General features: G+C 69.1%; 89 protein-coding genes, 2 tRNA genes and 1 riboswitch (1 of these 92 only partly in view). Of the genes, 41 read left to right on the top strand and 50 right to left on the bottom strand.

Going from position 1 to position 99687, the window contains the following annotated elements:
* Both ACFYZB_RS31385 and ACFYZB_RS31380 read left to right on the top strand, forming a co-directional pair.
* A partial coding sequence (locus ACFYZB_RS31385; RefSeq protein ID WP_388764312.1) for a PASTA domain-containing protein occupies positions 1–1229 on the top strand: 1229 nt, incomplete at its 5' end.
* Positions 1230–1348: 119 nt separating this feature from the next.
* A complete protein-coding gene (locus tag ACFYZB_RS31380) occupies positions 1349–1570 on the top strand; it encodes a restriction endonuclease (protein ID WP_388764310.1) in 222 nt (73 codons plus the stop codon).
* A 96-nt stretch (positions 1571–1666) separates the two neighbouring features.
* On the opposite strand, the gene ACFYZB_RS31375 is transcribed toward ACFYZB_RS31380, so the two are convergent.
* From ACFYZB_RS31375 to ACFYZB_RS31350, 6 genes are read right to left on the bottom strand one after another with little or no spacing between them, the layout of a single operon-like run.
* Positions 1667–2410, bottom strand: coding sequence for a class E sortase (locus tag ACFYZB_RS31375; RefSeq protein WP_388764308.1), 744 nt, complete (start codon positions 2408–2410; stop codon positions 1667–1669).
* Between the two features lie 55 nt (positions 2411–2465).
* On the bottom strand, positions 2466–3566 hold the full coding sequence (locus ACFYZB_RS31370; protein WP_388764306.1) for a class E sortase: 1101 nt from the start codon (positions 3564–3566) through the stop codon (positions 2466–2468).
* A complete protein-coding gene (locus ACFYZB_RS31365) occupies positions 3563–4201 on the bottom strand; it encodes an aminodeoxychorismate/anthranilate synthase component II (RefSeq protein ID WP_351217310.1) in 639 nt (212 codons plus the stop codon). Before ACFYZB_RS31365 ends, ACFYZB_RS31370 begins: the two co-directional genes overlap by 4 nt.
* Positions 4198–4359, bottom strand: a complete 162-nt coding sequence (locus ACFYZB_RS31360) for a hypothetical protein (protein WP_351217312.1) — start codon at positions 4357–4359, stop codon at positions 4198–4200. The genes ACFYZB_RS31365 and ACFYZB_RS31360 overlap by 4 nt, the downstream gene beginning before the upstream one ends.
* Before the next feature lie 52 nt (positions 4360–4411).
* The gene (locus ACFYZB_RS31355; protein WP_388764304.1) at positions 4412–5122 is read right to left on the bottom strand and encodes a class E sortase; all 711 of its coding nucleotides are present in this window, start codon (positions 5120–5122) and stop codon (positions 4412–4414) included.
* Positions 5123–5147: 25 nt separating this feature from the next.
* Positions 5148–5936 (bottom strand): DUF881 domain-containing protein, encoded by a 789-nt coding sequence (locus ACFYZB_RS31350; protein WP_388764303.1) that lies wholly within the window; start codon positions 5934–5936, stop codon positions 5148–5150.
* Between the two features lie 153 nt (positions 5937–6089).
* Between ACFYZB_RS31350 and crgA the strand changes: the two genes are divergently transcribed.
* Positions 6090–6344: a cell division protein CrgA gene (gene crgA / locus ACFYZB_RS31345; RefSeq protein ID WP_351217318.1), complete on the top strand. Its 255-nt coding sequence runs from the start codon at positions 6090–6092 to the stop codon at positions 6342–6344.
* Positions 6345–6603: 259 nt separating this feature from the next.
* Here the strand turns inward: crgA and ACFYZB_RS31340 are convergent, their stop codons facing one another.
* Positions 6604–7503 carry a rhomboid family intramembrane serine protease gene (locus tag ACFYZB_RS31340; protein WP_388764301.1) on the bottom strand — a complete coding sequence of 300 codons (900 nt, stop codon included), beginning with the start codon at positions 7501–7503 and terminating at the stop codon, positions 6604–6606.
* A 161-nt stretch (positions 7504–7664) separates the two neighbouring features.
* A complete protein-coding gene (locus ACFYZB_RS31335; RefSeq protein WP_388764299.1) occupies positions 7665–8195 on the bottom strand; it encodes a peptidylprolyl isomerase in 531 nt (176 codons plus the stop codon).
* Positions 8196–8477: 282 nt separating this feature from the next.
* Here ACFYZB_RS31335 and ACFYZB_RS31330 point away from each other — a divergent pair, with 282 nt between their 5' ends.
* On the top strand, positions 8478–9200 hold the full coding sequence (locus ACFYZB_RS31330) for a DUF5324 family protein (RefSeq protein ID WP_388764297.1): 723 nt from the start codon (positions 8478–8480) through the stop codon (positions 9198–9200).
* Between the two features lie 299 nt (positions 9201–9499).
* Here the strand turns inward: ACFYZB_RS31330 and ACFYZB_RS31325 are convergent.
* Positions 9500–9572 (bottom strand) — tRNA-Ala (locus ACFYZB_RS31325).
* A 185-nt stretch (positions 9573–9757) separates the two neighbouring features.
* On the opposite strand from ACFYZB_RS31325, the gene ACFYZB_RS31320 reads away from it, so the two are divergent.
* On the top strand, positions 9758–10306 hold the full coding sequence (locus tag ACFYZB_RS31320) for a DNA-binding protein (RefSeq protein WP_351217327.1): 549 nt from the start codon (positions 9758–9760) through the stop codon (positions 10304–10306).
* 224 nt (positions 10307–10530) lie between these two features.
* The gene (locus tag ACFYZB_RS31315) at positions 10531–12018 is read left to right on the top strand and encodes a protein kinase (RefSeq protein WP_388764295.1); all 1488 of its coding nucleotides are present in this window, start codon (positions 10531–10533) and stop codon (positions 12016–12018) included.
* On the opposite strand, the gene ACFYZB_RS31310 is transcribed toward ACFYZB_RS31315, so the two are convergent.
* Both ACFYZB_RS31310 and ACFYZB_RS31305 read right to left on the bottom strand, forming a co-directional pair.
* Complete coding sequence (locus ACFYZB_RS31310; RefSeq protein WP_388764320.1) at positions 11982–13379, bottom strand: hypothetical protein; 1398 nt, start codon at positions 13377–13379, stop codon at positions 11982–11984. The genes ACFYZB_RS31315 and ACFYZB_RS31310 overlap by 37 nt on opposite strands.
* A 278-nt stretch (positions 13380–13657) precedes the next feature.
* Positions 13658–13786 (bottom strand): DLW-39 family protein, encoded by a 129-nt coding sequence (locus ACFYZB_RS31305; RefSeq protein ID WP_003999697.1) that lies wholly within the window; start codon positions 13784–13786, stop codon positions 13658–13660.
* Between the two features lie 348 nt (positions 13787–14134).
* Here ACFYZB_RS31305 and ACFYZB_RS31300 point away from each other — a divergent pair, with 348 nt between their 5' ends.
* Both ACFYZB_RS31300 and ACFYZB_RS31295 read left to right on the top strand, forming a co-directional pair.
* The gene (locus ACFYZB_RS31300) at positions 14135–14491 is read left to right on the top strand and encodes a DUF6344 domain-containing protein (protein ID WP_351217333.1); all 357 of its coding nucleotides are present in this window, start codon (positions 14135–14137) and stop codon (positions 14489–14491) included.
* 187 nt (positions 14492–14678) lie between these two features.
* Complete coding sequence (locus tag ACFYZB_RS31295) at positions 14679–15470, top strand: glycosyltransferase family 2 protein (protein ID WP_388764293.1); 792 nt, start codon at positions 14679–14681, stop codon at positions 15468–15470.
* 27 nt (positions 15471–15497) lie between these two features.
* On the opposite strand, the gene ACFYZB_RS31290 is transcribed toward ACFYZB_RS31295, so the two are convergent.
* Together ACFYZB_RS31290 and ACFYZB_RS31285 are read right to left on the bottom strand one after the other, a co-directional pair.
* Positions 15498–15686: a ferredoxin gene (locus ACFYZB_RS31290; protein ID WP_351217337.1), complete on the bottom strand. Its 189-nt coding sequence runs from the start codon at positions 15684–15686 to the stop codon at positions 15498–15500.
* Between the two features lie 124 nt (positions 15687–15810).
* Positions 15811–16290 carry a hypothetical protein gene (locus tag ACFYZB_RS31285; RefSeq protein WP_388764292.1) on the bottom strand — a complete coding sequence of 160 codons (480 nt, stop codon included), beginning with the start codon at positions 16288–16290 and terminating at the stop codon, positions 15811–15813.
* Positions 16291–16921: 631 nt separating this feature from the next.
* Between ACFYZB_RS31285 and ACFYZB_RS31280 the strand changes: the two genes are divergently transcribed.
* Together ACFYZB_RS31280 and ACFYZB_RS31275 are read left to right on the top strand one after the other, a co-directional pair.
* Positions 16922–20998, top strand: coding sequence for an AAA family ATPase (locus tag ACFYZB_RS31280; RefSeq protein WP_388764290.1), 4077 nt, complete (start codon positions 16922–16924; stop codon positions 20996–20998).
* A 295-nt stretch (positions 20999–21293) separates the two neighbouring features.
* Complete coding sequence (locus tag ACFYZB_RS31275) at positions 21294–21944, top strand: GAP family protein (protein ID WP_388764289.1); 651 nt, start codon at positions 21294–21296, stop codon at positions 21942–21944.
* Between the two features lie 102 nt (positions 21945–22046).
* Here ACFYZB_RS31275 and ACFYZB_RS31270 read toward each other — a convergent pair.
* From ACFYZB_RS31270 to dnaA, 9 genes are all read right to left on the bottom strand, one after another.
* Positions 22047–22123 (bottom strand) — tRNA-Ile (locus tag ACFYZB_RS31270).
* Positions 22124–22235: 112 nt separating this feature from the next.
* Positions 22236–22970: a DUF3566 domain-containing protein gene (locus tag ACFYZB_RS31265; protein WP_388764287.1), complete on the bottom strand. Its 735-nt coding sequence runs from the start codon at positions 22968–22970 to the stop codon at positions 22236–22238.
* A gap of 16 nt (positions 22971–22986) precedes the next feature.
* Positions 22987–25581, bottom strand: coding sequence for a DNA gyrase subunit A (gene gyrA / locus ACFYZB_RS31260; protein ID WP_388764286.1), 2595 nt, complete (start codon positions 25579–25581; stop codon positions 22987–22989).
* 42 nt (positions 25582–25623) lie between these two features.
* Positions 25624–27723: a DNA topoisomerase (ATP-hydrolyzing) subunit B gene (gyrB, locus tag ACFYZB_RS31255; protein WP_351217347.1), complete on the bottom strand. Its 2100-nt coding sequence runs from the start codon at positions 27721–27723 to the stop codon at positions 25624–25626.
* Positions 27724–28097: 374 nt separating this feature from the next.
* Positions 28098–28646: a DciA family protein gene (locus ACFYZB_RS31250; RefSeq protein ID WP_351217349.1), complete on the bottom strand. Its 549-nt coding sequence runs from the start codon at positions 28644–28646 to the stop codon at positions 28098–28100.
* Positions 28643–29764 carry a DNA replication/repair protein RecF gene (gene recF, locus ACFYZB_RS31245; RefSeq protein ID WP_388764284.1) on the bottom strand — a complete coding sequence of 374 codons (1122 nt, stop codon included), beginning with the start codon at positions 29762–29764 and terminating at the stop codon, positions 28643–28645. Before recF ends, ACFYZB_RS31250 begins: the two co-directional genes overlap by 4 nt.
* 92 nt (positions 29765–29856) lie before the next feature.
* Positions 29857–30732, bottom strand: a complete 876-nt coding sequence (gene gnd / locus ACFYZB_RS31240; RefSeq protein ID WP_351217353.1) for a phosphogluconate dehydrogenase (NAD(+)-dependent, decarboxylating) — start codon at positions 30730–30732, stop codon at positions 29857–29859.
* A 220-nt stretch (positions 30733–30952) separates the two neighbouring features.
* A complete protein-coding gene (gene dnaN / locus ACFYZB_RS31235) occupies positions 30953–32083 on the bottom strand; it encodes a DNA polymerase III subunit beta (RefSeq protein ID WP_351217355.1) in 1131 nt (376 codons plus the stop codon).
* Between the two features lie 998 nt (positions 32084–33081).
* Positions 33082–35091, bottom strand: a complete 2010-nt coding sequence (gene dnaA / locus ACFYZB_RS31230; RefSeq protein WP_388764282.1) for a chromosomal replication initiator protein DnaA — start codon at positions 35089–35091, stop codon at positions 33082–33084.
* Positions 35092–35487: 396 nt separating this feature from the next.
* On the opposite strand from dnaA, the gene rpmH reads away from it, so the two are divergent.
* The 9 genes from rpmH (at position 35488) to ACFYZB_RS31185 (ending at position 42484) form a co-directional block, all read left to right on the top strand.
* Positions 35488–35625, top strand: coding sequence for a 50S ribosomal protein L34 (rpmH, locus tag ACFYZB_RS31225; protein ID WP_003956500.1), 138 nt, complete (start codon positions 35488–35490; stop codon positions 35623–35625).
* 21 nt (positions 35626–35646) lie between these two features.
* Positions 35647–36018, top strand: coding sequence for a ribonuclease P protein component (gene rnpA, locus ACFYZB_RS31220; RefSeq protein ID WP_079048889.1), 372 nt, complete (start codon positions 35647–35649; stop codon positions 36016–36018).
* Entirely contained in the window at positions 36015–36389 is a 375-nt protein-coding gene (gene yidD / locus ACFYZB_RS31215) for a membrane protein insertion efficiency factor YidD (RefSeq protein WP_351208566.1), read from the top strand. Before rnpA ends, yidD begins: the two co-directional genes overlap by 4 nt.
* A gap of 3 nt (positions 36390–36392) precedes the next feature.
* On the top strand, positions 36393–37673 hold the full coding sequence (yidC, locus tag ACFYZB_RS31210) for a membrane protein insertase YidC (protein ID WP_055707458.1): 1281 nt from the start codon (positions 36393–36395) through the stop codon (positions 37671–37673).
* A 15-nt stretch (positions 37674–37688) separates the two neighbouring features.
* Positions 37689–38201, top strand: coding sequence for a protein jag (locus tag ACFYZB_RS31205; RefSeq protein WP_388764280.1), 513 nt, complete (start codon positions 37689–37691; stop codon positions 38199–38201).
* A 117-nt stretch (positions 38202–38318) separates the two neighbouring features.
* Entirely contained in the window at positions 38319–39035 is a 717-nt protein-coding gene (gene rsmG, locus ACFYZB_RS31200; protein ID WP_351208568.1) for a 16S rRNA (guanine(527)-N(7))-methyltransferase RsmG, read from the top strand.
* Between the two features lie 344 nt (positions 39036–39379).
* Entirely contained in the window at positions 39380–40453 is a 1074-nt protein-coding gene (locus ACFYZB_RS31195; RefSeq protein WP_079133866.1) for a ParA family protein, read from the top strand.
* Positions 40450–41547, top strand: a complete 1098-nt coding sequence (locus ACFYZB_RS31190; protein ID WP_388764278.1) for a ParB/RepB/Spo0J family partition protein — start codon at positions 40450–40452, stop codon at positions 41545–41547. The genes ACFYZB_RS31195 and ACFYZB_RS31190 overlap by 4 nt, the downstream gene beginning before the upstream one ends.
* A gap of 319 nt (positions 41548–41866) precedes the next feature.
* Positions 41867–42484, top strand: coding sequence for a GNAT family N-acetyltransferase (locus tag ACFYZB_RS31185; RefSeq protein WP_351208570.1), 618 nt, complete (start codon positions 41867–41869; stop codon positions 42482–42484).
* A gap of 70 nt (positions 42485–42554) precedes the next feature.
* On the opposite strand, the gene trxA is transcribed toward ACFYZB_RS31185, so the two are convergent.
* The 7 genes from trxA to ACFYZB_RS31150 form a co-directional block, all read right to left on the bottom strand.
* Positions 42555–42887 (bottom strand): thioredoxin, encoded by a 333-nt coding sequence (gene trxA / locus ACFYZB_RS31180; protein ID WP_351208571.1) that lies wholly within the window; start codon positions 42885–42887, stop codon positions 42555–42557.
* A 51-nt stretch (positions 42888–42938) separates the two neighbouring features.
* Positions 42939–43910 (bottom strand): thioredoxin-disulfide reductase, encoded by a 972-nt coding sequence (gene trxB, locus ACFYZB_RS31175; protein WP_388764276.1) that lies wholly within the window; start codon positions 43908–43910, stop codon positions 42939–42941.
* Between the two features lie 168 nt (positions 43911–44078).
* Positions 44079–45005, bottom strand: coding sequence for a hypothetical protein (locus tag ACFYZB_RS31170; protein ID WP_388764274.1), 927 nt, complete (start codon positions 45003–45005; stop codon positions 44079–44081).
* Positions 45002–45727, bottom strand: a complete 726-nt coding sequence (sigM, locus tag ACFYZB_RS31165; protein ID WP_388764272.1) for an RNA polymerase sigma factor SigM — start codon at positions 45725–45727, stop codon at positions 45002–45004. The genes ACFYZB_RS31170 and sigM overlap by 4 nt, the downstream gene beginning before the upstream one ends.
* Before the next feature lie 26 nt (positions 45728–45753).
* Positions 45754–47472 carry a protein kinase family protein gene (locus ACFYZB_RS31160; RefSeq protein ID WP_388764271.1) on the bottom strand — a complete coding sequence of 573 codons (1719 nt, stop codon included), beginning with the start codon at positions 47470–47472 and terminating at the stop codon, positions 45754–45756.
* A gap of 118 nt (positions 47473–47590) precedes the next feature.
* Positions 47591–49957: a murein biosynthesis integral membrane protein MurJ gene (gene murJ / locus ACFYZB_RS31155; RefSeq protein ID WP_388764270.1), complete on the bottom strand. Its 2367-nt coding sequence runs from the start codon at positions 49955–49957 to the stop codon at positions 47591–47593.
* A gap of 46 nt (positions 49958–50003) precedes the next feature.
* Positions 50004–52385, bottom strand: coding sequence for a DUF6049 family protein (locus ACFYZB_RS31150; protein ID WP_388764269.1), 2382 nt, complete (start codon positions 52383–52385; stop codon positions 50004–50006).
* A gap of 302 nt (positions 52386–52687) precedes the next feature.
* Here ACFYZB_RS31150 and ACFYZB_RS31145 point away from each other — a divergent pair, with 302 nt between their 5' ends.
* Entirely contained in the window at positions 52688–54130 is a 1443-nt protein-coding gene (locus ACFYZB_RS31145; protein WP_388764267.1) for a CCA tRNA nucleotidyltransferase, read from the top strand.
* 111 nt (positions 54131–54241) lie between these two features.
* Here ACFYZB_RS31145 and ACFYZB_RS31140 read toward each other — a convergent pair whose 3' ends face one another.
* The 4 genes from ACFYZB_RS31140 to ACFYZB_RS31125 all read right to left on the bottom strand — a co-directional run bounded on the left by ACFYZB_RS31140 (position 54242) and on the right by ACFYZB_RS31125 (position 58032).
* A complete protein-coding gene (locus tag ACFYZB_RS31140; RefSeq protein ID WP_388764265.1) occupies positions 54242–54736 on the bottom strand; it encodes a hypothetical protein in 495 nt (164 codons plus the stop codon).
* 124 nt (positions 54737–54860) lie between these two features.
* On the bottom strand, positions 54861–56123 hold the full coding sequence (locus tag ACFYZB_RS31135; RefSeq protein ID WP_388764264.1) for an MFS transporter: 1263 nt from the start codon (positions 56121–56123) through the stop codon (positions 54861–54863).
* A 105-nt stretch (positions 56124–56228) separates the two neighbouring features.
* Positions 56229–57311: an inositol-3-phosphate synthase gene (locus ACFYZB_RS31130; protein ID WP_388764262.1), complete on the bottom strand. Its 1083-nt coding sequence runs from the start codon at positions 57309–57311 to the stop codon at positions 56229–56231.
* A gap of 43 nt (positions 57312–57354) precedes the next feature.
* Positions 57355–58032, bottom strand: coding sequence for a PadR family transcriptional regulator (locus ACFYZB_RS31125; protein WP_351208582.1), 678 nt, complete (start codon positions 58030–58032; stop codon positions 57355–57357).
* A 396-nt stretch (positions 58033–58428) separates the two neighbouring features.
* Between ACFYZB_RS31125 and ACFYZB_RS31120 the strand changes: the two genes are divergently transcribed.
* Positions 58429–61137 carry a transglycosylase domain-containing protein gene (locus ACFYZB_RS31120; RefSeq protein WP_388764261.1) on the top strand — a complete coding sequence of 903 codons (2709 nt, stop codon included), beginning with the start codon at positions 58429–58431 and terminating at the stop codon, positions 61135–61137.
* A 127-nt stretch (positions 61138–61264) separates the two neighbouring features.
* Positions 61265–62809 (top strand): glycosyltransferase family 87 protein, encoded by a 1545-nt coding sequence (locus tag ACFYZB_RS31115; protein WP_388764259.1) that lies wholly within the window; start codon positions 61265–61267, stop codon positions 62807–62809.
* A gap of 95 nt (positions 62810–62904) precedes the next feature.
* Here ACFYZB_RS31115 and ACFYZB_RS31110 read toward each other — a convergent pair whose 3' ends face one another.
* From ACFYZB_RS31110 to ACFYZB_RS31100, 3 genes are all read right to left on the bottom strand, one after another.
* Positions 62905–63936 carry an alanine racemase gene (locus ACFYZB_RS31110; RefSeq protein ID WP_388764258.1) on the bottom strand — a complete coding sequence of 344 codons (1032 nt, stop codon included), beginning with the start codon at positions 63934–63936 and terminating at the stop codon, positions 62905–62907.
* A gap of 83 nt (positions 63937–64019) precedes the next feature.
* Positions 64020–65141: a peptidoglycan bridge formation glycyltransferase FemX gene (femX, locus tag ACFYZB_RS31105; protein WP_388764257.1), complete on the bottom strand. Its 1122-nt coding sequence runs from the start codon at positions 65139–65141 to the stop codon at positions 64020–64022.
* Between the two features lie 103 nt (positions 65142–65244).
* Positions 65245–65556: a hypothetical protein gene (locus tag ACFYZB_RS31100; RefSeq protein ID WP_388764256.1), complete on the bottom strand. Its 312-nt coding sequence runs from the start codon at positions 65554–65556 to the stop codon at positions 65245–65247.
* Positions 65557–65828: 272 nt separating this feature from the next.
* Here ACFYZB_RS31100 and rpsF point away from each other — a divergent pair, with 272 nt between their 5' ends.
* From rpsF to rplI, 4 genes are all read left to right on the top strand, one after another.
* On the top strand, positions 65829–66119 hold the full coding sequence (gene rpsF, locus ACFYZB_RS31095) for a 30S ribosomal protein S6 (protein WP_351208588.1): 291 nt from the start codon (positions 65829–65831) through the stop codon (positions 66117–66119).
* Positions 66120–66193: 74 nt separating this feature from the next.
* Positions 66194–66772 (top strand): single-stranded DNA-binding protein, encoded by a 579-nt coding sequence (locus ACFYZB_RS31090; RefSeq protein ID WP_351208589.1) that lies wholly within the window; start codon positions 66194–66196, stop codon positions 66770–66772.
* A gap of 58 nt (positions 66773–66830) precedes the next feature.
* Complete coding sequence (rpsR, locus tag ACFYZB_RS31085; RefSeq protein WP_003949403.1) at positions 66831–67067, top strand: 30S ribosomal protein S18; 237 nt, start codon at positions 66831–66833, stop codon at positions 67065–67067.
* Positions 67068–67085: 18 nt separating this feature from the next.
* A complete protein-coding gene (rplI, locus tag ACFYZB_RS31080; RefSeq protein ID WP_351208590.1) occupies positions 67086–67532 on the top strand; it encodes a 50S ribosomal protein L9 in 447 nt (148 codons plus the stop codon).
* Positions 67533–67713: 181 nt separating this feature from the next.
* On the opposite strand, the gene ACFYZB_RS31075 is transcribed toward rplI, so the two are convergent.
* Positions 67714–69051, bottom strand: a complete 1338-nt coding sequence (locus ACFYZB_RS31075; protein ID WP_388764254.1) for an MATE family efflux transporter — start codon at positions 69049–69051, stop codon at positions 67714–67716.
* Positions 69052–69532: 481 nt separating this feature from the next.
* On the opposite strand from ACFYZB_RS31075, the gene dnaB reads away from it, so the two are divergent.
* Together dnaB and ACFYZB_RS31065 are read left to right on the top strand one after the other, a co-directional pair.
* Positions 69533–71011 carry a replicative DNA helicase gene (gene dnaB, locus ACFYZB_RS31070; protein WP_388764252.1) on the top strand — a complete coding sequence of 493 codons (1479 nt, stop codon included), beginning with the start codon at positions 69533–69535 and terminating at the stop codon, positions 71009–71011.
* Positions 71012–71093: 82 nt separating this feature from the next.
* Positions 71094–72479 (top strand): serine hydrolase domain-containing protein, encoded by a 1386-nt coding sequence (locus ACFYZB_RS31065; RefSeq protein ID WP_388764250.1) that lies wholly within the window; start codon positions 71094–71096, stop codon positions 72477–72479.
* Between the two features lie 70 nt (positions 72480–72549).
* On the opposite strand, the gene ACFYZB_RS31060 is transcribed toward ACFYZB_RS31065, so the two are convergent.
* Both ACFYZB_RS31060 and ACFYZB_RS31055 read right to left on the bottom strand, forming a co-directional pair.
* Positions 72550–73002, bottom strand: coding sequence for a GNAT family N-acetyltransferase (locus ACFYZB_RS31060; RefSeq protein WP_351208594.1), 453 nt, complete (start codon positions 73000–73002; stop codon positions 72550–72552).
* Positions 73003–73011: 9 nt separating this feature from the next.
* Complete coding sequence (locus ACFYZB_RS31055; RefSeq protein WP_388764249.1) at positions 73012–73470, bottom strand: MarR family winged helix-turn-helix transcriptional regulator; 459 nt, start codon at positions 73468–73470, stop codon at positions 73012–73014.
* A gap of 142 nt (positions 73471–73612) precedes the next feature.
* On the opposite strand from ACFYZB_RS31055, the gene ACFYZB_RS31050 reads away from it, so the two are divergent.
* Both ACFYZB_RS31050 and ACFYZB_RS31045 read left to right on the top strand, forming a co-directional pair.
* Complete coding sequence (locus tag ACFYZB_RS31050; protein ID WP_388764247.1) at positions 73613–74821, top strand: MFS transporter; 1209 nt, start codon at positions 73613–73615, stop codon at positions 74819–74821.
* A 109-nt stretch (positions 74822–74930) separates the two neighbouring features.
* Positions 74931–75350 (top strand): heme-binding protein, encoded by a 420-nt coding sequence (locus ACFYZB_RS31045; protein ID WP_388764246.1) that lies wholly within the window; start codon positions 74931–74933, stop codon positions 75348–75350.
* Between the two features lie 70 nt (positions 75351–75420).
* Here the strand turns inward: ACFYZB_RS31045 and ACFYZB_RS31040 are convergent, their stop codons facing one another.
* Positions 75421–76287, bottom strand: a complete 867-nt coding sequence (locus tag ACFYZB_RS31040; protein ID WP_388764245.1) for a GNAT family N-acetyltransferase — start codon at positions 76285–76287, stop codon at positions 75421–75423.
* A 151-nt stretch (positions 76288–76438) separates the two neighbouring features.
* On the opposite strand from ACFYZB_RS31040, the gene ACFYZB_RS31035 reads away from it, so the two are divergent.
* Entirely contained in the window at positions 76439–77071 is a 633-nt protein-coding gene (locus ACFYZB_RS31035) for an HAD family hydrolase (protein ID WP_388764243.1), read from the top strand.
* Positions 77072–77393: 322 nt separating this feature from the next.
* Entirely contained in the window at positions 77394–78653 is a 1260-nt protein-coding gene (locus ACFYZB_RS31030; protein ID WP_388764241.1) for a globin domain-containing protein, read from the top strand.
* A 5-nt stretch (positions 78654–78658) separates the two neighbouring features.
* On the opposite strand, the gene ACFYZB_RS31025 is transcribed toward ACFYZB_RS31030, so the two are convergent.
* The 5 genes from ACFYZB_RS31025 to ACFYZB_RS31005 all read right to left on the bottom strand — a co-directional run bounded on the left by ACFYZB_RS31025 (position 78659) and on the right by ACFYZB_RS31005 (position 82370).
* On the bottom strand, positions 78659–79141 hold the full coding sequence (locus ACFYZB_RS31025; protein WP_351208601.1) for an NUDIX hydrolase: 483 nt from the start codon (positions 79139–79141) through the stop codon (positions 78659–78661).
* Between the two features lie 87 nt (positions 79142–79228).
* A complete protein-coding gene (locus ACFYZB_RS31020) occupies positions 79229–80134 on the bottom strand; it encodes a LysR family transcriptional regulator (protein ID WP_351208602.1) in 906 nt (301 codons plus the stop codon).
* 214 nt (positions 80135–80348) lie between these two features.
* Positions 80349–81497: a cystathionine gamma-lyase gene (locus ACFYZB_RS31015; protein WP_388764239.1), complete on the bottom strand. Its 1149-nt coding sequence runs from the start codon at positions 81495–81497 to the stop codon at positions 80349–80351.
* Entirely contained in the window at positions 81494–81985 is a 492-nt protein-coding gene (locus tag ACFYZB_RS31010) for a low molecular weight protein-tyrosine-phosphatase (RefSeq protein WP_388764237.1), read from the bottom strand. The genes ACFYZB_RS31015 and ACFYZB_RS31010 overlap by 4 nt, the downstream gene beginning before the upstream one ends.
* 7 nt (positions 81986–81992) lie before the next feature.
* Complete coding sequence (locus tag ACFYZB_RS31005) at positions 81993–82370, bottom strand: phage holin family protein (RefSeq protein ID WP_388764235.1); 378 nt, start codon at positions 82368–82370, stop codon at positions 81993–81995.
* A gap of 59 nt (positions 82371–82429) precedes the next feature.
* On the opposite strand from ACFYZB_RS31005, the gene ACFYZB_RS31000 reads away from it, so the two are divergent.
* From ACFYZB_RS31000 to ACFYZB_RS30985, 4 genes are all read left to right on the top strand, one after another.
* Entirely contained in the window at positions 82430–82747 is a 318-nt protein-coding gene (locus ACFYZB_RS31000; RefSeq protein WP_023548672.1) for a cupin domain-containing protein, read from the top strand.
* 164 nt (positions 82748–82911) lie between these two features.
* Positions 82912–83124, top strand: a complete 213-nt coding sequence (locus tag ACFYZB_RS30995; protein ID WP_073887226.1) for a DUF5326 family protein — start codon at positions 82912–82914, stop codon at positions 83122–83124.
* 220 nt (positions 83125–83344) lie between these two features.
* Positions 83345–84310, top strand: coding sequence for an IclR family transcriptional regulator C-terminal domain-containing protein (locus ACFYZB_RS30990; RefSeq protein WP_388764233.1), 966 nt, complete (start codon positions 83345–83347; stop codon positions 84308–84310).
* A gap of 100 nt (positions 84311–84410) precedes the next feature.
* Positions 84411–84848 carry an SsgA family sporulation/cell division regulator gene (locus tag ACFYZB_RS30985; RefSeq protein WP_388764231.1) on the top strand — a complete coding sequence of 146 codons (438 nt, stop codon included), beginning with the start codon at positions 84411–84413 and terminating at the stop codon, positions 84846–84848.
* A gap of 125 nt (positions 84849–84973) precedes the next feature.
* Here the strand turns inward: ACFYZB_RS30985 and ACFYZB_RS30980 are convergent, their stop codons facing one another.
* On the bottom strand, positions 84974–86458 hold the full coding sequence (locus tag ACFYZB_RS30980) for a YibE/F family protein (protein WP_388764230.1): 1485 nt from the start codon (positions 86456–86458) through the stop codon (positions 84974–84976).
* Between the two features lie 72 nt (positions 86459–86530).
* A riboswitch (TPP riboswitch) is annotated at positions 86531–86707 on the top strand.
* Here ACFYZB_RS30980 and thiC point away from each other — a divergent pair.
* Positions 86700–88484, top strand: coding sequence for a phosphomethylpyrimidine synthase ThiC (gene thiC, locus ACFYZB_RS30975; RefSeq protein WP_388764228.1), 1785 nt, complete (start codon positions 86700–86702; stop codon positions 88482–88484). It overlaps the preceding riboswitch by 8 nt.
* A gap of 274 nt (positions 88485–88758) precedes the next feature.
* On the opposite strand, the gene ACFYZB_RS30970 is transcribed toward thiC, so the two are convergent.
* From ACFYZB_RS30970 to ACFYZB_RS30960, 3 genes are all read right to left on the bottom strand, one after another.
* A complete protein-coding gene (locus ACFYZB_RS30970) occupies positions 88759–89619 on the bottom strand; it encodes a hypothetical protein (protein ID WP_388764227.1) in 861 nt (286 codons plus the stop codon).
* Positions 89620–89800: 181 nt separating this feature from the next.
* On the bottom strand, positions 89801–90880 hold the full coding sequence (locus tag ACFYZB_RS30965) for a metallophosphoesterase (RefSeq protein WP_388764225.1): 1080 nt from the start codon (positions 90878–90880) through the stop codon (positions 89801–89803).
* A gap of 280 nt (positions 90881–91160) precedes the next feature.
* Positions 91161–92273: a LacI family DNA-binding transcriptional regulator gene (locus ACFYZB_RS30960; RefSeq protein WP_351208610.1), complete on the bottom strand. Its 1113-nt coding sequence runs from the start codon at positions 92271–92273 to the stop codon at positions 91161–91163.
* Positions 92274–92705: 432 nt separating this feature from the next.
* Here ACFYZB_RS30960 and hisC point away from each other — a divergent pair, with 432 nt between their 5' ends.
* Positions 92706–93785, top strand: a complete 1080-nt coding sequence (gene hisC / locus ACFYZB_RS30955; RefSeq protein ID WP_388764223.1) for a histidinol-phosphate transaminase — start codon at positions 92706–92708, stop codon at positions 93783–93785.
* Positions 93786–93798: 13 nt separating this feature from the next.
* On the opposite strand, the gene ACFYZB_RS30950 is transcribed toward hisC, so the two are convergent.
* Complete coding sequence (locus ACFYZB_RS30950; RefSeq protein WP_388764221.1) at positions 93799–94203, bottom strand: cyclophilin-like fold protein; 405 nt, start codon at positions 94201–94203, stop codon at positions 93799–93801.
* Between the two features lie 209 nt (positions 94204–94412).
* Between ACFYZB_RS30950 and ACFYZB_RS30945 the strand changes: the two genes are divergently transcribed.
* The 3 genes in view from ACFYZB_RS30945 to cydD are tightly spaced (at most 60 nt apart) and all read left to right on the top strand, a layout consistent with a single transcriptional unit that may run on beyond the window.
* Positions 94413–95921, top strand: a complete 1509-nt coding sequence (locus tag ACFYZB_RS30945; protein WP_388764220.1) for a cytochrome ubiquinol oxidase subunit I — start codon at positions 94413–94415, stop codon at positions 95919–95921.
* Positions 95922–95936: 15 nt separating this feature from the next.
* Positions 95937–96956, top strand: coding sequence for a cytochrome d ubiquinol oxidase subunit II (cydB, locus tag ACFYZB_RS30940; RefSeq protein WP_388764219.1), 1020 nt, complete (start codon positions 95937–95939; stop codon positions 96954–96956).
* A gap of 60 nt (positions 96957–97016) precedes the next feature.
* Positions 97017–99687: the 5' portion of a thiol reductant ABC exporter subunit CydD gene (gene cydD, locus ACFYZB_RS30935; protein ID WP_388764217.1), read on the top strand. The gene runs 1022 nt beyond the window's last position; the window shows 2671 of its 3693 coding nt (coding positions 1–2671); the start codon lies at positions 97017–97019; the stop codon falls past the right edge of the window.

Here is a 99687-nt window from a genome sequence, read left to right as displayed (position 1 = left end):
TCAAGGACCCGAACTACCGCTACCAGTCGGCCGACGAGATGCGCGCCGACATCGAGGCCTGCCTGGACGGCCAGCCGGTCGCGGCGACCGCCGCGATGGGCGCGGTGGGCTACGGCGGCTACCCCGACGACCAGCCGACGACGGCCCTGCGCCCGGACGCCGGCGCGGGGGCGACCAGCATGCTCCCGCCGATGAACCCGGACGACGGCGGCTACGGCTACGACGAGGGCCCCGGCCGCCGCGGCCGCCAGCAGAAGAAGTCCAACACCTCCACGATCCTCCTGGTGGTCGCGGGCATCCTGGTCCTGATCGGCGCCATCCTGATCGGGAAGTGGGTCGCCAGCAACGGCAACACCGGCAACGGCAAGGTGCCGGTACCGACGTTCGTCGGCCAGCCGCTGAGCACAGCCAGGAACATGGCCGACAATGTCGACCTGAAGGTGTCGGTCACCAGGAAGCCCTGCGACGACCAGGCCAAGGGCAACGTCTGTGCCCAGGACCCGACGCCCAAGACAGAGGTGGACAAGGGCTCCACGATCAACCTGACCGTGTCGACGGGTGCTCCCAAGGTCGCCGTGCCGAATGTCCTCGGTCAGAACTTCGACGACGCCAAGGCGACGCTCGAAGGCGATAAGTACAAGTTCGATGTCGTCCGGAAGGACGAGGTCTCGACGCAGCCGGTGGGCACGGTCATCAAGCAGAACCCCGACCTCGGTATCGAGGTTCAGAAGGGTTCCAAGATCACCCTGACCGTTGCCAAGGCGGCGGACAAGGTCACCATCCCCAACGACGTCGTCGGCAAGTCCTGCGACGACGCGAAGGCCGAGCTGACGCAGTTGGGCCTGGCTCCCAGCTCCACATGCACGGAAACCCCCACCACCAACCAGGACGACGACGGCAAGGTCTTGTCGACCAACCCGGCGGTGGGCAGCCAGGTCGACAAGAACACGCCCGTCGTCATCAACGTGGGCAAGTTCCAGGCCAGCCAACCGACTCAGGTACCGAACGTCACGACCCAGCCCCTGAAGCAGGCCCAGCAGATCCTGCAGCAGCAGGGCTTCACCCAGATCCAGGTCAACGGCCCCAACGACGACAAGGCCCGGGTCATCAGCCAGACCCCGCCCGCGGGAACCCAGGCCGACCCGAGCAACACCCAGATCGTCCTGACCACCGTCGACATCGGCGGCGGCAACGGCGGCGGCGGCTTCCTCGGCGGCAACAACGGCTGACTGACCATCCCTTCGAGCAGAGCTCCGGCACCCTGGAGGCAGAGTGCCGGAGCTCTGCTCCAGGACCGGGGCGTCGACATCATCGGGCTCACGGCCGACGGGCGACGGTTTGTCGTCCAGTGCAGCGGTTCGCGCCCTACTTCAACATCACCAGCCCCGAGATGCAGAAGTTCGTCGGGGCCGCCAAGGTTCTGTACAGCGCGGAAGTGGCGCTCTTCGTAGCGACCTGCCCCTTCACCCCTGAGGCCCTCCACATCGCCACCAAGGCAGGGATCACCGCTGTGCACCGCGGGATGCTGCAGCGGTGGAGCGCCGGGGAGCCGCTGCAGGCCTTGGAGTAGATACGGCGCGACGCAAAAGGGCCCGAAGCCGCAAAGGAAGGTTGCGGCTTCGGGCCTCCGCCATGCTAGAGGACTGAGGTCCTTCAAGGAGCTCGGTCAGCCCCCCAGCTCCGCCGGCGGCGTCCGCTTGCTGTCCACCTTCTCCACGCGGACCAGTTCGCCCCACACCACATACCGGTACTCGCTCGTGTACACCGGCGTGCACGTCGTCAGGGTGATGTAGTGGCCCGGCTTGTTCTTGCCGGACTCCTTCGGGACCTGGTCGATGACCTTGACGTTGTACTTCGAGGTCTCCGGGAGGATCGAGAAGACCTTGTAGACGTACCAGTCGTCCCGCGTCTCGAAGACGATCGGGTCGCCCTTCTTCACCTTGTCGATGTTGTGGAACTTCGCGCCGTGCCCGTCCCGGTGCGCGGCGAGGGTGAAGTTGCCGTCCTTGCCGGTCATGGGGAGCGCTGCCCTGACCGGATCCGTGTAGTAGCCGGCCACGCCGTCGTTCAGGACGTCCGTGCTCGTGCCCTTCTTGACCAGGACCACGCCGTTCTTCATGGACGGAACGTGCAGGAAGCCGATGCCGTCCTTGGTGTCCAGCGCGCCCGGAGCGGAGTCCGTCGCGTGGGCCCATTGCTGGCGGACCTTGTCGGCCTCTTTGTCCGCCTTGCGGTCCGCTATCACGTTCGTCCACCACAGGGAGTACACGACGAACAGGGCGAGCAACAGGCCGGCGGTGATGAGGAGTTCACCGAGGACGCTGACCGCCGCCGCGATCCGGCCGGGCCGGGCCCGACGTGCGTCGGACGCGTCCGTGTGTTCTTCGGTGTCGTCGGCGGTCGCTGCCACAGTTCCCTCTGCCCCTACTCGCTTCAGCCCTGCTCGCTTCAGCCCTGCTGATGCCCTACTCGATGAGCGCGTCCGGCTTGCCCTTGCTGCGCGGGCGTTCCTCGACCATCTTGCCCCAGACGACCAGCCGGTACTTGCTCGTGAACTCCGGCGTACAGGTGGTGAGGGTGATGTAGCGGCCGGGCTGGGTGAAGCCCGAGCCCCTCGGAACGGGGTCCAGCACGCTCGTGTTGGACGGCGAGGTCACCGGCAGCGTCGAGGTCACCTTGTACACGAAGTACGTGTCCTGCGTCTCGACCACGACCGCGTCCCCGGGCTTGAGCTTGTTGATGTACCGGAACGGTTCGCCGTGCGTGTTGCGGTGGGCGGCAAGAGCGAAGTTGCCGGTCTTGGCATCGGGCATCGCCGTCTTCAGCGGGGGCTCGCCGTAGTGCCCGACCATGCCCTTGTCGAGGACCTTCTCCTTGCTGACGCCCTCCGCGATCGGCGCGACCACGTCCAGCTTGGGGATGTGCAGGATGGCGAAACCCTGCCCCGGCTCGAAGACCCCCGGGTTGCGCTTGCCGCTCGCCCAGTCGTCCTGGAGCTGATGCGTTTCGCTGCCCGCCTGCGCGTGCGCACGGATGTTGGTCCACCACAGCTGATAGGTGACGAACAGCAGCATCAGCACGCCGGTGGTGATGAACACCTCACCGATCGCCCGGCTCGCGATGACGCCCGGACTCGGCTTGCGCAACCGCGCCTGCCGCCGTGCCTCCACCCGGGACAGCGGCCGACCGGGCTCCGCGTTCTCCGCCGTCTCCGCGGATGCCGCCTCCCGTCCGGCACCATGACGCCCGCCACGGCGCTTGGCGGCCTTTCTGCGGGCCGCACGGCCACCGACCCCACCGGGAGTGGCGGATGAGCCTGACGGGGCCCCAGAGGCGCCGCGGCGCCCCCTCTCCGGGCCCGGCGAAGGCTCGGGGATCCGCAGCGCCATCGTCTCGTCGTCCGGGGCGGGCCGGTACGACTGGTCGTACGACTCCTCGTACGGCTCCCCGTACGGACCCCGGGGCACCGCGCCCGCCGCGACCGAGTCCCCAAGCGCACCGGAAGCCTCGTACGACTGATCCCCGTACGAGGCATCGGTCTCGCGCTCCGGGCGCAGCGCGGTCACGCCGTGGCCCTGCCCACCACCGGGGCCAGCCCCGTCGACCTCGCCACGGCACCCTCGTCGCCGCACTCCACCAGCCAGTTGGCCAGCATCCGGTGCCCGTGCTCGGTCAGCACCGACTCGGGGTGGAACTGGACGCCCTCCACCGGAAGTTCCCGGTGCCGCAGGCCCATGATGATGCCGTCATGGGTGCGGGCGGTCACCTCCAGCTCGGCCGGGACCGTCGCCGGCTCGGCGGCCAGAGAGTGGTAGCGGGTCGCCGTGAAGGGCGAGGGCAGGCCCGCGAAGACGCCCTTGCCCTCGTGCTCCACCAGCGAGGTCTTGCCGTGCAGCAGCTCCGGCGCCCGGTCGACCACACCGCCGTACGCCACCTGCATCGACTGCATGCCCAGGCACACCCCGAACACCGGCACACCGGTGGACGCGCAGTGGCGGACCATGTCCACGCACACGCCCGCCTCCTCCGGCGTTCCCGGTCCGGGCGAGAGCAGCACCCCGTCGAACCCGTCCTGGGCATGCGCCGTCGACACCTCGTCGTTGCGCAGCACCTCGCACTCGGCACCCAGCTGATACAGGTACTGGACGAGGTTGAAGACGAAGCTGTCGTAGTTGTCGACGACGAGAATCCGCGCACTCACTGGTTGTCCACCGTCACATCGTTGAAGGGCAGCAGCGGTTCGGCCCACGGGAAGACGTACTGGAAGAGGACGTAGATCACGGCCAGGACCAGGACGAGGGAGATCAGCGCCTTCACCCACGCGTTTCCCGGCAGATGCCGCCAGATCCAGCCGTACATGCCGTTCCTTCCGTATCCCCACGGCACCTGACTCACGCCGTACGCCACCAGACTAACGGCGCAGAGCCCTCGGTTCTCCTGCCTCCACAGACTGTGTGGAGTCCAGGTGCGCCCAGACGATCAGCCGGTGACTGTGCCCCCATTCCGGATCGCACGTCGTCAGCGTCAGATACCGGCCCGGACGCGCATACCCCGACTTACGTGGCACAGGGTCGATCACCTCAACGTCCGTCGGCACCGTTTTGTAGGGCCCTTTGTCGATCCGATACGTGAACCAGGTCGTCCCGTCGGTGAGGACGACGGCGTCCCCGGCCCGCAGCTTCGGGAAGTCCAGGAACGGGTCGCCGTAGGTGCGCCGGTGACCGGCGACCGCGAAGTTGCCCACCTGGCCGAGCTGCGCGGTCCCCTGGTAGTGGGCGAGCCCCTTCGCCAGCACGTCCCGGCCGGTGCCTTCCAGGACCGGCTTGTTCCACGTGAAACCGAGCCGCGGGATGTACATGATCGCGAAGGCCTTGCCGTAGTGGTACGGCTCCGGTTTCGTCACGGAGACCGTCTGCTCGCCCGGGACCGACGTCCGCCCGCCGGACGACGCCGTCGGCTGCAGCCTCCCCTTCGACCACTGCCGGTGCAGCTGGTCGATCTGGTCGTTCATGGCGCCGTCGGCCCGCACACCCGTCCAGAACAGCACATAGGCGACGAAGAGCACGATCAGAGTACCGACGGTGATGCACAGCTCGCTGACGGTCCGGACGATCACGCGCACCGGCGCCTCCGTGACGGATGGCTGGCTACTGCACGGGCTTCGCGTAGTGCAGATCCACTGTGCCCGAGTAGCCCGGAAGAGTCACCGTCCCGTCGTCGGTCACTTTCCAGCCGAGACCGTAGACGTTGACGTACACCATGTACGTCTGGATCGCCTTGCTCGCCGCGAGTGCCTGCTGCAGCTTGTCCGGATCACCGACCGCCGTGATCTGGTACGGCGGTGAGTAGACCCGGCCCTGGAGGATCAGCGTGTTGCCGACGCAGCGCACCGCGCTGGTGGAGATCAGGCGCTGGTCCATGACCTTGATGCCCTGGGCGCCGCCCTGCCACAGCGCGTTCACCACGGCCTGCAGGTCCTGCTGGTGGATGACCAGGTAGTCGGGCTGCGGCTCGGGATAGCCGGGAAGCTTGGCGGTGGCGTTGGGCGGGGCGTCGTTGAGGGTGACGGTGATGGCGTGGCCGGTGAGCTTCCGGGTGCCGGCGCTCTTCTCCAGCCCGCTGAGCCTGCGGTCCTGCGCCTTGCTGCTGCCGTCGTCGCTCTCGGCGAGGGACTCCACGCTCCCGCGCAGCGCCGCGTTGGACTCGTCCAGCCCCTTGTTCTTGCGGCTGCGCTGCTGGATCAGGTCGGACAGTTTCAGCAGGGAGCCGTCCTGGCGGATGTCGGTGCCCTTGGCCGTGTTGAAGCTGGTGAAGAAGATCAGTCCCGCGAGGGCGAAGACGGCCGCCGTGAGGATCCGCGCGGGGCGGACACGCAGGCTGCGGCCAGGGCCGGAGCCCGTTGATTGTGTCCCGGGGGAGTCGGCAGAATTGCTCAACGTACCCTTATCTCCTTCGGCGCCACGGAAGCACTACGCTAACGGACGCCCGGGGGAGCACACAGGGTCGCCATGTTGGCCGCCTGTACGCTGCCCCGAGCCCCGAACCGGTTACCTGCGCGGCCACGCAGCGCATCGACAGGAGAGACCCTCGTGCCGAAGTCACGTATCCGCAAGAAGGCCGACTACACGCCGCCGCCGGCGAAGCAGGCGCAGGCGATCAAGCTGAACAGCCGCGGCTGGGTCGCGCCTGTCATGCTGGCCATGTTCATCATCGGCCTGGCCTGGATCGTCGTCTTCTATGTGACCGACGGTTCGCTGCCCATCAATGCGCTGGACAACTGGAACATCGTGGTCGGCTTCGGCTTCATCGCCGCCGGCTTCGCCGTCTCCACGCAGTGGAAGTAGCTCTGCCCACGGCTGTCCGCTGAGTTATCCACAGGCCAGGGACGCTGTCCACAACTGTCCACAGTCTCCCTGGGGAAAAGAAACTACGATCTGTGGATAACCCACCGGGCATTGACGCCGGTGTGACTGGCCTACCGGCCCCCACACATCTGTTCGCCCCCTGTCCGACCTGCGGAAACGCAGAAGAGCGACAGGGGGCACAGCTGTGCCCGTACACCATGCACAAGATCCGACACGCCCTGTGGACAACGGTTCGGTATCAGGTGAGCTGAGCGGTCCTGACCAGCGTGAGCACCACTACGACGGCGAGTATGACGGCACAGGCGCCGTACTGGACCAGCGTCCGCTTCTCGCGCGGGGCGTGGATCATCGCGTAGCCGACGGCGACGCCGGCGACGAGGCCGCCGATGTGCGCCTGCCAGGCGATGTGGAAGCCCGGCATGAAGGTGATGATCAGGTTGATCACCAGCAGGGCGATGAGGGGGCGCAGGTCGTAGTTGAGCCGGCGCATCAGCACGCCGGTCGCGCCGAAGAGACCGAAGATCGCTCCCGAGGCGCCGAGGGAAGGCTGGAGCGGGTCGGCGAGCAGGTAGGTGAGGGCGCTGCCGGCCAGGCCCGAGACGAAGTACAGCGTGAGGTAGCGGGCGCGGCCGAGCGCCGCTTCCAGGGGGCCGCCGATCCACCACAGGCTGAGCATGTTGAACAGGATGTGGGTGTAGCTGGTGGGTGAGTGCAGGAACATGGCGGTCAGCAGGCGGTAGTACTGCCCCCCGGCGATGCCCTCGACCGGGCCGAACTGGGAGAACTGGACTCGGCCGACCAGTTCGAAGTGGTCGGTGAAGCTGTAGCCCACGGCCAGCTGCACCAGGTACACGGCGAGGTTGATGCCGATCAGTACCTTGGTGAGCAGCCGCGGGTCGGCCGTGACCGGGCCGCCGGCGACCGTGCGGGGCCGGGACGCCGTAGGTGCGTGTCCGGTGCCGCTGCCGCCGCGCACGCATTCGGGGCACTGGAAGCCGACCGAGGCGCTGACCATGCACTCGGGGCAGATGGGGCGCTCGCAGCGGGTGCAGCGCACACCGGTCTCACGGTCCGGGTGCCGGTAGCACACGGGCACGCGGTGGGCGGCGTTCTGCGTGCTGCCTTCGGCGTGGTCCATCGGTTCCCCTTGTTACTCGTGGGACTGCCCCCCGGCAATGCCCCGCCCCGCTCATCCTTGGTACGGACGAGCGGGGCGTTTGGTTCCCGGCGGGACGTTCCGGTGTGTCGCTGTGAGGCGTTCCGGTGTTTTCCTGCGGGGTGGTCCGGGGAGCGGTGGGCTCAGCCCTCGCGCTTCTCGACGACGACCGACTCGATGACGACGTCGTTGACCGGGCGGTCGTTGCGGCCGGTGGGAACGGCGGCGATGGCGTCGACCACCTTCTGGCTGGCCGGGTCGGTGACCTCGCCGAAGATGGTGTGCTTGCGGTTCAGCCACGTCGTCGGGGCGACGGTGATGAAGAACTGCGAGCCGTTGGTGCCCGGGCCGGCGTTGGCCATGGCCAGCAGGTACGGCTTGTTGAAGGACAGGTCCGGGTGGAACTCGTCCCCGAACTTGTAGCCGGGGCCGCCGATGCCGCTGCCCAGCGGGTCGCCGCCCTGGATCATGAAGCCGCTGATGACACGGTGGAAGATCGTGCCGTTGTAGAGCGGGTTCTTGCTCTTCTCGCCCGTGCCGGGGTGGGTCCACTCGCGCTCGCCCTGCGCCAGCTCGACGAAGTTCTTGACCGTGTCCGGCGCGTGGTTCGGGAAAAGCTGGACCACGATGTCGCCGTGGTTGGTCTTCAGGGTGGCGTAAAGCTGCTCGGCCACGATCTGCCTTCCGTTGTCTTCCTGTGACTCCCCGATCCTCGCATGGTCGGGCTCGTACGTCGCCCGGCAGCCACGAGTTCCGCCCGGAAGGCAGCGCTCGGCGGCGATTCGTGGCAGTGTCGACGGCAGGATCCGGTTGCCCGGTATTCACCCGGAATCGCGCCGAAGAGAGTAATGGGCACCCATATGCCCGCCCTCGCATGCCGCGCGGACCGTTGGCAGGCATGATCCGTAAAAGGGTGGAAAGTCGAAATACCGTACGCCACCGAGGAGGAGGAACCCGTGACCCGCATCGACAGCGTGCGCGCCGCGACCAGCTCGGCGAAGGACAGCGTGCTGCACGCCGCGGAAGTGGTGGCGCCCTACGCCGACACGGCCAAGGAGCGTGCCGCGCTCTACGCGCAGGAGGCACGCGTACGGCTGGCGCCCGTGGTGTCGCAGGCCGCCGAACAGGCCCGCGTGCAGTACGACGCCCGGCTCGCCCCGCGTCTGGAGCAGGCTCGTGCGCATGTGCCGCCGAAGGTGGACCTGGCGGCGCAGGAGACCGCCGTCCGTGCCCGTAAGGCTGCCCGGCAGGCCGCCGAATACTCGCGTCAGGCCGCCGAGTACTCGCGTCCGAGGATCGAGCAGGCCGTGGCCGCGACCGCTCCGGTCCGGGAGGAGGCCGCCGCGCGCGGTGCTGCCGCCCTGGCCGCTTTGCGTGGTCAGGTCTCGGCGGAGGACATCCAGAAGCTGGCCCGTCGGAACAAGCGTCGGTGCAGGGCCGGCCGGGCCGCGAAGACGCTGGCGCTGCTGACCGTGCTGGCCGGTGGTGCCTTCGCGGCCTGGAAGTGGTGGGACAAGCAGGCCAACCCCGACTGGCTGGTCGAGCCGCCGGCCGCGACGGAGGTACCGGAGTCGGGCGGCCGGCTCAGCTCGGTGGACGGCAGCGACGCGTCGGCCCTGGATCCCGAGGTCCAGGCGAAGCAGGCGGAGGAGGACGCCGCAGATCAGGACGACCAGTAGCAGGCCGTCCGGAGCACCGGACACGGTCACGTACCGCCGGTCGTCATATGGGCCGTGGGCAGGGCGAGTTGACGCTCGCTGCCCGCGGCCCGTTTCACGTGAAACCGCCGTCCGCTCGTCGGCGAAGCCCCGTGGCCCGAACCGGTGTCCTCGACGACAGCCGACCGGGGCCATCACACGTCGGGCGACAGGTCCACTTCGCCGCGTCACCGCACCCGGACTATGAACACCGGCAGCTTCCTGCGCATGAAAATCGCCTCCCGAATCTGCGTTTCCGCAGGTCGGGAGGCGTTTGGGGGTGGAGCCTAGGGGAGTCGAACCCCTGACATCCGCCATGCAAAGACGGCGCTCTACCAACTGAGCTAAGGCCCCGGGAAGCAGCATCCTGCCGGAAAAGTCGCGTTCCGGTGGGCGCCGCAGACCAGAGTACCGGGTCACCCCCGGTATCCCGCAAAAAGATTGGGGGTCCCCGCGAATGACCACGCTCCGTAAGATGCTCGACGTGGTTCGCTACAGCGAACCGCGCGGTTTTTAGGGGAAAGCGATGGGGAGACGCAATGGACGCCGCACAGCAGGAAGCCACCGCCAGAGCGCGGGAGCTGCAGCGGAACTGGTACGGGGAGCCGTTGGGGGCGCTCTTCCGTAAGCTCATCGACGATCTCGGGCTCAACCAGGCCCGTCTCGCGGCGGTCCTGGGGCTGTCCGCTCCGATGCTCTCGCAGCTGATGAGCGGCCAGCGCGCGAAGATCGGCAATCCTGCTGTGGTGCAGCGGGTGCAGCTGCTGCAGGAGCTGGCGGCGCAGGTCGCGGACGGCAGTGTGAGCGCCGCCGAGGCGACCGAGCGCATGGACGAGATCAAGAAGTCTCAGGGGGGCTCTGTGCTCAACAACACCACCCAGACCACGAGCGGTTCGGGGGCGCCGACGGTCAAGCGGGTGGTCCGCGAGATCCAGTCGTTGCTGCGCTCGGTGGCCGCCGCGGGCGACATCATCGACGCCGCGGACAGCCTCGCGCCGAGCCATCCCGAGCTGGCGGAGTTCCTCCGCGTCTACGGCGCCGGCCGGACGTCCGACGCCGTCGCGCACTACCAGTCCCACCAGAACTAGGACCACGGCCCGGTCAGCGGAGGGGGGTCCGGGGCCGGGCCGGGGCCGAGTCCGGTGAGGGGGCGAGGGGGCGCGGGATGCCGGTCCTCGGGGGTGGACCGGTCCCGGAGCGTGGGCGGGGTGGAGTCGCTCGTCGCGGGAGAGTCGGTATGAACCGGGGGAGCGGGGAAACGAGGGGGCAGGGGGGACCGGCGCGGGTTCCGGGGGAGGAGCGATGGGCTGCCATGGGTGAGGTGTTCGCCGGCCGGTACGAGCTGGCCGACCCGATCGGACGCGGGGGCGTGGGCGCGGTATGGCGTGCCTGGGACCATCGCCGACGGCGCTATGTGGCGGCCAAGGTGCTCCAGCAGCGTGACGCCCACTCGCTGCTGCGTTTCGTGCGGGAGCAGGCCCTGCGGATCGACCACCCCCATGTCCTCGCCCCGGCCAGCTGGGCGGCCGACGACGACAAGGTGCTCTTCACCATGGACCTGGTGGCCGGCGGCTCCCTGGTCCACCTCGTCGGCGACTACGGCCCGCTGCCTCCGGCGTTCGTGTGCACCCTGCTCGACCAGCTCCTGTCCGGTCTCGCCGCCGTGCATGCCGAGGACGTCATCCACCGGGACATCAAGCCCGCCAACGTCCTCCTCGAGGCGACCGGGACCGGGCGGCCACGGCTGCGGCTGTCCGACTTCGGCATCGCCATGCGGCTCGGCGAGCCCCGCCTGACGGAGACCAACCTCGTGGTCGGCACGCCCGGCTACCTCGCCCCCGAGCAGATGCTCGGTTCCGAACCCGACTTTCCCGCCGACCTGTTCGCCGTGGGCCTGGTCGCGCTGTATCTGCTCGAAGGCGCCAAGCCCGACGCCAAGGCGCTCGTGCAGTACTTCTTGGAGAACGGGACGCCCGGACCGCCCAAGGGCATCCCGGAACCGCTGTGGCAGGTCGTGGCCACCCTCCTCCAGCCCGACCCGGCCGCGCGTTTCCGCACCGCCACGGGTGCGCGCAAGGCGCTCGCGTCGGCGGCGGAACTCCTCCCGGAGCCCGAACCCGATGACGAGCTGATCGAGATATTCGACCAACTCGGCCCGCTTCCATCTGGGTTCGGCCCCGACGGCCCCCTCAAGAAGGCCTCCGGAGTCGCTCTGGAACCGGCCGGGGACACGGATGCCGACGCGGGCACCGGTTCGCTCTCGGACACCGGCAGTTTCCGTCTGCCGCCGCCCCAGGACCCCTCGGCCTCCGCCCCTGCCGACGAGCAGGACCGGTACGGCACACCGCGGGTACCCCAGGCCGTGGACCCCTCCCCGTACCCCCCGCCCGTCCAGCAGCTCCCCACCCCCTCCCATCCTTCCCGCCCCTCTCGACTCCCCCTCCACGAGCCGTACACCGGCTCCCAGAGCGACAGCCCGCACACTCCCCAAGTTCCGCGCACTCCCCAGGCCCTGCACACTCCCCGAACTCCGCACACCCCCTGGAGCTCCGTGCCCTCCCCCGGCACGATGGCGGGGCATCGTGCCGATGCCTCTACTGCTTCGTACACCGCTCAGGACGCGCAGGTTCCCCTTCCCGCTCGGCCGATCGCGCCCGTGCCCGGGCACGGGCGCGGGCGCGGTGGGCGCCGGGCCAGGCGGAATCGGCGGCCCGGGCCACCGGCCCAGGTCGCGATCCCGATCCTGCTGCTGGCACTGGCCTGCTATGCCGTGGGCTTCTGGGCGTTGACCCGCGTCTGAACTCCCTGAACCCCCTGAGCCCGCTGGGTCCGCCGCGCGGTCACCGTCCAGCCGGCGAGCACCAGCAGCAGCACCGTGCCCAGGCCGATCCCGCCGATCGCGACCAGCCTCATCAGGGGGTCGTCCCCGCCGGCGGAGGTCCCGGTGAGCGCGGCGTCCCGGTCCTGCTCCGTGACCGTGAACACCTCCCCCGGCACGGGTCGCCCGGCGTACTCCGGTCCGGCGTGCGCCCGCCCGGCCACCCGGACCCTCAGGGTCACCCGGAAGGGCCCCCGCCCGAACGGGCCGGCCATCTGCTCGCTGAGATGCAGCACCAGGTAGTAGTCGCCGGCGAAGCGGACGGAGGTCACCCCGGCCGGAACGGCGTAGCGGTTGGCGTACTCCACCGGCGGGAGCGGGTCGAGCACGGCGGGCTTCGGCGTGCCGGTGTAGCCGAGGGCGGTGTCCTCGACGTAGCCGCGGACGGGGTTGTAGAGGGAGAGGTTCAGGGCACCGCCGACATAGCCGTGACCGGCTGCGCCGCCCAGGTCGGCGGAGGCGTGGAGCTGTCGGCCCCAGTCGACCGGCACCTTGTAGAACCGCGTCTCGCCGGGTACGAGGGACGTCTGCCAGACCCCTTGGCCCAGCGGGCTCGCGGAGGCGAACCCGGCGCCGCCGGGCCGGTCGCGGGGCTCGCCGGTGAGCGGCTCGGGGGTGGCGGAGTCCCAGGCCTGCGGGGCGGAGGTGGCCCCGGCCCGCGCAGTACGCGGTTCGGTGACGGGCGCGATCTCCAGGTCCCAGCGCGGTGCCGGGGCGGCCGTACCGGAGCCCTGGTCGTCGAGGCGTCGGACGACCACGTAGTACGTCCCCCGGCCCTGGCACAGTGCCTTGCCGGTCTCCCGCTGCCCCAGCGCGGTGACCGGGCGCGGGCTGAGCCCGGCGCCGAAGCGGGCGCCCGCGAAGGAGCAGGGCGTTCCGGTGGCGTCCTGGACCGACACGCTGATGCCGTCGGTGGCGGAGACGGTGGCGTTCGCCGGGGGTACGGCGGTGACGGGGACGTAGGCCGTGTCGCCGGCCTCGAGTTCGAGGCGGTAGTAGAGCGTGCCGTTCCTCGGGAGGGTGCTGCGGTAGGTGCGGCCCGCGTCCAGCCGTGGGGCCGTCGCGGCCTCGGTCGCGCCCGCGACGGTTCGGGCGCCGGGCGCGAAGGTGTACGGCTGCGGCGACCCGTTCTCGGCGGTCGCGTTCCCGTACGCGGCCGCCGTACCGCCCGGCAGGACGAGCAGCGCGCACAGCCCGGTCAGCAGGGCCGTCCGCAGGGCGCCGGTGACCGCTCGGCGCCTGTGGCGCCGCCACCACGCCGTGTGCCGCCCTCGCTCCCGCACGTGCCGCCCTCCCCAGTCGTACACGTGCCGCCCTCCCCAGTCGTACACGTGCCGCCCTCCCCAGTCGTGCCGGACCGGGCTCCATCCTGCCCCGTACGGCCGTGCGCCATCCGGGCAACGCGGACGGCCGTCCGAAACGCCCGGCAACGCCCGGTGGGGAGTGGCCCGCGTGTACAGCACCCCGCGAGCCCCCGCAACACACGGACGGGACCGCGGGCAACACAAAGCCCCGACCGCGAAGGGCGGTCGGGGCCTGTTTCAGATTCTGGTATCGGCACTCACGAACCCGTGGGCACGGAGTCAGTCGCCTCCGTCCACAGATCCTGCTCGGCGCGATCCGCCTGGATCTGGCGGTACACGAGGAGCCCGCCGATGGCGGCCAGTGCGACCAGGAGCAGCTTCTTCACCGCGCGACCTCGTCTTTCCTTGACGTAGGGGACCTCTGGCGCCCGACTATACACACCGACCGATATCGATCGGTGATCTGCGTCGGGCCCCAACTCCCGCCTCCGGCAGCGCAATAGGCCAGGTCGGACGCCATTCCGATCGGAGGGTGATCACACCTCCACGGACGGTTACTTTGCTCCCCCTTCGCTCACCCTCACCAGGTTTTGGGGTTTTCCGGCCCTCTTGCGGCCATCCGGGTGGTGTTCATCGGAACATCGACGCGCCACGGGCGTCGGTCCACCACTTCGCGAGCCGCATACACATCATGAACAAAGTACGCAAATCGCCCAACCCGAAAGTGAGGGGCCATGACCCAGAACAAGGTCATGAACCTGTGGACCGCCATCGTCACCGCCTTCCTCGCGCTGTGCACCGCGCTCGGACTCGTCACCACCACGACCGCCACGACCGCGGCGGCCGCACCCAGGAACGAGGGCCCGAGCACCGGCACAGCGCACCGGACCATCCCGACGGTCCCGACGATCCCGGCGCCACGTCACTGGTCACGATCCCATGCCAGTGCCCTGCCCCCCACGATGAAGCAGCGCATCCGGGCCGAGGCCCACGGAAAGTCCCCCAGTTGCCGGCACCGCCCCCTCACCGAAACCCAGACGGACGGCGCGACCACCCCCGAAGGACCCTCGACGGCCAGGCTCGACTGCTGAGCCCCGTCCCCACGCAGTACCGCAACGTCTCGACAACACGGCGACTTGCGTACGCAACAGTCGACACGGAAGACCCCCGGCCGGGTACGGCCGGGGGTCTCGCGCTTTCTCACCTGGAACCATGACCGGCGGACCGATCACGCGTCCAACGATCCCGGAACATGCGTCCAACGATCCCGGAAAGGTGGTGAGCGCTGCCGTGACCCGGCTCGTCACCGTTGTCACCGCTGTCCACGGCCCGTCCGCACGCTTCCTGCCCGACGCCTACGCGTCCCTGTGCGAGCAGCGGCTTCCCGGCGACTGGCAGTGGGAGTGGGTGATCCAGCAGGACGGTACGACGGACGAGGTCCGCCCGTACGTCCCGGACGACACCCGCGTGAAGTTCGGCCAGGGCCGGCCGGGCGGGCCCGGAGTCGCCCGCACCATCGCGCTGGCCCGCGCCGGGGGCGCGTATGTGAAGGTCCTGGACGCCGACGACCTGCTCACGCCGGGCGCGCTGGCCCGCGACGTGGCCGCGCTGGAGGAGCACCGCAGCGTGGGCTGGACGACATCCCGGGCCCTCGACCTGCTGCCGGACGGCTCGACGGTGGGCTTCCCGGGCGATCCGGACGACGGCCCGCTCGAACGCGGTGTCGTGCTCGATCACTGGAAGCGGAACGACTTCCGCGCACCGGTCCATCCGGCGACCCTGTGCGTCCGGCGCGAGCTGCTCATCGCGCTCGGCGGCTGGATGGCCCTGCCCGCGTCCGAGGACACGGGCCTGCTGCTGGCGCTGGACGCGGTGAGCCGCGGCTGGTTCTCGGCGGAGGCCGGCCTGCTGTACCGCAAGTGGGAGGGCCAGGTCACGGGCCAGGCGTCCCATGTCGACCCCGTCGAGCGCACGGCCCGGATGGCGATCGCCGAGGCCCGCGCCCGCGCCTTGGCAGACTTCAGGTGGTCCTATCCCGCCGGGCCCGCCGGCACGTCGCCCACCACATGAGCCACTCCATGCGTGCGCGCCGCCTGCCTACTCGGTGAGCACGATCGCCTGCGAGGGGCACTTCTCGGCCGCCTCCTGGACCTGCGGGTCGTCGGCGGTCCCCTCCCGGCCGGGCCGTACGACGCCGTAGCCGTCCTCGAACGCGAACACGGCCGGCGCCCGGTGCGCACACTCGGCAGAGCCGTAGCACAGGGAGCGGTCGACGGAGACCTTCATGCGTCCTCCAGTCCTGGACGGTGGCTTCCTGGACGTCACTGCCCGGCGAACCGCCCGCCGAACCAGCCCTGTTCGCGCCACCGCCCGCCGAACCGATCCCATTCCCGCCATCGCCCTGCTCGCGCTACCGCCCCCCACCCGCGGCCGAGAGCCAGTGGGCCACCCGACGGACCGTGGGCTCGTCGAGCAGGTCGGCCATCGTCCGCACCGCCTCGCCGTCCTCGGCGCTCAGGTCGTACAGGCCTGCCTTGCTCAGGCCGGCCATGAGCACCTGGTGCCGGCGGTCCGTCATGCGTTCCGCGAGCTTGGCCGGTTCGCCGGCGCCGGGCGCGGGCCGGTCGGCCGAGGTGGCCGGGGCGGGAGCGGAGGCCCTGCCGGCCGGGGCGTCGAAGAGGTGCCAGGCGCCGTCCTTGGGCCCCCACAAGGCGACCGTCACCTCCTCTCCGCGCGCCCGCACGGTCTGGGTCATGTCGCCGACGGCGTACAGCACGGGAGCCCGCTCGGGGGACTCGGCGCCCACCGTCCAGGAGTCCTGTGCGGGCTGGTGGAACATCGCGACCCAGCGCGGAAGACCGGGCGGTCGCGGGCACGGGGGACGTTGCATGACACTCACCCCTTCGGGAACGGGACGCTCACCTTCGGGAACAGTCGCCGACGGGAGACCATATCTGACACCCCGTCAGATATCCAGGCCGCCTGGAACAGGCTCGCGCCCCCGTCGGCCATACCGCCCTGCGCTGCGCCCGCCGGTCCAGTCGCTCACCGTGCCCGCCACCGACCCCGGACGCCTGCCGCGCCCGCAACGCCGCCGCCACCGCGGCACTGGCACACCATGTGAGCGGTGTTTCACGTGAAACGTCACCGGATCCACCCATTGCCCCGGCCCGTCCGGCACCGGTCCCTCCCCTCGTGGGGACCGGTGCCGGACGGTGCGAGGTGTCGACCTGTGCCGCGTCGGCTCGGCACGGTCGAAAAAGGGAGCCGATTCAGAGGGCTGACCTTCGATCGAAGTTGGCCGAGATCCTTCGATGCTCAGGGCTGTCTGTCCGAGCACGGGGCCGTGGCCTGTTCGGACGGTGTGTGACGGGTCCGCTACCGGGTCCGGATCCTGCCATCTGTTGCCCACGGCGAGGAGACCGTGGCCTCCGGTCCGCTGCTTATCCGCAGGTCAGCCGTATAGGGTGGGTTTTCCGGTCCGGACATCCAGATGCGGGGGGGAAGTAAGGGGTGGGACCTTGAGTTCCGACTCAGGGGCACGCACAGCTTTCGCCGAGCGCCTTGCGCTGCTGTACAAGGAGGCTGGAAACCCTCCCCTCAAGAGCGTCGCCGAGGCGGTCGTACGGCTACAGCGGGTCGACGAGCGCGGGCGGCCCGTACGGGTATCCGCGCAGCGGATCAGCGACTGGCGCCGGGCCAGGAACGTGCCGGCCCAGTTCACCGCCCTCGCGGCGGTGCTGCACATCCTGATCCCGGAGGCACGGCGGCTGCGGCCCGCTCCGGTCTCCACGGGCCTGTACGACCTCGCACACTGGCAACGGCTGTGGGAACGCGCGCTGGCCGACCCGGTGGGCGACCGGCCCCCGCCGCCCGCCGAGGAGAGCCGGCAATCTCCCGCCCAGACCCCGCCCGTCACCGGGGGCGTCTGCCCCTACCGGGGGCTCGCCCCCTACCGGCAGGAGGACGCCCGGTGGTTCTTCGGCCGCGAACGGAGCACGAGCGCGCTCATCACCCAGCTCCGCGCCGCCGAGCAGACCGGCGGCCTGGTGATGCTGGTCGGCGCCTCGGGAGCGGGGAAGTCCTCCCTGCTGAACGCCGGCCTCGTCCCCGCCGTACGTGGCGGCGCGCTGCGTGACGGGCCCGGCACCGGCAGACCGCACACGAGCGCCGCACCTCAGGCTCCCGAGGAAGCCGCCGCCGACTGCGTCCTGCACCTCGTCCCCGGTGCCGACCCCCTCGGCGAGCTGGTTCGCCGCATCCCGGATCTCAGCACTGTCGCCGCCGCCGCGCGCCGGGCCGAACAGGAGGCCACGGAGGATCCGGCGGTTCCCGGCTCCGACTCCCCCGGAGTGGCCCGAGCGGCCCGCGAGGCCGTGTCGGCGTGGGCCCGCCGCGAGACGGCCGACCGGTGCCGCCCGGTCGTCGTCGTGGACCAGTTCGAGGAAGCCTTCACCCTCTGCTCCGACGAAGCGGACCGGCGTACGTTCATCCAGCTCCTGCACGCCGCCTGCACCCCGCCCGCCGGCTCCGGCGAGCCCGCCCCGGTGCTCGTCGTCCTCGGCATCCGCGCCGACTTCTACGAGCAGTGCCTCGGCTACCCCGAACTGGCCGACGCCCTCCAGCACCGGCACATGGTGCTCGGTCCGCTGACCAGCACCGAACTGCGGGACGCGGTGACCGGTCCGGCCAAGGCGGTGGGTCTGGAGCTGGAACCGGGGCTCGCCGAGCTGATCGTCCGCGAGGTCAGCGCCGACGGACCGCGCGGGGCACACGACGCGGGTGTGCTCCCGCTGCTCTCGCACGCCCTGCTCGCCACCTGGCAGCGCCGCAAGGCCGGACGGCTGACACTGGCCGGCTATCGCGCGGCGGGCGGGATCCAGGGGGCGGTCGCGGCGACCGCCGAGCGCGCCTGGTCGGGGCTGGATCCCGCGGCCCGTACGGCAGCCCGGCTGCTCCTGCTGCGCCTGGTCCGGCTGGGCGAGGACACCCAGGCCACACGGCGGCGCGGCACCCGGCGACAGCTCGCGGAGGAGTCGGCGGACCCCGGCAAGACGGAGGAGTCCCTGGAGGCCCTCGTACGGGCCCGGCTGGTGACACTGGACGCGGACACCGTGGAGATCACCCATGAGGCGCTGCTGCACGCCTGGCCCCGGCTGCGGCACTGGATCGACGACGACCGGGGCGACCAGCTGCTGCGCCAACGGCTGGAGGAAGACGGCCGGGCCTGGGAGGACTCGGACCGGGACAGCTCGCTGCTCTACCGGGGCTCCCGGCTGGAGCAGGCGCGCACCTGGGCACGGTCGGCCGGGGACACGTATCTGACCCGCAGCGCGGTGGAGTTCCTGGCCGCCGCGGTACGGCTGCGCAAGCGCACGGTGTGGCTCAGCCGGGCCGCGGTGTCGGCGCTGGTCGTGCTGGCCCTGGTCGCGGGCGGCTCGGCGGTGATCGCCTGGCAGCAGCGGGACGACGCCGTCTTTGAGCAGGTGCTCGCCGAGGCCGACCGGGTCCAGCGCACGGATCCGTCCCTGGCCGCCCAGCTCGACCTGGTCGCCCACCATCTGCGCCCGGACGACGAGGGCACGGACAGCCGACTGCTCTCGATCGTGAACACGCCGCTGGCCACCCCCCTGTCCGGCCACACCGGTGCCGTCTACCTCACGTCCTTCAGCCCCGACGGCAGAACACTGGCCACCGCCAGCTACGACCGGACCGTGCGGCTGTGGAACGTGGCCGACCCACGCCGGCCCAAGCCGCTCGGCACACCTCTCACGGGCCACACCAGCTGGGTGAGCAGCGCCGTCTTCAGCCCGGACGGACACACCCTCGCCAGCGCCGGCGACGACGGGACGATCCGGCTGTGGGACGTCACCGACCCCGCCCACCCGAAGCCGCTCGGCACGCCGCTCGCCGGCCACCGGGGCACGATCTACCTGATCGCCTTCAGCCCCGACGGACGCACCCTGGCCTCGGCCGGCGAGGATCACACGGTACGTCTGTGGAACGTGGCCGACCCGCGCCGCCCGAGTGCCCTCGGCGCCCTGCGCGGGCACAGCGCCGCGGTGCGCGGCCTCGCGTTCAGCCCCGACGGGCGCACCCTCGCGGCGGGCGGTGACGACGACACGATCCTGCTGTGGAACACGGCCGACCCGCGCCGTCCGAAGCCGTACCGCACCGCGCTGAAGGGCCACACGGACCTCGTGCACTCGGTGGCGTTCAGCCCGGACGGGCACACCCTCGCCTCCGGCAGCGCGGACGACACGATCCGGCTGTGGAACGTCACCGACCCCGCCCACCCGTCCGCGCTCGGCTCACCGCTGGCCGGGCACACCGGTCCGATCTGGTCGGTGGCGTTCAGCCCGGACGGCAGCAGGCTCGCCGCCGCGAGCGCGGACAGCACGGCGAGCCTGTGGAACGTCAGCGACCCCTCGTCCCCGTCGCAGGTCGGGGAGCCGCTCGCGGGCAGCAGCGGGGAGATGTACGCCCTGGGGTTCAGCCCCGACGGGCGGACCCTGGCCACCGGCAGCGGCGACAGCAAGGTGCGTCTGTGGTCGCTGCCCACCTCGGACATCGTCGGCCGCACCGGCGCGTTCCGGCCGGACGGACGGGTGCTGGGCACGGCGGCGCGGGACGGCAGGCTCCGGCTGTGGAACGTGACGCGGCCCGACCGGCCGGTGCTGCTGAGCAAGCCGTTCATGCGCGGGGACGCCGGCCATCGTTCGCTGCGGTTCTCCCCCGACGGCCGCGTCCTCGCCGTCCTCACCTACGACCATGCGGTGTACCTGTGGAACGTCAGCGATCCTGCGCACCCGGTCGTCGCCGGATCGCCCATCGCCCTGCGGACGCGTTTCGCGGGGCCGGCCACGCTCGCCTTCAGCCCGGACGGCCGCACCCTCGCCACCGCCTACGACGACACCACCGTCCAGCTGTGGGACATCACCGACCCCGGGCACCCCACCGCGCTCGGCAAGCCGCTGGCGGGCCACCGGGGCTACGTCAACGCGATCACCTTCAGCCCCGACGGGCGGACCCTCGCCTCCGGCAGCGCGGACAGCACGGTCCGCCTCTGGAACGTCGCGGACCCGGCCCGACCGACCGCGCTCGGCCGGCTCACGGACCACTCGGGACCTGTCAACGCGATCGCGTTCAGCCCGGACGGGCATGTTCTGGCCAGCGGCAGCGACGACGACACGGTCCGGCTGTGGAACGTCACCGACCCCGCCTCGGCGACCGCGCTGGGCGCGCCGCTCACCGGCCACACCGAGGCGGTCAAGCTGCTGACGTTCAGCCCGGACGGGCATGTTCTGGCCAGCGGCGGCAACGACGACACGGTCCGGCTGTGGAACGTCACCGACCCCGCCTCGGCGACGCCCATCGGCCAGTCGATGAGCCCCAACGCCAGGTCCGGCACCTTCCTGTGGTTCAGCCGGAGCAACGTCCTCGGACTCTCCAGCGGCACGGACACGGTCCGCCTGTGGAGCCTGGACCCCACCGCGGCGATCGATCACATCTGCTCGGTCACCCGCGGCGTACTGACCCCGCAGAAGTGGCACGAGTACCTGCCCCGCCTCTCCTACGACCCTCCGTGCGGTCACTGATCGGCCAACCTGACTTATTCCCGACCGACTTGCCCCCACAAGGCGCCCAGGCTTGTTACCCTTGGCCACAGCCCGATCGCTGGTGCATCCCCCGTCGCCAGCGGTCGGGCCTTTTCATGCCCGCCACGCGATGACACCCCGCACAACTCGCTGACAGAGGTGGACTCACAGCGCTGGATCTGAGGGGCGGGATATCGGCTCATCCGGATCCGAAAGTGACATTTACGAGGTATGGGAGGAATTGATGCGAGTGTAGAGGGGATGCGTGAAGCGTCGCCTCAAGGAAGGTGGCCAAGTGGGAATCGTGATCGGTGAGGTGACACCGCTCGCACTCGCCATCGCGCTGTCACCGTTTGCCGTGGTTCCGGCGATTCTGCTTCTGTTCACCCAGAGGGCCAGGGTGACCGTCGCCGCCTTCCTGGCCGGCTGGTCGGCCGGAATCGTGGCCGTCGCATCCGTGCTCACCGCGTTCGCCGCCGGCATCGAGAGGCGCGAGGAGACCCCTGCCTGGGCCTCCTGGACCAAGGTCGGACTCGGCGTGGTCCTGCTTGGGGTTGCCGTACTGCAGTGGCGTTCCGGGAAGAAGGGAACCCCGGCCTGGATGCAGACCTTGACCGACGCCACCCCATCCAAGGCCCTGCGGCTGGGCCTGCTCCTGTCCGCTGCCAATCCGAAGATCTTCCTGTTGTCCGCGGCGGCCGGGCTGACCATTGGTGCCGCGCAGCTCGGCCCTGGTAGCAGCGTCGCCGCCTTGGCGATCTTCACTGCGGTGGCCGCCTCCACAGCCGCACTCCCGCTGCTGTTGCACCTCGTCACCGGGAACCGCATTCTGACCCCGCTGGGTCGGGCGCGAACATGGCTGGAGACCCACAACGCGACGATCACCGCCGTTGTCCTGGCCGTGATCGGCACCCTCCTGGTCATTGAGGGCTCCGCCGGCCTCTGACCCGTCCATCCCGAGGTCGCCCAGGCGAAGATCGACTCATCGGTTGACGTCAGCCGTAGATGTCAAAGACCCCCAGTCGTAATCGACTGGGGGTCTTTTCGCTGGTGGGGCTAACAGGATTTGAACCTGTGGCCTCATCCTTATCAGGGATGCGCTCTAACCAACTGAGCTATAGCCCCGCCGCGCACTGCGGTGTGTGTCCCGCGCGCTGACTCCTGAAGATTAGCGCACGACCACGTCAGTCCCAAAATCGGTTGTCGGGGGACCGTCACCCACGCGCTGGACGGCGGTTCACTCGTCCTCCGCCAGGGTCAGCTCGATGCCGCCCACGAAGCCCGCGGAGAGGTTGTAGATGAACGCACCCAGTGTCGCGAGCGCCGTGGCCAGGACCACGTCGATGACCGCGATGATCGTCGTGAACGTCAGCACGTGGGGGAGCGACAGGAACGCCTGGAGGTCGAAACCGTTCGCCTCGTTCGAGCCGGTCGCCTCCGAGATCGTGCCGCCGACCGTCGAGAACACGCCCATTGCGTCCAGGACCATCCACAGCACAGCCGAGGCGACGATCGTGCAGATGCCGAGCGCGATGGACAGCAGGAAGCTGACCTTCATCACCGACCACGGGTCGGCCTTGGCCACCCGCAGCCGCGCCTTACGGGTGCGCGGCGCCGTACGAGCGCCCGTACGCGGCCGCCGTACCGCGCCGGCCGGGGTCTGCGCCGGATAGGCCTGCGGCGGGTGGTACGGCCCGGAGGGCTGCTCCGGGCGCCGCTCCCCGGGGAGGGGAGACGACGACTGCGCCTCGCCGGCCGCGGCCGGACCTCGGGTGTCCGTCACAGTTCCCCCCTGGGATCCAGACGTGCCGGCGGAGTCCTTCGCGGACGCCTGCACCGGCTTCAGGTTGGTCGTGTGCGGGTCGCTCGCACTTCCCGCGCCCGCCCCGTGAGCGGCGGAGCCACGGCCGCCGCCGTCCGTTTCCGTACCCGTGGGGGTACCGGCCGATCCGGCGCCCGTGGCTCCGCTCACGATGACTCTCCTCGTGCTACTCGGCCGAGGGCGCCTCACCCTCGTCCGTGCCGATGGCCTGGTCGCCCTCGACGGCGTCGACGACCTCCTCGCCGTCGACCTCCTCCGCCTCGCGCCCCGCCTCGGCGTTACGTGCGATACCGACCACGGCATCGCGCTTACCCAGGTTGATCAGCTGGACGCCCATGGTGTCACGGCCCGTCTCCCTGACTTCGTTGACTCGCGTGCGAATCACACCGCCGGAGAGGGTGATCGCGAGGATCTCATCGGTCTCCTCGACGACCAGCGCCCCGACGAGCGAACCACGGTCCTCCACAATCTTGGCGGCCTTGATACCGAGGCCGCCGCGACCCTGGACGCGGTACTCGTCGACAACGGTCCGCTTCGCGTACCCGCCGTCGGTGGCAGTGAACACGAACGTACCGGGTCGAACAACATTCATCGACAGAAGTTCATCGCCTTCACGGAAACTCATGCCCTTCACGCCAGAGGTGGCGCGGCCCATCGGGCGCAGGGACTCGTCGGAGGCGGTGAACCGGATCGACTGTGCCTTCTTGCTGATCAGAAGCAGATCGTCGTCGGCCGAGACCAGCTCGGCGCCGATCAGCTCGTCGTCGCTTCCGTCCTCACGCTCGCGCAGGTTGATCGCGATCACGCCGCCGGAGCGGGGCGAATCGTAATCCTTCAGAGGCGTCTTCTTGACCAGACCGGACTTGGTGGCCAGCACCAGGTACGGCGCCGCCTCGTAGTCACGGATCGCCAGGATCTCCGCGATCGCCTCGTCCGGCTGGAACGCGAGCAGGTTCGCCACGTGCTGCCCGCGCGCGTCCCGGCCGGCCTCGGGCAGCTCGTACGCCTTCGCCCGGTACACCCGGCCCTTGTTCGTGAAGAACAGCAGCCAGTGGTGCGTGGTGGAGACGAAGAAGTGGTCGACGATGTCGTCTTCCTTCAGCTTCGTGCCGCGCACGCCCTTGCCGCCGCGCTTCTGCGCCCGGTAGTCGTCCGTCTTGGTCCGCTTGACGTAGCCGCCACGCGTGACCGTGACGACGATGTCCTCCTCGGCGATCAGGTCCTCGATGGACATGTCGCCCTCGTACGGGATCAGCTTGGTCGCACGGTCGTCGCCGTACTTCTCGACGATCGCGGCCAGCTCCTCGCTGACGATCCCGCGCTGGCGGACCGGGGAGGCGAGGATCTCGTTGTACTCGTTGATCTTCGCCTGGAGTTCGTCGTGCTCCTGGACGATCTTCTGCCGCTCCAGGGCCGCCAGGCGCCGCAGCTGCATCTCGAGGATCGCGTTGGCCTGGATCTCGTCGATCTCCAGCAGGTCCATCAGGCCGCTGCGCGCGATCTCGACGGTCTCACTGCGCCGGATCAGGGCGATGACCTCGTCGATCGCGTCCAGGGCCTTCAGCAGACCGCGCAGGATGTGCGCCCGCTCCTCGGCCTTGCGCAGCCGGAAGCGCGTACGGCGGACGATGACCTCGATCTGGTGCGTCACCCAGTGCCGGATGAACGCGTCCAGGGACAGGGTCCGCGGCACGCCGTCGACCAGCGCCAGCATGTTGGCGCCGAAGTTGGTCTGCAGGTCGGTGTGCTTGTACAGGTTGTTCAGCACGACCTTGGCGACCGCGTCCCGCTTCAGGACGATGACGAGCCGCTGGCCCGTGCGGGAGCTGGTCTCGTCGCGGACGTCCGCGATGCCGCCGATCTTGCCGTCCTTCACCAGGTCGGCGATCTTCTGCGCCAGGTTGTCCGGGTTCACCTGGTACGGCAGCTCGGTCACCACCAGGCACTGCCGGCCCTGGATCTCCTCGACCTCGACCACCGCGCGCATCGTGATGGAGCCGCGCCCGGTGCGGTACGCCTCCTCGATGCCCTTGCGGCCCACCACCAGGGCGCCGGTCGGGAAGTCCGGGCCCTTGATGCGCTCCATGAGCGCGTCCAGCAGCTCCTCGTGCGAGACCTCCGGGTTCTCCAGGTACCACTGGGCGCCGGCCGCGACCTCGCGCAGGTTGTGCGGCGGGATGTTGGTCGCCATGCCGACCGCGATGCCGGCCGAGCCGTTGATCAGCAGGTTCGGGAAGCGGGCCGGCAGGACGGTCGGCTCCTGGGAGCGGCCGTCGTAGTTGTCCGTGAAGTCGACGGTCTCCTCGTCGATGTCGCGGACCATCTCCATCGACAGCGGCGCCATCTTGCACTCGGTGTACCGCATGGCGGCCGCCGGGTCGTTGCCCGGGGAGCCGAAGTTGCCGTTGGAGTCCACCAGCGGCATCCGCATCGACCACGGCTGCGCGAGGCGCACCAGGGCGTCGTAGATCGAACTGTCGCCGTGCGGGTGGTAGTTGCCCATGACGTCACCGACGACACGGGCGCACTTGTAGAAGCCGCGGTCGGGGCGGTAGCCGCCGTCGTACATCGCGTACAGCACGCGCCGGTGGACGGGCTTGAGGCCGTCCCGGACGTCGGGCAGCGCACGGGACACGATGACGGACATCGCGTAGTCCAGGTACGAACGCTGCATCTCCGTCTCGAGCCCGACGGGCTCGACACGCATCGCGAGCTCGCCGCCCTCGGTCTCAGGGGTTTCCGGAGTGTTCTCGTCGGCCATTGCTGGTGAAGATCCTTCCTGGTGCGGTCAGCTGAGACCGACTCAGATGTCGAGGAAGCGGACGTCCTTGGCGTTGCGCTGGATGAACTGGCGCCGGGCCTCGACGTCCTCGCCCATCAGGACCGAGAACAGGTCGTCGGCCTGGGCGGCGTCGTCCAGGGTGACCTGGCCGAGGACCCGGTGCTCCTGGTCCATCGTGGTCACGCGCAGCTCCTCGGCGTTCATCTCGCCGAGGCCCTTGAAGCGCTGGATCGAGTCCTCGCGGACGCGCTTGCCACGCTGGCGGCCCATCTCGATCAGGGCGTCGCGCTCGCGGTCCGAGTAGGCGTACTCCACGTCGTCCCGGCCCCACTTGATCTTGTACAGCGGGGGGCGGGACAGGTACACGTGCCCGGCCTCGACCAGCGGCCGCATGAAGCGGAACAGGAAGGTCAGCAGCAGGGTGCTGATGTGCTGGCCGTCGACGTCGGCGTCCGCCATCAGGATGATCTTGTGATAGCGCAGCTTCTCGATGTCGAAGTCCTCGTGCACACCCGTGCCGAAGGCCGAGATCAGCGCCTGGATCTCCTGGTTCTGCAGGATCTTGTCGATCCTGGCCTTCTCCACGTTGAGGATCTTGCCGCGGATCGGGAGGATCGCCTGGTACTGCGGGTTCCGGCCGGACTTGGCCGAGCCGCCGGCGGAGTCACCCTCGACGATGAAGATCTCGCACTTGGTGGGGTCGTTCGACTGGCAGTCGGAGAGCTTGCCCGGCAGGGACGCCGACTCCAGCAGGCCCTTGCGGCGGGTCAGGTCGCGGGCCTTGCGGGCCGCCACGCGCGCGGTGGCCGCCTGGATGCCCTTGCGGATGATGTCCGCGGCCTCGACCGGGTTGCGGTCCAGCCAGTCGTTGAGGTGCTCGTAGACCGCCTTCTGCACGAAGGTCTTGGCCTCCGTGTTGCCGAGCTTGGTCTTCGTCTGGCCCTCGAACTGCGGCTCGCTCAGCTTGACCGAGATGATCGCGGTCAGACCCTCACGGATGTCGTCACCGGTGAGGTTGTCGTCCTTCTCGCGCAGCAGCTTCTTGTCGCGCGCGTACTTGTTGATCAGCGACGTCAGAGCGGCCCGGAAGCCCTCTTCGTGCGTGCCGCCCTCGTGGGTGTGGATGATGTTCGCGAAGGAGTACACGCCCTCGCTGTAGCCGCTGTTCCACTGCATCGCGACCTCGAGGGACAGGCTCTTGTCCTTGTCCTCCGCCTCCAGGTCGATGACGGTGGGGTGCACCGTCTCTCCCTTGCGGGAGTTGAGGTACTTCACGAAGTCGACGATGCCGCCCTCGTAGTAGTACGTAACGGTCTTGACCTCGGCCTTCTCGTCCGCGCCCGCCTCGTCCGCACCGCTGGTGGCCTTCGCCGACTCGCGCTCGTCGGTGAGTTTGATCGTCAAACCCTTGTTGAGGAACGCCATCTCCTGGAAACGCCGCGACAGCGTCTCGAAGGAGTACTCGGTGGTCTCGAAGATGTCGGGGTCGGCCCAGAAGGTGACCGAGGTGCCGGTCTCGTCCGTCGCCTCGTGCTTGTCGAGGGGGGCCGTCGGGACGCCGAGCTTGTAGTCCTGCGTCCAGCGGTGACCGTCGGTCCTGATCTCGACGGCGACCTTCGTGGACAGCGCGTTCACGACGGACACGCCCACACCGTGCAGACCGCCGGAGACGGCGTAACCGCCGCCGCCGAACTTGCCGCCCGCGTGCAGCACGGTCAGCACGACCTCGACGGCCGGCTTGCCCTCGGAGGGCACGATGCCCACCGGGATGCCACGACCGTTGTCGACGACCCGGACGCCGCCGTCGGCGAGGATCGTGACGTCGATCGTGTCCGCGTACCCGGCCAGCGCCTCGTCGACCGAGTTGTCGACGACCTCGTACACCAGGTGGTGCAGACCGCGCTCGCCCGTGGAACCGATGTACATGCCGGGCCGCTTGCGGACCGCGTCGAGCCCTTCGAGCACGGTGATGGCGCTGGCGTCGTAGGAGGCGGAGGCCGCGGCCTCGCTGCTGTTCACGGGGGCCTCGGCGGGCTCGCCGAGCACGCCGGCGTCGGTGGACGGGATGTTCTCGTTGGGGTTGCCGGAATCGGCCACGAAGCGCCCTTTCTGGCACAGCACGAGCCGGGCTCGTCGGCGGGTTGCCGGAGCGGCTGCGGCATGTTGCGGTGGTAAGCCTTGATCAGCGTTGCTCAGCTTTTCCCGGGCGGTCCCCACGATGGGGCGGGATTGTCTTCCAGTCTACCGGTAGCTCTGACATCGATGGGGGTTTGCCGGTACCTGAGTCCCCATGTGCCGCCCTGAACCGGCCTCGATCGGGTCCCGATATACGGATGGGGGCTCCAAGGGGCTCACAGCGGCACTCAGCGCTTCGAGCCGTCAACCCTTGGCTACCGGGGGGTCAGATGGCGGTCCGCCGGTGCCGCGGCGGCTCTCCACACCGGTGACACGGCCGCACGCCGGCGGCACGGTCCCACCTGCGGACGTGATGTACGTCACCCGTACGTATCGCCGGGTCCGGAGCTTCCCGGAGCCCGCAGCGGACCGTAGCGGCGGGCCGGGCCGCCGGGGTTGAGCACCTTGATCATCCGTACGGTGCCGTGCCCCAGATCCTCGTTGAGGCGGGCGACCAGCGCGGGCGCGAGGTGCCGCAGCTGGGTCGCCCAGGCCGTGGAGTCGCAGCTCACGACCAGCACGCGCTCGTCCTCGTCGTACCGCTGCGGCACACAGTGCTTGGCCAGGTCCTCGCCGACGATCTGCGGCCAGCGGCCCATCACACCGCCCACCGCCGCGGGGGTCTCCCAGCCGCGCTCGGTCAGCAGCCGGTTGATCGCGGCGCCCAGTGCCATCGGGTCGCGGCCGTCGGCGCGCGCGCCGGAACGCAGTCCACCACCGCGCCGGGCCTGCTTCTTCTGCCGCGCCGCGTCCCCACGCGCGCGTGCCTGTTCCTTCGCCGCGCGCAACGCCACGCGCGCGAGGTCGACGCCGGAAGGTTCGTTCCCGTTCTTCTCCGGGAGCCGGGGGGCGGGTTCGTCGGCGCTCATACGCGTTCCACCGTCCCGTCCGACACGGCGTACCGCGCCCCGGCCAGTACGTGCGGTACGTCGTCGTCCACGGCGGCGGTGACCAGCACCTGCTCGCCGGGGGCCACCAGCTCGGCCAGCCGCTCCCGGCGGCGCGTGTCCAGCTCGGCGAAGACGTCGTCCAGGACCAGCACCGGCTCGTTGCCCTCTGCCCGCAGCAGGTCGTAGGAGGCCAGGCGCAGGGCGAGCGCAAAGGACCAGGACTCGCCGTGGGAGGCGTACCCCTTGGCGGGCAGCTGACCGAGTTTGAGAATCAGATCGTCCCGATGGGGGCCTACGAGGGTGACGCCGCGCTCGATCTCCTGCTTGCGCGCCTCCGTCAGGGCCGCCATCAGCTGGGCGTGGAGATCCTCGCGCGCGTGGGCCTCGCCGGGCGCGGACGGCTTGTACTCCAGCGCCAGCGGACCGCCGCCGGGGGCCAGCTGCTCGTACGCCTTGTCGGCCAGCGGGTGCAGCGCGGCGATCAGGTCGAGGCGCTGGGCGAGCAACTCGGCGCCCGCGCGCGCGAGATGCTGGTCCCACACGTCCAGCGTGGACAGATCCATGGACCGCCCGCCGTGCCGGCGCGCCAGCGCGGCCGTCTTGAGCAGGGTGTTCCGCTGCTTGAGGACACGCTCGTAGTCCGAGCGCACCCCGGCCATACGCGGCGACCGGGCCGTGATCAGCTCGTCCAGGAACCGCCGCCGCTCCCCGGGATCCCCCTTGACCAGCGCGAGATCCTCGGGCGCGAACAGCACGGTCCGCACGATCCCCAGCACGTCCCTCGGCCTGACCTGCGAGGACCGGTTGATGCGGGCCCGGTTGGCCTTGCCCGGGTTCAGCTCCAGCTCGACCAGCTGCTGCCGCTCGCCCTGCCGGACCTGCGCCCGGATGACGGCCCGCTCGGCGCCCATCCGGACCAGGGGCGCGTCGGAGGCGACCCGGTGGCTGCCGAGGGTGGCGAGGTATCCGACCGCTTCCACCAGGTTGGTCTTGCCCTGCCCGTTGGGCCCGACGAAGGCGGTGACGCCCGGGTCGAGCGGAACCTCGGCCCGGGCGTACGAGCGGAAGTCGGCCAGCGAAAGATGCGTGACGTGCATGGTCGTTTCGCCGGCCTTCCCCGGAGTGCTGACGGACTGTGGATCACGGGGCTCGCGGCGCGGCCCTGTGGATCCCTGCGGGTCCTTGTGGATTACTTCTTCGCTACGGCGTGACCGCCGAACTGGTTGCGCAGCGCGGCGATCATCTTCATCTGCGGCGAGTCCTCCTGGCGGGAGGAGAACCGCGCGAACAGCGACGCGGTGATCGCCGGCAGCGGCACCGCGTTGTCGATCGCGGCCTCCACAGTCCAGCGTCCCTCACCGGAGTCCTGTGCATAACCGCGCAGGCCCTCCAGGTGCTCGTCGTCGTCCAGCGCGTTGACCGCGAGGTCGAGCAGCCAGGAACGGATGACGGTGCCCTCCTGCCAGGAGCGGAAGACCTCGCGGACGTTCTCCACGGAGTCGACCTTCTCCAGCAGCTCCCAGCCCTCGGCGTAGGCCTGCATCATCGCGTACTCGATGCCGTTGTGGACCATCTTCGCGAAGTGGCCCGCGCCGACCTTGCCGGCGTGCACCGCACCGAGGTCGCCCTGCGGCTTGAGCGCGTCGAAGACCGGCTGCACCTTGGCGACGTTCTCGGCGTCGCCGCCGTACATCAGCGCGTACCCGTTCTCCAGGCCCCAGACGCCACCGGAGACGCCGCAGTCGACGAAGCCTATGCCCTTGGCCGCCAGCTCCTCGGCGTGCTTCTCGTCGTCCGTCCAGCGGGAGTTGCCGCCGTCCACGACCACGTCACCGGGCTCCAGCAGCTCGGCCAGCTGGTCGATGGTCGACTGGGTGGGCTCGCCGGCCGGGACCATCACCCAGACCACGCGCGGACCGCTGAGCTTGCCCACAAGCTCTTCCAGGCTGTGGACATCCGCGAGGTCCGCGTTGCGGTCGTATCCGATGACGGTGTGGCCCGCGCGGCGGATCCGCTCGCGCATGTTGCCGCCCATCTTGCCGAGGCCGACGAGACCGAGCTCCATCAGTTGTGTTCCTTAGGTCGCTGTGTGGCGTGAGAGGCACCTTCGTGCCGAGCCGAGCCTAAACCCGGCCACTCCCGCACAGCTGTGGGCATACGCGCTCATGCGATAGGCCTCTGACCTGCTGCTTCTCGATGCTCCGGCACGCGAGTCCGCCCCGGCGGACACCGGAGCCGGGCACCCACAACAGGCACCCGGCACTGTGCACAGCTGTGGAAAACGCTCAGCCGCTGAGCCGGACCGGCATGATCAGGTACTTGTACGCGTCATCGGCCTCGGCATCCACCGCGGGCTTCCCGCTGAGCAGCGCAGGCTTCGTGGACGTCGTGAACGACAGCTGGGCCACCGGGGAGTCGATCGCGCTCAGACCGTCCAGCAGGAACGTCGGGTTGAAGGCGATGGAGATGTCGTCGCCGTCCAGCTGGGCGTCGACCCTTTCCACAGCCTGTGCGTCGTCGCTGGAACCGGCCTCCAGGATCAGCACGCCCTGCTCGAAGCTCAGCCGCACCGGGGTGTTCCGCTCGGCCACCAGCGCCACACGCTTGACGGCCTCCACGAACGGCGCGGTCTCGATCACGGCGACCGAGTTGAACTCGGTCGGGAACAGCGTGCGGTACTTCGGCAGGTCGCCCTCGAGCAGCCGCGTGGTCGTACGCCGCCCCGCGCCCTCGAAACCGATCAGACCCTCGCCCGCACCCGACCCGGACAGCGCCAGCGTCACGCTGTCACCGGCACCGAGCGCCTTGGCGGTGTCCAGGAGCGTCTTGGCCGGGACCAGGGCGACCGCGGAGGCCTCCGGGTTCTCCGGCTTCCACAGGAACTCGCGGACGGCGAAGCGGTAGCGGTCGGTGGAGGCCAGGGTGACCGTGTCGCCCTCGATCTCGATGCGCACACCGGTAAGGACGGGCAGCGTGTCGTCACGGCCGGCGGCGATGGCCACCTGGGACACGGCGGCCGCGAAGACCTCGCCGGGGACGGTGCCGGTGGCGTTCGGCATCTGCGGCAGCGCCGGGTACTCCTCCACAGGCAGGGTGTGCAGGGTGAACCGGGAGGACCCGCAGACCACGGTCGCCCGTACACCGTCTGTGGAAATCTCCACCGGTCGGTTGGGGAGAGCGCGGGAGATGTCGGCGAGGAGCCGGCCGGAGACGAGGACGGTGCCCTCCTCCTCGACCTCGGCTTCCACGGACACGCGCGCGGAGACCTCGTAGTCGAAGCTCGACAGGCTCAGCTGGCCGTCCTCGGCCTTGAGAAGGAGGCCGGCGAGGACAGGCGCCGGCGGACGGGCCGGGAGGCTGCGTGCCGCCCACGCCACTGCCTCCGCGAGTACGTCGCGTTCCACCCGGATCTTCACCGTAAGCCGCCTCCTGCTGTTGCTACTGAGTCCTCCGACTCGGTGTCACCGCCCACTGCGAAGGGAAGGACACCGGGGACCAGTCTGACGCACCGCACTGACAGTAGGTGCCCGTCGGGGTCAAGTCGCTCCGGGAGGCAGCCGGACGCGAGACAGCGAGTTGTGCACAGGCCCCGCTTCAAAACGATTGCCGAACTCTCTCTAGTCGGGAGTAGTAGTAGGGCCTGTGGATACCGTGGATAACCTCGTTTTCCCAGCTCAGAGCCAAGATTTTGTCCACTGGGCCTGTGGGTGGAGGCGGTGGACAACCGGGCGTATCTGTGGAGAACACAAAGTTCTGCACACCTCGCCCACAGCCCGAGGGCAGTTCTCCCCAGCTGCGTCCCCAGGTTTACCCACGTTTCCCACACCCCAATCCGGCACCTTCGTGTGACGGCTTTCACTCGAGGCGGTGAGAGGGTGCGTCGCGTTGCCGAACAGTGGACAGCCATGTGGAGAAGCCGGCGATCACTGGGGACAACCGCCCCAGGCCTGTGGGTCGTCAGTGGAAAACTTCGCCCACAGCCTGTGGATCCTTCCTTCGTCCACAGTCTGTGGAGATCGCTCGTCCACGATTCCACAGGCAACTGAGCTGGGCGGACGGCGCAGGAACAGGCTGCCTGTGGACGCCGTTCGGGACAACTCCACAGTCCCCAGGATGTGGACGGAAGAAACTCAGCGAATCTGTGGAGAGTGGCCGTAACCAGGCAGGTAATCGAACACCCGATGGCGATCGAGGAACACGCCACAGCCTGCGGACACGCGCGCGCAGCCGCTGCACGGGTCGGCGCAGCAGCAGCACCTTGCCGGCGCCGGTGAGCGACCAACCCGGCCCGCACGCCCGCACCGGGCGCCCCCAGGGACACAGGCTGCTGTGGACCGTCATGCCAGAGGGCGCCCCCGGGACACGTGTCCCGAGGGCGCCCTCGACGTCGCCGTACAGCCGGCGTCAGCGCACGTCAGCCGTTCTTGATGCGGTTCGTCAGCTCGGTGACCTGGTTGTAGATGGACCGTCGCTCGGCCATCAGCGCACGGATCTTGCGGTCGGCGTGCATGACGGTGGTGTGGTCGCGCCCGCCGAACTGCGCGCCGATCTTCGGCAGCGACAGATCGGTCAGCTCCCGGCACAGGTACATGGCGATCTGCCGCGCGGTGACCAGTGCGCGCCCGCGCGAGGTGCCGCACAGGTCGTCCACGGTCAGTCCGAAGTAGTCCGCGGTCGCCGCCATGATCGCCGTGGCCGTGATCTCCGGAGCGGAATCCTCCCCGCCGGGGATCAGGTCCTTCAGGACGATCTCGGTCAGGCCGAGGTCGACCGGCTGCCGGTTGAGCGAGGCGAACGCCGTCACCCGGATCAGCGCGCCCTCCAGCTCACGGATGTTCCGCGAGATCCGGGAGGCGATGAACTCCAGCACCTCCGGCGGGGCGTTGAGCTGCTCCTGGACCGCCTTCTTGCGCAGGATCGCGATGCGCGTCTCCAGCTCGGGCGGCTGGACGTCGGTGATCAGGCCCCACTCGAAACGGTTCCGCAGCCGGTCCTCCAGCGTGACCAGCTGCTTCGGCGGCCGGTCGCTGGACAGCACGATCTGCTTGTTCGCGTTGTGGAGCGTGTTGAAGGTGTGGAAGAACTCCTCCTGCGTCGACTCCTTGTCCGCGAGGAACTGGATGTCGTCGACGAGCAGGATGTCCATCTCGCGGTAGCGCTTGCGGAAGCTGTCACCCTTGCCGTCGCGGATGGAGTTGATGAACTCGTTGGTGAACTCCTCCGAGCTCACGTACCGCACGCGCGTGCCCGGGTAGAGGCTGCGCGCGTAGTGCCCGATGGCGTGCAGCAGATGCGTCTTGCCGAGCCCCGACTCCCCATAGATGAAAAGGGGGTTGTAGGCCTTCGCCGGTGCCTCGGCGACGGCGACCGCCGCCGCGTGCGCGAACCGGTTGGAGGCGCCGATCACGAACGTGTCGAAGAGGTACTTCGGGTTCAGTCGCGCCGTCGGCTCGCCGGGCCCGCTCGCGGGCGCGGGCTGTGCGGCCAGCGGGCCGGGGGCGCCGGTCGGGGGCAGGTCCGGGCGGCCGGGGCCCCCGCGGTGCGCCGGGCCGCCGACCGGCGGCTGCTCGGGCAGCTCGCGGCGGACGGGGTCGCGCTGGTCGTACTCGGTGCGGGAGGGGTCGTAATCCGGGCGCCCGGAGTCGTAATCGGCGCGCGGGTTGTCGTACTCGCTGCGCGGGCTGTCGTACTCGCCGCGCTGCTGCTCGTACGGCGGCCGGTCCCTGCCCTGCGAGCGGTAGTCCGAGGACGGCGAGGCGTAGGCGTCGGGTCCGGAGCCGTAGCCCTCGGGGCCGGAGCCGTAGGCGTCCTGGGACGACGGCGACGCGTACGGGTCGCGCTCGGGGAAGCCGAGCCGCGGCTGCTGCCAGCCGTACTCGTCCTGCGTGGGCCGCGGCCAGGTGCCGGGCTCGCGGCGCTGGTACTCGGAGGGATACGCCGGGCGTACGACCGGGAGCTGGTCCGCCCGCCCGGCGGGCAGCTGGTCGGCGCGGGGCTGCGGCTCGGCCGGCGGCTGCTCGGGGGCGCGGTGGCGGCCGTAACCGTCGTACGACCGTTCCTCGTACGAGGGGCCGGACGGCAGCTCGGGCTCTTCGTAGCGCGGCTTGGGCGGCTGCTGCACGGGTGCCGCGGGGGCGGGCGGCTCGCCCGCGGAGTCGTCCACGGTGATCGCGATGCGGATGGGGCGGCCGCACTCGCGGCTCAGCGTCTCGCTGACGACCGGCGCGAGACGGCCCTCCAGTACGCCCTTCGCGAATTCGTTCGGTACGGCGAGCAGAGCGGTGTCCGCGACCAGCGCGAGGGGCTGGCAGCGGCGGATCCAGTGCTCGTCCTTCCCCTCGACACCCTGTCCGCGGCCTTCTCCGAGGAGCTGCTCCAGTACTCGCGGCCACACTGCGGCAAGATCGGCGGGTACGTCAGCCACAGGGCACGCTCTCTCACAGGTCCCACGAACGTGTGATCGCGGGACGGGTCGGGGGGTACTTCGGGTGTGCGGTGGGTCAAACCCGCCGGGGCGGGGGACAAAAGAACGAATCGGAGTTCAGCCACGGTAGTCAGCGCGGCGGGTGCGGTTCAAGTTGTTGTCCCCAGCCTGTGGATAGTGTCTCTCCGTGACCCCCGGTTTGACCGGACGGCGCGGCCCCGCGTACCGTAACCAGGTCGAGTTGTCGATGGCTGCTGCCGCCTGCCTCCGATGGGCACAGGTCACGTCAGGTGATCGGGAAGCGGTGCACTCGGGCGTGACGCGAGCTACTCGTGGGCGCACGGTGACAGCCAAGACGGCACCCCGCAACTACCGATTTCTTTCTGGAGCCCCCGAGTGAGCAAGCGCACCTTCCAGCCGAACAACCGTCGTCGCGCGAAGACCCACGGCTTCCGGCTGCGTATGCGCACCCGTGCCGGCCGCGCGATTCTCGCGTCCCGCCGCAGCAAGGGTCGCGCCCGCCTGTCCGCCTGATCCCGATCAGGTCATGACGTCGTGCTGCCTACCGAGAACCGGCTGAGGCGGCGCGAGGACTTCGCGACCGCGGTCCGACGAGGACGCCGGGCAGGACGCCCGACTCTCGTCGTCCACCTTCGTAGCGGTGCCACGGACCCGCACGCGCCTGGGGAGAGCGCTCCCCCGACGCGTGCGGGTTTCGTCGTGAGCAAGGCCGTGGGTGGCGCGGTCGTGCGCAACAAAGTGAAGCGCAGACTGCGTCATCTGATGCGTGACCGAGTCGCCCTGTTTCCCCCCGGTAGCCTGGTAGTCGTACGAGCGTTGCCCGGAGCGGGCGACGCAGACCACGCACAGCTGGCCCGAGACCTGGACGCCGCCGTTCAGCGGCTGCTGGGAGGGGGCGCGCGATGAAGTACCCGCTGCTGGCTCTGATCAAGCTGTACCAGTGGACGATCAGTCCACTGCTGGGGCCGGTGTGCAAGTACTACCCGTCGTGCTCCCACTACGGCTACACGGCCATCGACCGGCACGGTGCGATCAAGGGAACGGCGCTCACTGCCTGGCGCATCCTCCGGTGCAATCCGTGGTCGCTGGGCGGTGTGGACCATGTTCCGCCGCGCAAGCGCCCGCGGTGGCACGAAATGCTGCGCAACGCTTGGCGCGCACGCAAGGCGGGGCCCTCCGCCGCCGAACCGGCCACCGAAGCGAAGCCCGGGAGCCAGTCTTCCGAGCTTCCTCCGAGCCCGGCCGCAGAGACCTCGTCCCATGCCCAAGGAGCATGATTAGTGGACACGATTGCCAGCCTCTTCAGCTTCATCACGACACCCGTCTCATGGGTCATCGTCCAGTTCCACAAGATGTACGGCGCCATCTTCGGCCCCGACACCGGGTGGGCCTGGGGCCTGTCGATCGTGTCCCTGGTGATCCTGATCCGTATCTGCCTGATCCCGCTCTTCGTGAAGCAGATCAAGTCGACGCGGGCCATGCAGACGCTCCAGCCGGAGATGAAGAAGATCCAGGAGCGCTACAAGAACGACAAACAGCGTCAGTCCGAAGAGATGATGAAGCTGTACAAGGACGCGGGCACCAACCCGCTCTCCTCGTGCCTTCCCATCCTGGCGCAGTCCCCGTTCTTCTTCGCCCTGTACCACGTGCTCAACGGCATCGCGTCGGGCAAGACCATCGGCGTCATCAACCAGAGCCTCCTGGCGAGCGCGCAGAAGGCCCACATCTTCGGCGCCCCGCTGGCCGCGAAGTTCCTGGACAGCGCCGACACGGTGGCGAAGCTCGGTGCGTCGCTGACCGACGTCCGGGTCGTCACCGCGATCATGATCGTCCTGATGTCGGGGTCGCAGTTCTACACACAGCGCCAGCTGATGACGAAGAACGTCGACACCACGGTGAAGACGCCGTTCATGCAGCAGCAGAAGATGCTGATGTACGTCTTCCCGGTCATGTTCGCCTTCTTCGGTATCCGGTTCCCCGTCGGTGTCCTCATCTACTGGCTGACCACCAACGTGTGGACCATGGGCCAGCAGATGTACGTCATCCACAACAACCCGACCCCGGGTTCCAAGGCCCAGGCCGCCTACCTGGAGCGCCTGACCAAGCACGTCACGCACCACGGCAAGGTCCGCCGGCGCAGCGAGAAGGCCATCGTCAAGGCGATCGTCGCCAAGGGCCGCGACCGCAACGAGTTCGAGCGCAAGTTCGTCAACGCCCTGAACAAGGCCGGGCTCGCCGCCCAGACCGACGGCACCGTGGTGAAGAGCGTGGCCCAGGCCACGGCGCAGACCGCTGACGGTGTGGAGACCACCTCGGAGGCCGGCACCGGCACCGCCGCCCGGCGCCAGCAGCCCAAGCGCCAGTCGAAGGCACAGCGTCAGTCCGGCGGGCCCAAGCAGGCCGGCGGGTCCACCTCGCTGGAGAAGTCCGACGAGCCGCAGGACGCCAAGCCCACCGCTGCCCAGCAGGCCCCGAAGCCCAGCTCCGGCACCCGCAGCAAGGCCCAGTCCGGCCAGCGCAAGGGTGGCCCGCAGCGGCCCAAGTCCCCGTCCAAGAAGTAAGAAGGAGTCCATCCCGTGACGGAAGGCACCACCTCCGCCGCTGCCGAGGGTGCAGACGCCCTGACCCGCCTGGAGCAGGAGGGCGAGATCGCGGCGGACTACCTGGAGGGTCTGCTGGACATCGCCGACCTCGACGGCGACATCGACATGGACGTCGAGGCCGACCGCGCCTCCGTGTCGATCATCAGCGACACCGGCGGCCGCGACCTGCAGAAGCTGGTCGGCCGGGACGGCGAGGTGCTGGAGGCGCTGCAGGAGCTGACGCGCCTGGCGGTGCACCGGGAGACCGGCGACCGGAGCCGGCTGATGCTGGACGTCGCGGGTTACCGGGCCAAGAAGCGGGCCGAGCTGTCCGAGATCGGCGCCAAGGCCGCTGCCGAGGCGAAGAACAGCGGTGAGCCCGTCAAGCTCAAGCCGATGACCCCGTTCGAGCGCAAGGTCGTGCACGACGCGGTCAAGGCCGCGGGGCTGCGCAGCGAGTCCGAGGGCGAGGAGCCGCAGCGGTTCGTCGTCGTGCTGCCCGCCTGATCGGCCCCCACGTTTCACCGGCCCCGTCTGTTGAGCAGACGGGGCCGAACTTTGTCAGCCTGGTAGTTCTGGTGGCCGGTGCGTGAAGCGCCGGCGCGGTACGGAAGGACGGTCCCCGTGACGGAGGCAGCGGAGCTTCCCCCCGCGCCCGAGCAGGCGCGGGAAGTGTTTGGTGATCGCTTCGCCGATGCGGTCCGCTACGCGGAGCTGCTTGCCGAGGCGGGCGTGCAGCGTGGCCTGATCGGCCCGCGGGAAGTGCCCCGCCTGTGGGAGCGGCATCTGCTGAACTGCGCGGTGCTCTCCGAGGCCGTCCCCGAGGGAGTGACGGTCTGCGATGTCGGCTCCGGCGCCGGCCTGCCCGGCATCCCGCTGGCCCTGGTCCGGGAAGACCTGAACATCACCCTGCTGGAGCCGCTGCTGCGACGCACCAACTTCCTCACCGAGGTCGTCGAGCTGCTCGGCCTGGACCACGTCACGGTGGTGCGGGGCCGTGCGGAGGAGGTCCTGGGCAAGCTGCCGCCGGTCCACGTGGTGACCGCCCGGGCCGTGGCGCCGCTGGACCGGCTGGCCACCTGGGGCATCCCGCTGCTGCGCCCCTACGGCGAGATGCTCGCGCTGAAGGGGGACACCGCTGAGGAGGAGCTGAAGGCCGCGGCCACGGCACTCAGCAAGCTTGGCGCGGTGGAGACGTCGATCCTGCATGTGGGTGAGGGCATCGTGGACCCGATGTCCACGGTGGTGCGGGTCGAGGTCGGGGAGAGCCCAGGGGGTGTGCGGTTCGCGGCCAAGCGTGCCAAGGCGGCTCGGACGGGCCGGGCCCGCCGTCGTCGCTGAGCAGGAGCAGAGGCGTCTCTGATCCGTCCTGACGACGAGACGTACTCCACACAAGCTGCCAAACCTGCACAGGACGGAGTGTCGCGAAGGTCCGGTCGCCGCTGCTGTGCATCGTGTTTCACGTGAAACGTCGCTCACTGCTGCACGGCATCATCAGTCGTGGTCGCGCTGCGGCCGAACCCCGCGACCGCAAGCCCCTCGGCTCCCTGGGTGAGGATCCCGTCTCTCAGCGCACTTCGTCCCTGGCGCAGGGCGCTGCGCCCCTCTCCCGGGGCACCGAGTTGTCCACAGAGGTGGATTTCTCCACAGAACACCAGGCCTCACTGGTTCACGACCCCGAAGACATGGGAGGCTCTGTTCATTGCGAGCCTGAAGTCGAGGAGAGTGAATCCTTGCGGTCCGACGCCAACATCGCGGGACCGATGACCGATCCGGTCCCCGGTCCCCGTACCGAGTCGATGGGGGCGGATGTTTCACGTGAAACACCGCCTCCGATGGACGACACTCCGATCGGTCGTGCGGCCCAACTGGCGGTAGAGGCTCTGGGCCGCGCCGGCGAAGGCCTGCCCCGGCCGGAGCAGACCAGAGTCATCGTGGTCGCCAACCAGAAGGGCGGCGTGGGCAAGACGACGACCACCGTCAACCTTGCTGCTTCGCTGGCTCTGCACGGTGGCCGCGTCCTGGTGATCGACCTCGACCCGCAGGGCAACGCGTCCACCGCCCTCGGGATCGACCACCACGCCGAAGTTCCTTCCATCTATGACGTGTTGGTGGAGAGCAAGCCTCTCGCCGAGGTCGTTCAGCCGGTCCCCGACGTAGAAGGTCTCTTCTGCGCCCCCGCCACCATCGATCTCGCTGGTGCGGAGATCGAGTTGGTGTCCCTGGTGGCCCGTGAGAGTCGACTGCAGCGGGCGATCCAGGCTTACGAACAGCCGTTGGACTACATCCTCATCGACTGCCCGCCCTCGCTCGGCCTGTTGACGGTCAACGCTCTGGTGGCGGGCCAGGAGGTCCTCATTCCGATCCAGTGCGAGTACTACGCACTCGAGGGCCTGGGCCAGCTGCTGCGCAACGTCGACCTGGTGCGGGGGCACCTCAACCCCACGCTGCATGTGTCGACCATCCTGCTCACCATGTACGACGGCCGGACGCGTCTCGCCTCCCAGGTCGCGGAAGAGGTGCGCACCCACTTCGGCGATGAGGTGCTGCGGACAAGCATTCCCCGCTCGGTCCGTATCTCCGAGGCGCCGAGTTACGGACAGACGGTGCTGACTTACGATCCTGGATCGAGCGGTGCCCTGTCGTATCTTGAGGCGGCTCGAGAAATCGCGCTGAAGGGCATCGGCATCAGCTATGACGCCAGCCAGGCCCACATCGGCGTCCAGAACGACCCAAGCATGGTGGAGGGGATCCAGTGAGCGAGCGACGGAGGGGGCTGGGCCGTGGTCTCGGCGCACTGATCCCCGCTGCCCCGACGGAGAAGAACCCGGCTCCGGCCGCGCTGGGAGGCGGGGCGTCCGCCTCCCCCGCTGCCGTCCCGGTCCTGACGACCGACCGCGGGGTTGCCGCGGCGAAGGTCGCCATACTGCCGCCTGTTTCACATGAAACCGAGGAGCCCCCAACAAGCACCGTCATGGAGACGCCGGCTCCTCCGATGGGCGCGCACTTCGCCGAGATCCCTCTCGACGCGATCTCGCCCAACCCGCGTCAGCCGCGTGATGTCTTCGACGAGGACGCGCTGCACGAGCTGGTCACCTCCATCAAGGAGGTCGGTCTCCTCCAGCCGGTCGTCGTACGGCAGCTGGGACCCGCCCGCTATGAACTGATCATGGGCGAGCGCCGCTGGCGGGCCTGCCGCGAGGCCGGCCTGGAGGCCATCCCGGCGATCGTCCGGGCCACGGAGGACGAGAAGCTTCTCCTGGACGCGCTGCTGGAGAACCTCCACCGCGCGCAGCTGAACCCGCTGGAAGAGGCGGCTGCCTACGATCAGCTGCTGAAGGACTTCAACTGCACGCACGATCAGCTGGCCGACCGGATCGGGCGCTCCCGACCCCAGGTCTCCAACACGCTGCGTCTGCTGAAGCTCTCGCCGGCCGTTCAGAAGCGGGTGGCTGCCGGTGTCCTCTCCGCCGGGCACGCCCGGGCTCTGCTGTCCATCGAGGACTCCGAGGAGCAGGACAGGCTCGCTCACCGCATCGTGGCCGAGGGGCTCTCGGTGCGGGCCGTCGAGGAGATCGTGACCCTCATGGGGTCGCGGCCCCAGAAGCCTCAGCGCGCCAAGGGGCCGCGGGCCGGCTCCCGGCTCTCCCCGGCCCTGAACGAGCTGGCGACCCGTCTGTCGGATCGCTTCGAGACACGGGTGAAGGTCGACCTGGGCCAGAAGAAGGGCAAGATCACCGTCGAGTTCGCCTCGGTGGACGATCTTCAGCGGATCCTCAGCACGCTCGCTCCGGGCGAGGGGCCGGTGTTGCATCAGGAACTACAGGACACGACGGACGACCAGGACGACTGATCCTGCGGACCCACTCGGCCACAGAGGGAGCGGGCCGTGTCCGGTGTGTGCCGGAACGCGGCCCGCTCTTTGCTTTGAGGCGCTATCGAGCGAATCGCATCGTGGATACGATGCGAAGGGGTATGGCGCATCCACCGGACAGCATCTGGATCTCTGAGTGGGGAGACGGGGCCATGCGATCGATGAGCCGCACCGGACTGGTGAGCGCGGGTCTGGGCCTTGGAGCGGTCGGCGGATTCGTCGGCAGCCTGCTCAGGGGGCGGAGTGCTCTGACAGCCGCTCGTGATGCGGCGGGCGAAGGAAGCGAGGATCAGCCTTCATGGGGCGTCGGCTCGTGCCGCTCACGCTGGACAACCTTCAAGACCTCCCCCAACGCTGCCGGTCGTGCGTCTTCTGGGAACTCGACCCCGTCACCGGAGAAGCAGCGGTAAGGGCGGGGACCTCGGCACTCGAGAAGGAAGCCTGGATCTCTGCCGTTCTGCTGGACTGGGGATCGTGCGGCCGGGTGGTGTACGTCGATGACGTACCGGTGGGCTTCGTTCTCTACGCCCCTCCGGCCTATGTCCCACGCTCGACGGCCTTCCCCACGAGTCCCGTCTCACCGGACGCCGTGCAGCTGATGACGGCGTTCATCATGCCCGGATATCAGGGGCAGGGGCTGGGGCGAGTGCTGGTGCAGACGGTCGCCAAGGATCTGCTGCGCCGGGGCTTCAAGGCGATCGAGGCCTTCGGTGACGCCCGCTGGAAGGAACCCGCCTGCCTTCTGCCGGCGGATCATCTTCTGGCCGTGGGCTTCAAGACGGTCCGGCAGCACCCCGCGCATCCACGGCTGCGCCTGGAGCTGCGATCGACGCTCTCCTGGAGAGAAGACGTGGAGATGGCACTCGATCGGCTTCTCGGAGCGGTCCAGAAGGAACCGGCGCTAAGGCCGCTGTAGCCTCAGCGAAGTGCCATACGCGAATGGGCCAACCCAGTCGGGTTGGCCCATTCGTGTTTCACGTGAAACGTCACTCGGCGATGAAGTCCTCGAGGTCGCGAACGATCGCGGCCTTCGGCTTGGCACCGACGATGGTCTTGGCGACCTCGCCACCCTGGTAGACGTTCAGGGTCGGGATGGACATGACGCCGTACTTGGCGGCCGTGCCGGGGTTCTCGTCGATGTTCAGCTTGACGACCTCGATCTTGTCGCCGTACTCGGCAGCGATCGCCTCCAGGGAGGGAGCGATCTGGCGGCACGGACCGCACCACGCGGCCCAGAAGTCCACCAGGACGGGCTTGTCGCTCTTGAGGACGTCCTGCTCGAAGGAATCGTCGGTCACATTCTTCAGGCTGCCGGCCACGGCGGGCTCCTTAACTCGATCGTGCGGTGGGGCGGGGAAAGGGGGAGGGGGTCAGACGGTGGCGGTCTTCTCGGGCTCCGCCTTTTCCTCGTCCGCGAGGGCGGAGAGGAAGCGTTCGGCGTCCAGAGCGGCGGAGCAGCCGGTGCCGGCCGCGGTGATCGCCTGTCGGTAGGTGTGGTCGACCACGTCACCGGCGGCGAAGACACCGGTCACATTGGTGCGGGTGGACGGAGAGGCAACCTTCAGGTAGCCCTCCTCGTCCAGATCCAGCTGGCCCTTGAAGAGCTCGGTGCGCGGGTCGTGGCCGATCGCGATGAACAGACCGGTCACGGGCAGCTCGGACAGTTCCCCGGTCTTGACGTTGCGCAGCTTCAGACCGGAGAGCTTCTGCTCGCCCTGGATCTCGGCGACCTCGCTGTCCCACACGAACTTGATCTTCGGGTCACCGAAGGCACGCTCCTGCATGGCCTTGGAGGCGCGCAGCGTGTCCCGGCGGTGGACGATCGTCACGGACTTGGCGAACCGCGAGAGGAAGGTGGCCTCCTCCATCGCGGTGTCACCGCCGCCGATCACGGCGATGTCCTGGTCCTTGAAGAAGAAGCCGTCGCAGGTCGCGCACCAGGAGACACCGCGACCGGACAGCGCGTCCTCGTTCGGCAGGCCCAGCTTGCGGTGCTGGGAGCCGGTGGTGACGATGACGGCCTTCGCCTTGTGGACGGTGCCTGCGGTGTCGGTGACGGTCTTGATCTCACCGCTGAGGTCGACGGAGACGATGTCGTCCGGGATGAGCTCGGCGCCGAAGCGCTCGGCCTGCGCCCGCATGTTGTCCATCAGCTCGGGGCCCATGATGCCGTCGCGGAAGCCCGGGAAGTTCTCCACCTCGGTGGTGTTCATCAGCGCGCCACCGGCGGTGACGGCGCCCTCGAACACCAGGGGCTTCAGCGACGCGCGCGCGGTGTAGAGCGCCGCCGTGTAGCCGGCGGGCCCGGAGCCGATGATGATCACGTTACGGACGTCGCTCACGGCTTGATTCCTCGTCTCTGGTCTGCGTCAGTCGACCGGTGGGAGACCCTTCCAGGACTCTCACCCCACCCAACGGATCCTACGGGGCCCGCATTCCCGGTGTGTCGGGGCACACGCATGCGCCGGGTGACAGCGGGAGCGGCCCGGCAGACTCAGGGAGGGGCGGACTCAGGGACGTGGGAAGGAATGCTTCAGAAGAACCGTGCCGGCGGAGCCGGGCTGCTGCCGGATGCAGGCCGCATCGACGATGTAAACCGTCACGCGCGCGCTGTCGGTGGCATCGGGCACCACGACCAGATAGGCGGACTTACCGTCGTACGTTCCCGTCTTGGCGCCCAGCACGTTGTCGCCCCGGTGGAGCGTGGCTCGGACGCAGTCGGGGACGGCGACGTCGGTCTGGAGCAGGGTGTTCGCGCTCTCGGTCGATTGAGGGGTGTTCTGCTCGGACTGGTGGCCCGATCGAGGCTGCTGGCCCTGCTGCGGGTACTTCTTGGTGGTGAGCAGATCCTTCACCTGGCTCTCGACACTCGTGCCGGAGAAGGGGCCGACGGAAGGCGTCGGCTTTCCATGGGCGGTGGTGTCGGAGGAGTGATCACCGAACGACTGCAGTACCAGGGACCCCACTCCGAGGACGGCGGCGGTCAGAACAGCCCCCAGAACCACACGCCCCCGACGCCGGCCCCGCTCGCGCCCCTTGCGCCCCGGACCGGTCGCCGCCTGAGGACGGCCGGCGGGGCGGTCCGAGGGAGGCAATGTTTCACGTGAAACATGACCCTGGCCGTCCCCTAGCCTCGGGTCGGTCTCCGTGGAGGCCTGGGCGCTCAGGGGTTCCGGAGCGGAGGCGCTGAGCAGCGCCTCGGCGGCGAGCGCGGCATCAATACGTTCGGCCACGTCGGCCGGCATGCTCTCCGCTCCCGATACGGATCCCAGGAGCCCTCGGATCTCCTCCAGCGAGGCGCGGACGTCCGCGCACAGCTCACATGTGTCCAGGTGGCGCCGTACGTCCGTGCTGCGGTCCGGAGGCAGAAGGCCTTCGGTGAGGTCGGAGATCTCCGCGACGTCCGGGTGCCCGGCCGTGTCTGTCGTGGAAGTCACGCTCGCCCACCTCCGCCCTTCACTACGGCTGAATCGCTCGGTCCCGCGTCCTTGGGGCCCTCGCTCGAAGTCCCCGTTGCCGGTGGGACGGATGTCCCCTCCACCCGGTTCCGTCCCGCGCCGGGTTCTTTTCCGCTTCCGGAACCTTCGGGCCGTAGATGAGTGAGGAGAGGCATCAGCCGGGCTCTGCCCCGGGCACACCGGCTCTTCACCGTGCCCGTCGGCACGTCGAGGATCCGTGCGGCCTCGGCCACGGGATATCCCTGCATGTCCACCAGGACCAGGGCAGCTCGCTGGTCGTGCGGGAGTGTGCCGAGGGCTTCGAGCAGCTGGCGGTGCACATCGTTCCGCTCGGCCGGCGCCGAGGCCGACTCGTGCGGCTCCAGGAGCTGCTCCAGTCGCTCGGTGTCGTCGACCGGAGCGGTCTTCCGCGAGTCCACCTTGCGGGCACGGTCCAGGCAGGCGTTCACCGTGATCCGGTGCAGCCAGGTCGTGACCGCCGACTGGCCCCGGAAGGTGTGAGCGGCCCGGTAAGCCGACAACAGGGCGTCCTGGACCGCGTCGGCGGCCTCCTCACGGTCCCCCAGCGTCCGCAGCGCGACCGCCCAGAGCCGATCCCGATGCCGCCGCACGATCTCTCCGAAGGCATCAGGGTCGCCTTCCACATGGCGGGAGAGCAGATCCTTGTCGCTCACTCCGTCGTATCCGGCGTCCTCCGCCATCTGCCCCCTCCGGTCCGGGTGCGACGTCAGCCCGTGAACTTCACTTCGCCGATGGCCTGCTTGTAGCCGGCCTTGGCGTACGCGGCCGAGTCGGGACCCGAGTAGGGCACGGCCGTCAGCCACACGAGGACGTATTGCGTCTTCACTGACTTGGTGACCCTCACCGTAGCGGTGGTGCCCGTGGTCGTGGCCTTGCCGATCTGGTCCATCGAGTCCAGCGACGCGGGTGTCAGCGAGTCGGCAGCGTACAGCTCCACGGTCGTGTGGTCACCGGGGTAGCGCAGGTCGAGGGTCGCCGTCCGAAGCGTCTTGGCCGAACCCAGGTCGTAGACGATGCCGACACCTGGCTTGTAGGGCGCGATCGGGGGACCTTCGTTGAAGGTCCTCGTCCTCCAGTACGTGGAAGCGTTCCCGTCGTAGGTATTGGCCACATCGCCGGGGTGCTGGGCGTCCCCCGTGGCGACGAACTCCCGGCTGCCCTTGATGCTTATCGGCATCGGATTGGGCTTCGCGCCCCCCTTGTCGCCGTCGCCCGTCTGCTGGCTCTTGTTGGTGTCGTCGGACTTGCCGCCCTGGTCCATCAGTGCGTCCGCCAACTGCCAGCTGCCCAGGCCGAGGGCGGCGATGAGGAGGGCGGACACGGCCCATTTCAGAACCTTCCCGGTACGGCTCTGCAGCGGGGGCGGCGGCGTGGTGATCGGCTGGGGGGCGCCGGGGTGCGGTGCCGGGCGGCCGTACGTGCCCTGCTGGTAGGTCGTGCGCTGGTACTCCGGCGGGGCCGTGAACGCAGGCTCCGGCGGGCGGATGCGCGGCATCTCGCCGATCGCCTTCACCAGCTCCTCCGGCGTGGTGCACGGGGTCTCGTGACGGGAGGCGGTGGCACCGTCGTTGGCGAGCGCGCGCATGGCCAGTTCGGACAGGCCCCGGTGCACACCGGCCCGCACCTGGTCCGGTGCGATGAGGCCGACGCCCTTGGGAAGCCCGGACAGGCCGTACGCGTTGTTCTCGTACGGCCAGCGCTGGGTCAGCGCCGCGTACAGCAGGGCGCCGATCGCCTCGGTGTCGGTGCGCTGCGGGGTGTCGGAGCTGATGCCGCGCAGCGCGGCGTTCACGGCGAGGCCCCGGATGCGCCATTGGCCGGTCGAAGCGCGCAGGACGGCGTTGGGGTTGAGCCGGAGATGGGCGAGGCCCTCGCGGTGCGCGGCGGCCATGGCGGAAGCGACCTGACTGACCATCTGGTAGGCGTCGTGCGGCTCCAGCGGGCCGTTCGTGAGGAGCGTGGTCAGCTCGGTGGCGTCGGGCAGCCACTCGTGTACGACGTAGACGAGGTCGTTCTCCTCGACGGCGTCGAGGACCTGGACGAAACGGGGGTCGCCGAGCAGTGCGGAGGAACGGGCGGCGGCGAGGACGGAACGGGCCCGCACGTGCTCCGCGGGCAGGATGTGGACGCCGACGGCGCGACGGAGCTTCTCGTCGACCGCACGCCAGCTGCTGAATCCGTCCAGACGGGTGACGCACTCCTCCAGTCGGTAGCGTCTGGCGAGTTTGTGACCGCTGTGCAGTTCGGGAGGCGAGGCCTTCTGCAGGGAGCCCTCGGGCCCGACCCCCTGTGCCTCGTCGCTGTCCGTGTCCCGCTCCGGGTTCTTGGCCACCCCGTCGGCCGTGGACTGGTCCGCCTTGGCGGTCAGCGGCTGCTCGCCGCTGTTGTCTGCCACGTCGACGGCAGCTGTGCTCCGTTCCGCCACCGTCGTCCCTGCCTCCCCATCCGTTGCACGCTGTCCGACGCCGAAACCAATTGTGCCCACAGTCCGCCGCTATGCACGACACGCGGCGGCGGACGATGGTTGTGCGCCTACCCCCGCCTCAGCGGCCCAGACGCCCGCGGACCATGCCCACGAGCGAATTGAGTTCCTCGATGCGCATCCGGCGGGCGGCGACGAAAAAGATGCCGAGCAGGACGGCACCACCGGCGATCAGCGCGGCGAAGGATCCGACGACGCCCTGGCCGAGGGTGTGCCCGATGCCGTAACAGGCGGCGCCGCTGAGCAGGGCCGCCGGCACCGAGGCGATGCACAGGCGCGCGTACGTGCGCATCACCCTGGCGCCGTCCAGGTCACCGCCCAGCCGCTTGCGCAGCCGCCGCCAGGCGACGCCCACACCGATCGCGTAGGCCAGGCCGTACGCGGCTGCCATGCCCGCGACCGCCCAACGGGCGGGCAGCAGGAAGTAGCAGAGCGCCGAGGCGCCCGCGTTGACGGCGGCGACGATGACGGTGTTGTAGAACGGCGTGCGGGTGTCCTCGTAGGCGTAGAAGGCGCGCAGGACGACGTACTGCACCGAGTACGGGATCAGGCCGAGGCCGAAGGCCATCAGCATGTAACCCATGTTGGTGGCCTCGCCGGTGCCCGAGGAGCCGAAGATCAGCGTACACATCGGGATGCCGAGCGCGAGGAAGCCGAAGGCGATCGGCACGATGGCCACCGCGGTGGTCCGCATGCCCTGGGAGATGTCGTCGCGGACCGCGCCGGCGTCGCCCTCGGCGGCCGAGCGCGAGATGCGCGGCAACAGGGCGGCCATGAGGGACACCGTGATGATGGCCTGCGGCAGGCCCCAGATCAGCTGGGCGTTGGCGTAGGCGGCGAAGCCGGTGCCGGCGACACCGGAGTCCTTTCCGGCCGCCGTGGACAGCTGGGTGACGATCATGGCGCCCGCCTGGTTGGCGAGGACGAACAGGACCGTCCACTTGGCGAGCATCGCGGCCTTGCCCAGGCCGTGGCCGCGCCAGTCGAACCGCAGCCGGATCCGGAAGCCCGTCTCGCGCAGGTACGGGATCATCGCCAGTGCCTGGACGACCAGGCCGAGCAGCACACCGATGCCGAGCAGGCGCTGGCCCTCCGGCGGGATGTTCGTGACCGTCATGTGGGAGTTCGCGGCGGTGCCGTAGACCCAGATGAACATGCCGAGCGTCACGATGATGACGATGTTGTTCAGGACCGGTGTCCACATCATCGCGCCGAACTTGCCGCGGGCGTTGAGGATCTGACCCATCACCACGTGGATGCCCATGAAGAAGATCGAGGGCAGGAAGTAGCGGGTGAAGGTGACCGCCACGTCATTGGCCGCGGGGTTGGAGGCGACCGGGTTGGACAGCAGGCGCACCAGCAGCGGCGCGCCGAGCATCGCGAGAGCGGTCAGCGCGGCCAGCGCCACCATCACCAGGGTCAGCAGACGGTTGGCGAAGGCCTCGCCGCCGTCGTCGTCCTCCTTCATCGCCCGCACCAGCTGCGGCACGAAGACGGAGTTCAGGCCACCACCGACGGTGAGGATGTAGATCATCGTCGGCAGCTGGTAGGCGACCTGGAAGGAGTCGCCGAGGAAGCCGAGGCCGAGCGCCGAGACGATCAGCGCCGAGCGGATGAAACCGGTGAGGCGGGAGACCATCGTGCCCGCCGCCATCACGGCACTGGACTTCAGCAGCCCGGTGGCCTTGCCGCCCTTCTTCGGGGGTGCGGCGGAGGCCGCGGGAGCCGCTGCCGGCTCGGGCTCCACGTCCCTGTACGGACCGGCGGGATCCGGCGCCGCGGCCGGGGCGGGCACGGGCGGCTGCGCCGGGTTCCCCGGGGCGGCCGCGTAGGAGGCCGCGGTGTACGGGTTGTCCTGCTGGGCGCCCTGGCCGGGCGCCGACGGGTACGGGTCGGCGGGACCGTACCCGGTGCCCGGAGCGGTGGCCTGCTGGGAGTAGCCGGGCGGGTCCATGGGCGCGCGCCCACCGCTCTGCTGCTGGTCCTTGAAGAGGTGCGCGAAGGCGTCCGGCTCGTGGTACTCCTCGCCCGAGTGCGTGACCAGGTCATCCACGCCCACGAACTGGGTCGTGCGCGGGTCGTCGCCGTACGGCATGTACGGGGTCGCGCCTTCCGGCTCCGGTGCCGGCGTCTGTGCCCACATCCGGGGGTCGGGTGCGTACGGCGACTGGGCGGGCTGTCCGTAGAGCGGCTGCTGCCCGTAGCCGCCCTGAGGGGGCGGCGGGTGCGCGGCGCGGTCGTAGAGCGCCTCGGCGACCGGGTCCTGGGCGGCGAGGTCCTGCCCACGGTAGGGGTCCTGGTCGTAGGCGTCCTGGAGGTACATGTCCGCCGGTTGCTGCGGCGGTACCTGACCGGGCTCCGGCGGTGTCTCGGGGTAGCCCGAGCCGGCCGCGCCCTGGCCGCGATCACCGTCGTACGGCGCGTTCATGCTTACCCCACCTCATCGTCCCTGGCCCCACCGGCCATGACATCGCTCAACGGTCCACTCTCTCACCCGTCCCGGACGGGTCGGGGCTTTCCGGTGCGGTGTCCGGTGCAGGGTCACTCGGGTGCTCCCGGTCGTCTGCCCCCGTGGGAGAGGCGGAATCCTCTGGTTCCTCCGGGAGACGGTCCGCGGGGGTGTCGGGGTTCCCGGGCTCGTCGGCGGCCTGCTCCTCCGCGTCGGTGCAGTTCTCCTCCGTCTGGCGTGCGGATGCCCGCTTGCGCTGGGTGTACATCCGGAAACCGGCCAGGACGAGGAGGAGCACGCCGCCACCGATGACCAGCATCACCGTGGGCGTGATCTCGGTGACCTTCACGTCGAAGCTGACGGGGTCGCCGTACTTCTGGCCGTCCTCGGTGTACAGCTGGGCGATCACCGTGACCCGGCCGTTGGCGTTGGCCGAGGTGGTGAACTTCACGGACTGGCTGTGCCCGCCGGAGATCTCCACCGGCTGCTCGTAGTATGCCTTGCCGCCGATCTTCAGACGGGTCGGCATGGTCGAGGTGAGGCGCAGGACCAGATGGCCGACCGGCTGGACGAGGTTGTTCTGGACGGTCACCGGGATGGTGGCGCTGCGTCCCGAGAGCTTGGTCTCCGACTTGTCGATCAGCTTGACCTGGTCGGCCAGCTCGTCGAGCCATCCCTCCACGCCGTCGCGGTAGCTCTGCGCGTGCCAGCTCCGGCCGGTCCACGACGTGGACATCTCACGGTTTATGGCCCGCCCGAACGGCGTGACGACGCGGGACTGGTCGGAGAGGATCACCTGGAAGCTGCCGAGCTTGTCCTGGGTGCGTGCGATCTGCTCGAAGGCGGTCCGCGGCAGTTCCTGCGAGCGCAGCGAGGAGGGGTAGGCGGACTCCGACGGGATGTGGGTGGTGGCGTTCGGGTCCGGCTTGTCCTTGGCCGCGGTGGAGAGGTCCTGGGACTGGGACCAGTTCCCGCCCTGGAGGGCCTTCAGCGCCGCTGCCATCGCCTGGGCCTGGCTCGCGGTGGGCATGCGCTGCGGGGCGACCACGATGCTGCGCTGCTTGTCCGTCTGCGCGTTCACCTCGAGGCTCTGCGCCAGGAACTCCTGTACCGCGAGCGTGGCCGTGTCCGCCTTCGTCAGATCGCCCTCGAAGGCCGTGGACAGCCGGGCGTCGGAGACCACCGCCGTGGTGCCGCCGCCGACCGGGCGGGCGGCGGAAGGCGTGTACGGCAGCCCGGCGGTCTCCTCGAGGCTGTCACTGCGGGCGATCACGCGGTCGGCCCCGGCGGAGGTCGCCACCTTCATGATCGCCGGGTCTACGGCGCCCTCCACCGGCCAGGCGAAGTCGGTGCTCGGCGTGACGTGGAGCACGGTCTGGACGGTGATGGCGGCGACGTCGGTCGCGTCCTTGAGGTGGCTGAGGGAGCCGGTGACGCTCGTGCCGTTGTGCGCGAGGGACGCCAGGTCCGGGTCGGCGAAGGGCAGCGCGACGACCTCCTTGCCCGCCACCGCGTCCTGCAGGTTCGCCAGCCACTGCTTGGCGAGCGCCTGGTGATCCTTCGGCCCGGGCTTGGTGGTGCCACCGTCCCCCGGCAGCCGGTAGTTGCCGGTGGCCATAGCGTCCACGGAAGCCAGCAGGTCCGGGTCGATCACCCAGGTGACGTCCAGTTCCTTGCCCAGTTCCACCATCTGGGCCAGCCGGCCGCCCGGCGCGAGGTCCTTGGCCAGGTCGTCGTTGAGGAACACGGGCGTCTGGAGCTCGCCGGCGCCCGTCTTGGCCGTCATGTGGACCGTGGAGATCAGCGGCCACAAATACGTCGTCTTCGTCTTGGTGTCGGCGTCGGACGGCTGCCACGGCAGGAACGTCCGCTGGATGCCGAGCACCTGGTCCCAGGGCTGGGCGGCGGTCCGGCCGGAGAGGGAGACACCGAACTCGTAGACGCCGTCGTCACCGAGGTCGAGCTTGTCCACGGGGACGGAGATGCTGAAGTGCTCGGCGACGCCCGGGGACAGCTTGGCGAACTTCTCCACGTACTTGCCGCCGACCTCGGAGCCGGTTTCACCCGATGGGTCGTCGGGGTGCTGGGCGACGGAGTCGATCGCCGAGCGAGTGGTCAGCATGGGGCCCACCTGCAGGCCCACGTGCGCGCCCGTGACGGCCTGCCTGCCGTTGTTGGTCACGGTGCCCGACACGGTCAGCGTGTCCCCGTCCGTGGGAGCGCTGGGGGTCAGTGAGTCCAGGGAGACGGACACCGCGTCCGAGGAGGCGGCCGCAGCGGGCGCCGCGGCGGGTAGCTGGAGCAGCCCGGTCAGCAGCGGCGCACCAGCGAGCAGCGCGCCGGCGCGTCGCAGCCACCGGCGGGCAGGTGAGGCACTGGTCCCCTGGAATTCAGCCGCCTCGGCCACGCGCTCGCCCGTCCCTCGTCGTCGTCAGTGGTCGTCGGAATGTGCGTCCACGCATGGTAACGATGCGCGCTGAGGGGAAGTGCCGCGGTCTCCGTCACAAGATCGAAGAACACACGGCGACCTGTCCTCTATATCCAGTATCGAGGGGAGAGCTTCCGTACGCCGTAAGAGCAGACCTTGCGCGGGTATGCCGGCAGCTGTCCGCGGTCCCTCTCTCCGGGCCCGTCCTTGGTCTTCGCCCGCCGGCCCCGGACGAAAATGGAGGCCGCCCCTGGTCGCCGGGGCACGTACCCTTTTCTGTTGTGCCGAACCCCAACGAAGACACTCCCTCTGCCCTGAGCCAGGCGCAGCAGCGCGCGGTCGCCGAGCTGCTGCGGGTGGCCCCTGTTGCCGACGATCTCGCCCGCCGATTCCAGGCGGCCGGGTTCTCCCTCGCCCTGGTCGGCGGGTCGGTACGTGACGCGCTGCTCGGCCGGCTGGGCAACGACCTGGACTTCACGACCGACGCCTGCCCCGAGGACGTTCTGAAGATCGTCCGCCCCTGGGCGGACGCCGTCTGGGAGGTCGGTATCGCCTTCGGCACCGTCGGCGCGCAGAAGGACGGCTATCAGATCGAGGTCACCACCTACCGGTCGGAGGCCTACGACCGCACCTCGCGAAAGCCCGAGGTGTCGTACGGCGACTCCATCGAGGAGGATCTGGTCCGCCGGGACTTCACGGTCAACGCCATGGCCGTGGCACTGCCGGCGAAGGAGTTCATCGACCCGCACGGAGGCCTGGAGGATCTTGCGGCGCGTGTGCTGCGGACGCCGGGCACGCCGGAGGAGTCCTTCTCGGACGATCCGCTGCGCATGATGCGGGCCGCCCGGTTCGCCGCCCAGCTGGACTTCACGGTCGCCCCCGAGGTCGTCACCGCGATGAAGGAGATGGCCGGACGTATCGAGATCGTCTCGGCCGAGCGAGTTCGGGACGAGCTGAACAAGCTGATCCTTTCCGCGCACCCATGCAAGGGGCTGACCCTGCTCGTGGAGACCGGGCTCGCCGACCATGTGCTGCCTGAACTGCCGGCGCTGCGCCTGGAACGTGACGAGCACCACCGGCACAAGGATGTCTACGAGCACACGCTGATCGTCCTGCAGCAGGCGATCGCCCTGGAGCAGGAGGGTCCCGACCTCACGCTGCGGCTGGCGGCGTTGCTGCACGACATCGGCAAGCCGCGTACGCGCCGCTTCGAGACGGACGGCCGGGTCTCCTTCCACCACCACGAGGTGGTCGGAGCCAAGATGACCAAGAAGCGCATGACCGCCTTGAAGTACTCCAACGAGCTGGTCAAGGACGTCTCACGGCTGGTCGAGCTCCACCTGCGCTTCCACGGCTACGGCACCGGGGAGTGGACGGACTCGGCGGTACGCCGCTATGTGCGCGACGCGGGCCCGCTGCTGGACCGCCTGCACAAGCTGACCCGTTCCGACTGCACCACCCGCAACAAGCGCAAGGCGGCCGCGCTCTCCCGGGCCTACGACGGTCTGGAGGAGCGTATTGCGCAGTTGCAGGAGCAGGAGGAGCTGGACGCGATCCGTCCGGACCTCGACGGCAACCAGATCATGGAGGTCCTGGGGGTCGGTCCCGGCCCCGTCATCGGTAAGGCGTACAAGCACATGCTGGAGCTGCGCCTGGAGAACGGTCCGATGGGGTACGACGCGGCGGTGGCGGCTCTCAAGGACTGGTGGGCCGAGCAGAACTGATCTCTGCCGAGCCGGGCGGTGCCATGTTTCACGTGAAACACCCCGCCTGGATCAGAACGTGCCGAGGGGCGATGTTTCACGTGAAACATCGCCCCTCGGCACGTTGAAGCGCTACTTCTTGTTGTCTCCCAGGCAGAGAACGAATGAGTCGCTGCCTTCTCGCCACGAGATGGCAGCGGTCGTTCCCTGGACCGACTGGCAGGCGAGCATGGCGATGCTGGTGCTGCCGTCCTTCTTGAGCACCTTGTAGTCCGCCTTCGGATCGCTGCAGTCCAGCTGCTCGATGTTCGGGTCCTTGGCGGTTCCCTTGTTCGTCAGGCAGTCGCCGACAGCCAGCTTCTGGGTGTCGTCGCTGTGGCTGCCGAGGTAGCCGCCGGCCGCCGCGATAAGGCCGACGACGATGATGGCTATGCGCACGTACAGCTTGACGTTGCGCTTCCGCTGAGGCGGCACCGGTGCATACGGTGCCGCGCCCTGCTGGGGGAAGCCAGGCTGGCCCGGCTGCTGCGGGTAGCCGCCCTGGGGCGGGTACGGAGCCTGGGGCTGGCCGTACGGCTGCTGCCCCTGTGCGTACGGGTTCTGGCCCTGGGGCGGCGGAGTCGTCACTTGGGGGTCCCCCTAAGAGAGTTGGTGAGCAGCGCACATAAGTGGCGCATAAGACGCACGTAAGCTACCGGGCACTACTGACACTCCTGTAGCCCAGGGGGACTCTGTGGCTTTGATGTGACACTCACCGGTGTTCAAAGCGGGCCATAGCCGCAGCAACTGCGCCGTAGATGACGGCGACTGTGACGACCAGCGTTGCCGAGCGTCCGTCCGGCGGCAGCATCAGGGCCGCCACTCCGGCCGCTCCGACGAAGGCCACATTGAACAGCACGTCGTACACGGAGAAGATGCGGCCGCGGAAGCCGTCGTCGACGGCGGCCTGGACGATCGTGTCCGTGGCGATCTTCGCGCCCTGGGTGATCAGACCCAGGACGAAGGCCGCGACCAGGAGGGGCCCGGTGGCGAACGGGAGGCCGAGGGCGGGCTCCAGAACGGTGGCGGCGCCCGAGCACACCACGATCCAGCGCCCCGGCCCAAGACGTCCCGCCGCCCACGGCGTGATCGCGGCCGCCGCGAAGAATCCCGCACCCGACAGCGCCAGCGCGAGGCCGAGCAGCCGAAGGCCGTTCTCGGGACTCGTGGAGAGGGCGTACCGGCACAGCATCAGCAGGAGAACGAGGAGTGCGCCGTAGCAGAAGCGCATCAGCGTCATCGCGGCCAGTGCCCCTGCGGCTTCCCTGCGCTGCGGTGCGGCCAGATGCCGGACGGCCGCCAGGAGTTCGCGTGCCGTTTCGGCGAGGGCGGTGGCCATGCGCGGCCGTACCGGCTGCCGGTCGGGACCGAGGAGCGCGCGAGGCATGGTCAGGGATGTCAGGCCGGCGCACAGATAGAGGAAGGCGCCGAGGAGCACCACCGCCGCATCGGAGTCGGACGCCACGAGCCGTACGGCGAAGGCGAGACCGCCACCCGCGGTCGCGGCGAGTGTTCCGGCGGTCGGGGACAGGGAGTTGGCGAGCAGAAGACGCTCGGCGTCCACCACACGGGGCAGGGACGCGGACAGCCCGGCGAGGATGAAGCGGTTGACGGCCGTGACGCACAGAGCCGAGACGTAGAAGAGCCAGTCCGGGACATGACTGACCATCAGCACGGCGGTGACCGCGGCCAGCAGGGCGCGCAGCAGATTGCCGTAGAGGAAGACCTGCCGACGGCGCCAGCGGTCCAACAGGACGCCCGCGAACGGGCCGACCAGCGAATAGGGGAGCAGCAGGACCGCCATCGCCGAGGCGACGGCGGTGGCCGAGGTCTGTTTCTCCGGGGAGAAGACGACGTACGCGGCGAGCGCGACCTGGTAGACGCCGTCGGCGCCCTGGGACAGGAGGCGGATGGAGAGCAGGCGTCGGAAGTACCGCAGGCGCAACAGGACGCGCAGGTCACGGACGACGGGCATGGAGCACAGCCTCACACATGCGGAAGGTCCCCGGGTCAGGGAACCCGGGGACCTTCACAGCCCTGGCAGGAGCGTTCTGGTGCGAGCGACGCGCCGTGGGGCGTCCTAGCGCTCGACCTCGCCGCGGATGAACTTCTCGACGTTCTCGCGGGCCTGGTCGTCGAAGTACTGGACCGGCGGGGACTTCATGAAGTAGGAGGACGCCGACAGGATCGGGCCGCCGATGCCGCGGTCCTTGGCGATCTTCGCGGCACGCAGGGCGTCGATGATGACACCCGCCGAGTTCGGGGAGTCCCAGACCTCGAGCTTGTACTCCAGGTTCAGCGGGACGTCACCGAAGGCGCGGCCCTCGAGGCGGACGTAGGCCCACTTGCGGTCGTCCAGCCAGGCCACGTAGTCGGACGGGCCGATGTGGACGTTCTTCTCGCCGAGGTCCCGGTCGGGGATCTGGGAGGTGACGGCCTGCGTCTTGGAGATCTTCTTGGACTCCAGGCGCTCGCGCTCGAGCATGTTCTTGAAGTCCATGTTGCCGCCGACGTTCAGCTGCATCGTGCGGTCGAGGATGACACCGCGGTCCTCGAACAGCTTCGCCATGACGCGGTGCGTGATGGTGGCGCCGACCTGGGACTTGATGTCGTCACCGACGATCGGCACACCGGCCTCGGTGAACTTGTCCGCCCACTCCTTGGTGCCGGCGATGAAGACCGGGAGGGCGTTGACGAAGGCGACCTTGGCGTCGATGGCGCACTGGGCGTAGAACTTCGCCGCGTCCTCGGAGCCGACCGGCAGGTAGCAGACCAGGACGTCGACCTGCTTGTCCTTCAGGACCTGGACGACGTCGACCGGCTCGGCGTCGGACTCCTCGATGGTCTGGCGGTAGTACTTGCCGAGGCCGTCGAGGGTGTGGCCGCGCTGGACGGTGACACCGGTGCTGGGCACGTCGCAGATCTTGATCGTGTTGTTCTCGGAGGCGCCGATCGCGTCCGCGAGGTCGAGGCCGACCTTCTTGGCGTCGACGTCGAACGCCGCGACGAACTCGATGTCGCGCACGTGGTAGTCACCGAACTGCACGTGCATCAGGCCGGGGACCTTCGACGCCGGGTCGGCGTCCTTGTAGTACTCGACTCCCTGCACCAGCGACGCGGCGCAGTTGCCCACGCCGACGATGGCTACGCGAACCGAACCCATTCCGGTTGCTCCCTGTGTGTACGAGTGAGGCCCTGAGTGGGTCTCACGTGGCGGTGTCGCCGGGCGTATCCGTGCGGGGGGTGTCCCCGCGACGGGGCAGGCCGCCCGTCGATCCAGTGGTGGTGTCCTGCTGAGCGGACCCCCCGGACGCGGAACCCTTCAGATCCCGCCCGGCCCGCTCGCTCTCGATGAGCTCGTTCAGCCAGCGCACTTCGCGCTCCACGGACTCCATCCCGTGGCGCTGGAGCTCGAGTGTGTAGTCGTCGAGGCGCTCCCGGGTGCGCGTCAGCGAGGCGCGCATCTTCTCCAGTCGCTCCTCCAGGCGGCTGCGCCGGCCCTCCAGCACGCGCATGCGCACATCGCGCGAGGTCTGCCCGAAGAAGGCGAACCGTGCGGCGAAGTGCTCGTCCTCGTACGCGTCGGGTCCGGTCTGCGAGAGCAGCTGCTCGAAGTGCTCCTTACCTTCTGCCGTCAATCGGTACACGATCTTCGCTCGGCGTCCGGCGAGAGGAACGGCGTCCTCATGGGTGCTGCCCGGCTCCTCGATCAACCAGCCGTTGGCGACCAGCGTCTTGAGACAGGGATACAGGGTCCCGTAGCTGAACGCCCGGAACACACCCAGAGACGTGTTGAGTCGTTTGCGCAGCTCATAGCCGTGCATCGGGGACTCGCGCAGCAGGCCGAGCACGGCGAACTCGAGGATGCCGGAACGTCGGCTCATCGTCGCCTCCTCTCGGTCCCGCTGATCGCTCATGCGGGTCTCGCAGTACCTCTCAGCGTCTTTATGTCGCGCTGATGTATCGACTCGATACATCAAGACGATAGAACGGCCGTCCGCGAGGGACAAGAGGGACGGTGGTGAACGGGATCACATCACCGATTCATACGGTGTGGGTTGCCTGGTTTGGGGTGAACTTCGGGGCTCGGCGGGTTTTGGTGGTGCGTAGTCTGTGCGGCATGCAATCCACCGGGAACCAAGTGACGCCCGGGGAGCGTCGTCGTCCCCGGTGCAGTACGGGTGAATGCAGGACCGACCACATCCGTACTTCGGGGGGACCGGAAACCAGCCGCCGTTCCAGGCGCGCAAGGGTGCGCCTGCCCGAGGAGTAATCGTTCGATGAGCGAGCACCGTCGCAAACCGCCGCAGCCGCAGGGAGGCGGACGTGCCGCGGCCCGACGCGGCCAGTCCGGCTCGTCCTCCGGTCGCCGTGCGGCACCGCGAGGCGCCACCGGATCGCCAGCCGACTCCTATGGGTCCAGTTCCTATGGGTCGGGTTCCAGCGGTCCGGGAGGTGAGGAGCGTTCCTACGGCAGCCGAGCCGAGGCCCGCCGGGCGGCGCAGAGAGGCAGCCGCCGCAGAGGCGCTGACAACGCCGGCCCGGGCGGCCGGCGCGGCGCTCCCGGCGGCCCGACCGGTCCCGGGCGCGGCAGAGGGCGTGCATCGACCGCTCCCGGCAGGAAGCGGCTGATCGACTATCCCCGAGCCGGAAAGTACGGCTGGCGTCGCTGGGTGCCTTCCTGGAAGCTCGTCTCCGGGCTGTTCATCGGCTTCGTCGGCAGCCTCATGGCGGTGGCGGGCATCGCGTACGCGATGGTGAGCGTTCCCGACGAGGCCGCGGTCGCCAAGGCGCAGAACAACGTCTTCTACTGGTCCGACGGCTCGGTGATGGTCGCGACCGGCGGTGAGGTCAACCGCCAGAACATGAACTACGCCAGCATCCCCAGGGAGATGCGCTACGCGGTCATCTCGCAGGAGAACAAGACCTTCGAGACCGACAGCGGTATCGACCCGAACGGTATTGCGCGTGCCGTCCTGAATATGGCCCGCGGCGGTCAAACACAGGGTGGCTCGACCATCACCCAGCAGTACGTCAAGAACGCGATGCTGAACGACCAGGCACAGACGTTGTCCCGGAAGTTCAAGGAGATCTTCGTCGCGATCAAGGTGGGAGCCCAGGTCCCCAAGGACAAGATCATGGAGGGCTACCTCAACACGACGTACTTCGGCCGCGGGGCCTACGGGCTCCAGGCCGCGTCCCGGGCGTACTTCAACAAGGACGCGACGAAGCTGGACCCGGGTGAGTGTGCCTTCCTCGCGGCGATGGTCAAGGGCGCGACGTACTACGACCCGGCGGGCGCGACCTCCCTCGACCCCTCTGCGACTCCGGAGGCCAACAGCAGGCGGGCCCTGGCGCAGATGCAGGACACCTTGGACAAGATGGTCAAGTACGGCCACCTGAGCCCTGCGGAGCGCGCCAAGTACACGACCCTCCCCAAGATCCAGAACCCCCGGTCGAACGGCCAGCTGGGGGGCCAGATCGGCTATCTGGTCGACCTTGCCAAGGCGTACCTGGTCAACAACCCGGCTACGCACATCACCGCGGACGATCTGCAGAAGGGCGGCTACCAGATCTACACGACCTTCGACAAGAAGAAGGTCAACGCGCTGGAGGCCGCCGTGAAGAACGTCCAGAAGGCGAACATCAAACCCAAGCAGCGGCCCAAGACGGACACCAACGTCCAGTTCGGCGGGGCTTCCGTGGACCCGGCCTCGGGTGCCATCAGGGCCATCTACGGCGGTGAGGATGCAACAAAGCACTTCACCGACAACGCCGACTCCACCGGTGCCCAGGTGGGTTCGACGTTCAAGCCGTTCGTGCTGGCGGCGGCCATGAAGTGGGGCGTGCGCAACCCGGACGGTCCGGAGTCGCAGGCCCAGGACGAGCGCACGATCGCCTCCCCCAAGAGCCTGTACAGCGGCAAGAACAAGCTCAAGATCAAGGAGTACAACGGAAAGGTCTGGACGGACAAGGACGGCAACGAGTGGCTGCAGACCAACGACGGCGGTGAGTCCGTCGGAAACGCGCCGGACTACAAGATCGACCTCCGCGAGGCGATGCAGTACTCGGTCAACTCCGCCTACGTCCAGCTGGGTATGGACGTGGGACTGGACAAGGTCCAGCAGAGTGCCATGGACGCCGGGATTCTCAAGGGCAGCCTCGCCAGCGCCAACTACCCGTCGTTCTCCATCGGTACGTCGGACCCCAGCGCCATCCGCATGGCCTCCGCGTACGGCACGTTCGCGGCCAGCGGTCAGCAGCGTGACCCGTACTCCGTCGTGAAGGTGAGCGACAAGGACGGCGTGGTCTTCACGCACCAGGACAAGTCCACCGAGGCTTTCACCCCGCAGGTCGCCGACAACGTGACCGACGTGCTGAAGACGGTGGTCGACAAGGGCACGGGCACCAAGGCCCAGCTCCCGGGCCGCGATGTCGCCGGTAAGACGGGTACCACGGACGGCAACAAGTCCGCGTGGTTCGTCGGCTACACCCCGCAGCTGTCCACCGCGATCAGCATGTTCCGGTTGGACGACAACGCGAAGAACAAGAACCGGACGTTCCTGGAGATGTACGGAACGGGTGGCCAGGAGAAGATCCATGGTGCCTCGTTCCCGGCCGAGATCTGGCACGACTACATGGCCGAGGCGCTGGCGAATGCGCCGGTCGTGAACTTCCCGACTCCGCAGCCCATCGGCAAGGTGCTCAACGCCGACCCGAGCCCGACGCCGACCCCTTCGGCGAGCCAGAGCCAGACGACGAGCCCGTCGCCGAGCCCGTCGGCCAGCGAGCCGTCCACGTCGCCCTCGCCGTCGGCGAGCCAGACCTGCAACGGCTGGAGCTGGAAGTGTGGCACCACCGGAGGCACGAACACGGGTGGCACCGACGGAGGTACCTCGCCGACGCCCACCGTCACGGATACATCCGGGACCGGAGGCAACACCCGGGGCAACGGCAACGGAGGCATTTTCGGTGGTCCGACCGGCTAGCCACCGCGCCTGACCGGCTGGCGGCCGAGAACCGCCGAGCGTGTTTCACGTGAAACATGGGCCGCCGCACCCACCAGGTGCGGCGGCCCTCGGCGTTTTCCTAGACAGGTACGGCAGGATGTGGCCCATGCCCAGTGCAGAGATGACGCCCGCGAGCATGCACGAACCCGAGTCCGTGCGGCCCGCCACGGCAGAGCCGGTGCGGCCGACCAGTGAGGACGAGATCGCCCGGGCCGGCAGTGAGCTGATCGGCGGCCCCCTGGGGCGACGCGCCCTGCTCGGGACCGCCTGGTGGACCCCCGTCCGGGTTGTCGCGCTCGTGGCGATCGGCATGTTCGCCCTCGGCCTGGTCCAGAAGGCGCCCTGCTACCACAGCGCCTGGTTCTTCGGCGCGAGCAGCCAGTACACGAAGGCCTGCTACTCGGACATCCCGCACCTCTACCAGGGCCGCGGGTTCGCCGACCATCTCGTGCCGTACTTCGACAGACTTCCGGACGACATGTCCGGCGGCATGGGCTACCTCGAATACCCGGTGCTGACCGGTGTGTTCATGGAGGTGGCGTCCTGGCTGACCCCACACAGCGGCAGCATCCAGTACCAGGAGCAGTGGTACTGGTTCGTCAACGCCGGGATGCTGTTGGTGTGCGCTGCCGTCATCGCCGTCTGCGTGGCCCGCACGCACCGTCGGCGCCCCTGGGACGGTCTGCTGGTCGCCCTGGCGCCCGCCTTCATGCTCACCGCGACCATCAACTGGGACCTGCTGGCGGTGGCGCTCACGGCCGCCGCGATGCTGATGTGGTCCAGGAGCCGTCCCGTCGCCTTCGGTGTCCTCCTGGGCCTTGCCACGGCCGCCAAGCTCTACCCCGTGTTCCTGCTGGGCCCGCTGCTCGTGCTGTGCTGGCGGGCCGGAAAGTGGCGGGAGTACGCCCAGGCCGTGGGCGGCGCAGTGATCGCCTGGGTCGTGGTGAACCTGCCGGTGATGCTCTTCGCCTTCCGGGGCTGGTCGAAGTTCTACACGTTCAGCCAGGAACGAGGCGTCGACTTCGGCTCGTTCTGGCTGATCTGGGCGCAGAACTCCAGCAACCCGCCGAGCACGGGCTTTGTGAACGCCGCCGCGATGGTGCTGGTGGTGCTTGCCTTCCTCGGCATCGCCGCGCTCGCGTTCACCGCGCCACGCCGGCCGCGCTTCGCCCAGCTGGCCTTTCTGCTGGTGGCGGCCTTCATCCTCACCAACAAGGTCTACTCCCCGCAGTACGTCCTGTGGCTGGTGCCGCTGGCGGCCCTCGCCCGGCCCAAGTGGCGCGACTTCCTGATCTGGCAGGCTGGCGAGGTGGCGTACTTCCTGGGCATCTGGATGTACCTCGCCTACACGACCAGCGGCGACGCCCACAAGGGCCTTCCGACGCTCGGCTACCACTGGTCGATCGTGCTGCACCTGGTGGGCACGCTCTACCTGTGCGCCGTCGTCGTACGGGACATCCTCCTGCCGGAGCGGGACGTGGTGCGCCGCTCGGGCGACGACGACCCCTCGGGCGGAGTCCTCGACGGCGCGCAGGACGTTTTCGTGCTCGGTGCGGCAGCTCATCCGCCGCGGCATGCCGCCCACTTCGAGGGACCTCAGGTGGACTGGGGGATGCCGGAGCGGCCGCCCTCCGGGGACCGTTCGCTGTGAGCGAACACATCGTCGGACGGTCATGACGAAGGCCGTACACGCTCCCGCGTGTACGGCCTTCTCGTTGTCCTGGGCCGGCGCCGTCCTGGCCGGGCTCAGCGGTCCACGAGGCGGTCGAACTGCGTGGTGGTGTGCCGCAGATGAGCCACCAGCTCGTCGCCGACCTTCGGCTCCGGGGCGTCCGAGGGGACGAACAGGATCGACACCTGCATGTGTGGCGGCTCGGCGAACCAGCGCTGCTTGCCGCCCCACACGAACGGAGAAAGGTTCCGGTTGACCGTGGCGAGGCCGGCCCGTGCGACCCCCTTGGCGCGCGGCATGACGCCGTGGAGGGCCTTCGGGGCCTCCAGGCCCACGCCGTGGGACGTGCCGCCCGCCACGACCACCAGGTAGCCGTCGGAGGCCGCCTTCTGCTGCCGGTAGCCGAACCGGTCGCCCTTGGCCACGCGCGTGACGTCCAGGACGGCACCGCGGTACTCGGTGGCCTCGTGGTCCCCCAGCCACAGCCGCGTGCCGATGCGGGCGCGGAACCGGGTCTGCGGGAACTGCTGCTGGAGCCGGATGAGTTCATCGGCCTTGAGGTGGCTGACGAACATCGTGTGCAGCGGCAGTCGGGCCGCACGCAGCCGGTCCATCCAGCCGATGACCTCCTCGACGGCGTCCGAGCCGTCGGTGCGGTCCAGCGGCAGATGGATGGCGAAGCCCTCCAGCCGGACGTTCTCTATGGCCTGGTGCAGCTGGGGCAGGTCCTGCTCGCTGATGCCGTGCCGCTTCATCGAGGACATCACCTCGATGACGACCCGCGCGCCGACCAGGCCGTACACGCCGTCGACCGACGACACCGAGCGCACCACCCGGTCGGGCAGCGGCACAGGCTCCTCGCCGCGCCGGTACGGCGTCAGCACCAGCAGGTCACCGCCGAAGAAGTCCTTGATGCGCGCGGCCTCGTAGGTCGTGCCGACGGCGAGCAGGTCCGCGCCCAGTCGCGTGGCCTCCTCCGCCAGCCGTTCGTGCCCGAAGCCGTAGCCGTTGCCCTTGCAGACCGGGACGAGGCCCGGGAACTGCTCGTGCACGTGCTTGTGGTGCGCCCGCCAGCGCGCGGTGTCGACGTAGAGCGTGAGCGCCATGGCCGGACCCGGAACCTTTCTCGTGGCTGCGGTGTATCAGAGGGGTGAACGCTGTGAAGCCTATGGAATCAAACGCCCGCGGCTCAGCGTCGCGACATGTAGATGTCGAGCGCCTTGTGGAGCAGCTTGTTGAGCGGGAAGTCCCATTCACCGAGGTACTCGGCGGCCTGACCGCCGGTGCCGACCTTGAACTGGATGAGGCCGAAGAGGTGGTCCGTCTCGTCCAGCGAGTCGGAGATGCCGCGCAGGTCGTAGACGGTGCCGCCGAGCGCGTAGGCGTCGCGCAGCATCCGCCACTGCATCGCGTTCGAGGGCCGGACCTCACGGCCGATGTTGTCGGAGGCGCCGTAGGAGTACCAGACGTGGCCGCCGACGATCAGCATCGTCGCGGCGGACAGGTTCACGCCGTTGTGGCGGGCGAAGTACAGCCGCATCCGGTTCGGGTCCTCGGTGTTGAGGGCCGTCCACATGCGCTGGAAGTACGACAGCGGGCGGGGCCGGAAATGGTCGCGCACAGCGGTGATCTCGTACAGCCGCTGCCACTCGGCCAGGTCCTGGTAACCACCCTGTACGACCTCGACGCCGGCCTTCTCGGCCTTCTTGATGTTGCGCCGCCACAGCTGGTTGAAGTTCTTGTGGACCTCTTCCAGGGAACGGTTCGCCAGCGGTACCTGGAAGACATAGCGGGGCTGCACGTCACCGAAGCCGGCACCGCCGTCCTCGCCCTGCTGCCAGCCCATGCGGCGCAGCTTGTCCGCCACCTCGAAGGCGCGCGGCTCGATGAAGTCGGCCTCCAGGTCACGCAGGCGCTTGATGTCCTGGTCCTGGATGCCCTTCTTGATGGTCTCCGCGTTCCAGCGCCGGATGATCACCGGCGGGCCCATCTTCACGGAGAAGGCGCCCTGCTGCTTCAGGTGCGCCAGCATCGGCTGGATCCAGTCGTCCAGATTCGGCGCGGACCAGTTGATGACCGGGCCCTCGGGGAGATAGGCGAGATAGCGCTTGATCTTGGGCAGCTGGCGGTAGAGGACCAGGCCCACGCCGACCAGCTCGCCGGTGCGCTCGTCGAACCAGCCGAGGTTCTCCGAACGCCACTCCGCCTTCACATCGGCCCAGGCCGGGACCTGCATGTGGCTCGCCGCCGGCAGGCTCTGGATGTAGGCCAGATGTTGCTCGCGGCTGATGGTCCTCAGGGTCAGGCTCATGTCGGGGCGCTCCTCGGGCTGGTGTGTCCCCATGGGTACAGGGGCTCCGGCTCTCGCGCCGAAGCCTACTGCGCCGTGCGAGCGCCCCGACCGGGCGTACGGCTTAGAAGAGGCCGCCGAACAATCCGCCGTTCGCCATGCTGATGAGGAAACCGACTCCCGATGCGCCCATACCCACCACGAGCCCGAAGCGCTCCCGCGTGGTCACCGAGATCCACTGTCCGTAGATGCCGATGACAAGGCCCACCAGCCCCGTCCAGGAGGACAGCAGGTGCAGGCCGTGGAAGAAGGACGTGATGAAGGAGAGCACGCCCAGGACGAGCGTGACCCCCATCAGGGCGTCCTGGAGCGGACGGTGCTTGCCGTCCGTGGCGAACAGCGAACCGGCGACGTTGGGATGCAATGCCTGTGCCATGGGCACCTCCTGCGGAAGGCGGCGCACAGTAGCGCCGTACACACCCGACGTGTACAGGGTGACGGCCCTCACGGCCGGATTTCAACCGGAAGCGGGTGTGCGGGTAGTCTGTACCGTCTGCACTGGTGTCTGCCCATGCCTACCCAGGTAACACTGCGGGATCCCTCAGAGGCCCCCGATTGTCAGTGGCGGCCGATACCGTTGCGTACGCATCACAACCCTCCTGCCACGGAACGACCGTGGCCGCTGAGTCCAAAGGAGGTGGGTTCCACATGCGTCACTACGAGGTGATGGTCATCCTCGACCCCGATCTCGAGGAGCGTGCGGTCTCCCCGCTGATCGAGAACTTCCTGTCCGTCGTCCGTGATGGTGGCGGCAAGGTTGAGAAGGTCGACACCTGGGGCCGTCGTCGTCTCGCCTACGAGATCAAGAAGAAGCCCGAGGGCATCTACTCGGTCATCGACCTGCAGGCCGCGCCTGCGGTCGTCAAGGAGCTCGACCGCCAGATGAACCTGAACGAGTCGGTCCTCCGGACCAAGGTCCTCCGCCCCGAGACCCACTGAGCCCTTCCGCTCAGCTGATCTCGGGATTCGAGTAGCAAGCAAGCAGCCAGAGCAAACCCGCCGAGAGGTTCCCCATGGCAGGCGAGACCGTCATCACGGTCATCGGCAATCTTGTCGACGACCCCGAGCTGCGCTTCACCCCGTCCGGTGCGGCGGTCGCGAAGTTCCGCGTCGCGTCCACTCCCCGCACCTTCGACCGCCAGACGAACGAGTGGAAGGACGGCGAGAGCCTCTTCCTGACCTGCTCGGTCTGGCGTCAGGCGGCGGAGAACGTCGCCGAGTCGCTCCAGCGAGGCATGCGCGTCATCGTGCAGGGCCGGCTGAAGCAGCGGTCCTACGAGGACCGTGAGGGCGTCAAGCGCACGGTCTACGAGCTGGACGTCGAGGAAGTCGGCCCCAGCCTGCGCAACGCCACGGCCAAGGTCACCAAGACCGCCGGTGGCGCTCGCGGTGGCCAGGGCGGTTACGGCGGCGGTGGCGGCCAGCAGGGCGGCGGCTGGGGCGGAGGCCCCGGTGGCGGCCAGCAGGGCGGCGGCGCTCCGGCCGACGACCCGTGGGCGACCGGTGCTCCCGCCGGTGGCAACCAGGGTGGCGGCGGCTGGGGCGGAGGCTCCGGCGGCGGTGGCGGCTACTCGGACGAGCCCCCCTTCTAGGTCCTCGGACCAAGGGCGGGCCGTACCCCAAACTTCTTGATCACACAGGAGAAACACCATGGCGAAGCCGCCTGTGCGCAAGCCGAAGAAGAAGGTCTGCGCTTTCTGCAAGGACAAGGTCACGTACGTGGACTACAAGGACACGAACATGCTGCGGAAGTTCATTTCCGACCGCGGCAAGATCCGTGCCCGCCGCGTGACCGGCAACTGCACGCAGCACCAGCGTGACGTCGCCACGGCCGTGAAGAACAGCCGTGAGATGGCGCTGCTGCCCTACACGTCCACCGCGCGCTAAGGGAAGGGTGACCGACTCATGAAGATCATCCTCACTCACGAGGTCTCCGGCCTCGGCGCCGCTGGCGACGTCGTCGACGTCAAGGACGGTTACGCTCGCAACTACCTGATCCCGCGGAAGTTCGCTATCCGCTGGACCAAGGGTGGCGAGAAGGACGTCGAGCAGATCCGCCGCGCCCGCAAGATCCACGAGATCCAGACCATCGAGCAGGCCAACGCTGTCAAGGCCCAGCTCGAGGGCGTGAAGGTCCGTCTGGCCGTTCGCTCCGGCGACGCCGGCCGTCTCTTCGGTTCCGTCACCCCGGCCGACATCGCCTCGGCGATCAAGGCTGCCGGTGGTCCCGAGGTCGACAAGCGTCGCATCGAGCTCGGTGTGCCGATCAAGACCCTGGGCGCCCACGAGACGTCCGTGCGTCTGCACCCCGAGGTTGCCGCCAAGGTCAACATCGAGGTTGTCGCGGCGTAACGCTGCGCTCGGCTTGAGCAGCTGAGAGAGGGGCCGTCCCTTGCGGGGCGGCCCCTCTTCGTCTGCGGTGCCGCAATGCTCTGCGCGCAGGGTGCGGCATGTTTCACGTGAAACCGGGACCTGTGACCCTGCCGATCCCTTCCGTGGGTGGTACCCGGGCAGCGAGTGGTCCCCGTGCCGTTCAGCGGGTGGCACCCGTGACGATCCAGCGACCGGAGCGCGTGCGCAGCCACAGGGTCAGCATGCGGACGGTCATCATCAGTGTCATCGCAGCCCACAACGCGGTGAGACCGCCGCCGAGGGTGGGGACGAGCAGGGCGACCGGAGCGAACACCGCGAGGGTGACGACCATGGCCCCGGCAAGGTACGGCCCGTCGCCGGCGCCCATCAGGACTCCGTCCAGCACGAAGACGATCCCGCAGATGGGTTGCGAGAGCGCCACCATCAGCAGTGCGGGCAGCGCCGCGTCCTTGACCACCGGGTCGTTGGTGAACAGAGGCAGGAACAGCGGACGGGCGGCCACCACGAGCAGACCGAGGAGCACACCGGTCGCGACGCCCCACTGGACCATGCGACGGCAGGCCTCACGCGCTCCTTGGGCGTCGTTCGCACCGAGATAGCGCCCGATGATGGCCTGTCCCGCGATCGCTATGGCGTCGAGAGCGAAGGCCAGCAGGCTCCACAGGGAAAGGATGATCTGGTGGGCGGCGATTTCGGCGTCGCCCAGATGCGCCGCGACCGCCGTCGCGATCATCAGGATCGCCCGCAGGGACAGCGTGCGGATCAGGAGGGGAACGCCCGCCTGCGCCGAGGCTCGGATTCCCGCGGCGTCCGGGCGTAGTGAAGCCCTGTGCCGCCGCGCCCCTCGTACGACCACGGTCAGATAGACGGCCGCCATGCCGCACTGGGCGATGACCGTGCCCCAGGCCGAACCGGCGATGCCGAGCCCGGCGCCGTAGACGAGTCCCGCGTTGAGGGCGCCGTTGGCGACGAAGCCCGCCACGGCGACATAGAGCGGCGTTCTGGTGTTCTGCAGTCCGCGGAGCACTCCTGTCGCGGCGAGGACGATCAGCATGGCCGGGATGCCCAGCGAGGAGATGCGCAGATACGTCGTGGCGTAGGGGGCCGCGGTCGTGGAGGCGCCGAAGAGGTCCACGATGCCGGGGGCCAGCGGAAGGACTACGGCGATGACAGCGATGCCGAGCAGCAGTGCCAGCCAGATGCCGTCCATGCCTTGGCGGATTGCGGCCTGCAGATCGCCGGCGCCGACGCGCCGGGCCACGGCCGCGGTGGTGGCGTAGGCGAGAAAGACGAAGACGCTCACCGCGGTGGTGAGCAGGGCTGAGGCGACACCGAGACCGGCGAGTTGGGCGGTTCCGAGATGGCCGACGATGGCACTGTCCGCCATGACGAAGAGCGGCTCGGCGACGAGTGCGCCGAAGGCGGGGACGGCCAGCGCGACGATCTCTTTGTCGTGCCGCCGTCGGGCGGCCTTGGGTATCGCTGGAGCCTGTGTCATGAGCACTAATCTAATCGTCCACAGGTAAGTGATGCAATGCTTTACTGACCCTTACCTCTCCTCTCGCGGCGTGTCCTTTCGCGCACCGTTCGAAGCGAACTTGGCCCGACCGGGGAAGTTTTTCTTCTGCACAGCCGGTGGACCGTAAAGGTGCAGGTCAACGCGATCTTGTGAGCGGGAGTGGGGGCTTGTTCACAGGGCTGTCCACCGGGTCGTGCACAGGTTTCGGTGAGTTCTCCACAGCATCGGGGCCGTCGTCCACATGGCCTGTGGATAACCAGATTGGCTGACGGTGCCGACGGGCCTACCGTTGTCCGGCGCCCACTCCTTTCCTTGGCACCGAAAGCGTCCCTTCCGCGGTCGGGGAATCGTCACAAAGCCGACGCGTCGGAACCGGAGTTGGGCCTCTCATTTGTCAGTGTCGTGCCGTACAACAGAGGACACGGCGAGGTCCGCCGTGCGGACGGGAGGAGGTGGCTCGGTGAGCATTTCCGAGCCCTTGGACGATCCGTGGGCCGATGCCGGACCCAGTGATCGTCTGCCGACCTCCCGCCGATCCGGTGGCGGCGGCCGGGGCCGTGACGAACAGCACGACCGGGGCCGGGAAAACGCTTCCTGGGACGAGGGGGGAACCTCCTTCGAGCGAGTGCCGCCGCAGGACCTGGACGCCGAACAATCGGTGCTGGGCGGCATGCTGCTGTCCAAGGACGCCATCGCCGACGTCGTGGAGATCCTCAAGGGCCACGACTTCTACAAGCCTGCGCACGAGACGATCTACCAGGCGATCCTGGACGTCTACGCCAAGGGCGAGCCGGCCGACCCGATCACCATCGCCGCCGAACTCACCAAGCGCGGCGAGATCAACAAGGTGGGCGGGGCTGCGTATCTGCACAGCCTCGTCCAGACCGTGCCGACGGCGGCCAACGCCGAGTACTACGCGGAGATCGTCCATGAGCGGGCGGTGCTGCGCCGCCTGGTCGAAGCGGGCACGCGCATCACGCAGATGGGATACGCGGCCGACGGCGATGTGGACGAGATCGTCAACCGTGCCCAGGCAGAGATCTACGCCGTCACCGAACAGCGCACCAGTGAGGACTATCTGCCGCTCGGCGACATCATGGAGGGCGCCCTCGACGAGATCGAGGCGATCGGCTCGCGCAGCGGTGAGATGACCGGTGTGCCCACCGGCTTCACCGACTTCGACTCGCTGACGAACGGTCTGCACCCGGGCCAGATGATCGTCATCGCCGCCCGACCCGCCATGGGTAAGTCGACGCTGGCGCTGGACTTCGCACGGGCCGCATCGATCAAGCACAACCTGCCGAGCGTCATCTTCTCCCTCGAGATGGGCCGCAACGAGATCGCGATGCGTCTGCTGTCCGCCGAGGCCCGGGTCGCCCTGCACCACATGCGGTCCGGCACGATGACCGACGAGGACTGGACCAGGCTCGCCCGCCGTATGCCGGATGTCTCGGCTGCGCCGCTCTACATCGACGACTCCCCCAACCTGTCGATGATGGAGATCCGCGCCAAGTGCAGGCGCCTGAAGCAGCGCAACGACCTGAAGCTGGTCGTCATCGACTACCTGCAGCTGATGCAGTCCGGCGGCTCCAAGCGCGCCGAGAGCCGTCAGCAGGAGGTCTCGGACATGTCCCGTAACCTCAAGCTGCTCGCCAAGGAGCTGGAGATCCCGGTCATCGCGCTCTCCCAGCTCAACCGTGGCCCCGAGCAGCGCACGGACAAGAAGCCGATGGTCTCCGACCTGCGTGAGTCGGGCTCCATCGAGCAGGACGCCGACATGGTCATCCTGTTGCACCGTGAGGACGCCTACGAGAAGGAGTCCCCCCGCGCGGGCGAGGCCGACCTGATCGTGGCCAAGCACCGTAACGGCCCCACGGCCACCATCACGGTCGCCTTCCAGGGCCACTACTCCCGCTTCGTGGACATGGCCCAGACCTGATGGGGAAGGCGGCCCGGGCGGGACGGCTTCCGCTCGGGCAAATGAACTCGACGTCCGCTCTCTCAGCGGGTGAACTGGGCCCATGACGTCATCTCAGGAAGAGCTGCTCCCCGGAACGCGCCGTGCCCTGCTGCACCGGATCGCCGTCGCCCAGGCCGAAGGGCGGGCGCCGTCGCTGGTCGCGACGGTGGTGCGCGGCGGCCAGGCCGTGTGGCACGGGGCGCGGACCTCGGTGGACGGGCACGGGCCGGACGAGAACGTGCAGTACAGAATCGGGTCCATCACCAAGACCTTCACCGCTGTCCTGGTGATGCGGCTGCGCGACGAGGGCCTGCTCGACCTCGGTGACCCACTGGAGAAGCACCTGCCCGGCACCGGCGCGGGCGAGGCGACGATCGCCGAACTGCTCGCGCACACCGCGGGGTTGGCGGCAGAGTCGCCCGGGCCCTGGTGGGAGCGGACTCCGGGCACCCTGCGCCCGGAACTGAGCGATGTGCTCGGCGAGCAGCCCCTTCTGCACCCGGTCGGCCAGCGGCACCACTACTCCAACCCCGGCTATACCGTGCTCGGTGCGCTGGTGGAGGAACTGCGAGGCGCTCCATGGGAGGAGGTGCTGTGCAGCGAGATCCTCGAACCGCTCGGACTGCACCGTACGAGCACGCAGCCGCAGGCTCCGCATGCCGGCGGATGGGCTGTGCATCCGTGGGCGGACGCGATGCTGCCGGAGCCACTGGAGGACTTGGGCAGGATGGCACCGGCCGGCCAACTCTGGTCGACCACGGGGGACCTGGCGCGGTTCGCCGCGTTTCTGGCGGCGGGCGACGACCGGGTCCTGAGCGCGGAGTCGGTGCGGGAGATGCGCACGCCCGCGGCGCCTGCCGAGGGGGCCGACCTGTTGGACGGGGCCACATACGGACTCGGCCTGCAGATCCAGCGTCGTGATGGCCGGCTCCTGGTCGGCCACTCAGGTTCGCTGCCGGGGTTTCTGGCGAACCTCGCCCTCAGCGTGGAGGACGACGTGGCCGCGGTGGTGCTTGCCAACTGCACCAGTGGGCCCCTGCTGGGAGCGGTGGGCGCCGACCTGGTGCGGATCGTCGCCGAGGCGGAGCCGCGGATCCCGGAGCCCTGGCGGCCGCTGAGCGAGGTCGATCCGACGGTCCTGGAACTGGCGGGACAGTGGTACTGGGGGACCAGTGCCTTCGCTCTTCGGGTGACCGCCGACGGCTTTCTCGCGCTCGGTCCGCTGACCGGCGGCGGCCGGCGCTCCCGCTTCCGCCCCAACGGTGACGGCGCCTGGACGGGTCTCGAGGGCTATTTCGCCGGAGAGCTGCTGCGGCCGGTGCGGCGCACGGACGGATCCCTGAGCCATCTCGACCTCGGCTCGTTCGTGTTCACGCGGCAGCCGTACGCCCCTGAGGCGCCGGTCCCGGGAGGCGTGGACCCGGAGGGTTGGCGGGGCATCGGCTAGCCCGCCACGGCGCAGGGGTGTGTTTCACGTGAAACACACCCCTGCGGTGCCTCTGGTCCGGGCGGCGCTGTCACAGCAGCAGCTTGAAGCCCTCGTGCGTGGCGTTGAAGCCGAGACGTTCGTAGAAGCGGTGGGCGTCGGTGCGCGTCTTGTCGGACGTCAGCTGCACCATCCGGCACTCCAGCCGGCGGGCGGTGTCGATCGCCCACTCGATCAGCAGGCTGCCCAACCCACTGCCTCGTTCAGCCGCGTGGACGCGGACCGCCTCGATGAGTGCGCGGGTGGCTCCCTTGTGGGAGAGCCCCGGAATGATCGTGAGCTGGAGAGTCCCGATCACGCGGCCTGCCCGGACGGCGACGACGAGGTGCTGGTTCGGGTCGGCCTCCAGGCGTCCCAACGCGACCCGGTACGGGGTCATGTCGCCGGGGGACTCGCGCTGGGCGCCGAGCGGATCGTCGGCGAGCATCGAGACGATCGCCGGAAGGTCGTCGGCGGTCGCACGCCTTATTTCAAGATCTCCCATGCGCGCACCCTATGCCGTTGCGTTCAACGACTCCACGACCCTTACCAGCGGGGCCAGTTCGGTGTTCCTGGAGGCCGCGTCCAAGGCCTCGCGCAGGGCGGCGTCATTGGTGGGGCGCGCCTCCTCCAGCAGTCGCAGGCCCGCTTCGGTGACGTTGGTGTAGATGCCGCGCCGGTCGGTGGGGCACAGGTAGCGCTCGAGCAGGCCGCGGTCCTCCAGCCGGGTCACCAGGCGGGTGGTGGCGCTCTGGCTGAGGACGACAGCGTCGGCGACCTGCTTCATCTGCAGATGGCCCCCTTCGCCGTCGTGCTGGCGGCTCAGCACATCGAGCAGCGAGTACTCGCGCACGCTCAGATCGTGCTTCGCCTGCAGGGCGCGCTCGATGTGCACCTCGATCCTTCCATGCAGGGCAGAGAGGGCGCACCAGCCCTGGGCGAGGGCAGTGAGCGCGGGGTCCGTCGCTGTCATTGGCGTTCTCCTCCGTCCCGGAGCGGCTGCATCAAGGGTAGAGCAAGCCTGCAATAGTGTGCGTTTGCATTTAGCCAGCGTCTGCAATTATTGTGGACGCACGCAAAGCGCATCTGCAATCGTCTGGAAGGTGTATCCCTCCATGCCTCTCGCGCTCCTGGCCCTCGCGATCGGGGCCTTCGGAATCGGAACGACCGAATTCGTGATCATGGGCTTGCTGCCCGAGGTCGCGGGCGACTTCGGGGTCTCCATCCCCACGGCGGGCCTGCTCGTGACGGGCTACGCGCTCGGTGTGGTCGTCGGCGCGCCGCTGATGACCGTGGTCGGCACCAAGGTCTCGCGCAAGCGGATGCTGATGCTGCTGATGGGCCTCTTCATCGCCGGAAACCTGCTCTCCGCGGTCGCCCCCACCTTCGCGATCATGCTGATCGGCCGTGTGGTCGCCTCGCTCGCACACGGTGCTTTCTTCGGCATCGGCTCCGTTGTGGCGGCTGAGTTGGTGGCGCCCCACAAGAAGGCCGGAGCCATCGCGATGATGTTCACCGGCCTGACCGTCGCCAATGTCGTCGGCGTCCCCCTGGGCACGCTCATCGGCCAGCACATCGGCTGGCGTGTCACCTTCGGCATCGTCGCGGTCCTCGGGCTCGTCGGCCTCGCAGGCATAGCCAAGCTGGTACCCGAGATGCCGAGGCCCGAGGGTGTGCACCTGCGCCACGAGCTGGCCGCCTTCAAGAACGCCCAGGTCCTGCTGGCCATGGCGATGACCGTCCTCGGCTTCGGCGGCGTCTTCGCAGCGATCACCTACATCGCGCCGATGATGACCCACATCGCGGGTTTCGCCGACGGCTCGGTGACCGGGCTGCTGGTTCTGTTCGGCCTAGGCATGGTCGGCGGCAACCTCATCGGTGGCAGGTTCGCCGACCGCGCCCTGATGCCCATGCTGTACGTGTCGCTGGGTGCCCTGGCCCTCGTCCTGGCGCTCTTCACGCTCACCGCGCACAACAAGATCGCGGCAGCCGTGACCATCGCCTTGATCGGCGCCCTGGGCTTCGCGACCGTACCTCCGCTGCAGAAGCGCGTGCTGGACCAGGCGCATGGAGCCCCGACGCTGGCGTCGGCCGTGAACATCGGGGCGTTCAACCTGGGTAACGCGTTGTCCGCCTGGCTCGGCGGCATCGTGATCGCGGCCGGCTTCGGCTACACGGCCCCCAACTGGGTCGGCGCCGCCCTCGCCGCGGCCGCCCTGGTCCTTGCCGTCCTGTCGGCGGCGCTGGAGCACCGCGACGGCGCCCGCAGCACCGTGGTCGCCACCGGGACGCCCGCCGGCCGGCAAACGCCGGTCCACCGCTGAGTCCCTCGCCTCACAGGGCATCACCCCACATCCCGAAGACCCCGTGCGGGGGCTCACACCCTCGGCACGGCAAGCATCCCCTCTCAGCAATACCCGAGGAGAGAACCTCATGAGCACCACCGCCGTCGCCCCGCTGTCCATCGAGGACGCCGAACTGCTCGTCGATGCGGCCCGCCGCGCGGCCGAGGAGGCCGGGGTCACCGTCAGCGTCACTGTCCTGGACGCGGGTGGCCACCTGCTCGCCTTCCGCCGGGACGACCGGGCTGTCCTGATCTCCGGCGAGACCAGCACCCGCAAGGCCTACACGGCACTCCAGCTGAACACCCCCACGGCCGAGCTGGTCGACGCCGTGCAGCCGGGCGGCCTCTTCCACACGCTGCCCACGGCCCTCGACCGGCCCCTGCTGTTCGTCGCGGGCGGAGTGCCCGTCCACCGGGACGGACGCCCGATCGGCGCGATCGGCGTCGGCGGGGGTTCGCCGGAGCAGGACCACGACTTCGCCGCCGCGGCGGTGCGGGCGCTGGCCTGAGCCACGACCGCAGGGACAACGCCGGTCTCGTCGCACGACGTGGCAGGACCGGCGTTCGTCGTACGACGGCTCAGCCCGCGGCCACGGTCAGCGGTGCGAACCGGCGGGTCCAGTCCCCCGGAAGATCCGTGATGCCGTATGTCATCACGGTGTTGAAGGCCACTGAGGCGAGCCCCCGTGCCTTCGCCCATGTCAGCAGCTCCTCATGGCGCACATCGATGTCCGTGCGCAGTGGACGGTCCGTGTGGGCCGCCAGCGAGCCGATCAGGGCCTTGGCGGTCTCCGTGTCCCGGGCCACCAGAGGACCGACGACATGGGTGTCCATGTTGGGCCACGCGGCCGCGTAGCCGACGATCTGGCCTTCCGACTCGGCCACCCGCAATTGGTCGGCGAAGGCGGGCAGACGGGTGATCAGGGGAGTGCGGTCGGCGCCGAACACCTCCTCGTCGAGACGGAGGATCGCGGGCAGATCCTCCGCCGCGGCGGCACGGGTGAACACGTCGGATTCCGGCCCGCCGGGAGTGAAGCGGCCACTCAGCATCTCCGCCCGGCCCGTCACCTTGAAGCCCAGTTCCTCGTACAGGGGACGGCCGTTGGGCGTGGCGTGCAGGGTGAGCGGAGTGGTCCCCATGGTCGACAGGACATGGCGCATCAAGCGGCGCCCGACGCCCTGGCGGGCATGGCGTCCGGCCACCAGGACCATGCCGACGGCGCCGAGATCCGGGCGGCCCCACGGGCCGTACTCCGTGACGACGCATGCGGCGACGAGACCACCCTGAGGGTCGTCGATACCGAGGCCCTTGCCGGCGCTGAGGAGGAATCCCCACTTGTGTTCCTCGCGTGGCCACCCCCGGTCCTCGGACAAGTCGGCGCAGGCGGTGAGGTCGCGGAGCGTCAGGCGGCGGATGGGCAGAGCGGCGAGGGAAGGAGTCGACACGCAGGTCAGGCTGTCCGACCGGCGCCCTTGACGTCCACCCGTTTCCCTGTGGACACACGTGCTTTTGGTCATGCCGTGGCCCTATGTACAGCCTGTGGACAGCAGGAAGTGTTTCACGTGAAACATTGGCAGCCGGTTAGCCTCGGGGGGCATGGCGAGACTTCATCTCTTCGATCTTGACGGCACATTGCTGCACGGTAGTACGGCTCCCATGGAGATTTCCCGCCAGCTGGGGCTCGAAGAGAAGACCGCGGCACTGGACCGGGCCATCGCTCAGGGGCGGATCGGTCCGCCGGAGTACGCGGCGCAGGTGTACGACCTGTGGTCCGATCTGACCGAGGCGCACGTCAGCGCGGCATTCGAGGCGGCCCCCTGGCTGACCCGCATCCGTGAGGTCTGGGCAGAGATCAGAGGTGCGGGCGACTACTGCGCGGTGGTGTCGCTCTCGCCGTCCTTCTTCGTGGAACGCCTTCTCGACTGGGGCGCTCACGCGGCGCATGGATCTCGCTTTCCGGCGGTTCCGTTCACCGAGCCCGTGGATCCGTCCGGGGTGCTCAGCGCGGCGGCCAAGGTGATTATCGCGGACCGGCTCTGCGAGGAGTTCGGCGTGGCACGAGCGGACTGTGTGGCATACGGCGACTCGCTGTCGGACAAGGATTTGTTTGCTGCCGTACCGGTTTCCGTGGCGGTCAATGCGGACGCCCACCTGGCAGGACTCGCGACGTACTCCTACACGGGGCGGGATCTGTGGGATGCCTATGAATTGATTCGTCCTGCCCGGTAGTTGTCGGACCTCATGGTTCGCACCTTTGCCCGATTCGTGAGGAAGGAAGGGGGGACTTGTGTGCGTGGCGACGGCCGGTAGGGTCGAGTTCGGTTCACGTCCGGGATGGAGTCCACATGTCCCGTGCGGGCCGAGAGCAGGGCAAGCAGCCTAACGGGACGGAGAGCGCGAGACCCGCGTTTCCTGGTATACGACCGCGGCATCCGATCGGGATGCAACGCTGCGGGACGCTACGGCAGGCCGCCCGCCGGGGGGAAAGCATGCACCTTCTCCGGAAGAAGGTGCGCAGACCGACCGCAAGACGTTCGAGGCGAGGCACACCATGGACGCTCCGACCACCACGTCGGGGGAGAACGGCATGTCGGGCGAGACCGGCTGGTTCACGCCGCGCACGGGACCGTCGGCTCCACCGCCCGACAGCACGGAGCGTGTGCCGCCCCAACGGTCGGCGCCGACCGTCCAGGAGGAGTCCGCGGACGCCGTCCTCATACGTCGCACGATGGCCGAGATAGGCCCGATCGCGGACAAGGTCACCTCTTACTTCTACGCCCTGCTTTTCGTCCGCCATCCCGAGCTGCGGGCGCTGTTCCCGGCCGCGATGGACATGCAGCGGGAGCGCCTGCTGAAGGCGTTGCTCACCGCGGCCGAGCACCTGGACAACACCTCGATCCTCGTCGACTACCTGGAGAACCTGGGCCGTGGACACCGTAAGTACGGGACGCGGCCCGAGCACTATCCGGCCGTCGGGGAGTGCCTGATCGGCGCGTTGAGCAAGTACGCCGCCACCGTCTGGAGCCCGGAGACGGAGGCGGCCTGGGTGCGGGCGTACACGACGATCTCCCAGGTCATGATCGATGCCGCGGCGGCGGACGGGCTGCGCTCTCCGGCCTGGTGGCAGGCCGAGATCGTCACCCACGACCTCAGAACCCCGGACGTCGCGATCCTCACCATCCGCCCCGACCAGCCCTATCCGTTCCTCGCGGGTCAGTACACGAGCGTGGAGACGCCTTGGTGGCCACGGGTATGGCGGCACTACTCGTTTGCTTCCGCGCCCCGCTCGGACGGTCTGCTGACGTTCCATGTGAAGGCCGTACCGGCCGGCTGGGTCTCCAACGCGCTGGTGCATCGCGCCCGGCCCGGAGACGTCATACGCCTCGGGCCGCCGGCCGGCTCCATGACCGTCGACCACACGACCGACAGCGGACTGCTCTGTCTGGGCGGCGGCACCGGCATAGCGCCCATCAAGGCCCTGGTGGAGGACGTCGCCGAGCACGGAGCGCGTCGGTCTGTCGAGGTGTTCTACGGCGCGCGCACCGACCACGACCTCTACGACATCGACACCATGCTTCGGCTCCAGCAGAGCCACCCCTGGCTGGCAGTCCGGGCGGTCATCGACCAGCGGGCCCACATCCGGCTCCCCGATGCCCTGCGCGACTACGGCCCGTGGAACGAGTACGACGCCTATCTCTCGGGCCCGCCAGGAATGATCCGCAGTGGCATAGACGCGCTCCGGGACATCGGCGTCCCGTCGAGCCGCATACGACATGACTCGGTGGAGGATCTGCTCGTGGCCGGGAACTGAGCGCGCTAACCGAGGTCGGGAGCGTGCATGGCGCGCACCCCCTCGATGTTGCCGTCCAGATAGTGGCGCAGTGACAACGGGACCAGGTGGACGGAGGCGATGCCGACCCGGGTGAAGGGGATGCGGACGATCTCGTACTCACCGGCGGGCTCGTCCACTTCGGGACCATGCCGCCGGGTCGGGTCCATGGACTCCAGTCGGCAGACGAAGAAGTGCTGCACCTTCACGCCGGTCGCGCCGCCGTCCTCGCCGATGTGCTCGACGGTGTCCACGAAGCACGGCACCACATCGGTGATCTTGGCGCCGAGTTCCTCGGACACCTCCCGATGCAGGGCATCCACGACGGTCGGATCCCCGGGCTCGACCCCGCCACCGGGAGTGACCCAGTAGGGATCGACACCGGGCTTGGTGCGCTTGATCAGGATCAGGTCGTCACCATCGAGAAGGACGGCACGGGCGGTGCGCTTGACCACGGGTCGGACGGTCATGGGAGAAATGTGGCCCGCCTGGTTCCACGTGAAACATCGCAAAAAGTCACCTTGTGATCGCGTTCCGTAGACGCGGTGCCAGCGGTCTCAGCACCAGGCCGTGGCCGCCCGCTGAAGCCACTCGTGAGCCCGCGCGATGTGGGGCATGGCGAGAGTACCGGTGCGCACCACCAGGAAGTACGTGCGCAGCGGCGGCACGACCGGATCGTGCAGCGTCGCGATCGTGCCGTCGTCGAGGGCGGAGGCACACAGATACCGAGGCAGCACCGCGAGTCCGGCACCAGCGATCGCGCAGGCGAGTACCGCGCGCAGATCCGGCACGATGACCGTGCCCGAGGTGGCCGGGCGGGAGTCGAAGACCGAGGCCCAGTAGCGCGAGACGAAGGGCAGCGACTCATGAACCTCGACGACGGGAAGATCCTCCAGCGCGGGCGCTCCCTTCAGGCGCAGCGCCTCCGCACCGATCCGCTCCACCCAGCGCGGGGCGGCGACCAGTACGTGTTCCTCGTCGCAGAGCGGAGTCGCGGTCAGCAGAGCGCCGCGCGGACGGGCTGTGCTGATGGCCAGATCATGATGACCGGAGGCCAGCCCCTCCAGCGTTTCCTCCGCCGTGCCGAAGGATGCGCGCAGTGCGAATCCCTGGCCGTCGTCGCCGGTGAGCTCTGTCAGGGCGGGCAGAGCACGTTCGGCGGTGAACTCGGGCGGGCCGGCGAGGTGCAGGGTTCTGAGCGAGGACTCGTCGTCCAGGCCGCTCTCGGCTATCTCCACCAGGGCGTCGAGATGAGGAGCGGCCTTGTGCGCGAGTTCGTCACCGATGGTCGTCGGGGTCACCCCGCGCGCCTGGCGGAGGAAGAGGGGCTTGCCCAACTGTCGTTCCAGCGTGCGGATCTGCGAGGTGACGGCAGGCTGGGAGAGGCCGAGCAGAGCGGCGGCGCGGGTGAAGGAACCAGCCCGGTGCACGGTGACGAAGGTGCGCAGCAAGGCCAGGTCCATGGCGTGCCCTCCCCTATCCCTGCCCTCCTCCGGCTCCTAGGCAGGCCCCAACTATAAATAAGTCGATAGGTCTCTGTCGCTAGCGTGATTGGACACTGACACAGAGTCAACTAGCCTTGGTCGCGCGGTTCTTCGCGCGCAGGAACCGCAGACGGTCCGAGCCACGAGGGGGGAGGCTCGGACCGTCGTGCGCTGTCGGCCGAGGGCCGAGGACTCACTCGGCGGACTCGTCCAAGGCCCGCAGCACGTCGGCGACCAGGTCCTCGGGGTCCTCGGCGCCGACGGACATCCGGATGAAGCCTTCCGGCACCGCGTCCCCGCCCCAGCGGCGGCGCCGCTCGGCCGTGGAACGCACCCCGCCGAAGCTCGTGGCGTCCTCCACCAGGCGCAGTGCCTCGAGGAAACGCTCGGCACGCGCGCGCGTCGGCAGCGTGAAGGAAACCACGCAGCCGTAGCGGCGCATCTGCTGCGAGGCCGTCTTGTGCGAGGGGTCGTCGGGCAGTCCGGGGTAGCGCAGGCCGGACACCTCAGGCCGTTGCCTCAGCGACTCGGCGACGGCGAGGGCGGTGGCGTTCTGCCGGTCGACGCGCAGCTGGAGCGTGGCGATGGACCGGTGCGCGAGCCAGGCCTCCATCGGACCGGGGATCGCCCCGACGATCTTGCGCCAGCGTCGTACGGCGGCCATCGCCTCGGGGTCACGGCCGGCGACGTAGCCCAGCAGCACGTCACCGTGGCCGGTGAGCTGCTTGGTGCCGCTGGCCACGGAGAAGTCGGCGCCCAGCTCCAGCGGGCGCTGCCCGAGCGGGGTCGCGAGGGTGTTGTCGACGGCCACCAGGGTGCCCTGCGCATGGGCCGCCGCCACCAGCCGCCGGATGTCGCACACGTCGAGCCCCGGGTTCGACGGGGACTCGATCCACAGCAGCCGGGCGCCATCGAGAACCTCCAGCTGGGCGTCGCCGCCGGTGGGGGCGGTGCGCACCTCGACGCCGTACGCCTCCAGCTGGGCGCGGACCAGCGGCAGCACCTGATAGCCGTCGGAGGGCAGCACGACGGCGTCCCCGGCGCGCAGCTGCGAGAACAGCACGGAGGAGATCGCCGCCATGCCGGAGGCGAAGACAAGGGTCTCGACGTCGTCCCGCCCGGGCGCCTCCAGCTCGCCGATGGCCCGCTCCAGCAGCGTCCAGGTCGGGTTGTCGTCACGGCCGTACGAGTACGGCCCCGTCACCTCGCCCGGCAGATGGAAGTGCGCCGCGAAGACCGGTCCGGGCAGGGTCGGCTCGTGCTTGACCGGCTCGGGCAGTCCGGCGCGTACCGCGCGTGTACCGTCGCCGGTACGTCCCTGGTCCCTGGGGGTGTCGCTCATGCGGCCCGTCCTTCCAGCTGCTCGCGTACGGCGGCGAGCAGACCGACGCTCGCCGCCTCCACCATTTCAAGACACTCCTCGAAACCGACCCGGTGTCCGTAGTACGGATCCGGTACGTCGAGGTCGTCACCCGCGGCGGGATCGTACGAGCGCAGCAGCCGGACCTTGCGCGCGTCCTCGTCGGTGGGCGCGAGGCGGCGCAGGGCCTTGAGATGACCGGCGTCGAGGGCGATCACCAGGTCGAGCCGGGAGAACCACGACGGCTGGAACTGGCGTGCGACGTGATCGCTGTCGTAGGCGTGCTCCTCGAGGACCGAGACGGTCCGCGGGTCGGCGGGCTCGCCCTCGTGCCAGCCGCCGGTGCCGGCGCTGTCGACCTCCACCCGGTCCTCGAGGCCGGCCTCCGCCACACGCGCGCGGAAGACGGATTCGGCCATCGGGGAGCGGCAGATGTTGCCGGTGCACACGAAGCAGACGCGGTAGGTCATGGTGCGCTCAGTCCTCGTCGGGCAGGACGACGTGCAGCGCCCAGGAGACGACGGAGACGATCAGACCGCCGACGACGGCCGTCCAGAAGCCCTGCACATGGAAGCTCAGGTCGAGCTTGCCGCAGACCCAGGAGGTCAGCAGCAGCATCAGCGCGTTCACGACCAGGGTGATCAGGCCCAGGGTCAGGATGAACAGCGGGAAGGTGAGTACCTTCAGGATCGGCTTGACCAGCCAGTTCACCAGGCCGAAGATCAGTGCGACGACGATCAGCGTGCCGGCCTTCTTGGCCGTGCTGTCACCCGTCAGAGTGATCTTGTCCAACAGCCACACGGCGACCGCCAGGGCGCCCGCGTTGGCGATCGTCTTGACTACGAAATTCTTCATGTGTCTGATCGTGGCAGACCCGATCGGAACCGAGCAGTGAGACGAGGGCGACAGCGGCGATGAAGGCATTCCGGCTGGACGAACTGGAGGCGGAGCGCGCCGCCAACGAGGGGGCCTACCTTCAGTTCCTGCGGGAGCGGAACATGTCCGTCGGCCTGTACGCCCTCAACGCGGGCGAACACGATCCGCAGAAGCCGCACAACCAGGACGAGGTGTACTTCGTCGTCAGCGGCCGGGCGTCCATCACGGTGGGACTGGAGACGACCGAGGTGGCGCGGGGCAGCGTGGTCTACGTGCCGGCCGGGGTCGCCCACAAGTTCCACCACATCAGCGAGGACCTGAGGGTTCTGGTCGTCTTCTCTCCGCCCGAGGCGTGAGGCCGGGCCCCGGGGTTCCCTAGGGGACGGGTCAGGGGAGGACAAGGGGCGCGAGGCCCCCGCGGGACCCCTCGTCGGCCCTAGCATCGAGTGCAGAACATCAACGCCGTACGCGAAAGGGCGTACGAGCACTCAGACGTACGAGAAGGCAAAGGACGAGGGCGATGCGAGAGATCTTCGCGGGACTTCCGTGGTGGGTGAAGTGGGTCGCGGTGCCGGTCATCGCCCTGGTCGTGTTCGGCGGCCTGATAGCGACCGTGGTCGGGTTCGTGATCGGCTTGCTGTTCAAGGCGCTGGTCTTCGTCGCCCTGGTCGGCGGACTGATCTACATCGTGCGCAAGTTCATGTCGAACTCCTCGTCGCGCAGCGACTGGTGACGGACCCGGGGGACCGGTGACGGCAACGGGACCACCGGTTCCCGGCAAGGCGATCCCCGGTTTCCCTCGGGCGAGGGAAGTTTCCCCGTGAGGCCGTCTGCGTGCGGTGGCGGACGATTAGAGTCCGGAAATCCCGCGGGGTCCGGCTCCGCGGGCGGCGCAGACCCCCTCCGTGCTCTTCCCCCGCACGGGCTGCCCCCTCGCGCTCCGGGAGTGACCCTTGGCCACGGTTGACACCGCACCGGCAGAACAGCACGCACCCCGCACCCAGCCGCGCTCCTGCGCACCCCCCACCCAGCGGCCGCCCTCCGTCGCGGTCCCCGGACAGCCGCACCCCGTCGACGCCCCCGGGCCTCCGCACACGATCGGCATCCCGGGGGCACCCCTCCCCACGGACGCCTCCGGGCCGCCGCACCGCGCCGAGGCCCCCGGTCCGGCCGCCGCGACGCTCATCGGATCCGTCCAGCGCGCCATGCGCCTGCTGGAGACCGTCGCCACACATGTGTACGGCGCCCCCGCCAAACAACTCGCCCGCGAAACCGGCCTCGCCCTCCCGACGACCTACCACCTGCTGCGCACCCTGGTGCACGAGGGCTATCTTCGGCGCGAGAAAGGGCTGTTCTTCCTCGGTGACGCGGCCGAACGGCTGGGCAGCAGCGGGGCACAGCAGAAACGTCGCAGCTCTGTGGCGGACATGCTCGCCCACTGGCGCGACTCCATCGGTGTGCCGGTGTACTACGCGATGTACCGGGACGGCGAGATCGAGGTCATGTGCGTCTCCGATTCCCCCGAGGCGCCGGCGGTCGAGGAGTGGGCCGACTTCCGCGAGACCGGCCACGCGCACGCCATCGGGCAGTGCCTGCTCTCCCAGTTGGACGAGGACGCCCGCCGCGACCACCTTGCGCGCTATCCCGTGCAGTCCCTCACGCCGTACACCGTGCGTGACAATGATGCCCTGTTGCGGCGGCTGGCCCGGATGCCGCGCATGGAGCCGGTGGTGGAGCGTCAGGAGTACGCGCTCGGGACGGTCTGTGCGGCGGTCCCGATCACGGTCGGCACCACCGTCGCCACGATGGCCATGTCGCTGCCTGCCCAGCAGGCCGACCGTCTGCTGCCCGCGGCGCGCCGACTGCAGACGGAGCTCGGGCGGCATCTGGGAACGCTCACTCTCTCTATCAGTATCTGAAAACTTACTCCTTGTGATCTGCTGTGTACGTTCAGCAAGATTTGACCACGGTCACAGGGATCGATCCCGGCCGGTCGACGTCCATACGACGGGGTAGACGATGCGCGAGTCCGTACAGGCAGAAGTCATCATGAGCTTTCTCGTGTCCGAGGAGCTCTCCTTCCGCATCCCGGTGGAGTTGCGCTACGAGACCAGTGATCCGTATGCCGTGCGGCTCACCTTCCATCTGCCCGGTGATGCCCCGGTGACCTGGGCGTTCGGCCGCGAGCTGCTGATCGACGGCGTCGGTAGGCCGTGCGGGGAAGGGGATGTGCACATCGCTCCCGCCGACTCCGAGGTGCTGGGCGAGGTGCTGATCAGGCTTCAGGTCGGCGGTGACCAGGCCCTGTTCCGTTCCTCCGCGCCGCCGCTCGTGGCATTCCTGGACCGCACCGACAAACTCGTGCCGCTCGGCCAGGAGGGTGCGCTGGCCGATTTCGACGCCCATCTGGAAGAGGCCCTGGACCGCATTCTGGCCGAGGAGCAGAGCGCGGGCTGAAGGGTTGCTGCACGGGCGCCGGGAGCTCCGCGGTGGCGCATGGGACTGTGCAGGAACGCTTCTGCATGGGGAGTGGATTGCGGTCACGGGCGGGCTCACCGCCGATCACGTCGGCCTGCCCGGCCCTACCTCTTCCGGCGTCGCCCCCGGCCGCCGCGTGCCGGGACGGACTGTGCCCCGGCCGGTGCGGGGATGTCCGGGCCGGGGCGGTCGGCCGAGACCACCAGGGCGGCGAGTGCGGTGGTGACCGGGACCGAGGCGACCAGGCCGATCGATCCGACCAGCGTGCGCACGATCTCCTCGGCCACCAGCTCGCTGTTGGCCACGGTCCCGACGCCGCTCTGTGCGATCGAGAAGAGGAGAAGCAGCGGGAGTGCGGCGCCGGCGTAGGCGAGGACGAGGGTGTTGACCACGGAGGCGATGTGGTCACGGCCGATGCGGATGCCCGCCCTGTACAGCCCGCGCCAGCCCATCGCCGGGTTGGCCTCGTGCAGTTCCCAGACGGCCGAGGTCTGCGTCACCGTGACGTCGTCGAGTACGCCGAGCGAGCCGATGATGACACCGGCCAGCAGCAAGCCGCTCATGTCGATCGACGGGTACAGGCCGTGGATCAGGCCGGTGCTGTCGTCGGTGTTGCCGGTCAGGGCGGCCCAGCCGATGAACTGCGAGCCGAGGATGCCGATCAGCAGCAGGGAGACCAGCGTGCCGAGCACGGCCACCGAGGTGCGGGCCGACAGGCCGTGACACATGTACAGGGCGATCAGCATGATGGCGCTCGACCCGATCACCGCCACGAGCAGCGGGTTCGAACCCTGGAGGACCGCCGGCAGGATGAACAGGGTCAGTACCAGGAAGCTGACGGCCAGGGCGACGAGTGCCATCACACCGCGCAGCCTGCCGACCACCACGACGGCCAACGCGAAGATCCCCGCAAGCAGCGTCATGGGGAACTTCCGGTTCACGTCGGTCACCGAGTACTGCAGGTCCTTCGGCGCCGAGGGCTCGTAGGCGGCCACCACCTTCTCGCCCTGGTGCAGTTGCCGGGTCTGGTCCGGCTGCACGATCTCGGTGAACGTACGGCCCTTGTCCTTGCCGGTGTCGACCCGGACGGTCGCCTTCTTGCAGCTTCCTTTCGCCGCCTGCTCCGCCGAGGCGCCCTGGGCGGTGGAGGAGGTGTCACCGATCGTGGTCCCGCCCGAGGCGTTCACCGAACTGCAGCTCACCTCGACGACCCTGGTGACGGTGGCCTGCTGGGTCTCCCGGTCGAAACCGACGCCACTGCGCTTGTGCGGAGGGGCTCCCCCGGGCCAGAGCACCACCAGGCCGACGACGACCGCCGCGGTGAACGGGACCAGGATCGCCGCGATGACCTTGCGCAGATGCCGGGATACGGGGGCGGCGGGCCCATGGCTGTGGCCGTGGCTGTGACCGGTTCCGTGGCCATGGTCATGCCCAGGGCCGCGCCTGTGGCCGTGTCCCTGATGGAGCCCATGACCGCGACCGGCGTCAGGGCCACCTTCCCGTTCGGCGGCGTGGTCGTCGCCCTGCCCCGAGCCTGGTCGGTTGTGCGGCTCTGGCGGCCGATACGGGTACTGCTGCATCCGGGTCACCGCCCGATCATCGCAACGCGGGCAGGGGGCCCACTGTTCACCGCGCCACATATGACGCTAGCGTGGAGGCACCTTTGCACACGCGGGAGCTCGGAGCACCGGGCTGAGAGGGCGCTGACCTCCGTCACGCGATGTTTCACGTGGAACAAGCGATGTTCCATGCGGAATACCGCCAGACGGAAACCGCTGCGTCGACCGCCGAACCTGTTACCGGGTAATGCCGGCGTAGGGAGTAGGTCTCATGACCAACAAGGACGCACGCACGCCTGCCTCCGCTCAGGACGAGAAGTCCCAGGAGGCCGGGAAGTCCATCGGATGGCACAAGGCGTACGTCGAGGGTTCGCGCCCCGACCTGCGCGTGCCGGTCCGCCAGGTGCACCTCACCAACGGGCAGTCGGTCACGCTGTACGACACGTCGGGCCCGTACACCGATCCACTCGTCGACACCGATGTCCGCAGGGGCCTGCCGCCGTTGCGGGAGAACTGGATCATCACCCGCGGTGACACCGAGGAGTACGCGGGACGTCCCGTCCGTCCCGAGGACGACGGGATCAAGCACACCTCGCCGCGCGGTGGGCTGCGCAATCTGGACGCCGTCTTCCCCGGACGGCCGCGTCAGCCGCGCCGGGGCCGGGGAGGCGAGGCGGTGACGCAGCTCGCGTACGCTCGCCGGGGCGAGATCACCCCGGAGATGGAGTATGTGGCCATCCGGGAGAACGTCTCTCCCGAGGTGGTCCGCGAGGAGATCGCGGCGGGCCGGGCGGTGCTTCCGGCCAACGTCAACCACCCGGAGATCGAGCCGATGATCATCGGCAAGCGGTTCCTGGTGAAGGTCAACGCCAACATCGGCAACTCGGCGGTGACCTCCTCCATCGAGGAGGAGGTGGAGAAGATGACCTGGGCGACCCGCTGGGGTGCCGACACGGTCATGGACCTCTCCACCGGCCGCAACATCCACACGACCCGCGAGTGGGTGCTGCGCAACTCCCCCGTCCCCATCGGTACCGTGCCGCTCTACCAGGCCCTGGAGAAGGTCGACGGCAAGGCCGAGGAACTGACCTGGGAGATCTACAAGGACACGGTCATCGAGCAGGCCGAGCAGGGCGTGGACTACATGACCGTCCACGCGGGCGTCCGGCTGCCGTACGTGCCGCTCACGGCCAACCGCAAGACCGGCATCGTCTCGCGCGGTGGGTCGATCATGGCCGCGTGGTGCCTGGCGCACCACAAGGAGTCGTTCCTGTACGAGAACTTCGAGGAGCTGTGCGAGATCCTCGCCGCCTACGACGTCACGTACTCGCTGGGCGACGGCCTCCGGCCGGGCTCGATCGCGGACGCCAACGACGAGGCGCAGTTCGCGGAGTTGAAGACGCTCGGCGAACTCAACCGGATCGCCAGGCGTTTCAACGTACAGACGATGATCGAAGGCCCGGGACACGTCCCGATGCACAAGATCAAGGAGAACATCGACCTTCAGCAGGAGGTCTGCGATGAAGCTCCGTTCTATACGCTCGGTCCGCTGACCACGGACATCGCGCCGGCGTACGACCACATCACTTCCGGCATTGGTGCCGCGATGATCGCCTGGTGGGGCACGGCGATGCTCTGCTACGTCACGCCCAAGGAGCACCTGGGACTGCCCAACCGTGACGACGTCAAGACCGGCGTCATCACCTACAAGATCGCCGCGCACGCCGCCGACCTCGCCAAGGGGCACCCGGGCGCCCAGGAGTGGGACGACGCCTTGTCCGACGCCCGCTTCGAGTTCCGGTGGGAGGACCAGTTCAACCTCGCTCTGGACCCGGACACGGCGCGGGAGTTCCACGACGAGACCCTGCCGGCCGAGCCCGCCAAGACCGCCCACTTCTGCTCGATGTGCGGGCCGAAGTTCTGCAGCATGAAGATCTCGCAGGACATCCGCCGCGAACACGGCGGGAGCCGGGCCGAGATCGAGGAGGGCATGGCCCAGAAGTCGAAGGAGTTCGCAGAGGCGGGGAACCGGGTGTACCTGCCGATCGCGGACTGAGTCCGGCTGTCGGCGGTCCGTGCCACCGGATGGCCTGAAGCCGACCGGTATACGGACCGCCCGACCGCCGGGTGTCATGCCACGGTGCTGAGCCGGATCGATGGCGGGATGACGGGCCCGGGCGACGCACCCGAACCCGCCGCGGTCTGCTGGACGGCCCGGCACTGAACGGCACGACGCCGACCGGGCGGGACGACCGGAAGGCGGCACGCCGGTGGGCCGCCGGGTCGGGCCCACGTCGGTCGGGGCGCGAGCCGTGTCCTGGCCGGCGGCGTCACTCGGGCCGGTGCTCCGGCCCGCCGAAGTCCGGGCTCGTGTAGTCGGGGCTGGTGAAGCTCGGCCGGCCGGGCTGGGATCCGTCGTCAGGGCTGCTGAAACCGGGACGGTCGTACCCCAGGCGGGGCATGCGGCCGCGCGGGGCGGACGGGGTCGCGCGGTGCACGGGGGCCGGTCCCGGCTCGGCGAGCGCTTCCGTGAGGAACGGCAGGATGCCGCGCTCCAGCAGGGCGTCCCGCCAGGCCTCTCTGGCGTTGTCCAGTTCCCGGTGCGCCGCGTCCAGTGCCCGGGCCTGTGGCGAGTTGCCGTTGCGCAAGGCGGTGAGGAGCAGTCCGACGGCGGCGACGAGGATTGCGGCCGCGGTCACCGCGCCGAACACCCACCCGGCGGTGAGCATGGTCTGCGCGAAGGCCTGCCCGGGGCTCAGTGTCTTCAGGATGTAGCCGACCAGCAGGAAGATCGCCGCGGCGGTTCCGGAGAGGACGGGAGCCAGTACGGCGATGACGGCGACGGCGCCCGCGCCGGTGCTCTCGGCCGGCTCGCCGAAGGTGGTGACGAGCCCGGTGGTGGCCGAACTCTGGTCGGCGGCAGCGGAGTCACCCGAGACCGAGGGGGTCATCGCCGGCTGACGCAGTTCTTGGCGGAGCTTCACATAGTGCTGGTATTCGGCCGCGGCGGCGGCCGTTATCAGTGCGGTGGCGTTGAGCGCCATGGTGCGCAGTTGTTCGGGATTGAGCCGCTGTCCGACAGCGGCCAGTTCCGGCCGCTGTGGTGCGGAGCGCAGCGCCTCATCGAGGAGCCGCTCGAAATCCTGGCGGTCCTCGCTCTGCAGGTGCTGCGGAACGCTGTTCATGTGCATCCCCCGATGCTCCGTAGGGCTTGGGGCTCGCACGCCGGCGAGCCGTCGGGCAGAAACGGAGGGGAGCCTGCTACGGATAAGCCGATGGTAGAGCCGTGACGGCACACGGTGACAGGGGGTTGCCGGAAATTGCCCTCCGGCCTGCGGGTACTCCGACGGGGGAGACTTGCCCCGGGAACGCTCAGGTGACCAGGGGGAGTTGCCGGACCAGTAGCTTTCCGGCCATGGTCACCCCGCCGTCCATCGCGATGGCGAGCCCGTCGGCGTAGACGTGCGGACCCGCCACGACCGGGCCGGAACCCTCCTCGCCGTCCTCGGAGCCGACCTCGCCGAGCAGGTAGGGAATCGGGCTGTGACCGTGAACGATGCGGGTGCCGCCGTACGTATCGAGGAGGGAGCGCACGGCGTCGGCACCGCCCTCGTCGCGGAAGGAGAAGCGCTTGGTGAACTTGCGGAACAGGTCCCAGCACTCGTCCGCGTCGTTGCGGGTGAGGGTCTCGCGGACGGTGTCGTTGACCGCCTCGATCGAGTCGCCGTAGTCGAGGTAGGCGGTGGTGTCCGAGTGCACGAGCAGATAGCCGTCGACCTCCTCGACGGCGTCGAGGCGGGCCATCCACTGCAGATGGTGGTCCTGGAGGCGGTCCATGTCGGTCTTCTGACCGCCGTTGAGCAGCCAGGCCGCCTGGAAGGTGGCGGTGCCCGCACCGGAGTTGACGGGAGTGTCGCCGAACCGCTTGGCGCCCAGCAGCAGCAGTTCGTGGTTGCCCATGAGGGCCTTGCAGTAGCCGCCCGCCGCGGCTGCCTCGGCGGACAGCCGCATCACGAGGTCGATGACGCCGATGCCGTCGGGTCCGCGGTCGGTGAAGTCGCCCAGGAACCACAGTCGGGTGGTGCCGGCGCACCACTGGCCGGAGGCGTCGATCAGCCCCTGTTCCTGCAGTGCGGTCACCAGTTCGTCGAGGTAACCGTGGACGTCTCCGACGACGAACAGCGGTCCCGGCCCGGTCGCGGGCTGCGGGGCCGGGGCCGCGGGTGCCGTCTCGACGGACACCTGGACCGTCTCCGTCCGGTTGACGACGGGGAGGTCGCGCTGGGTGGGGGTGTAGCCGTCGGGGTATGCCTCGTCGGCCGGCGGCGCGGTGTCGCCCGGCTGGGCGGTGCGGACGTACGGACCGGTCTCGTGGACGTATGCAGGTACCCGGAAGTCGCGCAGCGTTGCCGTCCGCTCCACTTCGGGTCCCTGACCGGCCCCCTGAGTCATCAGACCCCTCCACCATCGCGCCGCATCTGCACCGCTTCGGACTGCCTGGTCGCAGCGGTCCGCGGTGTCGTGGGCCCATCATAGGAATGCGCGTCGCGCCGTGTGATGACCCAGGGGTGGTGAATCGGAACAAGACTCCAGTTCACCGCGGCTTTCGCCCCGTTTGGGCAGGTGTTCGGCGGGCTCTGCATCGACCGAACACCCGGCCCGCCGGTCGCCGGCCCGTCGAGCCCCCTCTCTCGGCCGTGCGCTTACGGGGTGAGCGCCCCGCTTTCCGGCGCTACCTCTCGTCCGGCGTCCGCGGCGGGCTGACCGTCGTGCGGGGCGAACGCCGCTGCGAGGAGGTGCGCACGATCAGCTCCGTCGGTATCACCTGCTCGACCGGCTGGTCCGATTCCACGCCCTCGATCGCGTCGATGAGGAGCTGGACCACCGCTGTGCCGATGCGGCGGGGCTTCAGGGAGAGCGTGGTGATGGGCGGCTCGGTGCTGGCGTACACCATGGACTCGCTGCAGCACACGAGCAGCAGGTCGTCAGGTACGCGGAGCCCGTAGCGGCGGGCGGCGGCCAGCAGGTCGGTGCCGTTGGGGTCGAACAGGCCGTAGACCGCGTCGGGCCGGTCGGGACGGGCGAGCAGCCGGTCGGCGGCGACGGCGCCCGCGCACGGGTCGTGCGCCGGGTAGGCCTCGTAGACCGGGTCCTGGCCGACGCGCTCGCACCAGCGCAGGTAGGCGGTGGTGGACAGGTGGGTGTACGTGTCCGTCGTCGTGCCCGTGAGCAGGCCGATGCGGCGGGCGCCGGCGTCGGCGAGGTGGTCGAGGATGCCGAGGACGGCGGCCTCGTGGTCGTTGTCGACCCAGGCCGTGACCGGCAGCGAGCCGGCCGGGCGCCCGTCGGAGACGACCGGCAGTCCCTGTCGGACGAGCTCGCTGACCACCGGGTCGTGATCGGACGGGTCGATGACGACCGTTCCGTCCAGGGCGACGTTGGACCACACGTCGTGGCGGGAGGTCGCGGGGAGGATCACGAGGGCGTAGCCACGGGCGAGCGCGGCCGAGGTGGCGGCTCGTGCCATCTCTGCGAAGTACGCGAACTCCGTGAAGGTGAAAGGTTCATCCCCGTACGTCGTCACAGTCAGGCCGATCAGACCCGACTTGCCGGTACGGAGGGTACGGGCGGCGGCCGAAGGACGGTATCCCAGCCGGTCGGCGACCTCTCGGACATGGCGCCGGGTGGCGTCCGGGAGCCGGCCCTTGCCGTTGAGGGCGTCGGAGACGGTCGTGATGGAGACTCCGGCGGCGGCGGCCACGTCTCTGATGCCCGCCCGGCCCGGCCGGCTGCCTCGACGTGAGGTTTCCGCGCGGCTCACCTGGTGCTTCCCTGCTGCTGTCATGGCGAGCCGATAGTAGGGCTCATGTGGTGGGGTAGTGCGGACGCATATGCACGCGTTGACAGGCACGTTTCTGCATGGTCACATCCCATCAACTACCTTAAAAATAAAGGTAGTTGAACGATCCTGCGGCAGGACGTGATGTGGTGACGCGTATGGACCTGCCAAGCAGCCGATGTTTCGAAGAGGTCTCAACTCACCTGCACGAGGGATGCGCGCCACGGCGCGAGCTACCGGCGCATAGATATATGTACGGCGCGCCCCCTGAAACGTACGCCTTCGTACGGTGATGCCCCGGGATGGCGCCGCGGTGGGATGGGGCTCACGTTTTGCAGGGCCGCCACCTGTACGCACCGGGGCCGAATCCTCATAAGGTGAGGAGTATTGGAAGCCGGCGGCGTCGACGGTCCGCCGGTGGTCGCGAGGAGGACTGCGGTGAGCGAGACGAGCCCCAAGCTGCGCGCCGAGCTGGAGGGTATCCCCACCTACAAGCCGGGCAAGCCTGCCGCGGCCGGCGGGCCGGTCGCCTACAAGCTGTCCTCCAACGAGAACCCGTACCCGCCGCTGCCCGGCGTGATGGAGAGCGTGACGGCGGCCGCCTGCGACTTCAACCGCTACCCGGACATGGCATGCACCGGGCTGATGGCCGAGCTGTCGGAGCGCTTCGGCGTCCCCGTCTCCCACCTGGCCACCGGCACCGGCTCGGTGGGCGTCGCCCAGCAGCTCCTCCAGGCCACGAGCGGTCCCGGGGACGAGGTCATCTACGCCTGGCGGTCCTTCGAGGCGTACCCGATCATCACGCAGATCAGCGGCGCCCGGTCGGTGCAGGTGCCGCTCACGCCCGGCGATGTGCACGACCTGGACGCGATGGCGGACGCGATCACCGACCGGACGCGTCTGATCTTCGTCTGCAACCCCAACAACCCGACCGGCACGGTGGTGCGGCGGGCCGAGCTGGAGCGGTTCCTCGACCGGGTGCCCGGCGACGTCCTGGTGGTACTGGACGAGGCCTACCGCGAGTTCATCCGCGATCCTGAGGTGCCCGACGGCGTCGAGCTGTACCGGAACCGGCCCAACGTCTGCGTCCTGCGCACGTTCTCCAAGGCCTACGGGCTCGCCGGGCTGCGCGTCGGTTTCGCGATCGCCCATGAGCCGGTCGCGGCGGCGCTGCGCAAGACGGCGGTGCCCTTCGGTGTCAGCCAGCTCGCGCAGGAAGCGGCGATCGCCTCACTGCGGGCCGAGGACGAGTTGCTCGGCCGGGTCGGCTCGCTGGTGTGCGAGCGCACGCGCGTGGTCGACGCGCTGCGCGCCCAGGACTGGACGGTGCCGGAGACGCAGGCGAACTTCGTCTGGCTGCGGCTGGGGGAGCGTACGGTCGCGTTCGCTCAGGCCTGTGAGCAGCACGGTGTGGTGGTCCGGCCGTTCCCGGGCGAGGGTGTGCGGGTGACGGTCGGTGAGACCGAGGCGAACGACATCTTCCTGAAGGTGGCGGAGGCGTTCCGCAAGGAGCTGTAGCCCTGCGCGGGCTCTACTCGTCGATCAGTTCCACCCGGATGGGGTCGCCGTCCCGCACGGTCGCCAGAGCGCGGACGTCCCCGTCCAGGCTTCCCAGGACGTTGCACGGGCTCGCGAGGCGGCACTCTCCCCCAAACTCCGTTCGGGGGGACCCCCAGCCTCGCGAGATCGGCGTGGGGCCATAGGGGAGGGCGAGTGCGTCGCCGTCCGTCCAGAAGGCCACCGTGCCCGGCTCCACGACCTGCCGGGCGTCCGTTTCACGTGAAACGGAGACACCTGTGTCGAAATAGACCTCCTCGCCCCATGTGCAGGCGCTGGAGGTGAGGGGCAGCGCCTTGCTGAGGGCCTGTGCGGTCGGGGTGCCTGCGTCGAGGGTCGCGGTGATGTTGCCCGCGGGCCATGAAATACGTATCCGCATGGCATGCAATTCAACAAGATGTTGAATTCGCTGCCAAGGTCTTGACGCTGTGGCAGTACGGCGACCCCGCCCTACCGGGCCGAAAATCAGTGCGTCATAATGGCTTGTGAATGTGAACGCGTTCACAAGCGCGTCCCGTTTGCCCCGTATGCATGCGACAAGCGGGGCGAATCGCCGCTGTATCACGGCGCAGTAAGGAGAGTGACGACGTGGACCTGGCCCTGGCGCCGGAAACACTGGCGCGCTGGCAGTTCGGCATCACCACCGTCTACCACTTCCTGTTCGTCCCGCTGACCATCTCCCTGGCCGCTCTCACGGCCGGGCTGCAGACGGCCTGGGTACGCACGGAGAAGGAGAAGTACCTCAAGGCGACCAAGTTCTGGGGCAAGCTCTTCCTGATCAACATCGCCATGGGCGTGGTCACGGGCATCGTGCAGGAGTTCCAGTTCGGCATGAACTGGTCCGACTACTCGCGTTTCGTCGGTGACATCTTCGGTGCCCCGCTCGCCTTCGAGGCGCTGATCGCGTTCTTCTTCGAGTCGACCTTCATCGGCCTGTGGATCTTCGGCTGGGACAAGCTGCCCAAGAAGATCCACCTGGCCTGCATCTGGATGGTCTCGATCGGCACGATCCTGTCGGCGTACTTCATCCTCGCGGCCAACTCGTGGATGCAGCACCCGGTCGGCTACAAGATCGACAAGGCGAAGGGCCGGGCCGAGCTGACCGACTTCTGGGCCGTACTGACCCAGAACACCGCCCTCAGCCAGGCCTTCCACACCCTGTCCGCGGCCTTCCTGACCGGCGGCGCCTTCATGGTGGGCATCGCCGCCTACCACCTGGCCCGCAAGAAGCACATCCGCGAGATGAAGACCTCGCTGCGGCTCGGCCTGGTCACCGTCGTGATCGCCGGTCTGCTCACCGCGGTCAGCGGTGACACCCTCGGCAAGGTCATGTTCAAGCAGCAGCCGATGAAGATGGCGGCGGCCGAGGCGCTGTGGGACGGCCAGAAGCCGGCACCCTTCTCGATCTTCGCGTACGGCGATGTCGAGAAGGGCCACAACACCGTGGCCATCGAGATCCCGGGTCTGCTGTCCTTCCTCGCCAACGACGACTTCACCTCGTACGTCCCCGGCATCAACGACGTCAACAAGGCCGAGCAGCAGAAGTTCGGCCCAGGTGACTACCGGCCCAACATCCCGGTCGCCTTCTGGGGCTTCCGCTGGATGATCGGCTTCGGCATGGCCTCCTTCGCCATCGGCCTGGCCGGACTGTGGCTGACCCGGAAGAAGTTCATGCTCCCGCAGCATCTGCGGGTCGGTGAGGACGAGGTGCCGCATCTGGTGCTGTTCAAGAACAAGGCGCTCAGCCCGAAGCTGACGACCTGGTACTGGCGCGTCGCGATCTGGACCCTGGCCTTCCCGCTGATCGCCAATTCCTGGGGCTGGATCTTCACTGAGACGGGCCGCCAGCCGTGGGTCGTCTACGGCGTCCTGCAGACCCGGCATGCGGTCTCCCCCAGTGTCTCCCAGGGCGAGGTCCTCACCTCGATGATCACCTTCACGGCGCTGTACGCGATCCTCGCCGTAATCGAGGTCAAGCTGCTCGTGAAGTACGTCAAGGCCGGCCCGCCCGAGCTGACGGAGGCCGACCTCAACCCGCCCACGAAGATCGGCGGCGACACCCGTGACGCCGACAAGCCGATGGCCTTCTCGTACTAGGCCGGGGGAACAGTCATGCAACTTCACGACGTATGGTTCGTCCTGATCGCCGTCCTGTGGACCGGCTACTTCTTCCTGGAGGGCTTCGACTTCGGGGTCGGCATCCTCACCAAGCTGCTGGCCCGGAACCGGCCCGAGCGGCGGGTGCTGATCAACACCATCGGGCCCGTCTGGGACGGTAACGAGGTGTGGCTGCTCACGGCCGGCGGTGCGACCTTCGCCGCGTTCCCGGAGTGGTACGCCACTCTGTTCTCCGGCTTCTATCTGCCGCTGCTGGTCATCCTGGTCTGCCTGATCGTCCGGGGTGTCGCCTTCGAGTACCGGGTGAAGCGGCCCGAGGAGAACTGGCAGCGCAACTGGGAGACGGCGATCTTCTGGGCCTCGCTGATTCCGGCGTTCCTGTGGGGCGTGGCCTTCGGGAACATCGTGCGGGGCGTGAAGATCGACCAGCACTTCGAGTACGTCGGCAGCGTCGGGGACCTGCTCAACCCCTATGCCCTGCTCGGCGGCCTGGCCACGCTCACCCTGTTCACCTTCCACGGAGCAGTGTTCACCGCGCTCAAGACCGTGGGGGACATCCGGGTGCGCGCACGGAAGCTGGCCCTGTGGGTCGGCCTCGGCACGGCCGTCGTGGCGCTCGGTTTCCTGCTGTGGACGCAGGCCGACAGTGGTAACGGCAGGAGTCTGGTGGCGCTCGTCGTGGCGGTCGCTGCCCTGGTGGCTGCGCTGGTGGCCAACCAGTTCGGGCGTGAAGGGTGGGCGTTCGCGCTGTCCGGCCTCACCATCGTGGCCGCCGTGGCGATGCTCTTCCTGTCGCTCTTCCCGAACGTGATGCCGTCCACGCTCAACGCGGACTGGAGCCTGACGGTCACCAACGCCTCGTCCAGTCCCTACACCCTGAAGATCATGACGTGGCTGGCGGCCATCGCCACGCCGCTGGTGATGCTCTATCAGGGCTGGACCTACTGGGTCTTCCGCAAGCGGATCGGCACGCAGCACATCGCACCCGATGCTGCGGCCGGCGCCGCGCACTGAGTCCGTCGAGGGTGTGTTTCACGTGAAACACACCCTCCTGGGCCGAAGGGCACGTTTCACGTGAAACCAATCGATCCACGTCTGCTGCGATATGCCCGCGCCACGCGCTTCTTCCTCGTGGCGGTCGTCGGCCTGGGGGCCGTCGGTGCGGGGCTGGTCATCGCCCAGGCGATGCTCATCGCCGAGGTCGTTGTCGGTGCGTTCCAGCACGGGCAGTCCGTCGCTGAACTGCGCACTCCCCTGCTGCAGTTGGCCGCCGTGGCCGTGGGCCGGTCGGTTGTCGCGTGGCTCACCGAACTCGCCGCCCATCGGGCGAGTGCGGCGGTGAAGTCCGAACTGCGGGGGCGCCTCCTCGACCGGGCGGCGACGCTCGGTCCCGGGTGGCTGGCCGGGCAGCGCACGGGTTCGCTGGTCACGCTGGCCACGCGGGGGGTCGACGCGCTGGATGACTATTTCTCGCGCTATCTGCCGCAGTTGGGGCTCGCGGTGGTCGTTCCGGTGGCGGTGCTGGCGCGGATTGTCACCGAGGACTGGGTTTCGGCGGCGATCATCGTCGGCACCCTGCCCCTCATCCCGCTCTTCATGATGTTGATCGGCTGGGCGACCCAGTCTCGGATGGACCGTCAGTGGCGGCTGCTGTCCCGGTTGTCGGGGCACTTCCTGGACGTGGTCGCCGGACTGCCCACGCTGAAGGTGTTCGGCCGGGCCAAGGCGCAGGCCGAGTCCATCCGCCGGATCACCGGCGAGTACCGGCAGGCCACCCTGCGGACTCTGCGGATCGCCTTCCTGTCCTCCTTTGCGCTGGAATTGCTCGCCACGCTGTCGGTCGCCCTGGTCGCGGTGACGATCGGCATGCGGCTGGTGCACGGTGACATGGATCTGTACGTCGGTCTGGTGATCCTCGTGCTGGCGCCCGAGGCGTACCTTCCGTTGCGGCAGGTCGGCGCCCAGTACCACGCGGCGGCGGAGGGGCTGGCTGCCGCGGAGGAAATCTTCAGCGTGCTGCAGACGCTGGTTCCGGCGTCTGGTACCGGCGCTGTGCCGTCGGGCGCCGTGGCCTTCGAGGGGGTCACCGTTCGCTACCCCGGTCGCTCGGACGACGCGGTGACGGACGTGTCGTTCAGCGTCGAGCCCGGTGAGACGGTCGCGCTGGTGGGGCCGAGCGGGGTGGGCAAGTCCACGCTGCTCAACGTGCTGCTCGGGTTCGTCTCGCCCAGCGAGGGGCGGGTGCGGGTCGGGGGAGCCGATCTCGCGGAACTCGATCTGGGGGACTGGCGGTCGCGGATCGCGTGGGTGCCGCAGCGGCCGCATCTGTATGCCGGGACCATCGCGGAGAACGTGCGGCTGGCGAGGCCCGAGGCGGACGAGCGTGCGGTACGGCGGGCGCTGCGGGATGCGGGTGCGCTGGAGTTCGTGGACGCGTTGCCCGAAGGGGCGGAGACCGTGCTCGGGGAGGACGGGGCCGGGCTGTCGGCGGGGCAGCGGCAGCGGTTGGCTCTTGCCCGTGCCTTTCTCGCCGACCGGCCCGTGCTGTTGCTGGACGAGCCGACGGCCTCGTTGGACGGGGGGACGGAGGCGGAGGTCGTGAGGGCGGTGCGGAGGCTGGCCGCCGGGCGGACGGTGTTGCTTGTGGTGCATCGGCCGGCGTTGCTGGAGGTTGCCGATCGGGTGGTGCGGCTGGAGAGCGGGGGGTTGTCGAGCGGGGTGTCATCGAGCGGGTTGGAGAGCGGCCCGGCGGTGTCCGGTCTCGCTCGGCTGGAAGACAGCCGCTCGGCGTCCGACCGCCCTCGGCCCGCAGACGGCTCCTCGGCGCCCGGGCCCAGCGGGCCGGCGGGTGCGCCCTCGGACTCTGGGCTCGGTGGGCCGGAAGGTGGCCCTTCGGTCTCTGGGCTCGGGCGGTTGGACAGTGGCCCTGCCGTCTCTGGGCTCGATGGGCTGGACAGTGGACGCTCGGTCTCTCGGCTCGGGGGGCTGGAAAGGGGCTCCGGCGGGGCGGGGTGGGCTCGGCGGGGGCTTGCGCGGGTTCGTGCGCTTGCCGGGCCGCAGCGAGGGCGACTGGCGTTGGCGTGGCTGCTCGGCAGCCTCGCGCTCGGTAGTGCCGTCGGGCTGATGGCGACCTCGGGATGGCTCATCTCGCGGGCATCGCAGCAGCCTCCGGTGCTGTATCTGATGGTGGCCGTGACGGCCACGCGGGCCTTCGGGATCGGTCGGGCGGTGTTCCGCTACGCCGAGCGGCTGGTGTCACACGACGCCGTGCTGCGGATGCTGGCAGACGCCAGGGTGGCCGTGTACCGGCGGCTGGAGCGGCTGGCGCCGGCGGGACTCCGAAGTGCCCGGCGCGGCGATCTGCTGACCCGGCTGGTAGCGGACGTGGACGAGCTCCAGGACTACTGGCTGCGCTGGCTGCTGCCCGCGTCGGTTGCCGTCGCCGTCTCCGCGGCCTCCGTCGGCTTCACGTTCTGGCTGCTCCCCGAGGCCGGCGCCGTGCTCGCGGCAGGGCTCGTGGCGGCCGGCGTCGGTGTCCCGCTGGTCACCGCGACCGTGGCCCGGAGGACCGAGCGACGGCTGGCCCCGGCCCGGGGCGCCCTCGCCACCCGCGTCACCGACCTGCTCACCGGCACCGCCGAGCTGACCGTGGCCGGTGCGCTGCCCACCCGTACGGACGCGGCCCGGCAAGCCGACGGGACCCTCACCCGGATCGCCTCGCGCGCCGCCGCCGTGACCGCGCTCG

This window comes from Streptomyces sp. NPDC001852 (genome assembly GCF_042891825.1).
Lineage (GTDB): Bacteria > Actinomycetota > Actinomycetes > Streptomycetales > Streptomycetaceae > Streptomyces.
Note: the sequence above shows the minus strand (reverse complement) of the source record. Positions and strands in the feature narration are given on the sequence as shown.

What these genes read in the sequence shown, in the direction of transcription:
- ACFYZB_RS31195 (WP_079133866.1), top strand. Translation starts at nt 39,380, where the DNA reads ATGGGAGGCTCTGTTCATTGCGAGCCTGAAGTCGAGGAGAGTGAATCC.
- ACFYZB_RS30965 (WP_388764225.1), bottom strand. Translation starts at nt 90,880, where the DNA reads ATGACTCAGGGGGCCGGTCAGGGACCCGAAGTGGAGCGGACGGCAACG.
- gnd (WP_351217353.1), bottom strand. Translation starts at nt 30,732, where the DNA reads ATGGAGCTCGGTCTCGTCGGCCTCGGCAAGATGGGCGGCAACATGCGC.
- ACFYZB_RS31025 (WP_351208601.1), bottom strand. Translation starts at nt 79,141, where the DNA reads ATGACCGTCCGACCCGTGGTCAAGCGCACCGCCCGTGCCGTCCTTCTC.
- sigM (WP_388764272.1), bottom strand. Translation starts at nt 45,727, where the DNA reads ATGGCGGAGGACGCCGGATACGACGGAGTGAGCGACAAGGATCTGCTC.
- ACFYZB_RS31060 (WP_351208594.1), bottom strand. Translation starts at nt 73,002, where the DNA reads ATGGGAGATCTTGAAATAAGGCGTGCGACCGCCGACGACCTTCCGGCG.
- ACFYZB_RS30970 (WP_388764227.1), bottom strand. Translation starts at nt 89,619, where the DNA reads ATGCACATGAACAGCGTTCCGCAGCACCTGCAGAGCGAGGACCGCCAG.
- ACFYZB_RS31075 (WP_388764254.1), bottom strand. Translation starts at nt 69,051, where the DNA reads ATGACACAGGCTCCAGCGATACCCAAGGCCGCCCGACGGCGGCACGAC.
- cydB (WP_388764219.1), top strand. Translation starts at nt 95,937, where the DNA reads ATGCAACTTCACGACGTATGGTTCGTCCTGATCGCCGTCCTGTGGACC.
- ACFYZB_RS31285 (WP_388764292.1), bottom strand. Translation starts at nt 16,290, where the DNA reads ATGCAACGTCCCCCGTGCCCGCGACCGCCCGGTCTTCCGCGCTGGGTC.
- ACFYZB_RS31250 (WP_351217349.1), bottom strand. Translation starts at nt 28,646, where the DNA reads ATGAGCGCCGACGAACCCGCCCCCCGGCTCCCGGAGAAGAACGGGAAC.
- ACFYZB_RS31125 (WP_351208582.1), bottom strand. Translation starts at nt 58,032, where the DNA reads ATGAGCCGACGTTCCGGCATCCTCGAGTTCGCCGTGCTCGGCCTGCTG.
- gyrA (WP_388764286.1), bottom strand. Translation starts at nt 25,581, where the DNA reads ATGGCCGACGAGAACACTCCGGAAACCCCTGAGACCGAGGGCGGCGAG.
- ACFYZB_RS31045 (WP_388764246.1), top strand. Translation starts at nt 74,931, where the DNA reads ATGAGCACCACCGCCGTCGCCCCGCTGTCCATCGAGGACGCCGAACTG.
- rpsR (WP_003949403.1), top strand. Translation starts at nt 66,831, where the DNA reads ATGGCGAAGCCGCCTGTGCGCAAGCCGAAGAAGAAGGTCTGCGCTTTC.
- ACFYZB_RS31020 (WP_351208602.1), bottom strand. Translation starts at nt 80,134, where the DNA reads ATGGACCTGGCCTTGCTGCGCACCTTCGTCACCGTGCACCGGGCTGGT.
- ACFYZB_RS31315 (WP_388764295.1), top strand. Translation starts at nt 10,531, where the DNA reads ATGGGTGAGGTGTTCGCCGGCCGGTACGAGCTGGCCGACCCGATCGGA.
- ACFYZB_RS31010 (WP_388764237.1), bottom strand. Translation starts at nt 81,985, where the DNA reads ATGACCTACCGCGTCTGCTTCGTGTGCACCGGCAACATCTGCCGCTCC.
- rplI (WP_351208590.1), top strand. Translation starts at nt 67,086, where the DNA reads ATGAAGATCATCCTCACTCACGAGGTCTCCGGCCTCGGCGCCGCTGGC.
- ACFYZB_RS30985 (WP_388764231.1), top strand. Translation starts at nt 84,411, where the DNA reads ATGCGCGAGTCCGTACAGGCAGAAGTCATCATGAGCTTTCTCGTGTCC.
- recF (WP_388764284.1), bottom strand. Translation starts at nt 29,764, where the DNA reads ATGCACGTCACGCATCTTTCGCTGGCCGACTTCCGCTCGTACGCCCGG.
- femX (WP_388764257.1), bottom strand. Translation starts at nt 65,141, where the DNA reads ATGAGCCTGACCCTGAGGACCATCAGCCGCGAGCAACATCTGGCCTAC.
- ACFYZB_RS31030 (WP_388764241.1), top strand. Translation starts at nt 77,394, where the DNA reads ATGGACGCTCCGACCACCACGTCGGGGGAGAACGGCATGTCGGGCGAG.
- ACFYZB_RS31110 (WP_388764258.1), bottom strand. Translation starts at nt 63,936, where the DNA reads ATGGCGCTCACGCTCTACGTCGACACCGCGCGCTGGCGGGCGCACCAC.
- ACFYZB_RS31000 (WP_023548672.1), top strand. Translation starts at nt 82,430, where the DNA reads ATGAAGGCATTCCGGCTGGACGAACTGGAGGCGGAGCGCGCCGCCAAC.
- ACFYZB_RS31035 (WP_388764243.1), top strand. Translation starts at nt 76,439, where the DNA reads ATGGCGAGACTTCATCTCTTCGATCTTGACGGCACATTGCTGCACGGT.
- ACFYZB_RS31050 (WP_388764247.1), top strand. Translation starts at nt 73,613, where the DNA reads ATGCCTCTCGCGCTCCTGGCCCTCGCGATCGGGGCCTTCGGAATCGGA.
- ACFYZB_RS31290 (WP_351217337.1), bottom strand. Translation starts at nt 15,686, where the DNA reads ATGAAGGTCTCCGTCGACCGCTCCCTGTGCTACGGCTCTGCCGAGTGT.
- thiC (WP_388764228.1), top strand. Translation starts at nt 86,700, where the DNA reads ATGACCAACAAGGACGCACGCACGCCTGCCTCCGCTCAGGACGAGAAG.
- yidD (WP_351208566.1), top strand. Translation starts at nt 36,015, where the DNA reads ATGAAGTACCCGCTGCTGGCTCTGATCAAGCTGTACCAGTGGACGATC.
- ACFYZB_RS31120 (WP_388764261.1), top strand. Translation starts at nt 58,429, where the DNA reads ATGAGCGAGCACCGTCGCAAACCGCCGCAGCCGCAGGGAGGCGGACGT.
- ACFYZB_RS31320 (WP_351217327.1), top strand. Translation starts at nt 9,758, where the DNA reads ATGGACGCCGCACAGCAGGAAGCCACCGCCAGAGCGCGGGAGCTGCAG.
- ACFYZB_RS31055 (WP_388764249.1), bottom strand. Translation starts at nt 73,470, where the DNA reads ATGACAGCGACGGACCCCGCGCTCACTGCCCTCGCCCAGGGCTGGTGC.
- ACFYZB_RS31300 (WP_351217333.1), top strand. Translation starts at nt 14,135, where the DNA reads ATGACCCAGAACAAGGTCATGAACCTGTGGACCGCCATCGTCACCGCC.
- ACFYZB_RS31360 (WP_351217312.1), bottom strand. Translation starts at nt 4,359, where the DNA reads ATGTACGGCTGGATCTGGCGGCATCTGCCGGGAAACGCGTGGGTGAAG.
- rpsF (WP_351208588.1), top strand. Translation starts at nt 65,829, where the DNA reads ATGCGTCACTACGAGGTGATGGTCATCCTCGACCCCGATCTCGAGGAG.
- ACFYZB_RS31065 (WP_388764250.1), top strand. Translation starts at nt 71,094, where the DNA reads ATGACGTCATCTCAGGAAGAGCTGCTCCCCGGAACGCGCCGTGCCCTG.
- ACFYZB_RS30960 (WP_351208610.1), bottom strand. Translation starts at nt 92,273, where the DNA reads ATGACAGCAGCAGGGAAGCACCAGGTGAGCCGCGCGGAAACCTCACGT.
- ACFYZB_RS31340 (WP_388764301.1), bottom strand. Translation starts at nt 7,503, where the DNA reads ATGGACCACGCCGAAGGCAGCACGCAGAACGCCGCCCACCGCGTGCCC.
- ACFYZB_RS30950 (WP_388764221.1), bottom strand. Translation starts at nt 94,203, where the DNA reads ATGCGGATACGTATTTCATGGCCCGCGGGCAACATCACCGCGACCCTC.
- ACFYZB_RS31115 (WP_388764259.1), top strand. Translation starts at nt 61,265, where the DNA reads ATGCCCAGTGCAGAGATGACGCCCGCGAGCATGCACGAACCCGAGTCC.
- ACFYZB_RS30995 (WP_073887226.1), top strand. Translation starts at nt 82,912, where the DNA reads ATGCGAGAGATCTTCGCGGGACTTCCGTGGTGGGTGAAGTGGGTCGCG.
- ACFYZB_RS31005 (WP_388764235.1), bottom strand. Translation starts at nt 82,370, where the DNA reads ATGAAGAATTTCGTAGTCAAGACGATCGCCAACGCGGGCGCCCTGGCG.
- ACFYZB_RS31100 (WP_388764256.1), bottom strand. Translation starts at nt 65,556, where the DNA reads ATGGCACAGGCATTGCATCCCAACGTCGCCGGTTCGCTGTTCGCCACG.
- ACFYZB_RS31135 (WP_388764264.1), bottom strand. Translation starts at nt 56,123, where the DNA reads ATGCCCGTCGTCCGTGACCTGCGCGTCCTGTTGCGCCTGCGGTACTTC.
- murJ (WP_388764270.1), bottom strand. Translation starts at nt 49,957, where the DNA reads ATGAACGCGCCGTACGACGGTGATCGCGGCCAGGGCGCGGCCGGCTCG.
- ACFYZB_RS31090 (WP_351208589.1), top strand. Translation starts at nt 66,194, where the DNA reads ATGGCAGGCGAGACCGTCATCACGGTCATCGGCAATCTTGTCGACGAC.
- ACFYZB_RS31130 (WP_388764262.1), bottom strand. Translation starts at nt 57,311, where the DNA reads ATGGGTTCGGTTCGCGTAGCCATCGTCGGCGTGGGCAACTGCGCCGCG.
- ACFYZB_RS31185 (WP_351208570.1), top strand. Translation starts at nt 41,867, where the DNA reads ATGGGGCGTCGGCTCGTGCCGCTCACGCTGGACAACCTTCAAGACCTC.
- ACFYZB_RS31015 (WP_388764239.1), bottom strand. Translation starts at nt 81,497, where the DNA reads ATGAGCGACACCCCCAGGGACCAGGGACGTACCGGCGACGGTACACGC.